The organism is Sphingomonas trueperi (genome assembly GCF_040545665.1).
Taxonomy (GTDB): Bacteria; Pseudomonadota; Alphaproteobacteria; order Sphingomonadales; family Sphingomonadaceae; genus Sphingomonas; species Sphingomonas trueperi_B.
On record NZ_JBEPMH010000006.1, the window covers coordinates 108,467 to 222,759 of the forward strand.

Sequence of the window (114,293 nt, forward strand, 5' to 3'; positions counted from 1 at the left end):
TGGCTCGACTGCCAGATCACCTGGAAGGTGCGGTAGAGTCCGAGCCGCGCATCGACGTCGCGCGGGAACTGATCGGGTGCCTCGACGATCGCTTCGAGGGCGGCGCGGACATAGCGGTCGCCTTCGGCCTGGTTGCCGGTGAGCGCACGGGCATAGCGCCGCAGGAGCGGAAGGTGCGGCGCGAGTTGCTGACCAAGCGACATGAGCTGTGTTTTCTCCATCAGGTTCGGGAGCTTTGTCGCCCCCGACGGGCCGTAATTCAAATTGATTCCGTCACCCGAAGAAGCCCCTCCCCGGATTTCGCATCGGTGGTGGAACAATCGAGGTGCTCTTTGGTTTCATCGTCCGGACCGCGTGGATGGTTACCGCGACGTCGGGTGCTTGCACTCGGCGTCGTTATCACTATTCGCGGTAGCGGTCACATCGTTCATTCGTCCGGGTGTCCGGACATTTTCCGGACCCTTAGGGGGGAATTGGTGCATTCCGCTAAAGATGATCAGGGCAAGCAGCCGCAGCCGGAGAAAGGGAGCGACAAGAAGCCGCGCCCAAATCCCGACGTGGGGGATGTATTGCGCCGTACATATGACGAGACGCTGAACGAGTCGGTGCCGGATGACCTGCTCGACCTGCTGAAGAAGCTCGATTAAACGAATCCACCCATGAATGGCCTGGATTCTCCGCTCCGCGGCCGAGGCTTCTCGGCGGCGCTCGGGCGATTGCCCACGGGCGCAAAGGTTTTCCTGATCCTGGTCGGCGCGCTGCTGCCGCTGGCACTGATTGCGCTGTTCACTACCCTGCAGACCACGCGCAGCGCCGATGACGAGGCGCGCGAGCGGCTGAGCGTCACTGCGCAGGAAAGCGCGGGCAACCTCGAAAACCTGCTGGCGAATCATGTCGCCCAGCTCGGCGAAGCGCTCGCCGCGCTCGAGCGCAATCCCGAGGACGCCCCTAGCTGCACCCGCCTCGCGGGCACCTATGCCGCGCAGGGCCAGGCGCATTTCGTCGTTCTGGACCGGCGGGGACGGACCCTGTGCGGCCGCGCGTTCGACCAGATCCGCATGGCCGACACCCCCCGCAGCGACGTCGCCGCGCGAATCGTGCCCGGTGGCCTGCTGCTGCGGATCAGCGGCAGCGACGGTGCCACCGCCACCGCCTATTATCCCCGCGACCTGCTCGCCGGCCTTGCTCGCCCGAGCGGCTTCGTGCCCGAATATGGCGCGGCGCTGATCGGCCATGGCGACCGGCTGACGCTCCGCGCGCTCAAGGACAACGGCCCGCTCGATCGCGGCAAGAGCCTGCGCAGCAATCTAGGCATCGACGATCTCGCGCTGGAAACCACCATGCCCGGCGCGCCGATCACCTCGCCGCTGGTGATCGCGACGGTGCTGCTGGTGGTGATGTGGATCGCCGCCGCGGCGATCGGCTGGTTCGTCGTCGACATCCTGCTGATCCGCCCCTTGCGCCAGCTGCGCAGCAGCGTCGCCAACTATCAGCCCGGCGACGTGATCGACACCGAGCGACTGGGCCCCATCCCCGCGCAGGAAATCCGCGAGCTGGGCGACACGTTCAGCGACATCAGTCGCACCGTGCAGGCGCACGAGGCCGATCTCGCCAAGGGCCTCGTCCAGCAGACCCGCCTCACCCGCGAGGTGCATCACCGGGTGAAGAACAACCTGCAGGTGATCTCCAGCCTGATCAACTTCCACGCGCGCGCCGCCAAGGGCGAGGAGGCGGCCAACGCCTATGCCTCGATCCAGCGCCGGGTCGATGCGCTCGCCGTGGTCCACCGCCACCATTATGCGGAGATGGAGGAGAATCGCGGGCTGGAGCTGCGCTCGGTGATCGGCGAGCTCGCCGCCAATCTGCGCGCCACCGCCTCCGAACAGGCGCGCGGGATGGGCATCACGCTCGAAGTCGAATCGCTGCTCGTCACGCAGGACGTGGCGATCGCCGTCTCCTTCCTGCTCACCGAGATCATCGAACTTGCGGTCAGCTGCAATTCAGCCGCGCAGATTCGCATCTCGATCAAGGCGCCCGAAGACGCCGATCGCGCGGTGCTGCGCGTTTCCTCGCCGGCGCTGGTCGGCGGTCCGGTCTTCGAGGGGCTGGTCGACAAGCGCTATGGCCGCGTGCTGCTGGGCCTCGCCCGGCAGCTCCGCACCCAGCTCCACCACGACCCGCTGGTCGGTGCCTACGAGACCACGATCGCGATCACCGGACGCTTCTGAAAAAATCGTCCGAAGTGATGGAACCGCGCGACGGGGTCGACGTTCTACACTTCGGATAGCGACCTTTGCCCCCCCGCTCTCGCTGTCCACGACATGGGCCCGGAAGCGTCTACCCTCCCCCCCCCCCGGTGACGCTTCCGGGCCTACTTCCTTCCTGACATCGCTGGATAAATCCTCGCTCGGCGGCTCTGCGCTCGGCTGCAGGAACGTTTCCACGCGCGCCGCATTGAACCCTCGTCCCGGCCAACGGGGAATGAAGGAGATTTTCGATGCGTAAACTCATCACCGCCGCCGCGCTTGCCGGCACGCTGCTGATCGCCGCCTGCAATACGGTGGAAGGTGCAGGCAAGGACGTCGCCTCGGCGGGCGACACCGTCGCCAACGCGGCCGACAAGTCCAAGTAAGGATTTCAGCAAGCCCCTGCCGCATCGCTGCGGCGGGGGCTTCGCTTATTCGGCGGTCTGGGCCTCGGTCTCGCCGTCCGCCGCTTCCGTCTCGGCCGCCGCCGTGCGTTCGCGCCGCCGCCGGGTAAAGTAGATCGCCACCAGCGACAGGAAATACAGCCCGATCAGCGGGCCGGCCAGCAGCAGCTGCGAGCCGACGTCCGGCGGGGTCAGCACCGCGGCGATCGCCACCGAGGCGACGATGGCATAGCGCCACGCGCCCTTGAGCTGCTCATAGGTGACGATGCCGGCATGTTCGAGCAGCATCAGCAGCACCGGCAGCAGGAACGAGATCCCGAAGCCGAAGATGAACTGCATGATGAACTTGAGGTAGTTGTTCACGTCCGGCAGCGCGGTCTGCTCCACCCCGCCGAGATTGCCTTGGAAGCCCAGCAGGAACTTCAGCGCCACCGGGATGGCGACGAAATAGGCCATCGAGGCGCCGGCGATGAACAGGACAGGCGTGGCGAGCAGGAAGGGCAGCAGCGCCTGCTTCTCGCGGCGATAGAGGCCGGGTGCTACGAACTGCCACAGCTGGTTGGCGATGATCGGGAAGGCGATCATCAGCCCGGCGAAGAAGGCCACCTTCACCTCGACGAGGAAGCCGCCGAAGATATCGGTGTTGATGATCCTCGCCTGCCCCGCCGTCTTGAGCGGCGCGACGAGGAAGGAGAGGATGCCGCGCGCGAAATAGAGGCAGCCGCCGAACGCCACCAGCAGCGACAGGATCGACCAGACCAGCCGCTTGCGCAGCTCGATCAGGTGTTCGAGCAGCGGGGCCTGGGTGTCGTCGATCTCGCTCACGGCTTCACTTCGCTGGCGGGGGGAACGGGCTTGGCGTCGTTCGCGGCCGGCTTGGGCGCCGCAACCTCGACCGGCGCCGGATCGGCATGGATCTCCGGCTGCGGCGTCATCACCGGGGCATCGCCGTCCTGCGCGACATGGTCGTGCGGGGCAGGATCGTGCGAGACCGAGTCGTGCGCGACATGCTCGATCGCGGGCGTTTCAGGCGCGGCGAGCGGTTGCGGCGGATATTGCCGCATGATCCGCTCGTTTTCCGCCGCCCATTGCTTCTCCAGCTCGGCCAGTTCGGCCTCGCGGACCATCGAATCGATGCCCGAACGGAACTGCCGCCCCACCGCGCGCGCCTTGCCGACCCATTTGCCGACGAAATGCATCGCCCGCGGCAGGTCCTTCGGCCCGATGAAAATGAGGGCGGCGATGGCCACGACCAAAAACTCGCCGGAATCGATATTGAACATTCTGTCGGCGCATCCACTCGCACGGCATGCGCCGGTTGCCCGGCGCGCTGCGATCAAATTCCGGGCCGCCGAGCTTCACCGGTGGCCCGGGAAAGGCTCAGCGATGCTCCTCGCGAGCGCGCTCGGCTTCCGGCGTATAGCCCGGCTCGGGGGCCGGCTTGCCTTCGATCCGGGTCGGCGGCGTCTGGGTGTCGTCCTCGGCCATGCCCTTCTTGAAGTTCTTGATGCCCTTCGCAACGTCGCCCATCATGTGGGAGAAACGGCCGCCGCCCAGCAGCAGGATGGCGATGATGCCGACGACCAGCCAGTGCATCAGGCTGAAGCTACCCATGAGAATTCTCCTTGATATCCCGACCTATCTAAGGCCCGCGGCTCCCCACGGCAACGGCTGATCACCCTGTACCATGGTTGTACCGGCCGAATCCGGGATGATCCGCCTATTCCTCGTCCGTTACAGTTTCGCTTTCCGCCGCCGCCTCGGCCGCATCGAGCTGTTCCAGCGCGAGATCGACGGGATCGAGCAGCCCCGCCGCCTTGAGGTCCTCGATCCCCGGCAGGTCACGCCGTCTGGCCAGCCCGAAATGGCTGAGGAACCCGGCCGTGGTGGCATACATCAGCGGCCGCCCCGGCACTTCGCGGCGCCCGGCGGGGCGCACCCAGCCCGCCTCCATCAGCACGTCGATGGTGCCCTTGGAGATCTGCACGCCGCGGATCGCCTCGATCTCGGCGCGTGTCACCGGCTCGTGATAGGCGATGATCGCCAGCGTCTCGATGCCCGCGCGGCTGAGCTTGCGGCTGTCCTCCCGGTCGCGGCGGAGCAGATGGGCGAGATCGGCGGCGGTCTGGAAGTGCCAGCGATCGCCGCGGCGGACCAGTTCGATGCCGCGCCCCGCGTAGAAGTCGCCGAGCGCCGCCAGCGCCGCGCGGATGTCGACCTCGGGCCCCACATAGGCGCGGATCTCGTCGACGCTCATCGGCGCTTCGGACGCGAACAGCACCGCCTCGACCGCGCGGATCGGATCGCCGGCGTCGATCATTGCGGGATCGCCTTGAGGTAGAGCGGCGCGAACGGCGCGTCCTGCCGGATCTCCAGCCGCCCCTGCCGCGCCAGCTCCAGCGCAGCGACGAAGGACGAGGCGAGCGCCGAGCGGCGGTACAGGTCACTCGCGCCTTCGGGAAGGAAGCTTTCGATCACCGACCAGTCGATCCGCGTGCCGAGCTGGGTGGAGAGCCGCTCCAGCGCCGCCTCCAGCGTCATCACGTCGCGGTGGGCGACGACGTGCATCACCGGCCGCGTGCGCGCGCTGATCCGGCCATAGGCGGCGATCAGGTCGTAGATCTCGACTTCCCACTTGGCCTGGCGCTGGACGCGCAGGCCTTCGGGGGCGCCGCGCGGGAAGACGTCGCGCCCCATCCGGTCGCGCGCGACCAGCCGGGCGCCGGCCTCGCGCATCGCGCTCAGCCGTTCGAGCCGGAGCTGCAGGCGCAGCGCCAGTTCCTCGGGGCTCGGGCTCTCGGCAGGGTTGCGGGGGAGCAGCAGCGCGGACTTGAGATAGGCGAGCCACGCCGCCATCACGAGATAGTCCGCCGCCAGCTCCAGCCGCAATTCCCGCGCGGCATGGACATAGGCGAGATACTGCTCGACCAGCTCGAGGATCGAGATCTGGCGCAGATCCACCTTCTGCGTGCGGGCGAGCGCGAGCAACAGGTCGAGCGGGCCTTCCCAGCCCTCGACCTCGATCTTCAGAATGTCGTCGCCCCCGTCCACCGGGTGGTCATAGGAGGGGGGAGCCCCCCAGGCAATTCCGCACTACTAAACCCCTCCTCCTGGGAGGAGGGGTTAGGGGTGGAGGGATTCCAGAAGGTCAGTTGGTCTCGGTGAGACACTGCCCCACCCCAACCCCTCCCCTGAAGGGGAGGGGCTAAGGCCTAGCTCACCCCCAGCAGCGCATCCCGCTTGGCCAGCAGTTCGGCGAGCGGCACGTCCTCGGCCTCGCCTACCGAGCCCATCGCCCGCGCCAGCCGCTCGACGCACACCGCCGGCGCGTCACCGATCCGCCCGGCAATCTCCACCATCTCCGGCATCCGCGCCCAGCAATCGAGCACCACGTCGCAGCCCGCCGCCAGCGCGCGCTCGGCCTTTTCGCCTGCGGTGCCGGAGAGCGCCTTCATGTCGATATCGTCGGTGAAGAGCAGCCCGTCGAAGCCGATCTTTCCCCGGATCACGTCACGGATCACCGTCGGCGAGAGCGTGGCGGGCAGTTCGGGGTCCCACGCCTCGAACACGATATGCGCGGTCATCCCCATCGGCGCGGAGGCCAGACGCTGGAACGGCAGCAAATCCGCCTCCAGTTCCTCGGCGCTCGCCTTGACCCGCGGCAGTTCGAGATGGCTGTCGACCATCGCCCGGCCATGCCCCGGCATGTGCTTGATCACACCGACCACGCCGCCCCGATGCAGCCCGTCGAGCAGCGCACGCCCGAGTGCAGCCACCCGCATCGGATCGCGACCGAAGGCACGGTCACCGATCGCGGGCGTGCCGCCCTCGACCGCGACGTCGAGCAATGGTGCGCAGTCCACCGTCACCCCCGCCTCGCGCAGGATCGCGGCGAGCGACTGCCCGTTCGCCCGCGCCGCCTCGATCGCCGAGATCGGCGCGCGCTCGTACAGCGCATCGAACGCCGCGCCGGTCGGGAAGGCCGGCCACACCGGCGGCTGCATCCGCGCGACGCGGCCACCTTCCTGGTCGATCAGGATCGGCAGGTCGTCGCGCCCGTGCAAGCTCCGCAGATCGTCGGTCAGCGCGCGCATCTGGACGGGATCCACGCAGTTGCGCTTGAACAGGATGTAGCCGAGCGGCGCCGCCTCGCGGAAAAAGGCGCGTTCGTCGTCGGTAAGCGTCGGGCCGGAAAGGCCGAAGATCACGGGCTTCATGGGCGCAAGGCCTAACCGATCCGGCCGGCCCTGCAACCCCCGTCAGCTCGCGACGAAGCAGTTCTCGCCGGCGACCTTCAGCTTGCCGCAAATCTCGCGCGCCTGGCCATTGCTGCCGGCGTTCACCCGCAGCCGATACACCGTCTTGCCCTCGGGCGTGGCGAAGGGGACCACCAGCTTGCCGAGCGGCGCCAGATAGACGAACCGCTTGGACATCCGCGTCCAGGCGAGATTGGCCGCGCCCTCGCTGGGGAAGGCGCCGAGCTGGACCAGCGCGCCCGCCCCCTCGCCCGCCGCGCTCGCCGCCGCCACCTTGGGGGTGGGCGTCGGCTTGACGATGGTCGGCGCAGGGAGCGCGATCGTCGCGCTGCTGCTTGCCTTGGGGCCGGTCTGCGGCGTCGCGCGCGGCTTCTGCCCCTCGACCGGCGCCTCGGGCAGCGCGCCGACATTGATGCCGGCCTCGCTCGGCCCGCCCTGGCTGGTGCGGAAGACGATGTCGCCCTCGCCGTCGACGCGCATCCCGCCCGGCTGGTCCGGCCGCACCTTGTAGGGCTCGGCCGGCGCCGCGATCAGGGCGCCATTGCCGTCGCGCGAGGCCTGGTGCCGCAGCCAGTAATAGACGCCGCCCGCAGCCCCCAGCACGAGCAGGGCGAGGAAGACCGTGACGAACACGCGGCCCTGCCGCGGCTCCTCATAGGCCTCCTCCACCGTCTCCAGCCAGGGGAGCCGCTCGCTGTCGTCGTACCGGCCGCGCATCGCCGTCACATCTCCTCGACCGCCTCCACGCCCATCAGCGCGAGGCCGTTGCGGATGACCTGCTGCACCGAGCGCCCGAGGAACAGCCGCGCGCGGGTGAGCGCCGGCTGCTCGACCATCAGGAAACGCCGATCGGCAGAGTCGTTGCCCATATTGTAGAGCGCGTGGAATTCCGCCGCCAGATCATAGAGATAGAAGGCGATGCGGTGCGGCTCGCGCGCGCTCGCCGCCGCTTCCACCACGCGCGGGAACTGCGCGGCGAGCTTGGCCACTGCCAGCTCGCGCCCGTCGAGCAGCGACAGGTCCGCATCCTCGGCCAGGCTGATCCCCGCCTCGGCCGCACGACGATGCACCGATGCGACGCGCGCATGGGCGTATTGCACGTAGAAGACCGGGTTTTCCTTGGACGTCTCGAGCACCTTGGCGAAGTCGAAGTCCATCTGGGCATCGGCCTTGCGGGTGAGCATGGTGAAGCGCACCACATCCTTGCCCACTTCGCGCACCACGTCCGCGAGGGTCACGAAATTGCCCGCGCGCTTGGACATCTTCACCGGCTCGCCGGCGCGCAGCAGGCGGACCATCTGGACGAGCTTGACGTCGAAGCGCGTCTCGCCGCCGGTCAGCGCCTGCACCGCGGCGACGATCCGCTTGACCGTGCCGGCATGATCGGCGCCCCAGATGTCGATCAGCTGGTCGGCCGACTGCGCCTTCTGGAAGTGATAGGCGAGATCGGCGCCGAAATAGGTCCACTGGCCGTTCGACTTCTTGATCGGGCGATCCTGGTCATCGCCGAACTGGGTCGAGCGGAACAGCGGCAGCTCCACCGGCTCCCAGTCTTCGGGCGTCTCGCCCTTGGGGGCCTCGAGCACGCCGTCATAGACGAGCCCGCGTTCGCGCAGCCACGCCTCGGCCTGTTCGGGCTTGCCGGCGGCCTGCAGCTCGGCCTCGGACGAGAACAGGTCGTGATGGATGCCGAGCAGCGCCAGATCGTCCTTGATCATGACGAGCATCGCCGCGACCGCGGTCTTGCGGAACAGCGCGAGCCATTCGCTCTCGGGCGCATCGACGTACTTGTCGCCATAGTCGGCGGCGAGCTGCGCGCCGACCGGCTTCAGATAGTCGCCCGGATAGAGCCCCTCGGGGATCTCGATCGTCTCGCCCAGCGCCTCGCGGTAGCGCAGATGCGCCGAGCGGGCGAGCACGTCGACCTGGCCGCCCGCATCGTTGACATAATATTCGCGGATGACCTTGTGGCCGACATATTCGAGCAGGCTCGCCAGCGCATCGCCCACCACCGCGCCGCGGCAATGGCCCATGTGCATCGGGCCCGTCGGGTTGGCCGAGACATATTCGACGTTGACCGTCGTCCCCGCGCCCAGCGACGAGCGGCCATAATCGGCGCCGGCCTGCAGGATCGCGGCGACTTCGCCGCGCCAGCTGTCCTCCTGGAGCGTCATATTGATGAAGCCGGGGCCGGCGACCGACACAGCCGCGACCTCGTCCAGCTTCTCCAGCTCGGCGACCAGCTTTTCGGCGAGCGCGCGCGGATTGGTGCCGGCGGGCTTGGCGAGCACCATCGCGGCATTGGTGGCGAGATCGCCATGGCTCGGATCGCGCGGCGGCTCGACCGTGATCGCGCGTCGCTCCAGCCCCGCAGGCAGATCGCCGGCGAGGACGAGCGCATCCAGGGCCAGATTCAGATGCGCGGCGAAACGAGCATAAAGCGTCATTGAGCAATCCAATGGGGAATGGGAGCGGCGGCTGTAGCGCAGTGGCGCGGCGCCGTCATCCCTATTGGGATGCGGCGGGCGGGACCGTCAGCCAAGCACTTTGAGATACAAGGCTAAGTCAGCGAAAGCCTACACCATCTGACTAGGAGCGAGCAGGAAGCTGAAAATCAGCCATTCACATGCAATGCGGCGCGCTGTCGCCTTCGATGACACGAAGGTCCAAATAAATTACGGATGTCGATTTTCTCGGACAATCTTTTGAAATTCAGCCTCGTCTTCCCACAGCCCGAAAGCTCCCCTCATCGCTCCATGCGCGGCTAGAGTCACCCGAAGACGCTCATCTTCAGATAAGGCCGCCAGTTGCATTTTCACTACTGCGGTACTCTCGACACCGACATTGCTGGTCGGAAAGATTCCCTGCCTCGGCCACTGCAAATCCTCAAGCTGGGTAAGCCCCATTTCGACAATGAACGGCCCATTAACTCCATGATGATCATAAAAGTCCCGGGCTCTTCGAAGAAATCTCAACCAACACTCAACAACGTATACGGTCGCTAAGCCTTTGCCCGCACCTTGCTCGAAGGCAACTCTGCTGTCAAAACCCCACAGCTCACCATTCGCAGCAAACCATTGCGTAGCTGTATCACAGGTTGCCCGATCATTACTTCGATCACGACTATGATACGAGATGACACCTCCGCGGGTCGGCCCGTAGCTTAGTCCATTTCTATCACCTAAGGGCATTATCTTGATGCTACCATCACTCACAACAGCATCTGCACGAAGCCCCGACGGCCACGCATGAGGAAGGACTCTTACGTATGATCGTCCAGCCTCATCAAAGCTTAATCGATCGACTCCGAAAGAATTGCCTGCATTGACATTAGCGACAGCACCTTTGCCAAACCAAACCGAAGGATCATCGACACGCGCCTGAATCCTTTCAGGCCAAACAACTGATTCCGGCGTAGCGGGAGTGACTCGGCGCAGACAGGCCTTTAGCGCATCAGCAAAACTGCGCGTGAGGTTTGCTTCAACACGATCGCGTTCAGTTCGAGAAGCGCCATCCGCGAGCGAGTAGGTGATTGGAGCTCGACGGTGCCGCAGGTCAAATGGCAGGTTCTCCGGACCACACCCACCCCAGGCGTCATTCCAAACGAGTATGACCATCTCAGGCCCGATGGCTTTCTTCGCGTATCCAAGTTCTATGAGTACGTTTGGATTAGCAATCCAGCGACCCTGGTCACTTCGAGCGACAGGAGTCAAATCACCTACAAATACGCATGCATTGTCAATCTTACGGAGAATGCTGTCAGGGATAGAAACCAATCCAGCTTCCCCCTTAGTATCGTGGTCAAGCTCAGCCCGCTCGCTCTCATCTAAGCCCAGCTCGTCACCGACGACAACAAGAGCTTTCTCGAGAGCGCTCTTCACAAAATGGCGAGAAATGATACCGGGCCGATCGCTTTGCCAAGACCAAAACACCTTATTCGCCATTAGGAAATCAACCTCCCGAACCTGCCCACGTCAACCGCAGATAGAGGTCGCACCACACGCCACGATTGTCTACACGCTTTTCCAGCCTTTCCTCGCGTCGGAATGAGGCACAAATCTCGCCGACACGTTTGCTCGCGCTGAACGCACGATACTAACCAAAGCACGTCAAATGCTACTGCTCAGATCGAGTGGACCTTACGAAATCGAATCGGGCTGAAGTTCTATTCAAACCCGCACCAACCCCTCCATCCCCGCCGCCGCCGTCATCTCCGGGAACAGCGCCTTCGCCGTCTGCGCAGCCGCCAGCCCGAAATGCCGCGAGACCGCGCTCGCGATCAGCACGTCGAGCGCGGTGGTGGGCTTGAGATCCCGCCCCTCGTACAGCGCCGCGTCGCCCAGCCCGGGCCAGTCGGCCTGCACCCGGCCGCCCTGCACCGCGCCGCCGAGCAGCATCGCGACCGAGCCGGTGCCGTGATCGGTGCCGCCGGTGCCGTTGGCCTTCACCGTGCGGCCGAACTCGGTCGCCACCACCACCAGCGTATTGTCCCAATGCGGCCCCAGCCCGGTCTTGAGCGCCGCGACCATCGCGTCGAGGCCCTTGAGCTGCCCGCCAAGCCGTCCGCGCTGGCCCGAATGGGTGTCCCAGCCGCCGGTCTCGATCATCGCGATGCGCGCGCCGCCAGGGGCCGAGAGCAGCTTGGCCGCCAGCGTCCCGGTGTCCGCTGCCTTCTTCCCCCCGTCGCTGCCGAGGTCGCCGGTGAGCATCCGCGTCGCCATCGCCTCCTGCCAGAGCGGGTGGAGTTGGCGGTCGCCTTCGTACATCGCCGTCACCCGCGCGAGCAGGTCGTCCGAGGCCTCGGGCAGCGAGGAGGGCGCGTAGCTCGCCACCTCCACCGGGCCGCGCAGCGCCATCGGCACCGCGGCGGCCAGCGCGATCGCCTTGTCGCCGTCGGGCAGCAGCCGCAGCAGCCGGTTCATCCAGCCATCCTTGAGCTGGTAGGCCGAGACGCCGCCGGTCTCTAGCACGTTCTGACCGTCGAAATGCGAACGGTCGCGATAGGGCGAGGCGACGGCGTGGACGAACAGCGCCTGCTTGGCCTGGTAGAGCCCGAGCATGTTCGGCATCGCCGGGTGCAGCGCGAACATCCCGTCGAGCTTGGGCGCGCTGGCGAAGTCGGCGGCGAGGTCGCCGCGCGCGCCGGCATAGGCCGGGTCGCCCACGGGGGCGACGATCCCCAGTCCGTCGGCCGCGCCGCGCTGGATGAGGAAGACGAAACGCCGCTCGGTCGGCGCGGCGGCGAAGGCCATGCGCGCGCCCAGCGGCGAGACCAGCAGCGCGGTGGCGCCGGCGGCGAGCAAGTGGCGACGGTGGAGCATCATGACGCTATCTCCGCAGGAACTCGGGCGCGACGAGCAAGAGCGCGACCCCCTGGCTGTTGCTTTCCGCCCGCGCGATCGCCTGGGCGGTGGCGGGGCTGAGCGCCTCCGGGAACATCGCGGCGGCGCGGGCGCGCGGGTCGATCTGGTCGCGGGTGCGCTGCGCCATCCGCTCGGCGGCCTCCACCCGGCGGAGCACCGCATCGGGTCCGGCCCAGGCGCCAGCGACATCGTCCCAGCCCGCCGGCGAGCCCGGCTTCCACACCGGCTGGCCGAGCTGATTCATCAGCCCCGGCACCGCGTTCGGCTGGAGCTGCTGGGTGCCGACCGCGCGCATCGCCGAGATCGACCATTCCCAAGGCGACTTGAACTTCACCGTCCCCGGCGCCCAGCATTCGGGCGAGGCAATCAGGGTACGATAGAGGCTCGGCAGGTCGCCGCCGGTCTTGCGGAAATTCGCCTCCAGCCGCGCGACCAGCTTGGGCGGCGGATCGTCGCCGGCGAAATGACGGGCGAGCTTGGTGGCGATGTGCCGGGCGGTGGCGGGGTGCGTGGCGAGATGGTCGAGCACCGCCGCCGCCTGCGCCTCGCCCGCCTGCGGCCATTGCTGGCCGAGGATGGTACGCGTACCCGGCTCGTGCATCGCATCGGCGAAGACGAAGTCGCCGGGACGGCCGGTCGCGCCGGTGAACTTCGCCACGGGTCCGCGGCCGAAGCCGGCGACGGTCCATCCGGTCATCGCCCGCGCGAACTCGGTGACGTCGGCCTGGCTATAGCCGGTGCGCACGCCGAGCGTGTGCAGTTCCATGATCTCGCGCGCGAGATTCTCGTTGAGGCCGAGGTTGCGGCGCACGTTGGGCCGGTTGCCCGCGCGCACCGCCAGCGGGCTGTTCGGCCCTACCGACACCGCCTGGTCGAGGAACAGCAGCATCGCCGGATGCCGCTCGACGGCGAACAGCATGTCGCGGAAGCTGCCCATCACATGTGGGCGGATCGCCTCGAACTCGAACGCGCCGGCGAGGTTGGTCACCTCCATCTTGTCGCCCGAGACGGCAAAGTGGTTGGCCCAGAAATGCACCAGCCGCTCGGCAAAGGGCGCGGGCGACTGGAGGGCGGCGAGCGCGCGGGCGGTGACGGCGCCGTTGTAGAGCTCGCGGCTTTGCTGGCCGAACTGCTTGCGCAGCGCCTCTGCCGGATCGTCGCCGGTCTGGACGATCGGCGGTTGCGGCACGAGCGGCGCCATCGCCGCGGCGGGCCTGGACGTCATTGCCGGCGGCGGCGCTGCCGGCTGCGCGGATTTCCGCAACTGCGAAATCTGCTCGCGATAGGCGGCGAATTGCGCGACCAGCGTGCCGCTGCCCGGCTGCCCCGCCATCGGCGGGGGTGCTGCGACATAGCGGTCCAGCTGCTGCGCCAGCCACGCGCGCGGCTCGTCCCCCAGGCTATCGTCCGGGCGCGCACCCAAACCGAAGCGATTCAACGCGATACTCATACCCGCCATCGGCTACACTCCGCTGACTGGTCCCCCTTCTACCGTGCGATTGTCGCAGGAGTTTGCCAGCGGCCAACGGTTCGTCGCATCGGCCAGCCGTTCGTCCCGCCGCCGCACAGTTGCGCGAGGCGCAATCATGACCCCCGCGCTTTGCGGTTGTCGAATCTGCTGCAGCGCAACAAATTGTCTATCAAGAACATACGAAGGATGCCGATCTGGCTCTTTTGGCCCAACGAAGGAGAAAGATCGTGACGCGTTTCACCATCGCACTCGCCGCTACCCTGTTCGCCGCCGCCCCCGCTTTCGCAGCCGACAACGCTGACGCCCGCAGCTTCACCCGTGACGGCGTGACCTACACCTACACCTCGACCACCAAGGGCGATGTGCAGGTCCTGGAAGGCGTCGCCAAGCCGGGCAACCAGAACTTCCGCCTCGTCGTGCGCAACGGCTGGGTCGATGGCAACGCCGCCGGCACCCGCGTGTCGTTCCGCGTGCCCAAGGTGACCAAGGTGCAGGTCGCGTCGCGCTAAGCGACGCCCCGCCGGCTCCCGGAAAAATAAGAACCCCGCGGCCGCCTGGGCGACCGCGGGGTTTTCCGTTCTGGGGGGACGGAACTGAAACTTATTCGCTGGCGCCGACGGTGCTGCTGCCGGTCTCGCGGCGGGCTTCTTCGCTCGGGACCTTGCGGGTGGGCAGATACTGGTGCTTGCCGGCCTGGTGATGCGCCTGGGTGGCGGCGGGCTTATGGTCCTTCATCCGCCAGGTGACGATCTGGCTCTTGCCGGCGGGCATCCAGACCCGCTCATGGGTTTCGTGGAGCGACTGGGCGGCCGCCGGCGCGGCGACCAGGGTCGCAGAAATCAGTGCGATGGTTGCGAGCTTCATGGTGGCAGTCCTCATCGTTGGGAGCATTCTCTCCTGTTCCTCCCATCTACGCACCCGGCGTTGCCTCACACTTGCCTGGCTGTAACGAAATGTTGCGCTGGCTGGGCCTTGCGGCGAGCAACACTTTCTTACAATTGAGCCAAGAAGCGGCAATGCTGCGGCGCGAAGATGGAATATCGGCGCGACAGTCCCGTCCTTGAGAACGGGTCGCCGCGCCGGCGCAGGCTGGAACTTTCACTCGCTACCGAGAGGGAAGTTTCCATGAAGACTCGTGTTGCCGCCGCAGCCCTGCTCGGCCTGTCCGCGCCCGCTTTTGCGCAGGAAACTGCCCCGCCCCCGCCCGTGACCGTATCGGGCAGCGTCGCGCTCGTATCGGACTATCGCTTCCGCGGCGTCTCGCAGACCGACAAGGAAATGGCGATCCAGGGCGGCCTCACCGTCACCCATGAGAGCGGCCTCTACGGGTCGCTCTGGGGTTCCAACCTGTCCGGCTGGGGCACGTTCGGCGGCGCCAACATGGAGCTGGACGTGGTCGGCGGCTACAAGCTGCCGATCGGCGGCGGCGCGGCGCTCGACGTGGGGCTCACCTGGTACATGTATCCGGGCGGCGCCTCCAAGACCGACTTCGCCGAGCCCTATGTCAAGCTCAGCGGCAGCATTGGCCCCGTCTCGGCGCTGGCCGGCGTCGCCTATGCCCCGCCGCAGCAGGCGCTCGGCAACTGGAGCAACACCCCCGAAAGCAGGGACGGCGACAAGGAAGACAATCTCTACATCTGGGGCGATGTCAGCACCGCGGTGCCCAAGACCCCGATCACGCTCAAGGCGCATCTCGGCTATTCGGACGGCAACAAGGGCCTCGGCCCCAACGGCACCAGCGTCGCCCCCACGGGCAGCTATGCCGACTGGCTGGTCGGCGCGGACCTCGCGCTGGGCAAGGTGGTGCTTGGCGTCGCCTATGTCGATACCAGCATCACCAAGCGCGACAGCACGTATCTGCTGCCCAATTTCTCCAGCACCAAGGACGGCTCGACCATCGCGGGCAGCCAGGTGGTGTTCTCGGTGAGCGCGGCGTTCTGACTTCACTCGGGGCTCTCGCGTTCTCGGAGAGCCCCATGGCGGCCACGCTTTACCACCACTCGGGCAACCGATACATCGACGGCATGCGTCGATCCGTATTCGCCATCGCCCTGGCCCTTGCGCTCGCCAGCTGCGGCAGTCCCACGGCCGAAGCGCCCAGCCCTGATGCGACGCAGGCACCAGCACCGCCGCGACCAGGCGCTGACATTGCCTATGCTGCGTGCCGAGCGCGGGCCGTCGGGAATGCGACGGCGCTGGTTGCCTGTGCCGACACCGCGATCGCGGCAGCAGGACGCTCGGTCGATACCCCGCAGGCTGCCGCCGCCTTCCGCGCCGCGCTCCGCAGCCTTGGGGACGAGGCGGCGCAGTCCGGCGGCGAGGCGGCGCGGGTGGCCTTTGCTCACGCCGCAGTAAACGTCGCAGAGCGCCGCGCCGCGCTGCTGTCGGGCGCCGCGCAAGGCGTGATCCCGGCTGCCCCGGTCCGCAGCGAAGATGCCAATTGGGCAAAGAGCCGTGCGACGAGCTGCCATGATCATCCCGTGCCGCACTGTGCCGCGCGCTACGACGCGCTGTTGCCGATGCTCCGCCCCGCCGCGGCAAAGCAGTCGGCATCGGCCAGCGCGGCGCCGGCGATAGGCCTGCCGCTGCCGAGTTGCGCGGCGCTCCAGGCGAGCGGCAAGGTCGGCGGCGCGCTGGTCGACGCCTTTTACGCCCGCTATCCCAAGGCGCTGGCGGGCAGCGACAGCGTGGAGACGGTGCCGCTCGATCCGGCGGGGCTGGACAATGTCGTCCGCTATCTCGTCTGCGTCGCCGGCGCGACCGACTATGATTCCACCGTCGCCGAGAACGGCCTCGCGCTTTTCGCCAGCAAGCGCCACGGCGGCGCCGCGCGGCAATTGCTCGCGGCGCTGGCGCGCAGCCACGATCCGGCCGCCGGGGCTGCCCGCCGTTTCGACACGCAGATCAACGGCTATCTGCAGGGCCCGCGCTGATCGTCCTGCGCCGGCTGGTGCCTAGAACCCCTCGGGCAGGTCGATCGTGCCGCACACTTCGCGGTAGCGCGCGATGGCGTAGCGGTCGGTCATGCCGGCGATGAAGTCGCCGATATGGCGGCTGCGCCAGGGCTCCTCCGCGGGCAGCGCCTCGCGCCATTCCGGCGGCATCAGGCTTGGCTCCGCGGCATAGCCCGCGAACAGTCCCGACACGACCTGCCGCGCCGATGCCGCCGCCGCCAGCTGGCTCGGATGGTGGTACAAGTTCGCGTACATGAACCGCTTGAGCCCGCGCTCGGCATCGCGCATCGCGGGCGAGAAGCCGGCGAGGCAGCGCCCGGCGCGGCGGATATCGTCGACCGTCTCCACGCCCGAGTCCGCAATGCGCGCCTTGGTCTCGCCGATGAAGTCGTTGACCATCAGCCCGATCTGCGAGCGGATCAGCTCGCCGGTCAGCCGCTTCGCGCTCACGCCGGGAAAGCGCGCCTCCACGTCCGCCCAGGCCGCGGCGATCATCGGCACGGCCATGATCTGGTCGAGCGTCAGCAGCCCGGCGCGCAGGCCGTCGTCGATGTCGTGATTGTCATAGGCGATGTCGTCGGCGATCGCCGCGACCTGCGCCTCGAGCGAGGGCCAGCTGTCCAGCTCGAGCGAGAACTCGGCATCGGCGGCGGCGAGCGCCCATTGCGGTTCGTGGATCGGGCCGTTGTGCTTGGCCAGGCCCTCCAGCGTATCCCAGGTCAGGTTCAGCCCGTTCCACATCGGATAGGGGCTGTCGAGCAGGGTCAGCGTGCGCAGCGTATGGCCGTTATGGTCGAACCCGCCCTTCCCCGCCAGCGCCGCCTCCAGCGCATCCTCGCCGGCATGGCCGAAGGGCGGATGGCCGATATCGTGCGCGAGGCACAGCGCCTCGGTGAGATCCTCGTTCAGCCCCAGCGCGCGGGCGATGGCGCGGCCGATCTGCGCGACCTCCAGGCTGTGGGTGAGCCGCACGCGGAAATGGTCGCCGTCGGGCGCCAGGAACACCTGCGTCTTGTGGCGCAGCCGGCGGAAGCTGATCGAGTGGATGATCCGGTCACGGTCGCGCTGGAAGGCGTCGCGCGGGCCGCGGGCGCCGCCCCCGGCCTCGGGATGCAGGCGCCCGCGCGTCTGGCCGGGCATACAGGCCCAGGAGGAAAGCTGTTTCACCCGCGCGCCCTAGCCCAGCCGGACGCCCTTGCGAAGGGTCAAGGCGCGATCTTGGTGACCTTCTGCCCCGCCTCGCTGGTGACGACGAAGGCCGAGACCCCTTCCCCGGCAAGCTTGTTGACGAAGGCCTGCGCCTCGCCGCTGGTCTTGAAGGGCCCCGTGACGATGCGGTTGGTCGCCTTGAACGGCATCCACCAGCCGCCGCGCGCCTTGAGCAGCTTGGGCGACTTGGCCGCGACGCCCTTCCAGGCGCGATCGACCGTCGATTCGTTCGCGCCGCTCGCCACCTGCACCCAGACGCGCTCGGGATCAGCCTTTTTCGGATCCGGCTTCTTGGGCTCGGGCTTCTTGCCCTTGCCCGGCTTGGCATCCTCGTCGTCCGCGGGCTTGGCGCCCTTCCGCGTGCCGGGCTTGGTCGACTTGGCGTCAGTATCCTCTTCGACCCGCGCGCCCTTCTTCGCGCCCGGCTTGACGGGCTTCGCATCGGCCTCGTCCTCTACCTTGGCGCCCTTGCGGGCGCCCGGCTTGGCCGGCTTGGCCTCCTCCTCGTCGGCGACGACCGGCCGCTTGGGCTCGGGCTTGGGACGGACGGTGACGATCGGCTTGGCCGCGACAACCGGCTTCGGCGCGACGGTGCTCGGGCGGGCCGCGGGCGTGCGCTCGCTGGCGGGCACGTCGATATTGGCGATGATCGAGGCGAGCGGCGAATTCGCCGGGGCAACGTAGCGGACCTCGGGCTGCGGCGCCGGGGTCGGCTGGACGATCGGACGGGGCGCCGGGCTCGGCTGCGGGACCGGCGTGGGCCGCCAAGTCGGCTGCGGCGTCGGCGTCGGCTGCGGCGCCACCGGCTGCGGCGCGGGCTGGCTCGGCACGGCGCGGGCGATGGGTGCCACCTCCGCCTTGGCGACCTGCATCGGCGCGGTCTTCGGCGTCGCGGCACCGCGGCGTCCGCGGGTATCGGTGCGCACCGGCGTGGTGGCAGGCGTCACCGGCGTGGTCTGCGCGATCTGCACCGGCGCGGGGCCGGTATAGGCCGGCAGCGACGGCGCCATCCGCGCATCGGCCAGCCGCGCGGGCGTGGCGGTCAGCTCGCCGAAATGCACCGCGAAGGCGCGATCGGCGGGGCCGAGCGTCGCGATCCGGCGGAAGAAGGGCAGCAGGTTCTTCCCCGCCGCGCCCGGCAGCACCGTGCCGGCGATCTTCTCGGCACCCGCGACATCGCCGTTCATCGCCAGGATGAAGGCGCGGTCGCGCCACGCCGCACGGTCCTGGGCGCGGAGCAGCGCGTCGAGCTCGCGCTCGGCCCCTGCCCGATCGCCGCTGATGCCGAGCGACAGCGCATAGCGCCGCACCACGTCGTTCTCGCGCCTGGTCGCCAGTGCCAGCTTGTAGTCGCGCTGGGCGAGCAAGGGCTGGCCGAGCAGGTCATAGGCGAAGCCGCGATCGGCGGCGAACTCGCGCGGATCGACGCCGCGCTGTTCGGCCTGCTGGAACAGCTTCAGCGCCTCGCCCGGCCGACCCTGCCGCACCAGCACCGCGGCGCGGTTGCTGGCGATGCGGGGGTTGGTCGCTTCGATGTCTTCCGCCCGCTGGAGCAGCGCGAGCGCACCCGACAGGTCGCCCAGCCGCGTGCTCAGCCGCGCCGCCGCGACCAGCGCCTCGATATCGCGCGGATTTTCGGCGAGCACGCGCATCTGGGTGGCGAGCGCATCCGCATCGGGATTGTGCGCCTGCACCACTTCGGTCTGCGCGAGCGCCGGATGTGCGCCGAGGAGCAGCGCCGACGCGAACGCGCCGATGCCGAGATGTTTCTTGCTGATCATGGTGGGCTAACCGCTAGTGCCGCGGCGCTGAACCGCCGCTGACGGAGCGAAGGGTGGCCCGGCGAACCGTGCCACCCCTGCGCCTTACTGGTTGTTCTGGCTGCGCAGGAACCGCGGGATGTCGAGCGGATCCTTGTCCTCTTCCTCGGCGGCCTTGGTGCCGCGCGAGGCCGAGGCCATGCGCTCGAACAGCGTGCCGCCGGTCTTGGGACGCGGGCGGGTATCGGCATCCTCGTCGCCGCCGGTCAGCCAGCGACGGCGGCCGGCCGGAGCCTCGGGGGCCGGCGCAGGCGCAGCGGCCGGAGCAGGCGTCGGTGCCGGGACCATCGTGTCGGCACCGAGCAGCAACTCGTCCGAAGCCGGAGCCGGCGGGGTCGGCTCCGGGGCCGGTGCAGGCGCGGCAGCGACCGGCTCGGGCGTCGGCGCGGCGGGAGCCGGCGCTTCCTCGGCGACCGGAGCCGGTGCCGGCTCAGGCGCAGCGACCGGCGCAGGTGCCGCTACCGGCTCCGGCGCAGCGGCCGCGGTGGTGCGGCGCGGGGTGGAGAAGGAAAAGACGCGCGGCTGCTCGGCCGGCGCCGCCGGACGGTTCTCGACATTCGCGTCGATGCCGGTGGCGACCACCGACACGCGGATGCGGCCTTCCAGCTCGGAATTGAACGCCGAACCCCAAATGATGTTCGCGTCCGGATCGACCAGCTCGCGGATATGGTTCGCGGCCTCGTCCACCTCGAGCAGGCGCATGTCCTCGCCGCCGGTGATCGAGACGATCACGCCCTTGGCGCCGTTCATGCTGACGCCGTCGAGCAGCGGGTTGGCGATCGCCTTCTGGGCGGCGATCAGCGCGCGGTCGTCGCCGTCCGCCTCGCCGGTGCCCATCATCGCCTTGCCCATCTCCTGCATCACCGAGCGGACGTCGGCGAAGTCGAGGTTGATCAGGCCGGGCATCACCATCAGGTCGGTGATGCCGCGCACGCCCTGCTGCAGCACCTCGTCGGCCATCTCGAACGCTTCCTTGAAGGTCGTGTTCGCGTTGGCGATCAGGAAGAGGTTCTGGTTCGGGATGACGATCAGCGTATCGACATACTTCTGCAGTTCCTCGATGCCCGCCTCGGCCGACTGCGCGCGGCGCTTGCCTTCGAAGGCGAACGGCTTGGTGACGACGCCGACGGTGAGGATGCCCATCTCGCGCGCCGCCTTGGCGATCACCGGCGCCGCACCCGTGCCGGTGCCGCCGCCCATGCCGGCGGCGATGAAGCACATATGCGCGCCTTCGAGCGACTGCTGGACCTGCTCGATCGTCTCTTCCGCCGCCGCACGGCCGATCTCGGGCCGCGAGCCCGCGCCCAGGCCCTGCGTGATCTTCGCGCCCAGCTGGATGCGCTGCGGGGCGACCGACTGCTTCAGCGCCTGCGCGTCGGTATTGGCGACCAGGAACTCGACGCCCTGCACCTCGGCGCGGATCATGTTGGCGATGGCATTGCCGCCAGCGCCGCCAACCCCGATCACCGCGATCTTCGGCGTCAGTTCGTCCACGTCGGGCGGAAGGAAATCGATACTCATTCTATGGTCTCCCGTGGCAGCGCACGCGCACGCTGCACAGCCTGATATTCTCTGATGCACGAAGCGAAGCGACGACTCCAGCCATCCCTAGCACCCCCACACCCGCTTTTCTTCAATAATTCGCCCGGAATGCCGCGATCAACCGCTGGAAAAGCGCGCCCGGGCTCGCCCGCGTCACCAGCTGGTGCCGGCTGGGCTCCAGCGTGCGCAGGTCGATCGGATCCGCCGCGGCAAACTGGGTGAGTCCGGCCAGTGTCGAGAAGGCCGGGCCGGCATGCGCATTGGGCATGGCGAGCAATCCCCGCGGCCGCCCGACGCGCACCGCATTGCCCAGCGCCTGCTGGGCATAGTCGGCGATTCCCGCCAGCTCTGCGCCGCCGCCGGTCAGCACGATCTGGCGGCCGACCGGCTCCTGGAAGTTGAGCTTCTTCAGCTCCTTCTGGATCTCGGCGACGATGCGCTCCAGCCGCTGGCGGATGACGGTGTTGAGCGCCGCCTTGGTGATGCGCGGCCCTTCGGTGCCCTCGTCCGCGGTAGCCGGCGCGACGTCGATCGTCTCGCGATTGTCGCGCGGGGAAAGATTGGCCGAGCCGTGAAAACACTTGGTCCGCTCCGCCCAGGCGCGCGCGGTGCCGAAGGCGGCAGCGATATCGTCGGTGATGTCGGCCGAGCCCATCGGGATCGACGCCAGCCCCGCCAGTACCCCTTGCGCGAAGACCGATACGTTGGTCACGCCCGCACCGATCTCGACCAGCGCGACACCCAGCTCGCGCTCCTCCTCGGTGAGGCAGGCGAGCCCGGTCGCCACCGGCGCGGCGATGATCGAGCGCACCTCGAGATGCGCCGAGCGGACGCACAGGTCGAGGTTGCGCACCGGCGAACCGTCGGTGGTGACGACGTGCACGTCGACCCCCAGCCGATCGGCATGCAGCCCCAGCGGTCGCTTGACGCCGCCCAGCCCGTCCACCGTGTAGCGCGTCGGCTGCGCGTGGAGCACCATCCGCCCCTGCGGATCGATCGCCCCGCGCCCGGCCTTGAGCAGATCGTCGATATCCGCCTGCTCGACCCTATGGCCACCCAGGTCGGCCTCGACCTTGACGACGCTGGAGACCAGCCCGCCCGCCGAGAAGCTGACCCAGACGTCCTCGATGTTGAACCCTGCGATGCGCTCGGCCTGCTCCACCGCCTCGCGGATGGCGATTTCGGTGGCGTGCATGTCGGCGACATAGCCGCGCTTCACGCCCCGGCTCTCGCGCTGGCCGGTGCCGAGCACGATCAGATTGCCCTCGTCGGTCCGCTGCGCGATCAGCGCCGAGACCTTCGACGATCCCACGTCGAGCGCGGTGATCAACCCCTCGGGTGCTACCTTCGCCATCAACCTTCCCCTGTGCCGGTGCCCGCCGGCGGCGTCGTCGTTGTCGTTGGAGCGGTCGGTGCAGCCGTCGGCGCGGTGGATACCGGCGGCGGCGGCTCGATCACACCCTGCCGGCGCACAACCAACTTGTTTGCGTCGCGCATGTCAAATCCGACATAGCCGCGGCCCAGCAGTCGCTGCGTCCCGTCGATCGCGACGAACTTCTTGAGCGCGGCGATCGCCTCGTCTTCGCCCTCGGGCAGCTGCAGCTTTTCGCCGGAGGTGAAGAACAGGTCCCAGCGCCGGTTGCCCACCCAGCTGGTCGCCTTGACCAGCGACCTGAGGCCCGGTTGCGTCTCCAGCAGATGCTTGCGCGCGGCTTCCTGGGTATTGGCGCCCTCGCCGATCAGCAGCGGCAGATCGGGCATCGCCTCGGGCGAGACCGGCTCGAGCGGCACGCCCGAGGGATCGATCAGCATCAGCTGGCCATGGTTCTGCCAGACCGCGGCGGGGGTCCGCTCCTCGATCGCGATGTGCAGCGTCGACGGCAGGCGGCGCGAGACGCGCGCATCCTTCACCCAGGGGAACTTGAGCAGCCGCTGGCGCACGTCCTCCAGGCTGACCAGCGGCATCGCGCGCGAATCCTGGTCGAGCACCTGCTCGTAGACCGTGGCTCGGTCCATCCGCTTCAAGCCGTCGATCTGGATCTCGTCGACCTTGAGGCCGGCATCGCCCACCGCCTGCGCCACGCCGACGCCGATCATCTGCGGCACGCCGGCGAGGATGCCGACGGTCAACACCACCGCGGCGACCGCTCCGACGATGCTCCAGGTGGTGACCTTGTGCAGCGTCTCGGGGCTGATCGGCAGCCCGGCGATCGCCTGGTCGAGCACGCCCGCCCGCTGCGGCCGGCGCGCGGTGCCGCGCGGCTTCGGCTTCTCGCCGCGCCGGGTGGTCGCGCGCTGCGCTTGGGCGGGCCTGCGGCTCACAATGCCTCCTCGACGATCCGTTGCACGAGACTAGCATAGTCGATGCCCAGATGGCGCGCCTGTTCGGGCACCAGGCTGAGCGGGGTCATGCCGGGCTGGGTGTTGACCTCGAGCAGGAACAGCCCCTCGACGCCCTGGCTGTCGTCCCAGCGGAAATCGGCGCGCGAGGCGCCCTTGCAGCCGAGCAGCCGGTGCGCATCGAGCGCGATCCGCTTGCACGCCTCGGCCACGTCATCGGGGATCTGCGCCGGGAAGACGTGCTCGGTCAGCCCGTCGGTGTACTTCGACTCATAGTCGTAGAAGCCGCTCTTGGGCTTGAGCTCGGTCACGCCCAGCGCCTGGTCGCCCAGCACCGCGGTGGTCAGCTCGCGCCCGCGGATGAAGGGTTCGGCGAGCAGTTCCTCGAACTCCTGCCAGGGGCCGCGGGCATCGGGGTGGATCGGGTTGCCGACATTGCTCTCGGCGGTGACGATCGCGACGCCCACCGACGAGCCCTCGTTGACCGGCTTGAGGACGTACGGACGCGGCAGCGGATCCTGCCGGTACAGTTCCTCGCGCGACACCATCCGCCCGCCGGGCATCGGGATGCCGTGCGGCACCAGCGCTTGCTTGGTCAGCTGCTTGTCGATCGCGATCACCGAGGTCACCATACCGGAGTGGGTATAGCGAATACCCATCAGGTCGAGCATGCCCTGCACGCTGCCATCCTCGCCGGGGGTACCGTGGAGCGCGTTGAACACCACGTCCGGCTTGGCTTCGGCAAGCTTGGCGGCGACGTCGCGATCCAGGTCGATCCGGGTGACGCGGTGGCCGAGGCTCTCCAGCGCCTCCGCGACGCCGCCCCCCGACATCAGCGACACCTCGCGCTCGGCCGACCAGCCGCCCATCAGCACGGCGATGTGGAGGGGTTGGAAGGTCATGCTTTGAAACTCTCTGAACTGAGCGGTGGCTGCAGCGCGCGGACCTGGTCCGACGCATTCTCGTCCCAGGGGAACAGGCCATCCTGCGCACCGGGCCAAACGATCTGATAGGCTGCGTCCATGGCTTCGCCGGTCGTATGGCGGCGAAACCACATCGCCGAATTGAAATAGTCGGGAATGATGTTGCTGCTTGCGACACGCTCCAGCACGCAATCGTGCCCTGCCAGCAGGTCGGAGACAACGAGGCCATCTTCCATCTGCAGGCCATCGCGGCACTGGCGATAGATCGCGTTGATCATTGCAGCGATGAGTTCGCTGGAAAGGCCGAAGACGATCACTTCGGGCTGGCCGATCGTCTCCGGGAAACCCACCGAATAGCCGAACGGCGGCTGTTCGCCTTCCGGGTCCGCCACATAGTTGATGTGGCAGCCGTGATTGCGCACATTGTCGAGGATCCGGCGCTCGTAGTCATTGAGGTCGCGGCTCACTTCGCCACTCCCACGCGCTGAATTTCCCATTCCAGTTCCACGCCCGACTGCGCCTTGACCCGCGCGCGGACGTCCTCCCCCAGCGCCTCGATGTCGGCGCTGGTCGCCTCGCCTAAGTTGAGGAGGAAGTTGCAATGCTTCTCGCTGACCTGCGCGTCGCCGCGGCGCAGGCCCCGGCAGCCGGCCGCATCGACCAGCGCCCAGGCCTTGTGGCCCTCGGGGTTCTTGAAGGTCGAGCCGCCGGTCTTCGAGCGCAGCGGCTGCGATTCCTCGCGCGCGGCGGCGATGCGGTCCATCTCGGCCTGGATCTCGTCCGACGGCTTGGGGAAGCCGCGGAAGGTGGCACTCACCACGATCGCGCCCTCGGGCAGGCTGCTGTGGCGATAGGTGTAGCCGAGATCGGCATTGGCCAGCACGCGGCGCTCACCCGAACGGAGGACGATGTCGCACTCGACGAGGATGTCGCAGGTCTCGCGGCCATAGGCGCCGCCGTTCATCCGCACGAAGCCGCCGACGGTGCCGGGGATCGAGCGCAGGAACTCCACGCCGCCGATGCCCCAGTCGCGCGCCTTGGACGAGACAAGAATGCCCGAGGCCCCGCCGCCGCAGCGCAGGGTGGTCTCGTCGAGCTGCTCGACCGCGGCAAAGGCCTTGCCGAGGCGGATCACCACGCCCGGCACCCCGCCGTCGCGGACGATCATGTTCGAGCCGAGGCCGAGGCCCATCACCGGGGTGGCGGGGTCGAGCGCGGCGAGGAAGGATGCGAGGTCGTCGGCATCGGCCGGCTCGAACAGCCACTCCGCCGCGCCGCCGCTCTTGAACCACACGAGCGGCGCAAGCGGGGCGTTCGGCGTGAGTTTGCCGCGAGGCTGGGGCATGCTCATACGCCGCACTCCAGCACCCAAATTCCTCCCCGGGCGAAGCTCGGGGAGGGGGACCGCCGCCGAAGGCGGTGGTGGAGGGGCCGCGCCGACAGGCGCGGGGTACGCTGTAACGGAAGCCTACCGCCGCTGGCGCGGCGGCCCCTCCACCACGCTGCTGCGCAGCGCGGTCCCCCTCCCCTGCGTTCGCAGGGGAGGAATGGGGTCATCGCCAAGCTCACGCATCCCCCCGCGCAGCCGCAATCGCCGGTGCGAGGCCCGCCGCCCACTTGGTGATGTCGCCCGCCCCCAGGCACACGACCATGTCGCCCTCGCGCACCACGCCGCCGAGCGCGGTCGCCAGCGCCGTCGCATCCGTCGTCGCCGCGACCGCCCGATGCCCGCGGTGCGAGATCTGCTCGACCAGCGCATCGGCATGGACGCCCTCGATCGGCGCCTCGCCCGCCGGATAGACGGGTGCCACATACACCATGTCCGCGTCGTTGAACGCCTGGGCGAACTCGTCCATCAGATTGGCGAGCCGCGAATAACGGTGCGGCTGCACCACCGCGATCACCCGGCCCCGCGTGCTCTCGCGCGCCGCCGCCAGCACCGCGCGGATTTCCACCGGGTGGTGCCCGTAATCGTCGATGATCGAAGCACCCGCGACCTCGCCCACCTTGGTGAAGCGCCGCTTGACCCCGCCGAACTTGGCGAACCCCTGCTGGATCGTCGCATCCGGGATGCCCAGCTCCAGCGCCACGCCGATCGCGGCGAGCGCGTTCTGGACATTGTGGCGGCCGGGCATCGGCAGCTCGATATTCTCGATCGAGCGCGTGCTGCCGTCGCGATGGCGGATGATTGCCTCGAACCGATTGCCCCCGGCATGCGGCGTCACGTTCACCCCGCGCACGTCCGCGCTGGCCGCAAAGCCATAGGTGACGATCCGCCGGTCGCGGACGCGCGGGATGATCGCCTGCACTTCGGGATGATCGAGGCACAGCAAAGCCGCGCCGTAGAAGGGCACATTCTCGACGAACTCGACGAACGCCGCCTTCACCTTCTCGAACGATCCATAATGGTCGAGATGCTCGGGATCGATATTGGTGACGATGGCGAAAGTGCCGTCGAGCCGCAGGAAGCTGCCGTCGCTCTCATCGGCCTCGACCACCATCCAGTCGCCCTCGCCCAATCGCGCGTTGGAGCCGTACTGGTTGATGATCCCGCCGTTGATCACGGTCGGGTCCACCCCGCCGGCATCGAGCAGCGCCGCGACCATCGAGGTGGTCGTCGTCTTGCCGTGGGTGCCCGCCACCGCGATTGTGGACTTCAGCCGCATCAGCTCGGCGAGCATCTCGGCGCGGCGCACCACGGGGATGCGGTTCTGGTAGGCGGCTTCCACTTCCGGGTTGGTGCGGACGATCGCGGTGGAGACCACCACCACCGCCGCGTCGCCCAGATTCTCGGCGGCATGGCCGATGGTGACGGGAATCCCGCGATCGCGCAGCCCCTGCACGACATAGCTGTCGGCGACGTCCGAGCCCTGCACCTTATAGCCGAGATTGTGCATCACCTCGGCGATGCCGGACATGCCGATCCCGCCGATGCCGACGAAGTGAATGGTACCGATGTCGGTGGCGACGCCCTTCATGCGTAAGCTGGCCTTCCGTTCTTGTTTGCCGTCTGCACCTTGCCCACCGGGGCCTTGGGTGCATGGATCGATTCGACGAGGTCCGCCAGGTCGCGCACCGCGTCGGGCCGGCCGACGCCGCGGGCGCGCGCCGCGGCATTCTCCAGCGCCTTGGTGTCGAGCCCCAGCTTCTGCATCTGTTTGGCGAGCTCCTGCGCGGTGAAGGCGCGCTGCGGGATGGTCCGCGCGCCGCCCGCTTCGGTGATCTCGCGCGCGTTCGCCGTCTGGTGGTCGTCGGTGGCGCTGGGCAGCGGCACCAGGATCGCGGGACGCCCGGCGGCGGTCAACTCGGCGATGGTCGAGGCCCCGGCCCGCGCGATCACCAGATGGGCCCAGGCCAGCCGCTCGGGCATGTCGGGCAGATAGGTCGCGACCTCGGCGGGGATCTCGTGTTCCTGGTACTTGGCGCGGACCATCTCGATGTCCTCGATGCGCGCCTGGTGCGTCACCTGCAGCCGCCGCCGGAAGTGCACCGGCAGCAGGGCAAGGCCATCGGGCACCACTTGGCTGAGGATCGAGGCGCCCTGGCTGCCGCCGGTCACCAGCACGCGGAACAGCCCATCTTCCTCGAGCATGGGATAGGGTTTGGCTCTCAGCGCCAGCACCGCCTCGCGCACGGGGTTGCCGGTGAGGTGGGTCTTGGCCTCCCAGCCGGGCTTCATCCGCTCGACCTTGTCGTAGGAGGTGGCGATCGCCGCCACCCGCCCCGCTACCAGCCGGTTGACCCGTCCCAGCACCGCATTCTGCTCGTGGATCACGGTGGGAATACGCGCGCTGAACGCCGCCAGCAGCGCCGGGAAAGCGGGATAGCCGCCAAAGCCGATCACGGCCGCAGGGCGCAGCTGCTTGTACAGCTTCCGCGCCATCGCCCGGCCCGCCATCATCTGCCGCGCCGCCTTCAGGTACCCGATCGGCCCGCCGCCCAGCCGCCCGGCGGGGAGCACATGCGTCTCCACCCCCTCGAACAGGCCGGGAAAGCGCACGCCGCGCTCGTCGCTGACCAGCGCCACCTGATGCCCGCGCCGTGCGAGCTCCACCGCCAAGGCAGCCGCGGGCACCATGTGCCCGCCGGTGCCACCGGCGGCGAGGACGTAACTACGGCGTTCGGTCATGCGGCTTTGCTCCAGCGGCCGGTATAGGGAGACCGCTTCAGATACGGGTTTCGTCGCGTGAAAGCGAGCAGCAGCCCATAGCCGATCGACAGCGCGATCATCGACGAGCCGCCATAGCTGATGAACGGCAGCGTCATGCCCTTCGAAGGCGCGATACCGGTGTTCACCGCCATGTTGATCAGCGCCTGCACCCCGAACTGCGAGGCCAGCCCGGCGGCCGCGAGCAGCCGGAACGGATCCTCCTCGTCGAGCAGCTTCATCAGCACGCGGACGACGATGGCGAGATAGAGCAGCACGATCACCGCGCAGGCGATCAGCCCGAACTCCTCGCCGATCACCGAGAAGATATAGTCGGTATGCGCCTCGGGCAGGCGGAACTTGATCTGGCCGCTGCCCGGCCCCGCGCCGAACAGCCCGCCGGCGGTCAGCGTGTCGTGCGCCATCTCCACCTGGTAGCGATCGGCGAGCGCGGCTTCCTTGGTCGGGAACAGGAAATTGTCGATGCGGGTGCGCGCGGTGCCGTAGAACAGGTACGCCGCGACCACGCCGCCGACCGCCACCCCGCCCAGTCCGGCGATCGCGGCGGGCGAGATGCCGGAGAGCATCAGCAGGATCACCCAGACGGTGCCGAACAGGATCGTCTGGCCGAAGTCCGGCTGGAGCATCAGCAGCACCGCGATCAGCGCGGTGATCGCACCGGTGACCACCATCACCGGCAGCTCCGGATCCTTGGCGCGGAACGACAGGATCCAAGCGGTCGAGACGATGAACAGGGGTTTCAGAAACTCGGACGGCTGGAGATCCGAAATGCCGAGGCTGATCCAGCGCTTGGCGCCGTTCACCTCATGCCCGATGATCGGTAGCAGCATCATCAGCCCGAGGAACACCAGCGCGCCTGCCAGCGACAGCCGCCGCGCTATCGAGGTCGGCAGCATCGAGACGATGATCAGCACCGGCACGCAGATGCACACCCACATCAGCTGCCGCCAGAAATAGTACATCGGCTGGACGATGTGCGCCGCATCCGAATAGCGCCGCGCGGTCGCGGGGGAGGCGGCGGCGACCGCGACCAGCCCGATCGCGATCAGCAGCAGCGGCAGGAAGAGGAGCACCCGGTCCACTTCCCAGAACCACATCCCCGCGCGCGACTTGCTGGCGCGGCTGAGCTGGTTGGAGATGCGCGGTAGGCCGGCGTGCTTCTCTTCCACGTCCCCGGACTGGCGGCTCACCCGAGCGCCTCCACGGCAGCACGGAAGGCATCGCCGCGCGCCTCGAAATCGCGGAACTGGTCGAACGAGGCGCAGGCGGGCGACAGCAGCACCGCCTCGCCCGGCTGGGCGTGGGCGGCAGCGGCGCGGACGGCGGTTTCCAGGGTGCCGGACTGTTCGACGGGCAGTTCGCCCTCCAGCAGGCCAGCGAACAGCGGCCCGGCCTCGCCGATCGTGTAGGCGCGCACGACATGGCCGAAGCCGGGGCGGCACGCCTCCAGGCTGTCAGTCTTGGCGACGCCGCCGAGGATCCAGTGGATGCGCGGGTAGGCCGACAGCGCGGGCGCGGTCGATTCCGGGTTGGTCGCCTTGCTGTCGTTGACGAACAGCACGCCGTTGCGGGTGGCGATCCGCTCCATGCGATGCGGCAGGCCGGGGAAACTCTCGAGGCCCTTGTCGATCGCCGCGCGGTCGATGCCGAGCGCCTCGCAGGCGGCGATCGCGGCGAGCGCGTTCTGGGCGTTGTGCGGGCCCTGCAACGCGGGCCAGCGCGACTGGTCCATGCACACGCCCGGGGCGATCTTGGTCACGTCCTCGCTGCGGCCCGCAAGCGCTACCTGCCGAGCGATGTTGGCCGAGGCGGCGTCGCCGATGCCGATGATGGCGGCGTGGCCCTTCGACTGCATGCCGAACAGCCGCGCTTTTGAGGCGGCATAACCCTCGAAGCCGTCATAGCGGTCGAGATGGTCCGGCGTGATGTTGAGCAGCACCGCCACGTCGCAGTCGAGGCTATGGGTCAGGTCGATCTGGTAGCTCGACAGCTCCAGCACATAGACGCCGCCCGCGGGCAGCGGGTCCTGCCCGAGGATCGGCAGGCCGATATTGCCGCCGAGCCGGGTCGGGATGCCCGCCGTCTCGATGATGTGGTGGATCAGCGCGGTGGTGGTCGACTTGCCATTGGTGCCGGTGATCCCGACGACACGGTGCACGGGGAGATCGGCGCGCGCCTGTGCGAACAGCTCGATGTCACCGATCAGCGGCACGCCGGCCGCGCGGGCATGCGGCGCGATCGGGTGCCGGTTGAGCGGCACGCCGGGGGAGACGACCATGCCCGCGAAACCGGTGAGATCAGCTTCCAGCGGGTCGGCGACCGCGAATAGCCCCTCCTCCTTGGAGGAGGGGTTGGGGTGGAGGGATTCCAGAACGTCGGTTGGTCTCGGTGAGACACTGCCCCACCCCAAACCCCTCCCCTGAAGGGGAGGGGCTTTAGCGAGCGCATCCCGCGCCGCTTCGTTCGAATCCCAGCCCAGCACGCTCGCCCCGCTGGCCACCAGCGCACGCACGGTCGCCGCGCCCGAGCGTGCGAGCCCGAGCACCGCGAAGCGTTTGCCGCGCCAGGCAGGGCTGGTGATCACCGCAGCTTGAGCGTCGCGAGACCGGCCAGCGCCAGCACGAAGGCAATGATCCAGAAGCGGATCACCACCGTCGGCTCCGACCAGCCGAGCTGTTCGAAATGGTGGTGGATCGGCGCCATGCGGAACACCCGCTTGCCGGTGCGCTTGAAGAAGAACACCTGGATGATGACGCTCAGCGCCTCCATCACGAACAGCCCGCCGATGATGCCGAGCACCAGCTCATGGTGCGTGGTGACGGCAATCGTGCCGATCGCCCCGCCCAGCGCGAGACTGCCGGTATCGCCCATGAACACCGCCGCCGGCGGCGCATTGAACCACAGGAAGGCGAGCCCCGCCCCGATCATCGCGCCGCAGAAAATTGCGAGGTCGCCCGCGCCGGGCACGTGCGGGATGCCCAGATAGGTCGCGTAGATCTTGTTGCCCGCCAGGTACGCGATCAGCATGAACGCCATGCCCGCGATCACCACCGGCATCGTCGCCAGGCCGTCGAGCCCGTCGGTCAGGTTCACCGCATTGCCGAACGCCACGATCGTGAACGCCGCGAAGGCGATGTAGAAATAGCCGAGATCCGGATGCACCCAGCTGAGGAACGGCACGTAGAGCTGGGTATTGCCCTCCGCGAAGATGATAATCGCGCTGGCCACGCCGGCGATCAGGAACTCGCCGAGCAGCCGCACCTTGCCCGATACGCCCGCGGTCTTCTGCTTCCGCACCTTGTCGTAATCGTCGAGGAAGCCGATCATGCCGAAGCCGAGCGTCACGAACATGCACGCCCAGACATAGGCATTGCGCAGGTCCATCCAGATCAGCAGCGCCAGCGTCAGGCTGGTCAGGATCATCAGCCCGCCCATCGTCGGCGTGCCGCGCTTGGCGAGGTGGCTCTGCGGACCGTCGTCGCGGATCGGCTGGCCCTTGCCCTGGCGCAGCCGCAGCCAGCCGATGAACTTCGGCCCGATCAGCAATCCGATCAGCAATGCGGTCGCCACCGAACCGCCGGTGCGGAACGACAGGTACCGGAAGAGATTGAGGACGCCGGGAAAACCCAGCTGCTCCGCGATCAGATAGAGCATGATTGCCTTTCCGCCAGCGCCGCGACGATCGTCGCCAGCCGCACGCCGTTCGACCCTTTGATGAGAACCGCATCGCCCGGCGCGAGCGTCGATTCGAGCTCTGCCTTCGCAGCTGCGGCATCGGCCACATGGACGAAATCCAGCCGACCCTCAAGCGCAGCGGCCAGCGGCGCCATCGCCTCGCCCACCAATATGGCACGGCTCACCCCGGCCTCCGCGATCGGATCGGCCAGTTCGGCGTGCAGCGCATCCGAGTGGATGCCCAGCTCGCGCATCTCGCCGAGCACGGCAAGTTTGCGGCCAGGCTCGGCGGCGAGCACCTTCAACGTAGCGCGCATCGAGCTCGGATTGGCGTTGTAGCTTTCGTCGATGACGAGCGCGGTGCCGTCGCCCACCGGTACCGTCATCCGCGCGCCGCGACCGGCCAACCCACCCAGTTCGGCCAGCGCGAGGCCCGCGACTTCGAGGTCGCCGCCCACCGCGTCGACCGCGGCGAGGATCGCCATCGCGTTCGACACCCAATGGTCGCCCGGCTGGGAGATGGTGAAGCTCAGCTCGCGGTTGCCGAAGCGCGCCATCACGAAGGTGCCGCCGCTGCGCGCGCGCATCGTTTCGACCGCGCGATAGTCGGCGCCCTCGCCGAGGCCGAAGGTGACGATCCGAGTCGCATAGGGCCGCGCGGCGTCGAGCAGCCGGTCGCGATAGGGGCTGTCGAACGGCACGATCGCGGTGCCGCCGGCGCCGAGCCCCTGGAAGATCTCGCCCTTGGCATCGGCGATCTTCTCGACGCTGTCGAAAAAGCCGAGATGCGCCGGCGCGATGGCGGTGACGATCGCGACATGCGGCCGCACCAGCCGAGTCAGCTGCGCAAGCTCGCCGGCATGGTTCATGCCCATCTCGAACACGCCGTAGCGGCTTTCGCGCGGCATGCGGGCAAGGCTCAGCGGCACGCCGGTATGGTTGTTGTAGCTTTTCACCGAGCGGTGCGCGCAGCCGGGATCGATCCGGTCGAGCGCGGCGAACAGCGCCTCCTTGGTGCCTGTCTTGCCCACCGAGCCGGTGACGCCGATGATCTTGGCGGCCGAGCGCTTGCGCGAAGCGGCGCCGAGCGCGTCCAGCGCGGCGGTCGTATCGGCGACGCGGACGCTGGGATGGTCGGTCGCATCGGACACTACGGCACCGGCCGCGCCCTGCGCGAAGGCCTGGTCGAGGAAGCGATGCCCGTCGGTGCTCTCGCCCTTCAGCGCAAGGAACAGGTCGCCGGGGCCGACCTCGCGAGAGTCGAAGGCGACGCCGGAGACGGTGAAGTCCGCCGACGCAGTGCCGCCCGTCGCGGCGGCGATTTCGTCAGAGGTCCAAAGTGCGTCGGTCATCTTCACATCCTCCCCTGCAAGGGGAGGTGGCAGCCCGCAGGGCTGACGGAGGGGTGTCCCCACTCGAAACGAAGGTCCGCCGCCCCAGCGGTGACCCCCCTCCGTCGCTGCGCGACACCTCCCCTTGCAGGGGAGGATCGAAGAAGACGCCCCCTCACGCCGCGCACTCCCGCGCCACGGCGACATCGTCGAACGGCAGCACCATCTCGCCGACGATCTGGCCCTGCTCATGTCCCTTGCCGGCGATCAGCACGATGTCGTGCGGCTCGGCCATCGCGATCGCGGCGGCAATCGCGGCGCGGCGGTCGCCGATCTCGGTCGCCTCGGGCGCGCCTTTGAGGATCGCGCGGCGGATCTCGGCCGGATCCTCGGTCCGTGGATTGTCGTCGGTTACGATCGCCACGTCCGCGCCGGTTGCGGCCACCTGCCCCATCAGTTCGCGCTTGCCGGGATCGCGGTTGCCGCCGGCGCCGAACACCAGGATCAGCCGGCCGTCGGTATGCGGCTTCAGCGCCGCGATCGCCGCTTCCAGCGCATCGGGGGTGTGGGCATAATCGACATAGACCGGCGCGCCATTGGCGGCGATCACTGCCCGCTCCAGCCGCCCGCGCACCGGCTGCAGCCGCGCGCAGTTGGCCAGCGTATCGGCAACGTCCCCGCCGGTCGCGATCACCAGACCCGCTGCGGTCAGCGCGTTGGCGGCTTGATACGCGCCGATCAGCGGCAGCCGCACGGTGTGGACCTTGTCCTCCGCCTCGATCTCCAGCGTCTGGCCGAGCAGCGAGGGCGTGCGGCCGACCAGCCGCAGCGTCTTGCCATGCTCGCCTACCGTGATCAGCCGGTTGCCGCGCATGCGCGCCAGGTCCTCGACCTGGGGGGCATGGGGATCGTCCGCCCACACTACCGCCGTGCCGTCCTCGGCCAGCACCTCGGCGAAGAGCCGCAGCTTGGCGGTGAAATAGGTCGCCATGTCGCCGTGATAGTCGAGATGGTCGCGGCTGAGATTGGTGAACGCCGCCGCGCGCACCGGCAGCCCCTCGGTCCGGTACTGCGCCAGCCCGTGCGAGGAAGCCTCGAACGCGACATGGGTCACGCCCTCGCGCGCCAGCCCGGCGACGTTCGACAGGAAGGTGACGATGTCGGGCGTGGTTAGCCCGGTGGAAACGCGCTCGTCCGCCGTGGTCACGCCCAGCGTGCCGATCGAGGCGGCGTGGAAGCCGGCCATGCGCCACAGCTGGCGGGTCATCTCGACGGTGGAGGTCTTGCCGTTGGTGCCGGTCACCGCCGCAGTGACGGCCGGGAACGGCGCGAAGAACTGCGAGGCCAGGTCGGCGAAGCGCTGGCGCGGATTGGCGTCGGCGATGTGCACCGCGCCCGCCACCTTCGCCTCGGGCCGCGCCACCACCGCGATCGCGCCGGCCTGCACCGCGGCGTCGATATAGTCCTCGCCGTTCACCCGCGCGCCCTCGAACGCGCCGAAGATCGTGCCCGGCGCCACCTTGCGGTGATCGATCGCGAATCCGGTGACGACCGCGTCGTCCGCGGTGCCGATCAGTTGACCCAGTTTCATTCGGCGCTCGCTTTCGGCTCCGGGGAGCGGTCGACCAGCGGCAGCAGCTCGCTTTCGTCGATGTCCTTGGCATTGTCGGGCGCGATGCCCAGAAGGGCGCCGGTCCGCGCGATCAGGCGCGAGACGACCGGCGCGACGGTCCAGGCCGCGGTGGTGCGCGGCGTGTTGGCATTGGCCTTGGGCGAGTCGAGCATGGCGACCACCACATAGCGCGGCGCGTCGACGGGGAAAGTCACCGCGAAGGTGGAGACGTTGCGGTGATGGTCGTAGCCGCCCTCGCTCGCCGCCTCGGCGGTGCCGGTCTTGCCCGCGACGCGGTAGCCCGGCGCCTCGCCCTTGCGGCCGGTGCCCTTGAGCACGATCAGCCGCAGCAGCTGGCGCATCCGGTAGCTGGTCGATTCCTGCAGCACGCGGCGGCCCCGTACCGGATGCTCGGCATCCACCTTCATCAGCGTCGCCGGATGCCAGATGCCGCCATTGACCATCGCGGCATAGGCGGCGGCGAGGTGCAGCGGGGTCACCGCGATGCCGTGGCCATAGGCGGTGGTCATCACCGTGATCCGCCCCCAGTTCGCCGGCCACAGCGGGCGCACCGCGCCGATCTCGATGCTCGGCCGCTGGTCGAAGCCGAGGCGGCGGAACATGTCCTGCATCTTCTCCGCGCCCAGTTCGTCGGCGATCCGCGCGGTGGCGATGTTGGACGAATAGATCAGCGTTTCCGGAATGTTGAGCCAGCGAAACTGCTCGTCGCCGCGATCGTCATGGATGGTGAAGCGGCCGACCTTCATCGGCGCGGTCGCATCGAAGCGCCGCGACATCGAGGTGATCGTGCCCGAATCGATCGCGGCGGCCACCGCGATCGGCTTGAAGGTGGAACCGAGCTCGTAGACGCTCTGGGTCACGTTGTTGCGCGGCGGCGGGCCGCCCAGCTGGTTGGGGTTGAAGCTCGGCAGCGAGGCCATCGCGACGACTTCGCCGGTGTGCACGTCGAGCACCACGGCGGCGGCACCGCGCGCCTGCAGGTCCACCATCGCGCGGCCCAGTTCGCTCTCCAGCGCCGCCTGGACGCGGGCGTCGAGCGACAGCGTCACCGGCTTGCCGCGCTGCGCCGGATCGGTCAGCCGCGCCTCCAGCACCTTCTCCATGCCGGTGACGCCGTGGCCCTTGTCGTCGAGATAGCCGAGCACATGCGCCGCCATGTCCGACTGCGGATAGAGCCGATCGGTCTCGCGCTGGAATTCGATCGCCGGCTCGCCCAGCGCGTTCACCTGGTTGACCAGCTCGGGCAGCGCGCGGCGCTTGAGGAAGGCGAAGCCGCCGCCCGCCTTGAGCAGTGCATAATATTGCGACTGGCTGCGCTCGGGCATCAGCTCGGCGAGCTTCTGCGCCAGCGCGGCCTTGTCGCCGATCACCTGGTTGGGGTGGATCGCGATCGTCCAAGCGTCGATGCTGCGCGCGAGCGGCGTGCCGTTGCGATCGACGATGTCACCGCGCGCCGGCACCAGCGCGTTGGACAGGTCACGCGGGCTGGCGGGACCCGCCGACAACGCCAGAAAGGCGAGCTTGACGAGGATCGCCAGCACGCCCGCGCCGAACAGGATCGAGAGGATCATCAGGCGCAATTGCGCCACCGCGACGAGCGCCTCGCGCCCCCCGCCCGAACCCCGCGAACGCGCGGGAGGGGCGACGACGACGATCATCGCTGCGCCGTTTGCTCGCGCTTCGCCACCCGGCGCAGGTCGCTGATCGTCGCGGCGCTGAGCAGCGGGCGATCGGGCTGGGCCAGCCGGGACTTGTCGATCTTGCGGATCAGCCGGTCGAGGTCCTGCACGGGCTTGGTATCGGCCTGCGCCACGCGCACGACGGTCGACTTGACCGGCGCTGCCTTGACCGGCGCCGCCGAAGCCATCGCCACCGGCTTGGCCGCAACAGCCTTGACCGGCGCAGCCGAAGCCGTCGCCACCGGCTTGGATGCCGCCGCCTTGACCGGCACGGCCGCAGCCGTCGCCACCGACTGGGCGACCGCCGCCGTTTCCACCGGACGCTGTCCAGTCGGAATCACGAGCGCGGCGGTCTCCACCTTGGCGTCGCCGGGCGCTGCCGGGGCAGGCTGGTCGAGCGCCGCCAGCCCGCTCGCGCTGGCGAGATATTGCTGCGGCTGGGGCGCGTTCATCGCCAGCACGTCGCCGTTCCAGCGCTCGATCTGGGCCATGTTGGCGCGGGTGTCGAATTCGGTCTCCAGGCCACGAATGTCCTTGTGCGCCTGGACGATGGCGGAGTCCATCGCGCGCAGCTTCGCCCGTTCCGCCGCGCCGTGCGACGTCACCATGTAGCAAGTCGGCGCAACGATGACGCCGCACAGGAACCAGCCAAGCCCCCTGAAGCCATACACTGCCATCACACCTTATCCTCACCGGACCACGGCGCCGCCCCGGTCCGCCGCGCCGCGCGCAGCGTTGCCGAGCGGGCGCGCGGGTTACGCACCAACTCCGCCTCGCCAGGGCGCACGGCCTTGGCGGGCGTTTCAAAACTAGGCTCCGCCCGCGGACCCACCGCCGGGCGATGCCGCGAACCCGCCGGCGTGCTGCCGCTGCGTTCGCGGAAGAAGCGCTTGACCAGCCGGTCCTCCAGGCTGTGGAAGCTCACCACCACCAGCCGCCCGCCGGGCTTGAGCACGCGCTCGGCAGCCGCCAGCACGTCGGTCAGCTCGTCGAGCTCGCGGTTGATGTGGATGCGCACCGCCTGGAAGGTCCGCGTCGCGGGATCCTTCTTGTCGTGCGGGCGATGGCCGAGCGCGCGACGCACCACCGCCGCCAGCTCCGCGGTGCGGGTCAGCGGCCGCGCCTCGACGATATATTTCGCCACCCGCCGGGCACGCGGCTCCTCGCCGAGGTGGAACAGCACATCGGCGATCTCGCCCTCGTCGGCATTGTTGAGCCAGTCGGCCGCGCTCATCCCCTCGCCCGCCATCCGCATGTCGAGCGGCCCGTCCTGCTGGAACGAGAAGCCGCGCTCGGCCTGGTCGAGCTGCATCGAGGAAACGCCGATATCGAGCACGACGCCGTCCACCGGCGCCAGCCCGCGTGCCTCCAGTTCCTGCGCCATGCTGCTGAACGGCGCATGGATCAGGGTCAGCTTGCCGTCGCTTTCCGCGACGATGCGGGCACCATTGGCGATCGCGGTCGGGTCGCGGTCGAACGCCGCCACCGCCGCGCCCTTACCGAGCATGGCGCGCGTATAGCCGCCGGCACCGAAGGTCCCGTCGACATGGGTTTCGCCGGGCGCAATCGCGAGCGCGTCCAGAACCTCGTCGAGCAGCACGGGGACATGGGGGACGTCGGTCACATCGCCCCCTTTTGCTGCATCAGGTACAGGCAGATTTCCTTGAGTTCGGGATCGGCGGTCTCGCTCGCGAGCAATTCGTCGGGCGCCCAGATGTCGAACGTGTCGCCGCTGCCGACGAAGAAGGCCCATTTCTGGATCTTGGCCTTGGCGCGGAAGAAGGGCGGCAGCACGAACCGCCCGCTGTCGTCATAGGGCGCCTTTTCGACCATGCCGAAGGCGCGGCGCTTGGGGCGCACGCTGGGCTGCTCGCCACGATCGAGCGCCTGCTGGTCCAGCTTGTCGATGCGTTCGTACTTGGTCCGCGACCAGCCGGTATCGTGCGCGGAGAGGCACGGATCCTCCGCATGCACGCCGACGACGATCTGGCGGACGTCCGAATTGCGCTCGGCGGCAGCGCGCAGGTCTGCGGGTATGGCGACGCGACCTTTCTGGTCGACCGCCTGGAGCGCAAATCCTTCGAAGAGCTCCCTGTCTGCCACGCCAAACCCCAAGCCGGGCACGACTCTCCCGCCGCCGGAATCACGCGAAATCGTGCTCCGGCTGGTGCTGTTCGGGAGAAAGGGTTCGTGCCCCCCTTTAGTGTGCCCTTTTAATCACATTATAGGGCGGGAGACAACGGGACAGATGGGGACAGCACGGGAATTTCAGCCACTGATCGCCACCGCTGGGCGCTTTTCCCGTCATGGCCCCCATTTGTTCACCATTCACCCCTGCACCGAAGCACAGGCATCCGGAAAAATGCCTAATCTGCGCAAAGTTACGGGAAAGGAGGGAACCAAAAAGGCCGACGTCGAAACTGCCACAAGCTTTCCGCAAGCAACGGAAACTGCGGCATTTTTACCGCAGTGGGAGAAAGCGGCAGATTTCGCTTCCCACGCCGTCCCCGAAAAGTGGGGCGATTTCCCCGGCGATCCCCGCGCCGCGATTCCGGTGGGGGGCAGATCCCCGGCCGCACCCGAGTCTCCGGCTTATTTGCCCGCGGCGGCGTCCTGCCGGTGGGCCTGTTCGCGCGCCTGGGCGGCGGGATCGTCGGTGCTCGGCGCGACGCCCAGTTCGGCGAGCGGTTCGTCGCGGGTGCGATCGGCGGCGACATTGTCGACCCCGGTCAGGTTGGCGACCACCGATGCATTGGACGCCCCCGCCGCGCTCACCGGCGCCTCGCGGTTCACCGAGGAGAAGAACGCGAAGGCCAGCATCATCAGCAGGACGACGACCGCGAGTCCTGTCATGCCGACGCGGATGCGCTGCATGGCCTGGGCGTGATCCTGGGGCGGGCCTAATTTCATGACTGTGGCATAAATGTAACGCGCGCCGGGCCGCTTGTCGAGCGGTGCTGCCGCGCGGGGCTCACGCCGCCGGTGCCGAGAGCCCCTTCGCCGCAAGCCATTCGTCGTTGTACAGCGTGGAGAGGTATCGGAATCCCGTGTCGCACAGGATCGTGGCGACGCGCTTGCCCGGCCCCAGCGCCCTGGCGAGCCGCACCGCGCCGGCAACGTTGATGCCCGAGGACAGGCCGAGGCACAGCCCCTCCTCCTTCAGCAGGCGCCGCACCCACACCATGCCTTCCTCGTCGGAGATGCGGAACTGGGTGTCGATCGGCGCGCCTTCGAGGTTGCCGGTGATCCGCCCCTGGCCGATGCCCTCGGCGACCGACGAGCCTTCGCTGCGCAGCTCGCCACAGGCATAATATTCGTAGAGCGCGGCGCCGTGCGGGTCGCTGAGCGCGATGGTGACATTTTCGTCCTTGGCCTTCAGCCCCAGGCCGACGCCCGCGATGGTGCCGCCGGTGCCCGCCGCGCAGGTGAAGCCGTCGACCCGGCCGTCCATCTGCGTCCAGATCTCCTCGGCGGTGCCAACGATATGCGCCTTGCGGTTGGCGATATTGTCGAACTGGTTGGCCCAGATCGCGTTGGGTGTTTCCTCGGCGATGCGGCGGCTGGTATGGACGAAGTGTCCCGGGTTCGAATAGGGCGCGGCCGGCACCAGCACCAGTTCGGCGCCGAGCGCGCGCAGCGTGTCCATCTTCTCGCGCGACTGGGTCTCGGGCATCACGATGATCGTGCGATAGCCCTTGGCATTGGCGACCAGCGCCAGCCCGATGCCCGTGTTCCCCGCCGTCCCCTCGACGATCGTGCCGCCGGGGGCGAGTAGCCCGCGCTCCTCGGCATCGTTGACGATGTAGAGCGCCGCGCGGTCCTTCACCGAGGCGCCGGGATTGGCGAATTCGCACTTGGCGAAGATGTCGCAGCCGGTTTCGTCGCTGGGGCCCTTCAGGCGGACGAGCGGGGTGTTGCCGATCAGCGCGAGCGTGTTCTGGGAAACGTGCATGGGCGCTAGATAGGGGGGCGCCCGGCCCCCGCGCAAGCAACGCTATCTATTGCGCGACGCCGGCCCGCTTCAGATGCGGCCCGAGCCGCCCGCCGATCCACAGGAAGAACATCCGGTAATCGGAAACGAGCGACCAGAGCGGATAGGTGAAGGTCGCCGGCCGGTTGCGCTCGACGCCGAAATGCGCGCCCCAGGCAAAGCCGTAGCCGGCCAGCGGGATGGCGATCAGCCACCAGGTGTTGAGCAGCAGTCCGGCGGCGAGCGCGGCGAAGGTCAGCGCGGTGCCGATATAATGCAGCCTGCGCGTCGCGGGCTTGGCGTGCTCGCGCAGGTAATGGGGCCAGAAGTCCCGGTAGCGGGTGATCGTGCGGGCCATGGCGCGAGCATAGGCGCTTTCGGCGTCCGCCGGAAGGGGCCGGGACAGCAACGCCCCGGCCCCGCCCGCTCAGGCGATGCGCACGCGAACCTTGGTCCGCTGGCGCAGCGCCCCGCCCAAAATGCCGAAGCCCAGGACCATCATCGCCCAGCTCGCCGGCTCGGGCACCGCCGAGAGCGAGGCGCTGAAGCGCGCCGAGGCCTCGTCGTCGTTGGCGAAAATCAGCGTGCCGGCGCTCGTCTCGAAGGCGGTGCCGAAGTTGAGGAAGTCGATCGGCAGGTTCGTCGCCGAGCTGATGCCGGTCTTGAGATCATAGCCCAGCAGGCCGGGATCGCGTACGTCGATCAGATCGTTGCCGAACTGCTCCGCCTCGGTGAAACCCACCAGCGAGCGCTGCCCGCTGCCGCTGCCCAGCGTCACGCTGAACGCGTTGAACTGGGTGGCGAAGGTGCCCGAGACGCCGTTTATCGTGAAGGACAGCGTCGCCGGCCCGGAATTGTACAGGCTCGGCCGAAAGTCGGGCCGCGGCTGGAACACGGTGTCGGTGTCGGTGGCGAGCGACAGGATATAGTCGCTCAGCGTAAAGGCCTGCCCGTTCAGCGTGCCGCTGATCTGTCCGGAAAAGCTGTAGAGGATCGGTGCCGCCTGCGCGGTGCTGCCCACCATCAACAGGCCGAGTGCTGCCGCCATCATCGCCGTGCGCATGTTGTTTCCCCTCATCCTAAGGCCGCCTTCCCCATCGCGGGGAAGTACTGTCGCCCGCGACAACAACTGCGCGAAAGGCTAGGAAATCACGACATTTTTTTCTTGGTACTGAGCTGCAAGGTGCGCGAAACGCGGTGAAGCAGGAGGGGCATCGTTTGCACCTCCGCCGCGCGATTCCTGCTACAGGCCTCCCCCATGATTCGCCTGCGCTCCCTCGCCCTGCCCGCCCTCGCCCTGCTGCTGATCGCCGCCGCGCCGGGCCTCTACACGCCCCCGCCGGGCAGTGCCGAGCGCAGCGCGATCCTCAAGGTGCTCCATCACGGGGACGACCGCCCCGCGGCGCGCTTCACGATCCGCACCTTCAAGGTGTTCCACCAGGGCCCGCGCGCGCTCGCCTATGTCCAGGGCAGCGGCGAAGTCGGCGATTTCGAGGCGCTGCTCGAACAGAGCGGCAAGGGCAGCTGGCGCAAGGTCTGGGGCGTCAGCGACGGCGGCAGCGACAGCTGCGAGGCCGGCGCGCGTCATTATGCCTGGGCGGTCCGGCTGATCCAGGGCTATGGCCTGGCGCCCGACACGCTGATCCCCGGCATCACCGGCCTGTCGCGCGATCTGGCGCGCCAGGCGAAGACCGAGCCCGAGCTGCAATGCGTCGGCGATCTCGACGGCGGCCCGGACGGCCCGGACGATCCCGACGCTTGACGCCGCGCTTCCGCCGCCTATCGATCGGGCATGGCAGACGCCGTCGGCACCTTCGCGCAGATCGTCGCGCTCGCGCCCCAGCACGAAGCGCTGCTGGACGCGCTCCGGGCGCTGGCTTTCGCGCTGCATCCCGACCTGGTCGAAGTGTCCCGCCCCGGTGACCGCGCGGTGAGCTGGGGCTGGGGACCCAAAAAGATGTCGGAGGCCTATGCCTGCGCGCTGCCCTATCGCGACCATATGAACCTCGCCTTCTATCGCGGCGCCGAACTGCCCGACCCGGAGGGGCTGCTCCGCGGCACCGGCAAGGCGATGCGGCATGTGCCGCTCGTCGGGGCGGACCAGCTCGACGATCCCGCGATCCGCGCGCTGCTGGTCGCGGCACGCGAGGAACGCCGCCTTGCGCTGCGCCTCGACGCCCCCGCCGCATGACCGAGCGCAAGCACAGCTTCCCGCCCGTCGTCGCGCCCGACACGCGGCTGCTCGTTCTCGGCTCGCTGCCCGGCGAGCGCTCGCTGGCGGCGGCGCGCTATTATGCGCATCCGCAGAACCAGTTCTGGCAGCTGATCTCCCCCGCCGCGGGCCGCGACCTGGTGCCGCTCGCCTATCCCGAGCGGCTCGATGCGCTGCGCGCCGCGCGGATCGGGCTGTGGGACGTCGTCGCCAGCGCGACCCGCCCCGGCAGCACCGACGCCGCGCTGCGCGACATCGAAGCGCACGACATCGCAGCCCTCGCCGCCACCCTCCCCGACCTGCGCGCCATCGCGTTCAACGGCGGCACCGCCCAGCGCCACGGCCTGCGCCAACTTGGGACGGAAGCCGCCCGCTACACCATCCTCGGCTTGCCGTCGTCGAGCCCGCTGCATACCGTGGGCCTCGCGGCGAAGGCGCCCGCCTGGGCCGCACTTTCGGCCTTTTCGCAGCCGGTTAGCCCTGCGAACGCCTAGCAATAGCAGCGCTCGGCGCGACCGTCTCGCAACAGACTGAGAGTCAGTAGCAATACGGAGTGGCCGCCCCCAAGGCCGCGGCATAGCCCTGTCGTACACCATGCTGAACCGCCGCAGCGCCCTTTTTCGCTCCAGCGACCAAGCCCCCGGCGCGGGCAGCGAAGACGCACCTTCCTATCGTTTCCTCGAATTGCTCGCGGTCAGCGCCAGCGACCTGCTTCAGGCCGAGGACCTCGCCCCCGCGCTCGACGGCATCTTCGGGCTGATCCGCAGCGAGGTCGAGCTCGACGTCTTCTTCCACTACGCGTTCGACGGCAACGGCCTCGATCTCGACGCCTGGGCGGGCATCACCCCCGAGCAGGTGTCCGACTGGAGCCATGTCCCGATCGGCATCGCGATCTGCGGCGGGGTGGCGGAAAGCCTGACGCCGATGATCGCCCGCGACATCCAGCAGTCGGACGACCCGCGGCTCGCCTATGCGCGCGGCATGGGGCTCGACGCCTGTTTTTGCATGCCGCTGCTCCACAACAATGTGCTGCTCGGCACGCTGGCGTTCGGACGACGCGGGCGGGCGAGCTTCACCGATGCCGAGATCCAGTTCCTCCAGACGCTGGCGAGCTATGTCACGCTGGCCAAGCACCGGATCGGCGTCGACCAGGAACTGCGCGCGCGGCTGCAGGAGCGCGACCGGATGCTCGCCGAGCGGGTGACGATCGAGCGCCAGATGCTCGAGCTCACCCGCGCCAGCGCGCTCGGCTCGATCGCGGCGACGGTGGCGCACGAACTCAACCAGCCGCTCTCCGCCGCCGCCAACTACATGGCCGCGCTCCGCCTGTCGCCGGTGAGTGACGAGCGCACCCGCGACCTGACAGGGGCGGCCGAGCAGCAGCTCCAGCGCGCCGGTGAGATCATACGCCGCATCCGCCGAATGGTGCGACAGAACGACCTTGTGCTGGAAAACCGCTCGGTGACCGGTTGCATCGAGGAGGCGCTCAACCTCGTTCGCGCCGCCGCGCCGCTGCTGATGCCGCCGGTGACCATCCATGTCGCGGCCGATGCGAATTGCGCCCGGTTCGACAATGTCCAGATCGTCCAGGTGCTCGCCAACCTGCTCCGCAACGCCGGCGAGGCCTGCCACCAGCACGCGGATGCCGCGCTCCGCGTCACCGCCGAGCGACAGGATCCGGAGGAAGTCACCATCCGGGTGATCGACAATGGCCCCGGCGTGCCGGCCGAGCAGCGCCATCTGCTGTTCCAGCCCGGCCTGGGCAAGGGCAGCAGCGACTCCGGTGGCGGGCTGGGCCTCGGCCTCGCCATCTCGCACCATTTGATCGAGGGCCATGGCGGCCGGATCTGGGCGGAGGAGACGCCCGGCGGCGGGGCGACCTTCGCGTTCACGATCCCCGTGGCGCGCGAAGCCGAAGCCGGCGCCTGATCGGCTGCGGAGCGCCGCAGCCACGCCAAACCCCTTGCCGCAGGCAACATGCCGATGGTAGCGCTATCGCGGATAGCAGCACGAGCTGCACCATCAGGACGAGAGGATAGGCTGTTGCGTTTTTCGCTGACATTTTCGACGGCTGCGGCCGCCATCGCGCTGCTTGCCGGCTGCTCGGGCGGCAAGGCCCCGCAGAACGAGACCGCGGCGAACACCGCCGCCCCCGCCAACGCCTCGGACGAAGCGCGCAGCCCGGACGGCAAGCGCTACCTCGCCCAGCCGCTGGTCAAGGACCTCTATTTCGCCGATCCCTCGGCGCACGTCTTCAACGGCAAGATCTATATCTATCCCAGCCACGACGTCGACATGGGCATTCCCGACGACGATCTCGGCAGCCAATATGCGATGCACGACTATCAGGTGCTGAGCATGGACCGCCCGGGCGGCCCGGTGACGGTGAACCCGGTCGCGCTCGACCTCAAGCAGGTCCCCTGGGCCTCGGAAAAGGCCTGGGCGCCCGACGCGGCGTTCAAGAACGGCACCTATTATCTCTATTTCCCCGCCAAGGATAAGCAGGGCGTGTTCCGCATCGGCGTCGCCACGTCCACGTCGCCGGTCGGCCCGTTCAAGGCCGAGCCGCAGCCGATCCAGGGCAGCTATTCGATGGACCCGGCGGTGTTCACCGACGAGGACGGGCAGAGCTATCTCTATCTGGGCGGCATCTGGGGCGGCCAGCTCCAGCGCTGGGCGACGGGCAAGTACGATCCCAATGCCGGCGACACCGACCTCAAGAAGGACGACCAGCCCGCCCTCTCGGGCAAGGTCGCCCGCCTCGCGCCCGACATGAAGAGCCTCGCCGAGCCGCTCCGCGACGCGGTGATCCTCGACGAGAAGGGCAAGCCCGTGCTCGGCGGCGACCATGACCGCCGCTTCTTCGAGGCCGCCTGGATGTTCAAGCGCGGCGGCAAATATTACTATATGTACTCGACCGGGGACACGCACTTCCTCGCCTACGCAGTCGGCAGCAGCCCCTATGGCCCGTTCAAGTACACCGGCCGCATCCTCGAGCCGGTGCAGGGCTGGACCAGCCATGGCTCGGTGTTCGAGTATCAGGGCAAATGGTATCTGGCGTACCACGACACCCAGCTGACCAATAAGAACCACCTCCGCTCGGCCAAGATCACCGAACTGACCTTCCGCCCGGACGGGACGATCGAGACGCTCAAGCCGTTCAAGGATTGAGGCGCGGCGCGCTGCCGGTCTTTCGGGGATCGGCAGCGGCCCACGCGGCGGTGCGCGCAACGCGTTGTTAAGCCATGACGCCTAGCAAGGAGGCATGGCCGGGAATGCACAGCCACTACGCTTTACCCATCACGCCCTTGCCGTGCTGGCAGCCGCGATGCTGGCGGCTACGCTATTCTCGCTCCTGTGGACGACGACGCTGGGCATCACCACCGGTGTCCGCGCCCCCGGTCTGACCTGGCTGGCGACGATGGGGGTGGTGTTCTGGCTCGGCATCTTTGTGGTCGCGCTGCCCAGCGCGGCTATCGTGCTTTCGCTGCTATGGCCGGTAACCCGCCGGCGAACGGCAGTTGCTGGCTGGATCTGCCTGATCGCGGGCGCGGCCACGGGCATCGTCCTGGCCCCCCTTGCGAGCCCGAAGCTGCACGGCGCTACGCCACTCCAGCTTGCTGCGTTCGCTCTGATCGGCATGGCGGTTTCCGCGCTCTACCGCATCCTACTCCGCCGGCTCGACAGGAACAGCTGATGAGTGGGCACGCGAGGAGTACCGGCTGCGTTCGCGCGACCAATCGGCGACACGCCGATCGCTCACGTCAAAAACGCACGCCATGTCCTAGCCGCTTTGTAATCAGACGGTAACGGGCAGTCGCGATGGTTCCCCCAGCGCAAACTGTCACCTTCGTCGGAAGTCGATTGAAGCTAGCGCCGCAAGCAATCATACTGATGGCCTTCGTGCTTCCCCTCGGATTCCTGGGGGCCGGAATCCCGTTCGCTATGAACCGCGAGGGCCCGACGCTGACATTGATCGGCGGGTTTGCGCTGGTAATGACGGCCTTGGCCCCGTTCCTCTGGCTTGAGTTGCTTACGCTCCGGCGGATGGCGACGCCGGATGTCCTCATGCTTTCTCCGACCGCCTTTCGCATGACCCTGGCTGGCAGAACGCGCACCATTCCATGGGCAAGATTGGGGACGCCGGCCCTCCAGCGACTTAGCGGTAGAAGCGCAGCACGGTCGATCGTGGTGCCCGTCGCCGGCGGCAGCAACTTGGTAATCTCGGCAGAGGAATATACGATCGGGGCCAACGATCTTGTGAAAGCCCTATCTCAGGCAAAAGCTGGACTCCCCATCGACATGCCCGCGCGGGCATCCCAGGCGGCCTATCTATATATCGCGATACCTGCCTCGACACTCGTCCTGGGCATTGTGATTTTCGGGATGACAGCCATCCTCACCAACTGACCTGCCGCAGCGGCAGTCGCACACTGCTGTAAACGAGCGATACTGCCATACGCAGCCTCCAGGATCGCGACCATCGCCGCCCACCACGCGTTTCGTTGCAACCGCGGGCAACTGCTACTCCGCGCTGCTGTTGTTCCCCGCCTCATACGGCACCGCCAGCGCTTCGTTGTACATCTCGCGGTGAACGTCCTGGACGGTCATCTTGTGCGCGCAGCCCTTCAGCACCTGCGCGCCGATCCGCACCTCCGCCGCCAAGGCCGCGCCCTCGGAGCAAGGCCCCGGGCGCAGCGTGATCGTTACCGGCGCGCCGTCGGGCGTCTGGGTGGGATAGGTCGCGACACCTTGCGCCAGCCTAGGCGAGACCGGGTAGAACGGCATCTCCTTCGCCCCCTCCTGCTGGAACTGGATGCGGCCGGGGGCGAGGTCGAGCGCCCAGTCGCGGCCCTCCAGCGGGCGGACCTGCAGCGGCGTCGACAGATCGACGCCGCCCAGCATCGGCCCGGGCTGCACCGCGGCATTGGCGGGGTCCTCGGCGGCATTCTCGGTGGGCGTGCCGCCGCAGGCCGCGAGCAGCGCCAGCGGCATCAGGGTCCAGCCCCGCGTCCAGCAGATCCTCGGCATCATCGGCATCCTCTCCTCGGCCCTTCTCCCTGCGGAGTCGCGCGCACCGGGTCAAGCACGGTAAACGTCCCCTTTCCGATGCCCTCTGCAACCTCCACGACTGTCAACGATGTCCCATCACGCGCAATCATGCGTCTGTTTCGTTGCGGCGCACCATTTCGTGTGACTCTATACCCCGTTTTCGCTTGACGATGATTACCACCTAAGGAAAAGCACCGTACGCTATGAAAAACCCCTCCCCGATCGCACTCTCCGCCGCGGCGCTGCTTTCGCTCGCCGCTTGCAACAACAAGCCCGAAGTGGTCGACAGCCGCGCACCGGACCCCATGGCTTCGCAGCTTGCGAACGCCGCGCCGGTCGAAACGCCGCCGACGATCGAAAGCTCGGTGAGCTTCCGCTGCCAGCCGGGCAACACCCTGCTGTTCGTGGACTTCTTCAAGGAAGGCAAGATGGCCTCGCTGCGCGAGAAGAAGGATTCGATGAAGTCGGTCCTGCTGCACGCGCCGGAAGCCGGCAAGCCCTTCACCGCCGATGGCGGCTACAAGATCGACGGCAACGCCAAGGCGGCCAAGATCACCCTCGCCGACGGTTCGACCCACAGCTGCAAGGCCTGAGCCTGCACCTCCTCCCCAAAACAAAGCCCGGCGGCTATTTCCGCCGGGCTTTTTTCATGCCAGCTTAAGGTCGGAGGTGATTGGGGTGGCGACGATCGCGGTGTACAGCCTGAAGGGCGGCGTGGGGAAGACGACGCTGACGGTCAACCTGGCCTGGGCGTCCGCCATCCGCTCCGCCCGCCGCACGCTGCTCTGGGACCTCGATCCGCAGGCCGCCGCCACCTTCCTGCTCGGCGGCGACGCGGCCGGGCGCCATCAGGCACAGGCGATCTTCTCCAAGGACGTCGCCGCCGCCAAGCTGCTCCGCGCGACCGCGATCGACCGGCTCGCGCTGCTGCCCGCCGACACCTCGCTGCGCCAGCTCGACCACCTCTTCCACGCGCTCGACAAGAAGAAGCGGCTGCGCAAGCTGCTCGACGACCTGACGCAGGATTTCGACCGCATCCTGCTCGATTGCCCGCCCGGCCTTACCGAGACCAGCGAGCAGGTGATGCGCGCCGCCGATCTGATCGTGGTGCCGGTGGTGCCCTCCCCGCTCTCGCAGCGCGCCTTTCAGGAGGTCGCGGCGCACCTCGCCCAGCGCGGCGCCAAGGTGCCGCTGATGCCGGTGCACGCGATGGTCGACCGCCGCCGCAAGCTCCATGCCGAAGCGCTGGCGCGCCAGCCCGACTGGCCGGTGATTCCGATGGCGAGCGTGATCGAATCCGTCGCGGTGCAGCTCGCGCCGGTGGGCGCCTTCGCTCCGCGCAGCGCCGCCGGCAAGGCGTTCAACGACGTATGGCAGGCGATCGAACGAAGCCTGGCCACAAGCGTTCGCTGACCATGGTCCACCGCCGCTCGCCCCCCAAGGAACTCGATCCCGCGCTGGTGCTGCGCGCCTATGCCATGGGCGTGTTCCCGATGGCCGATGCCCGCGACGCCGGATCGGTCTATTGGGTCGAACCCAAGCTGCGCGGGGTACTGCCGCTCGATGGCTTCCATCTGTCGCGCTCGCTGCGCAAGGTGGTGCTGTCGGACCGCTTCACGGTGACCGTCGACCGCGATTTCGCCGGCATGATCCGCCTGTGCGCCGAAAGCGCCCAGGACCGGCCGGAGACCTGGATCAACGGCGCGATCGAACGTGCCTTCATCGAACTCCACCGGCTAGGCTATGCGCATTCGATCGAATGCTGGGAGGGCGACCAGCTCGCCGGTGGGCTCTACGGCCTGGCGCTCGGCCGCGCATTTTTCGGCGAATCGATGGTCACCCGGGTGCGCGATGCGTCGAAGGTAGCGCTGACCCATCTCGTCGCGCGGCTGCAGGCCGGCGGGTTCCGCCTGCTCGATTGCCAGTTCATCACCGATCACCTCGCCTCGCTCGGCGCGATCGAGATCCCGCGCGACGATTATGTCGCGTTGCTGGGCGCGGCGCTCGGCGATTCGACCGGGGCGGTGTCGTTGCCGCCCTCGGCTTCCGGCGACCTTTTCGCGCTCGATGCGCCGGGCGACGAGGCCGGCACCGTGTCCGGGCCGCTGTCGCGGAAGGTCATCGCGCAGCTCTTGGGCCAGACGTCGTAGATCGGGTTCTGGACGACGTTAAGCGCCGGCTGCTCCTTGTAGAGCCAGCCGGAGAAGACGCGGTGCCAGCGATGGTCCTCGCGGTGGACGTCCATCTGCACGAAGGCGCCGGTCAGCCGGTCCTGCTCCCAGGGGGCGGTGCGCTCGCAGGCGCGCAGGCGGACGGTCACCTGCCCGTCGATGCGGGCGGCCTGGCCGGGCTTGAGCGTGATCTCGCGCTCGACGCCGTTGCGCTTGTTGAGCACGCCCAGCACCGCGACGCGCTCGCGCATCGGCGTTGCCGCGGCCTCAACGACGGCATTGTCGGGCCCGGTCGAAACGGTATCGACACCCTGCGCGTCGCCGCCGCCGGTAATCACCAGCTCGTCGCCGGCATTGTCGCCGCCGGCAGCACCGTTGCCGCTTCCGCTACCCGAACATCCGGCCAGCGCGAGCGCGAGCAGCGCCGCCGCAGCCTTCATGCGTCGGGGGTCCAGGCCTCGTAATCGCCGGTGGCCTTGACCCGGCGGGCACCCTTTTCGAGCGCACCCGGCGGGCGATAGGCGAGTTCGGTGCCGGTGTGATTCGGCTCGGCGGGCTTTTCCCAGGCACGGACCGGCGGCAGCGACTCATCGGGCGTGCCGTCGATCTGGTGCGACAGCCAGCTGAACCATTCCGGCGGAATGCGGCTGGCGTCGTTGGACCCCTTATAGATCACCCAGCGGCGCGGAATGCCGTTGGGATCGCGCCCGCCCTCGAAATAGAGGTTACCGAGCGAATCCTCGCCGACGCGCTTCTTGCCGCGCAGTCCCATGCGAGTGCCGAACGTGGCGCCGTTCCACCAGGTGAAGATCGGAAAAGGAAGTCCCATGGCTCTGCCCGATACCGCCAAGCGCAGCGCTCGGCAACTCCCCTCAGCGGCTCAGAGCGGTCTTTCGACCGCGACCGCGAGCGGGCCCTTCTCGCCATCGACGATGCGCGCGCGCAGCGGCTGACCGGGCTCGACTTCCTCGACGCCGGCGCGGCGCAGCGTTTCCATATGGACGAAGATGTCCGCGGTGTCGCTCGTTCGGACGAGGAAGCCGTATCCCTTCAAGCGATTGAACCACTTGACCGACACCGGCTCGAACGGCCCGGCCTCGCCGATCAGCTTGAGCCGTTCCACGCGCTCGGTCGGGCGCTTCACCGGCTCGACCGCAGTGCTGAGGTCGATCGAAAGGACGGATTTCGCCTGCAGCCCCCGCTGCCGCTGCACCGCCACGCATTCGATCCGCGCGCCTTCCGGCACGCTGCGCCGGCCATGGTCCTGGAGAACCGAGAAATGGATCAGGATGTCGCCGACGCTGGGATCGTCCGCGACCAGAAAACCGAAGCCGCGCGTCACATCGAACCATTTGATGACGCCGCGATAGACCCGTTCGTCCATCTCGGTATCGCCCCCGAACCGAACTTCGCCTTCGGATGCCTCCGGATAGTGTTCAGACGCTAGCTGTTGTTCAGCACGCATTATCGTTACCCCCACACCCGTAACATTAACACAGCATTAGCGAGGAGGGGAATCGCTTTGTGCGATCAGGAATGTCCCGCCCCGGGCAGGTCCTCCGGCTCCTCCCCCGGCGCCATCTGCAGTATTCTATGCACAATCTCAGGCGGATGGCCCGCCCGTAAAAATGCAGCGACTTGCTTTTTGCGAAGATCACGATCCGCAGGGGTCGCAGCGAAAGGTCCGAATCGGCGGCGACGAGCAAAAATGATCGCATTGCGGAAGGCGTCGGCCTCGATCGCGTCGGCGAGATCGGCGCTGTCCTCGGCATCGATGCCGTCGTGGCGCAGCGCCATCGCCACGCGGCGCCCGCCCAGTCCGCGCCGTCCCATCGATCGCACCCGCGCCTCGGCGAAGCTGCGATCGTCGACATAGCCGCGCTCGCTCATCCGCTCGGCCACGGCCATCGGGTCGGGCGGGCTCTCCCCTTCCCATCCCCGCTCGCGCAGCTTACGGTTGAGATACGCAGCCAGGCGGGCGCGGGTGGTGGCGAAACGCTCGACATAGCGCAGCGCCAGCCGATCGAGATCGGCGGCGACGAGCGGTGGCTTGGAACGGGACGGTTGGGGCATGCGCCTTGATTGTGCCACACTGCCAACCGATTTTGAACGATACTGCGTAGCAGAGCGCATACGGAAAACTGCGTTGTGGGGGCACAACGAACTGCTACCTCACAGGGGCATGAGAAAAAGAATGGTATTGGACGAAACGGGATCGCTCGAAACGGTGGATATGGCAGCGCTGACGCCCACGCCCACGGAAGACACGCTCCCGCGCCGTTTCGCAGACTTCGAAACGCTGGGTGCCGCGCTCGATTACGCGGCCCAGGGTGTGCGCGGCTTCAACTTTCACGATGCGCGGGGCAAGCTGGTGCGGCCCTATCGCTTCGCCGAACTGCGTGCGAACGCGCTGGAACAGGCACGCCGCCTGATCGCCGCCGGCATCCAGCCGGAGGACCGCATCGCGCTGATTGCGGAGACCGGGCCGGAATTCGCCTCGCTGTTCTTCGGCGTGATCTATGCCGGCGCCTGGCCAGTGCCGCTGCCGCTGCCGACCAGCTTCGGCGGCGCGCAATCCTATATCGACCAGCTCCGCGTCCAGCTCGAAAGCTGCGACCCGACGCTGCTGATCTACCCGCCCGAAATCGGCGCGATGTGCGCCGAGGCCGCGCGGCTGACCGACGTCGCCGCCACCGACTGGGACGCCTTCTCGGCCAACCCGGCGCCCGAGGCGCCGCTGCCCCAGGCCAAGCCGGACGACATCGCGTACCTGCAATATTCGAGCGGCTCGACCCGCTTCCCGCACGGCGTCGCGATCACGCACCACGCGCTGCTCAACAATCTCGCGGCGCACAGCCACGGGATGGAACTGGTCGACGCCGATCGCTGCATCTCCTGGCTGCCCTGGTACCATGACATGGGCCTGGTCGGCTGCTTCCTGTCGCCGGTCGCCAACCAGGTCTCGACCGATTACATGAAGACCGAGGATTTCGCCCGGCGCCCGCTCGCCTGGCTGGACCTGATAAGCCGCAACCAGGGCAACAGCATCTCCTACTCGCCGACCTTCGGCTACGACATCTGCGCGCGCCGCATGTCGAGCCAGACCAAGGCGAGCGAGCGGTTCGACCTCGCCCGCTGGCGCATCGCCGGCAACGGCGCCGACATGATCCGCCCGGACGTGATGCAGCGCTTCGTCGACGCGTTCGCCGATGCCGGCTTCAAGGCGACCGCCTTCATGCCGAGCTACGGCCTGGCCGAGGCGACGCTGGCCGTCTCGATCATGCCGCCGGGCGAAGGCATCGTCGTCGAGCTGGTCGAGGAGACGCAACTCTCCGGCGGCACCGCCCGCGCCGATCGCCCGCAGCGCTACCGCGCCGTGGTCAACTGCGGCAAGCCGGTGCGCGACATGGCGATCGAAGTCCGCGAGGAAGACGGCACGCCGCTCCCCGAGAAGGCGATCGGCAAGGTCTGGTGCAAGGGCCCGTCGGTGATGGTGGGTTATTTCCGCGACGAGGCCGCCACCGAGGCGTGCATGGTCGACGGCTGGCTGGATACCGGCGATATGGGCTATATGTCGGACGGCTATATCTACATCGTCGGCCGCGCCAAGGACATGATCATCGTCAACGGCAAGAACCACTGGCCGCAGGACATCGAATGGGCGGTGGAGCAGCTGCCCGGCTTTAAGCAGGGCGACATCGCCGCCTTCGCGATCACCACCCCCGGCGGCGAGGAAACCCCGGCGGTGCTGGTCCAGTGCCGCACCTCGGACGAGCAGGAGCGGCTGCGCCTGCGCGAGGAGATCCGCGAGCGCGTCCGCTCGGTCACCGGCATGAACTGCGTGGTCGAGCTCGTGCCGCCGCGCACGCTGCCGCGCACCAGCTCGGGCAAGCTCAGCCGCGCCAAGGCGCGCAACCTCTATCTGAACGGCGAGATCAAGCCCTATGCGATCGCCGCCTGATACGCTTTCCGGCCGGGCCCCGCGCCCGGCCGGCAGCGCCGGTCTGGCACGAAGGGCGTCTACGACCACCGCCGTCATCCCCGCGAAGGCGGCGATACATTGGCGCTGAAGCCGTCGTTCCTTCCCCGCACGTCGCGGCGAATGGATTCCCGCCTTCGCGGGAGTGACGATGGTTTTGACGAGCCCGCCACGCCCTCGCCTCTCCCATTGATCGCCACGCCGGGGCCGTGCCGCGAAAATGGACCTATTCACCTCCATTTTAGCGCCACCCTAACTTCTCGCTAACCTGGCGCCGCTATGTAACCGGCGTGAGCAGCTCCTCCACGACACCGTTGATTCAGCCGCGAGTCGACGCGCGCGCGCTGCTGGGCCTGAGCGACCCCAGCGACACGATCGACTGGTCGCGGATTCGCGCCGCGCAGCTGCATGCCGGTCGCCGCTCGGCGCTGCTGTTCTTCTCCGCCCAGGTCGGCGGCGCGGCGCTCTCCGCGCTGGCCCTCATGCCGCTGGCGCCGCATAACCTGCTGCTCTGCTGGATGCTGCTGACGCTCGGCGCCGCCACCTGGGTGACGGCACGTCGACTCGGCTGGAGCGATGCCAATACACTCACCGCCACGCTGGCGGACGTGCGCCGCGCCGGCCCCGAAGGGGTGGTGATGGGTCTCACCTGGTCGATCCTCCCGCTCGCCTTCGGCGCGCTCGCCACCGATCGCGCCAGCCTCGATCTCTGGGCAGCAACAACGCTGGTGCTGATCACGGCCGCGATGACGATGGGGATGCTGCCGCTGGCGAGCCTGTCGTTCATTGCCATCCTCGGCATCACCTCGATCGTCACGCTGGCGCTGACGGGGGCGCCGCTGCTCGCTGCCACCGCCGCCTTCCTGGTCACGCTGATCGGCGTCGCCAGCTATGGCCGCGCCCGCGCGCTGGTGCTGCTGCGCGCCAACCAGATGGCGCTCGCCGAGCGCGACCAGACGGTGAGCCTGTTGCTCCGCGAGTTCGAGGACGCCTCGTCGGACTGGCTGTGGGAAGTCGATGCCCAGCGCCGCGTCGTCCGCGCCAGCCCGCGCCTCGCCGCCTCGCTGGGCCTCGAGCCCGGCACGCTCGCCGGGCTGCCGCTGCTCCAGCTGCTCGCCGGCCCCGGCTGGGAGACCGGCCAGTTCACCCAGGAGCTGCACGACCTCGCCGAGAAGCTGAAGCGCCGCGAGCCCTTTGCCGACCTGTCGATCCCGATCGACGTCGAGGGCGACCGCCGCTGGTGGCAGATCTCCGCCAGCCCCAAGTTCGACGAGCGCGGCGCCTTTGCCGGCTTTCGCGGGGTCAGCTCGGACGTCACCGAGCAGCGCCGCGCGACCGAGCAGATCCACCGCATGGCGCGGTTCGACACGCTGACCGGCCTGCCCAACCGCCTCCACATCAACGAGGCGCTCGCCGCCGCGCTTGCAGAGGCGGACAAATGGGGCGCGCGCTGCGCCTTCATGATGATCGACCTCGATCGCTTCAAGGCGGTCAACGACACGCTCGGCCACCCCGTGGGCGACCGGCTGCTCCAGCGCGTCGCGCGGCGGCTGCGCAGCCTGGTGAGCGAGACCGAGATGATCGGCCGGCTGGGCGGCGACGAGTTCGCCGTGGTCGTCCGCGACGCGCGCGACACCGCGCGGGTCGAGGCGCTCGCCCAGACGATCATCGACACCGTCTCGCGCCCCTATGAGCTCGACCAGCACACCCTCTATATCGGCGCCTCGGTGGGCTTGGCGCTGGCGCCGCGCGACGGCCGCACCGCGGAGACGCTGGTCCGCTCCGCCGATCTCGCGCTCTATCGCTCCAAGGACAAGGGCGGCGGGGTGTTCCACGCCTATGAGCCGCAGCTCCATGTCGCCGCCGAGGAACGCCGCGTGCTCGAGATCGCGCTGCGCGGTGCGGTCGAGAAGGGGCAGATGCAGCTCGCCTACCAGCCGGTGGTCAATGCCCGCACCGGCGGGCTGCTCGGCTTCGAGGCGCTGCTGCGCTGGACGCATCCGGAGCTGGGCAGCATCCCGCCGTCCAAGTTCATCCCGCTCGCCGAGGAAGCCCGGCTGATCGGCGCGATCGGCGAATGGGTGCTGCGCACCGCCTGCGACGAGGCCGCACGCTGGGACGAGCCCGCGCGGATCGCGATCAACGTCAGCTCCGAACAGCTCCACAATCCCAGTTTCGCGACGCTCGTCGCCCAGGCGCTCGCTGCCTCGGGGCTGGACCCGGACCGGCTCGAGCTGGAGGTGACCGAAAGCGTGTTCCTGCGCGAAGGCACCGCGGCGGTGACCGTGCTGGAGCAGATCCTCGATCTCGGCGTGCGCCTCAGCCTCGACGATTTCGGCACCGGCTATTCCTCGCTCGGCTATCTCGCCCATACCCGGTTCAATTCGATCAAGATCGACCGCAGCTTCGTCCAGAATGCCGCGCGCGGCACCCGCGAGGCGATCGCGATCATCCGCGCCGTGGTCGCGCTCGCCGACAGCCTGGGCATGGCGACGACCGCCGAGGGGGTCGAAACCGAGCAGGAGCACGAGATGGTCCAGGCGCTCGGTTGCACCCGCGCGCAGGGCTATTACTTCGGCCGCCCGCTCCCCGTGCAGGAAGCACGGCACATCGTGTCGCGAAACGGTAACGAAACGACCCGCGCACGCGCGTGAGTTGCGGTGACCTGTTCCCGGATTGGGACATAACCCCTTTTTTTCATTCGGAACTTCGGAACCGGCTAAGTGTCTTCGCTGCACTGCAATGGTTCACTTGCCGTTAAGGGAGACACCCCGAATGTATCGTACGCTTATGGCGGCGGCTGCCACCGCCGCAGCGCTTGTCGCTGTCGCACCTGCCCAGGCTGCAACCTATTTCGGTCCGGCCGACATGAACATCACCACCGCAGCCGATGGCTCGATCTCGAGCAGCTTCGGCCAGTCCGGCATCACCGCTGGCGCCTTCACCCACATCTACCAGTTCACCCTGCCGACCGACGGCCTGGCCAGCGGCTCGATCATCACCAGCGCGGTGAAGTTGAACGGCTCGAACGACCTCGACCTCAAGTCGGTGTTCTTCAACGGCGTGCAGCTGACCGGCTTCTTCGGTAGCGGCCTCAACGAGTTCGTCTTCGCCAACGCGGTGCCGATCAAGGCCGGCGTGCAGAACGAAATTACCATCAACGGCTTCTCGCGCGGCAACGGTTCGTACGGCGGCCAGGGCGTGTTCGTGCCGTCGGGCGTGCCCGAGCCGGCCGCCTGGGGCATGATGATCGGCGGCTTCGGCCTGGCCGGTGCAGCCATGCGTCGTACGCGCCGCACGCGCGTCACCTACGCGAACGCCTAAAACAAAAACCATCCTCGCCGTTGCAGAGGGGGCGCCGCCGCGGGACACCGTGGCGGCGCTTTCTTTTTGGTGCGGCGTTCGCATCTTGGCTCTTGCCCGAAGCGGAATCGACCGATAAAGGGGCGGACCGCACAGGGGTGTAGCTCAGCTGGTTAGAGCGTCGGTCTCCAAAACCGAAGGCCCTCGGTTCGAATCCGAGCTCCCCTGCCACTTCCTCTCCCACATCGCCGCTTTGCACGCCGCCTGCTCAGGTGCGGGCGAATAGCTGCAGCTTGGTGTCGGGGGGCGATTCGACCTTTTGGAGCGTGTTGATCGACACGTGCGGCCACTGGATCCGCCCCGGCAGGCCGGTGGTCCGCGGATCGAAATCGAGCATCACCACCTGCAGATATTGGAGCCGCAGCTTCGGCCTGCCGTTCGCATTCTTCTCGGCGAGCTCCTGGATCCAGAAGGTCGAGCGCATCGACGAGGCATTGGCCTGCTTCACGATGAAGGGGATGTTGTGGATGCCGGCGGTCGCCGCCTCGCTGTCCACCGCCAGCGTGGTGGTGCGGACGATGTTCACGCCCTTGTTGGCCTGCACCAGCAACGCCGCCGGATGCACCGGATCGAACACGCCCTTGAAGGGCTGATCGTGGAAATGCTTGTACGGCGCCAGATAGGGGCTGGAGAGATCCTGCTTCACCTTCAGCGGCAGCCCGCTCACGTCGGGGATCACCGGCGCCCCTGGCGTCGGCGGCACGCTGCGGCCGAGCGCCAGCACCGAATCGCCATGCGGGATCGAACCCAGCCGGGCGATGTCGAAGCCGTCGACGACATGGTCGAGCATGTTGAGCCACAGCCCCGGCTCGTGGTGGATCGTGTTCCCCGGCGGGTGCGTCGGCCCCAGCACGGTGCTGTGGGGGAAGTCCTCGGTCGCGATCTGATCGATCACCTGCTCGTAATCCAGCGCAACCAGCGACTGGTCGGCCTGGGTGCCGGTGTCGCTCAGGCCGCGATTGGGCACGCCCTTGTCGACGAGGTCGAACACGAGCGTCTCGTTATACTGGTTGAGCAGCAGACGATAATCGAGCGTCGAGCCCGGCCGCGTCGCGAAGGGCAGCGCGATCATGTTCCAGCCATGCCCCTCCAGCCCGCCTTCGTTCTTCCACACGCCGGGCAGCAGCGCGAGCGGCCCGAGCAGTTCGTCGCCGCGCAGCCCCGTGGAAAGGACACGGCCGCCATCCTTGAGCGCCATAAGCGTAGCCGCACTGAGCACCATCGGTCTTCTCCCATCAGCGTGAAACGGAAGGTCGCGCCGTCAAATGCCTTCGACGAGCAGCCGCGTGTCCGGTAGCTTTTCGAGATAGGGAATCTGGAGATCGGGCCGCGCCATCCGCGTGAGCGCATTGAGCGCCGCGGCGATCGCTCCCTCCTGCCAGCCGGGCAGCGACGAGAGCTGGTCGCCGACGACGAAGAATACCGGATCGGAAAGCTGCCCCGTGCCATCGTACACGCCGGTGCCCTGGGCCAGATGGTTGAAGTGGCGCGCGGCATCCTCGGGGCCGCCCACCGCCTGCCAATAGGCCCAGCCGCCCTTGATATAGGGCATGTTCTGCCACGCGATCGCAATGCCGTCATGCAGGCCGTCGCCGAACGCCTTGCCGAAGTTACGCGCGCCTGCGCGGGCGATATCGAGCCGCTCGCCGACGGTCTTCTTGCCCCAGCTATAGGCGATCGCGCCGAAATTATACGCGCCGGTCAGCACGCCCTTGCGATCGTGATAGGCGGTGGAGGGATACCAGATCTGGACGATCTCGTCGGCGCTCCAGCTGATCCCGCCGAAGATCGGCACCACGCCCTCCTCGGCATCGGGAGCGACCAGCGTGTCGAGCTTCAGCCCGGCGTCATGGCCATGGGTGATCAGCTTGCCCTGCCACAGCCGCCGATCGGCCTGCCAGCCGACCTTGGTCGTCGCGGCGAGGAACTTGTCCTGATACTCGCCCTGCGCATTGACCCGCGGCCGGGCCTGGGCGGCAAACACCGCCTTCAGTCCCTCCTTGAACGGTGCCGCGAAGCCCTGCGCGCTATCGCCGGCGAGCAGCTTGTCGGACAGCAGCTTTTCGAGGAACGGCATGGCGAGGTTCGAGAAGCAGTAATCGGCGCGATATTCGATCGTCTCCTCGCTGCCGATCTTGGCGACCTGCACGACGAATTCGCCTTTCGCGTCGTCCCAGTCGATCCTGGTCACCGGGCTGTTGAGGTGCACCGTGCCGCCGAGCGCCGCCACCTGCCGGGCGAAGGCGCGCTGCACCTGGTCCATGCCGCCCACCGGCTGGAAGATCGTCTGTTGCCAGAGGAAGTCGCTGGGCTGGTAGAAGCGCGTCTGCGCCCAATATTCGGAGGCCAGCAGATCCTGGAGCTTGATCGCCTCGGCGATCTCGCCCGCTGCGACCCCGGGCAGCACGTCGAAGCCGGCGCGCGAGATTGCGTTCTCGAATCCCTCGGTGCCCGCGGTCGGCGCATATCGGCCATATTGGTCCAGCTCGCCGAAACTGATCATCAGGTCCTGGAACTTGGCCACCAGCCCGGGCTGTTCGGCGGGCGGGATGGCCAGGGTGGGGTCGGCCAGCAATTCCGCGGCATGGTCGTGCACGAGATGCGCGACCCAGCCACGCAGATTATGGTCGATCTGCCGATAGACCTGCGGCCCCTGCAGCGGCCCCTCGTTCAGGTGGACGAGGTTGGACATCGAATTCATCACATAGACTTCGATGGCGACGCCGAATTCGCGCAGATAGCTGAGCAGCCGCTTGTGCGAGGACGGGATGCGCCCCGGCCCGGCATTCAGATAGGGCTCCGCATCCCCGACCGGCCACTGGAAGCGGACGACCTGGGTTTCGCCCGGCTCGGAGCCGAACAATGCGTCGTCCCGATCCTCGGTCAGCGTGTCGCCGGTGCGCAGCGACAGGCAGCGGCCGCCGGTGCGGTTCTGGGCCTCGAGCACCGTCACCTCCATGCCGGTGCGGTGGAACAGCAACTCATAGGCGGTGGTCAGCCCCCCAACGCCAGCGCCGAGGATCAGTGCGCGCTTGCCGACGAAGCTGCCTTCGTCCAGCCGGACCGGCCCGGGCGTGATGCGCAACTGCTCGTTGGTCGCCTCCGCAAGCGCGGCCCAGGCCGCTGCCTGGGGATGCGCACGCAGATAGTCGGCGCGGCTGATCTTGTTCGACATGCAAGTCCTCCCCCCATGTACGGGTCATGCCGCAACGCCCCCCGGCGTGCACGCACCCGTTCCGATCATGCAATATACGCGACGCGCATCAGACTAGTATGCGCATGTAGTTCAACCGCCGGACTCGGCGACTTTACTACAAAGATCGTAACACGAGACTCGTCCTTCAACAACAACGCGCCCGTATCATTTCGGATATAATGATCATGTCGCACAGAGCCGAAATATCACCCCGGAATCCTCAAGTTGTGCGAGGATTTGCGCGGCGAAATATGATCAGCTTTGGCTCAATGTATTTTACGCAATCGTTTGACCAACAGGGCGGCGCGCGAGTCGGCGCCGGCGGACGGCACCGCGCCGCCTGCCGTTCGCCCTGCTGTCTGGCCCTTCGATCAGGCCGCGCGCGCCGCCCGCAGCACGATCTTGCCGCCGAGCAGTGGCTCGGCCCGCGGACCGTCCGCCACCGCCGCGACGGTGATCGTCCCCGGCCGCCCGGTCGACTGGACGATCACCTGCGCCAGCCCGTTGAACAGCGAGCGGCGCGGTTCCTTGTCGCTTTCCAGGCAATTCGGATCGCCATTGCCCACCCCGATGATCGCGCCCGGCCCCGAAATGGTGAAGGCGAGCTTGTCCATCGCCGTCGGCACCGGCCGCCCGCGCGCGTCGAGCAGCTCTGCCTTGAGCATCGACACGTCGCGGCCGTCGCCGGCGATGGTGGTGCGATCGGCGGTGAGCCGGATGGTGCGGCCAGGGCCGGTGGTCTCGCGCCGCTCGGTCAGCACCCGCCCGCCCTTGCGGCCGCGCGCCTCGATAAAGCCCGGCTGGTACGGCACCTTCCATTCGAGATGGCCGAGCGGCGGCACAGGCTGGCTGCCGAGGCTGCGGCCGTTGACCACCAGCTCCACCGTGTCGCAGTTGGAATAGACCCATACCGACACCGTCTCGCCCTCGCGGCCCTCCCAGTTCCAGTGCGGGAAGACGTGGAGCGACGGCTCGGCCCGCCACCAGGCGCGGTAGTAATAATAACTGTCCTTGGGGAAGCCGCACATGTCGACGATACCGAACTGCGAGCTGATCGAGGGCCAGCCATAGGGCGTCGGCTCGCCGCGATAGTCGAAGCCGGTCCAGGCGAAGCCGCCCGCCGACCAAGGCTTGCCGCCATAGAGCTTCCACCAGGCCTCGGGCGTCTGCCCCCAGGGCACCACCCCGTCATAGCTGTTTACCAGGTTGCGCGCCGGATCGCTGGCATATTCGCCCCGCGTCGCGATCGCGCTCGACGTCTCCGAGCCATAGACCGGCCGCGTCGGGTGCTTGGCGTGGAAGCCCTCGGGATACTGGACCTTGTAGTTGAAGCCGATGATGTCAAGCGGGTCGCTCACCCCCTGCTCGTTGTCGCCATTGACCGCGGCGGAGACCGGCCTTGTGGGGTCGAGCGCATGGCAGCGACGCACCATCGTCGCGGCGATCGGCTTGCCCTGCTCGGCCATCTTGTCCTGGAGCAGCCATTCCTCGTTGCCGATCGACCAGAGGATCACCGCAGGGGAGTTGCGGAAGCGCTTCACCATCACCTCAAGCTGCGCCATCGCCTCGGGATTGGCGCTCATCTGGCGGGTCTCGCACATCACCAGCACGCCCGCCCGGTCGCATTCGGCGATCCATTCGGGCGTGGGCATATTGTGGGTGGTGCGCACCGCGTTGCAGCCCATCTCGCGCAGCACGTTCAGCCGGTAGCGCTGGAGCGCATCGGGCAGCGCCGCGCCGACGCCGGCATGGTCCTGATGGTTGCAGGTGCCCTGGAGCTTCACGGACACGTCGTTGAGGAAGAAGCCGCGATCGGCGTCGAAGCGGAAGCTGCGGACGCCGAAGGTCACCCGGTCCGCATCGCGCACCGCGCCGCCCGCCGCGAGCCGCGCGGTGGCGGTGTAGAGCACCGGCGTTTCGGTCGACCAGCGCTGCGCCTGGGGCAGCGTCGCGCGCACCTGGCTCTCGACGGTGCCGCCCGCCGCCACCGTCACCGCTGGGGCCGAGGCGCGTGCGACGACCGTGCCCGCGGCATCGGCGATGGTCCATTCCACCACCGCCTGCTGCGCGGTATCGCCGTCATTCGCGACCACCGTCGCCAGGTCGAGCGTCGCGCCCGCCCCCTCGGGCGTTGCGCGCACCACGCTGTCCCATTTGCCGAAGTGCAGCGCGTCGTGCTTGGTCAGCCAGACATGGCGGTAGAGCCCCGCGCCTTCGTAGAACCAGCCGTCGCCCAGAGAGGCATCGACCCGCACCACGATCACATTGTCCCCACCGTAATGCAGGAAGTCGGTCAGGTCGAAGCGGAACGAGGTGTAGCCGTCGTTGTGGCGCCCGATGTAACACCCGTTCACCCACAGGATCGCGTCGCGCATCGCACCGTCGAACTCGATCCAGATGCGGCGGCCGCGGTCGGCGGCGGGCACGTCGAAGCGGCGGCGGTACCAGCCGATGCTCGTCTCGGGATAGCGGCGGCCGAGCGGCTTGAAGCCATGGCCGCGGTTGCTCGCATCGCCACTCTGATCGTCGCGGACGAAGGGAAGCTCCACCGCCCAGTCGTGCGGCAGGTCGAGCGCGCGCCAATCGGCATCGTCATAGTCGGTCTTGGCCAGCTTGAAGTCACCGGTCTTGGCGAAATCGCCCTGCCCCATGCCGAAGCCGAAATCCTTGGCCGGATCGCTGCCATGGCCGAAGTTGAACCGCCAGCCGCTATCGAACGGCAGCATTTTGCGCGGCGCCAGGCCCACGTCGCGCGCCGGCAGCGGGTCGGCGGGTGTCGCGGCGCGCACCATTTGGGGCAGCAAGGGCGCCGCGGCGGCGAGCGCGAGCATGGTACGGCGAGAAGGATCTAGCAGGTGTTCGGTCACAGTCGGGTCCCCTTTTGGCGGCCCGCCAAGGCCGCAAGACAACGGCTTCGGCTCAAAAACTACGACGAATGGGCGCTTGCCACATGAAAATCGGCTTGCAAATATGCCAGCATTACCGGTGCGCGCGACGTGCCGGAACACGGCAGGAGGAGCGGATGACCAACTTCACCAAGCGCGAGATACTGGCCGGATCGTTCGCGACCGCGCTGGCCGTGAAGGCGGGCACCGCCCGCGCACAGACCCCGCCGGCCAGGCTGCCGGGCGCGGACGTCACCCCGGTCGCGGCGCCGGGTCCGTTCCAGCCCACCGGCGCCTCGCTTTCCACCTACAAGACGCCCGACTGGTTTCGCGACGCCAAGTTCGGGATCTGGGCGCATTGGGGCCCGCAGGCAGTCGCCGGCCAGGGCGATTGGTACGCCCGCTTCATGTACGTGCCCGGCCACCCCCATTACGAACACCACCTCAAAACCTACGGCCATCCCTCGGAAAAGGGCTACAAGGACCTCCTCCCCCTCTGGACCGCGGACAAGTTCGATCCGGAGGCGCTGGTGACGCGATACGAAGCCGCGGGAGCAAAGTATATAGTATCCATGGGCGTCCACCACGACAATTTCGACCTGTGGAACTCGCGCCATCACCGCTGGAACGCGGTGCAGATGGGCCCCAAGCGCGACATCGTCGGCGCCCTGCGCGCCGCCGCCAAGCGCCGCGGCCTGCGCTTCGGCGTGTCCGAGCATCTCGGCGCCAGCTACAACTGGTGGTATCCGAACCAGCTCTACGACCAGTTCTGGCCGAAGATGGGCAAGCGCTACGACGGCGCCGATCCGCGCTTCGTCGATCTCTACCATGGCAATCACGACGAGCCCTATCTCGGCGACGCGGCCACCTGGTACACGCGCAATCCCGAGTATCAGCGCCACTGGTTCGCCCGCATCCGCGACCTGGTCGACCAGTATCAGCCCGACCTGCTCTATTCGGACGGCGGCGTGCCGTTCGGCGAGATCGGCCGGTCGATGGTCGCGCATCTCTACAACAGCAGCATCGCGCGCACCGGCAAGCTCGACGCGGTGTACAGCCACAAGGCGCTCGGCTCCGGCGAGTTCGACAAGACATGGGGCGCGCAGGACGTCGAGCGCGGCGTCCTCGACGGGATCGACCCCCTCCCCTGGCAGACCGACACCTCGAACGGCGACTGGTTCTACAACGAGCACGACCGCTACAAGTCGACCGACGAGGTGCTCACCATGCTCGCCGATATCGTGAGCAAGAACGGCAACATGCTGCTCAACGTCGTGCTGCGCGCCGATGGCAGCCTGCCGCCGCAATCGGACCAGCTGCTGACCGAGCTGGCCGCGTGGATGGCGGTCAACGCCAGCGCCATTCACGGCACCCGCCCCTGGCACATTTATGGCGAGGGCCCGACCAAGCCCAAGCAGGGCGCCTTTCAGGAGCGCGCCGCCTATACCCCGCAGGACATCCGCTTCACGACAAAGGGCGAGACGCTCCATGCGATCACGCTCGGCGAACCCAAGGGACCGGTGGCGATCACGTCGCTCGCCCGCGGCAACCCGCACGAGCGGCGCAAGGTGCGCGGCGTCAAGCTGCTCGGCCATCGCGGCAGGATCGACTTCCAGCAGACCGACCAGGCGCTGGTGATCACGCCCCCGGCCAGCCTGCCGACGCGCCACGCCAGCGTGTTCGCCATCACCTTCGGCTGAACCTTTGTTCGGACATGCGCTGCGGCGCATGTCGCGGCACCGGCCCGCTCCCCCACCCGGCCACCCATAGAATACTGCCGTTGGGTGGCCGGGTGGGGGAGCGGGCCGGTGCCGCCTCGAAATTCGCGCTTCCGCGAATTTCCAAACGGCGCTTCAGCCCGGCTGGTAGCCCAGCCGCTCGGAGATCCGCTCGCACGCGGCGCGCAGCTTCTCGCGCGCCGCGTCGCTGTCCATCACCTGCGATCCGTCGATCAGCGCGAGGAACGGGATGGTCAGCGCCGCGACGATGCGGCGGTCGAAGCCGAACACCGGGAAGCTGATGTCGGTGACGCCGAAGGTTACCGGGCTCTCGCGGCTGTCATGGCCCTGCCGCTGCACCGTCGCCAGCCGCTCGGCCAGCCAGGCGCGGTCCACCGGCGCCCCCTGCTCCGCCTCGGCGGCCCGCACCATCCGGTCGACGAGATCGGGATTGGAGAAGGCGAGCATCACCTGCCCCGAGCAGCTGCGCAGCAGGTCGATATGCGCCCCCACCTTGAGCGCGAAGCCGCGGGTGGCGGGCGATTCCTCGCGCGCGACGACCAGGCCGTGGCCATGGCTCGCGACGACGAGATGGCACGACTGCACCGTGTCGCGCGCCAGCATCTGCATCTCGGGCATGGCCGCGCGGACGAGGTCCTGCGACGGCGTCGCGCGCAGCGCCACGTCGAGCAGCTTGTACGCCACCGCATAGCGATCGGTCGCCTCGGAGCGGCGCAGATAGCCGAGCTGCTCCATCACCACGACGATGCGGAACAGCTCGCCCACCGATCGCCCGAGATCGGCCGCCATCTCGCTGACCAGCGCCCCTTCGGGCCGGCCGGCGAGCAGCTCGATCACTTCGAACGCCTTTTCGATCGCGGGGGCAGAATAGGTCTTTTTCGACCCGGGTCGCGCCATGGGGACTCCTGTTGCGTGGCCCCCTTCCCTCGCCCGAAAGCGGGCCGTGCGCAACGGGGCTCGGTTCGTCCCCCAAAGCGCGGGTCTCGTCGCGCCGCCATTGTTCTCGCGCGGCGCCTGCGCATTATCCACAGCGACTGCCACGAACCAGCGTAAATGGCTGGAAACTTTCGATGAAGCGAACGTTAGATCAAAGTTAGTTCTGGGGAATGGATTTGTCGCAAGATGCCTGAAGGGGAACCCGTGGTGGCCGTAGCCCTTCTCACCGAACGCGACATCGCGCGCTGCGGCGACGCGCTCAGCCGCTGCTATCGGCTGGACGACAGCACCGATTTCGACGGCCTGCTCCGCCTGATCGATCAGGCCGACGACGCGCTCCAGACCCGCATCCCGGTTTCGCGCTCCTAGCATCGACTGTCACGCCAGCTTCATCCAGAGCGGCTAGCCCTGCGCCAAACGCGGGCGATCTCAGGATGAAAGGGGGCGAATCGCCATGGCGACAAGCGGGTTGCGCGCCGAACCTTTGTCCTTCGGCGGGACGGGGCGATGAACGAAATGACCAGCCTGGCCGCACACCGCCGCGCGGTGTCGGAGGAAGTCGCGCTGCGCGAGGCGCTGTTCCGCTTCGTCCAGGCGCGGCTGCGCGACTCGCACGACGGCGAGGACATCGTCCAGGAAACCTATATCCGGCTATATGACTATCGCCGCTCGCGCAGCGTCGCCGATGTCGGCGCCTTCTGCTTCGCGGTCGCCCGCAACCTGGTGTTCGACCATTTCCGCCGGATGCGCGCCGCCCCCCGCCCCGCCGAGCTGGCCGAGGACATTCCCTGCACCCAGCCGCGCGCCGAGGAGGTGCTCGACTATCGCCAGCGGGTCGACATCCTGGTCCGCGCGCTCAAGGTGATGCCGCCGCTCCGCCGCGAGATCTTCCTGCGCCGCCGGCTCGACGGCGTGGCGGTGGCGATCATCGCCGCCGATCTTGAGATGAGCCCCGCCGCGATCGAGAAGCACTGCGTCCGCGCGGTCGCCGATCTCCGCGCCGCGCTAGAACGCCGCGGCCTGCCCGGCGGTGCGGCGCGATGAGCCTCAATCCCACCCGCCGCGCCGCGCTGCACGACGCCGCCCGCTGGGCGATGCGCGAGGATGACGCCGTGCTGCGCGAGGCCCCGCCCGCCGCCGCCGGCGAGGTGCAGGCGATGCTCGACGATCGCGCGCTGTCCGACGCGATGGCCCAGCTGCCGCGCCTGTCGGACGCGGATATCCGCGCACTGCGCAGCCGCCGCCGCACCGCGATCGGCACCGGCGGCCTGCTCGGCATCGCCGCGGTGCTCGGCATCGGCGGCTGGCACGCGGGCTGGTACCGCGCCGCCGCGCCCGCCCCGCTCCATTACGAGACCGCGCGCGGCCAGATGCTGGACGTGAAGCTGGCCGACGGCAGCGCGGTCCACCTCAACGGCGCGACCAGCCTCGACGTGACCCTCGACGACCACCGTCGTAGTGTCACGATGCAGCGCGGCGAAGCCTATTTCGACGTCGCCCACCTGCCCGATCGCCCCTTCACCGTCCATGCGGGCGGCGCGGCAACCCAGGTGCTCGGCACCGCCTTCGATATCGACATTGCCGCCGGCGGCGTGCGCCTCGCCGTCTATCGCGGCAAGGTGCGCTTCGGCGATGCCGCCGCAGCGGTGATCGTCCCCGCCGGCTGGCGGACCCGCTTCGCCGAGGGCCGCGCCCAGGCCCCGACCCGCTTCGACGCCGCGCAGAAGGACTGGCGTGACGGCTGGCTCGACATCGACGCGATGCCGCTCGGCGACCTGGTCGATGCGCTCAACCGTCGCGGCGGGCCGCTGATCGCCCCGCCGCCGCCGAGCCTGCGCGGCCTCGCCGTCTCCGGCCGTTTCCGGCTGGATTCGCCCCAGGCGCTGCTCGACGCGATGGGGCTCGCCTATGGCTTCCGTACCGCGCGCGTCGGCACGCAATTGCGGCTGGAATCCACCGGCGCCGACGACGCCAATTCGTCACGTCCATGACATTGAACTGCAACACAATTCTTTTGTCCGGAAGCTGATCGGCCCCCGTCTTCCTCGCTAGCGGCGCACGCGCGCCGGAGTGGAGGGAAGACCAACAATGACACGCATCCAGGGGATTTCACGCATGGCACTCGCCATCCTGCTGGCAGCGCCCGCGATCGCGCAAGCGCATGCCGCCGACGCGACGATGGCGGCGCAGCGCCGGTTCGACATCGCGCCGAGCGACCTGCGCACGGCGATCTCGCAATTCTCGCAGGCGACCGGTCTGCAGGTCGTCGTGGCGCCGAGCGCCGTCGCCGGGCGCCGCACCGCCGGGGTGCGGGGTGCCCTCAGCGTCCGCGCCGCGCTCGACCAACTGCTGCGCGGCTCGAACCTCAGCGCCGCGGTGCATGGCGGCATCGTCGTGCTGACACCGTCGCGCGCCGCCGCCCCGGCCCCGCGCCGCACCGTCCGCAGCGAAGCGCCCGCGCCCGTCGCCGCAGCGCCGATGCAGACCGCGCAGGCCGATCCGCAGGATCCGGACACCGCCGAGATCGTCGTCTCGGGTTATCGCGAGAGCATCGCCGCAGCACAGGAGCTCAAGCGCCGCGCGGTGGGTGCCGAGGACGACATCGTCGCCACCGATATCGCCGCCTTTCCCGACCTGAACCTCGCGGAATCGCTCCAGCGCGTGCCGGGCATCACCATCACCCGCGACAGCGGCGAAGGCCGCCAGATCGCGCTGCGGGGCCTGGGCGCCGACTTCACCCGCACCCAGCTCAACGGCATGGAAGTGCTGGGCAACACCGCCTCGGGCATGGACAATCGCGGCTCGGTCAGCCGCTCGCGCTCGTTCGACTACAGCCTGTTCGCCTCCGAGCTGTTCAACCGCATCTCGGTGCAGAAATCCTATGCGGCCGAGCAGGACGAGGGCGGCCTCGCCGGCACGGTGCAGCTCACCACCGCCAAGCCGTTCGACTATAGCGGCAACAAGTTCGTCGTCTCGGCCAAGGGCCAGACCAACAGCAACGCGACCGGCGTGACCCCGCGCGCGGTGGCGCTCGCCTCGGTCCGCTCGGGCGATTGGGGGGCGCTGGTCTCGGTCGCCTACAGCAAGATCAAGAGCAACGAATATGGCTACCGCAACTGGGGCTGGGGCCCGACTAAGTACGGCGCGAAGAATATCGGCGCCGAGATCGATGCCGATACCCGCGCCAAGCTGCTCGCCGGCGTCTACCAGCCGACCGCCCAGTCGCCCTCGACCTGGTACACCGATCGCCAGCGCCTCGGCGTCACCTCCTCGGTCCAGTATCACCCGGGCGACAACTTCAAGCTCGACGTCGACTTCCTCTACGGCCGCCTGTGGGACCATCGCGACGATTATGCGCTGGCCACCGCAGGGAGCAACCCGCTGACCGGCTCGTCCGTGAGCGGCACCCAGGTGATCCACAGCGCGGTGATCGACGACACCAACACGCTGCGCGCGGCAAGCTATACCGGCATCGACCTGCGCTCCGAGCATCACATCGTCGAGAACCACACCGATTTCTACCAGGGCGTCGCCAATCTCAGCTGGAAGCTTAGCGACCGGCTGACGCTGCGCGCGCTGGGCGGCTATGAGGAATCGGATTTCGGCCAGCCGGTGTTCGACAAGGTCTTCATGGAGGCCAAGCAGACCGCGTTCAGCTACGACACGCGGCCGCAGATCCCGGTCAACACCTATGGCATCGCGATCACCGATCCGAACCTGTGGACCGTCCAGCGGCTCGACGTGCAGGAAAACAAGATCGTCAACCGCTATACCAACGGCAAGCTCAGCGCCGAGTATGACCTGGGCAACGGGCTGATCTTCAAGGCGGGCGGCGCCTACAAGCACTTCACCAACAGCGGCTACACCTGGGCCAACAAGGTGTTCCACAACGTGCCCGCCAACATTCCGGTGTCGAACGACCTGAAGCAGCTGGTCGGCCCCAAGACGCTGCTCCAGTACATCGTCGGTAATGTCGACGGCGTCTATGCCGCGATCGGCGACAAGCGCAACCTCACCGCCGCCAACCTCCAGGCGGGCAGCGACTACAAGGTCGACGAGAAGACCTGGAACGGCTTCGCCCAGCTCGACCTCGACACCATAGTCGGCGGCATGCGGCTGCGCGCCAATGCCGGCCTGCGCTATTATTCGACCGACCTGACCTCGTCGGGCAATCTCGCGGTCGGCACCGCCTTCGTGCCGGTGGTGATCAAGGACAACAGCCATGGCTGGCTGCCCGCCGCCAACATGGCGCTCGACCTGACCAAGACGCTGGTGTTCCGCCTCAGCGCCGATCGCAACATCAACCGCCCGGGCCTGGGGGACCTCGCCGCGGCGGGATCGATCACCACGCGGCCGAACGGCGGCAGCCTCAGCCTCGGCAACCCGTTCCTCAAGCCGTTCAAGGCGACCTCGGTCGAGACCTCGCTCGAATGGTATATGGACAGCCGCGGCTTCGCCTCGGTCGGCTTCTTCTACAAGAACATGGACACCTATATCTCGCCGAGCACGGTGACGATCCCCTATGGCCAGACCGGCCTGCCGCTGTCGCTGCTGATCCAGGGCCAGGACGCCAACACCCCCTATGACGTGAGCCAGCCGATCAACGGCCCCGGCGCGGACATCAAGGGCGTGGAAGTCGCCGTGCAGCACGACTTCACCTTCCTGCCGGCACCCTTCGACCACCTCGGCGTCACCGCCAACGGCACCTGGTTCGAGGGCAAGCAGCAGGGCAAGGTGGGCAACAGCTTCGTCACGCTGCCGCTGTTCAACCTCTCCAAATGGGCGGCGAACGCGACGCTCTATTACGAGGACCTACGCTGGGGCATCCGCGTCTCGGACGCCTATCGCAGCAAATATTACACCGGTCTCGGCACGGTAGGGAATGTCGGCGACTGGATCCGCGGCACCCACAATATCGACGCCCAGGCCCATGTGAACCTCCGCCCGGGCATCCGTCTGATCGCGGAGGGCATCAACCTCACCAACGTGCCGATCGAGCAGTTCGCCGGCGGCGCGATCGCGCGGCGCGTGGTCTACACCACCAGCGGCCGCACCTTCACGCTGGGCTTCAGCGCGGAGTTCTGAGGCACGGAGACGAGCCGGTACGGATGCCCCCTCCCTTTGTCATCCCGGCAAAAGCCGGGATCCATTGGGGGCTCCGTATCGGCGCTTGCTGGAACCGAGAGGCGACTGGATCCCGGCTTTCGCCGGGATGACGGCCCGGAGCGGGTGCATGGAAAAGGGCGGCAGCGGACACCCCGCTGCCGCCCTTTTGCCGTTCAGCCGCGCGGGGGTGCCTGGGTGACCGGCAGGCGAATGTGGAACAGGTTTTCCGAAACCTCCTCCATCTGCACCGGCCCGCTGGCGGCATAGCCCAGCGCCTCGACCGTGTGCGCTAGGCCGCCGAGCAGCATTTCCTGCCGGGTGGCGAGAAAGGCGTCGTCGGTGGGTGGCGGAATCGTCGCGGTGACCGCGCAGCCGCGGGCGTCGCAGCCGAACGCCACGTCGCGCAACAGCGGATAGGTCCGGCGGACCTGCGCCGTGACCTGTGCGGGCGGGGCCGCGACGGTGGTGGAGACGCTCGCCGACACCGGCGTCGGCGGTGCCGACAAGGGCTGGGCGGCGATGGTGACGAAGCCCTGGGGCGCAGGCGGCGGTGCGGACCCCGCCGTGCCGAGCAGCCCCCACCCCACAGCCAGCGCCGCCAGCGCAGCGCCGGCGACCAATATGCGGGTATGTTTCATGTCCTGCGCTCCATGGCCGATATCCCCGCGCCGCCCGAAGGCGACGCGGGGACCGTTCCGATCAGCAGAGCGTCGAGCCGGCCGGGCAACCCGGCGAGTTGGACCCGGAATCGACATCGGGGTTGAAGCCCGGCGTGATGCCGGTGTTGAGCGCCGCCTTCAGCGATCCGGCGAAGCGCGCGTCCTTGATCTCGAAATTGCCGCTGCCGAAATCATAGTTCGCCACCGCGTTGCGCACGGCGAGCGAAGGATAGCCGTTCCAGCTGACCAGCGGCTGCACCACCCAGCTGCCGGTGCCGTTTTCGGGCGGCTCGTCCCCGCTATCGGTCTTCGAGAAGCGGAACAGGTGCGAGAAGCCCAGCGTCTCGTAGTGGAAGACCATCTTCACATGCTGGCCGCCGTTCGCGTCGGTCTGGAAGCGGAGCTGGCCATCCTTGGTCGCACGGGTCTCCCAGTTGCCGTGGGCGCCGCGGGTGACGCCAACGATCGCGCTGTTGGTGCCCGCATCGGTGGTCCAGACGATGATCGTCTCCCAGTCATAGGCGTGCGAGAAGTCCGACTGCCAGAAATAGGCATAGACCCGCGCGCAATAGCCGTTGTTGCAGCGGGCGCGGACATAGGCGTTGCTGGTACGCAGATAGTCGGGGTTGCGGCACGAGGCCGGCGGCTTGGTCGCGTAGGTCGATGCCTTGGCGCTGATCGCGCCCGAGGCGTTCACCGCGGGCACGTTGAAGCAGACGTCGGTGTCGAAATCGAGCGCGGGCTGGAAGCGCTTGTCGAGCGCGGTCGCCAGCTCGGGCAGCGGCGCGACCGGTGCGGGCCAGCCCTGCGCATGCGCAGCCTGGAAGGGCAGCACGGCAAGCGCGACGAGCGCCGCCCTGGGCAGAAGATGACGGGTGGTGGCGGTGGTACGTCCCTTGGTCATACGATCTCCATGCAGGTCCCAGAGCGGCTGCGCGTTACGTTCGTCCGGCCGCGAGGGACCGCCCGCGACCTGGAGATTCCGGCAATCGAGGCGTACGGGCGTCGCGCGATTGCGCGGCCCGTCTCCGTGCTCAGCAGGAAGACGGGCTGGCGTGCAGATCCGGACAATTTAAATGTGCGTGGGAAGCGCTACGGGAGCGAAGCGCGCACATCGCGGCTTGCTCAGCGGAACATCGCCTAAGCGACTAATAACGTTACCGCTTGCGTGCCGGTTATGGTAAACGCCAGCGCATGGCCGACATAGCGCTCCCTTCCCCTGAAGTCGTCATGAGGGTTCGGCAGAGATAAGCGGCAAGGCCTGTGCACCAACCTGCGTTGTCATTGGGGGACATATGATACGAAGCATAGTAGCGCTGGTTCTAGCCTTCCTCTCAACACCCGCTGTCGCCACCACCTATGTCGGCACATCGTCGACCGGCACCCTGATCGATATCCCGGGGCTCTCCACGCCGGGTACATATCGCCTGGATTTTAGCTTTAGCCGCCCGCTTTATGTGTATTTCGAGGCTTATATTTACCGGGAGTTTTGGTGGTATCGGGATGGAGAGTATATCGCGAGCAACGACGGCCCTGATTTTTTCAGCTACTTGCCAGATGACCGGGTGCAGTCGAATTCGCTATGGTGGATCGTTTCCGGACCCTTCAGCGGATGGCGGGGCGACATCTTCGAGATAGGCTATTACCGGGTCGACGGAAACCGGATCTCCTTTGGCGACCCGGACGATCCGAGCCCGTACAGCTATCGGGTCGACGTCACTTCCGTGCCCGAACCTGCACAATGGACGCTGCTGATCACCGGCTTCGGTCTTGCCGGCGCGGCGTTGCGGCGTCGCGTCCGCGCCAGCACCCGTTCGGCAGCGACCGCCTGATCGCACAGCGCGCCGGCGCCGGCATCACGCCCGCGCCGGCGCCAGCTTCCAATAGGTGGCGTAGCGCTCGTGCGCGATGCGGTGATAGGGGATCAGCCGCACCGGGGCGCCGTCGGCCGCCGCCAGGGTGAACTCCAGCGGCCCGGCGCCCGGCTTGATCGCCGCCGCCAGCGCGGCCGGATCGCCCGCGAGCACCGGCACCTGCACCGGCCCGTCATTGTAGCGGCCGTACTCGCGCTCGTTGACGACGATGTCCGCCCCCTTCGCCAGTCCCTGCGCCCCCAGCGCGCCTGCCAGCACCAGCGGGCCGTAGGTGAACGCGACCACGTCGGGCGCCGCGGGGGCGCTCTCGAACCCGGGCTCCATCACCAGCTGCAGTTCCACCGTGTCGCCATCCTGCCAGCGCCGTGCCAACTCGATCCGGCTGCCCGGCGCCACCGAGCGCGCCGCGACCGCGCCGTTCACCCGTACCATGGCGGTACGGCTCCAGCGCGGATGGCGCAGGTTGAGCGTAAAATCCGCCGGCTTGGCCAGCTTCCAGCGCAGCGTCGTGCGCGGCTCTTCGGGGAAGCGGGTTTCCTGCACCAGCTCGGCGCCCTTGTCGCGCCAGCGCACCGTCGAGGGCAGGAACAGGTTCACATAGAGCGCGCGCTCGTCGTGGAAGTAGATCGAGTCCCGATACTTCACATGGTTTTCCATGCCAGTGCCGGTGCAGCACCAGAAGCTGTGCTCGGGGGTATGGTAGAGCTTCATGTATCCCGGCCGCGCGCCCTGGAAATAGGTCGCCATGCCGCTGTCCGGATCCTGCGAGGCGAGGATGCCGTTGAACAGCGTCCGCTCGTAGTAATCGGCATATTCGGGGCGCGGCTCGTGGAGGAACAGGCTGCGGGTGAGCTTGAGCATGTTGTGCTGGCAGCAGGTCTCCGATCCCTTGGCCGAGAAGACGTGGTTCTCGAAGTCCGCCATCGCGAAGAAATGCTCGTTGTCGCCGTGCCCGCCCGTGGCGAAGGAGCGCGTCTCCGCCACCGTCTTCCAGAAGAACGCCGCGGCGTCGCGATAGCTGGCGTCGCCGGTGGTCTCGTAGACGCGGTGGAAGCCGACCACCTTGGGCACCTGGGTGTTGGCGTGGAGCCCGTCGAGATGGTCGCGCGCCTTGGCGAGCGGGTTCAGCAGCGCCTTGTGCGAGAAGCGCTCGGACAGCGTGCGATAGTCGGCCTTGCCGGTCATCGTGTAGAGATCGGCATAGACCTCGTTCATCCCGCCATGCTCGGTCTCGAGCATCGCCCCGAACTGCGCGTCGGTCAGCGGCCGGCACGCCACCACGCCCCAGTCGGCGAGGCGGAGCAGCGTCGTGCGGGCAGGCGCGCTGTCGGCGAGCAGCGCGCCGTCGCGTAAGCCGGCATAGACCTTGTGCAGCGTATACCAAGGCACGCCGCTGATCTTCTCGCCGCGCAGGTGCGCCGCGACCACGCCCGCGCCGTGCGGGAACGCCGTGACGAGGCCGCTCTTCGCCGCATCCTGGCAGGCGCCCAGTTCGGTGGCGATATAGTCGATGCGCTTCTTGTATTCGGGCTTGGCGGTAGAGCGGAAGGCGAGCGCGCAGGCCGAGAGATAATGGCCGAGCGTATGCCCCTGGCAGTGGATGTCGGCCCAGAGCGGATCCGATTCCCACCCGCCATAGGCCGGCGCCTTGGGGCTGAGCCCGGCATTGACGCGGAACTGGTGGAGCAGCCGGTCGGGCTCGAGCCGCAGCAGATAGGCCTCGGTCGCGCGCTGGGCGTGGAGGAACGGCCCCTCGCCCAGTGTCACGTCCGCCATGTCGAACGGCTGGAGCCTGGCGGGCGCCGCCATCGCGGGGTCCGCCGCCGCCGGCAGCGCCACCCCCAGCCCGCCGATCGCGACCGCGCCGCTTCCCGAACCGGCAAGAAATCCCCGCCGCGACGTTTCGATCGTCATTCCCGCTACCCTCTCCGTGCGTCCGATTTACTCCGGGTTATCAGACCCCTTCCCCCACGCCAACCCTGCGCCGCTTTTCGCTGCACCGCGCAAAAAGCGGCTTCCCAAATGCGGCCGCCTGCCCCAACCACGCGTGCATGGTCGAAAAGATTCTGGGCATCCTTGCCACCTTCACCATTTGGGTCATCTCGAGCGGCGGCTATTTCGGCATCGCCGTGCTGATGGCGATCGAATCCGCCTGCATCCCTTTGCCGTCGGAGATCATCATGCCGTTCGCCGGCTATCTGGTCTCGACCGGCCGGTTCGATCTGTATCTGGCGGCAACCGCCGGTGCGATCGGCTGCAACCTCGGCTCGATCGTCGCCTATGAGGTCGGCAAGCATGGCGGCCGGCCGCTGGCGCTGCGCTGGGGCAAGTATCTGCTGATCGGCCCGGGCGAGATCGACGCGGCGGACCGCTTCTTCGCACGCTACGGCAGCATCGCGGTGCTGATCGGCCGGCTGCTGCCGGTGATCCGCTCGTTCATCGCCTTCCCCGCCGGCGTCGCGCGGATGAAGCTGGTGCCGTTCCATGTCTACACCTTCCTCGGCAGCTGGCCCTGGTGCTTCGGCCTCGCCTGGGTGGGGATGACGCTGGGCGAGAAGTGGGACAGCGATCCGCGCATGAAGGCGGCGTTCCACAGCGCCGATGCGCTGATCGGCGTGGTGCTGGTCGGGCTGGTGGCGTTCTACATCTGGCACCGCGTGCGGGGCATGAAGCAGCGCTGAGAGGCGCCTTCTTCGCGCAAGCCCCCTCCACCATTCGCTGCCGCGAATGGTCCCCCTCCCCCGGCTTCGCCGAGGGAGGAAACACGTACTACCATCGCAGCATAGCGTTTCCTCTCCCGGCGAAGCCGGGGGAGGGGGACCGCGCTGCGCCCGCAGCGTGGTGGAGGGGGCAAGCCGCACGCCGCACGCGCGGAATTACGCCCTTCCCAACCCCGCTTGCACAACTTCCCCCGATCCTCTAGATACAGCCCCCTAGCCGAAAGCGTGGGTGGATTGCACCGGTTCCTGAAAAGGACCGGGCAGCGGACCCATGCCCGAAGCGCCATTTTTCACACGAGGATAGCCCCAGTGGCGAAGACAAGCCCCGTCGAATTCATCAAGCAGGTCCAGACCGAGACCCGCAAGATCGCCTGGCCCACCCGCCGCGAGACGATCATGACCGGCGTGATGGTGATGATCATGACGACGCTGCTCGGCAGCTTCTTCCTCGGCATCGATTCGCTGTTCGACATGATCGTCAACGCCCTCCTCCGCCTCGCGCAGTAAGAGAAAGACCAACACCCATGTCGCGCTGGTACATCATTCACGCCTATTCCGGTTTCGAGGGCAAGGTCCGCGACCAGATCCTGGCCGACGCCACCCGCCTGGGCCTCGATCGCCTCGTCGAGTCCGTCGAGGTGCCGACCGAGACGGTGACCGAAGTGCGCCGCGGCAAGAAGATCCAGTCCGAGCGGAAGTTCTTCCCGGGCTACGTGCTCGCCAAGCTCGAGATGAACGACGACGTCTACCACCTGGTGAAGAACACGCCGAAGGTGACCGGCTTCCTCGGCAGCTCGGGCAAGCCCCAGCCGATCAGCGAGGCGGAAGCCGCGCGCATCCTCAACACCAAGGAAGAAGCGGCCACCGCAGCGCCCAAGGCCAAGCTGAAGGTCGATTTCGACATCGGCGACACGGTCAAGGTGATCAGCGGCAACTTCGCCACCTTCTCGGGCGTGGTCGAGGAACTCGACTACGACAAGAACCGCGTGAAGGTCTCGATCTCGATCTTCGGCCGCGCGACTCCGCTGGAGCTGGGCTTCGAGGACGTCGAACGGGTCAAGTAAGCCGGCCGATCGGCCGCTGCTGCCAAGACAGGAAAGGCCGGGGCGCGATCCCCGGCCTTTTTCGTTTCGCCTCCGTAGTTTGGCGGACTGACGCGTCTTGCGGCAACGTTCCTATAATGCTGGAGGCGCGCCTTCCGCGCCCAGGGGAACGATGCGAGCAGGCGCAATCACAGCCGGTACCATGTTGCTGATCGCAGCGCCTGCCGCCGCGCAGGCGCCGCTGGCGGAGCAGCAGCTCGCGCGCGCCATCGACCGGATGTTCGCCGATCCCCGGGCCGCGCTCGCCGCCGCCCGCGCGGCCGAGAGCGCCGCGAACAACGCTCCCGCGCCGAGCCCCCTCGCCGCCAAGGCCCGCTGGCTCGAAGGCGAGGCGCTGTCGCGGCTCGACCGCGACGCCGAGGCCGAGCCGCTGATCGCGCGCGCGCTCGCGGAGGCGCGCACCCGCTGGCCGAATAGCCGCCTCCACGCCGATCTGCTGATGACCTGGGCAGGCATCCAGCAGAATCGCAACCATGCCGCCGTCGCGCTCGACGCCTTCCAGCAGGCGCACAACCTGTTCCGCAGCCTGCACGAGCCACGCAAGCAGGCCATCGCGCTGGTGATGATCGCTGGCCTGTATAATCGCGCGCGCGACAACGAAGCCGCACTGCGCTATTTTGCCGCCGCACTCGACGCCGATTCCGGCGATCGCAACCTGCGCATGTCGATCTTCAACAATCGCGGCAATGCGCTGCTCGATCTGGATCGCCCCGCGGAGGCCAGACGCGAGTATCAGCAGGCGCTGGCGCTTGCCGACGCATCGGGCGAGCAGGGGCTCAGGGTGCCGGTCCTCAACAACCTGGCCCGCACCGCCCTGCGGCAGGGCAGGCTGGCTGCCGCGCAGCGCTACAGCGACGCCGCCTTCGCCGCGAGCCCGGGACACAGCTCCGAATATGACGGCAACCTCCATGCGCTGCGCGGAGAGATCGCGCTGAAACGCGGCGCGGTGGACGACGCGGTCGCCGATATCGACACGGCCTTCGCGCATATCGCCGATCCGAGCGGACCGGCCTGGCGCGAGGTGCACCAGGCCGCGGTGGACATCTACACCCGCGCCGGCCGCCCCGCCGACGCGCTGGCGCACCTCAAGGTACTGAAGCGCATCGACGATGAAGTCACCAAGGTCGCGACGGACACCAACGCCGCGCTGCTCGCCGCGCGGTTCGATGCGACCAACCAGCAGCTCCGCATCGAGAAGCTGCGCACCAGCGAAGCCAACCAGCGCACCCGCTTCGCCCGCGATCGCGCGTGGTTCCAGCTGCTGCTGGTCGGCGGCCTGCTGTTCGTCGCGGTCGGCGGCGCCGCGCTGCTCGCCTTTGCGCTGTTCCAAATCCATCGCAGCCGCCGCGACCTGGCCGCCAGCAATGCGCAGCTGGGCAAGGCCCTTGCGGCGAAGCGCGAGTTCCTCGCCACCACCAGCCACGAGTTCCGCACCCCGCTGAACGGCATCCTTGGGATGAGCCAGGTGCTGCTCTCGGACGACACGCTCGGCGACGATGCGCGCGGACGCGTCGCGGCGTTGCAGGATGCGGGCAAGGCGATGCAGACGCTGGTCGACGACGTGCTCGATATGGCCTCGCTCGACAGCGGGGAGATCGCGCTCGAACAGTCCCCGTTCGGCCTGCGCGCGCTGATCGAGGATGTCGGACGCCGCTGGGCGGCCGAAGCGGCGCAGCAGGGCCTCGCGTTCACGCTGGACTGCGCCGAGTGCCCGGCGACGCGGATCGGCGACGCGCGCCGGGTCGGGCAGATCCTCCACCACCTCCTTTCCAACGCGGTGAAGTTCACCCCCGAGGGCGGCGTCACGCTGAGCGCCTGCCCCGCAGCGGACGGCGGCGTCGAGATCCTGGTCGCGGATACCGGCATCGGTATCGCCGCCGGCCAGCAGCCGCATATCTTCCGCAAATTCTACCAGGTGGATGGCGGCACCACGCGCGCCTATGGCGGGATCGGCGTCGGGCTGGCGCTCGCCGAGCGGTTCGCCACCGCGATGGGGGGCAGGCTCACGGTCGACAGCGCCCCCGGTGCCGGTGCCCGCTTCCGCCTGCACTTGCCCGAAGGCCTCCCGGTCCCGGCGCCCGAAATCGAACCGGCCGCCTTCCCCTCCGGTCCGCAGCTGTTGCTTGTCGAAGCCAACCCGCTGGCGCGCGGCGTGCTGCTGCACGCGCTGCTCCAGGCCGGGTTCGCGGTGGATGCCGTGGCCACGGAGGCTGCGGCACGCGAACGCGTCGACCAGGGAGGAATCGATCTGCTGCTGGTCGGTGCGGATGCGGCGCCGGGCGGCCTCGCCGCGCTGCTTGGCGCGGGATCGGCCCGCGGCGTCCCCGCGGTCGTGCTGGTCGAGCCCGACAACGCGCTCGACAGCGCAGCCATCGAGACGATGGGTGCGACGCTGGTGCTGGCGAAGCCGATCGCGACCGGCAGCCTCGTCGAGCGGCTGCGGGGTCTGTGCCAGCGGACCGACATCGCAGCGTGACAACAACGGCCGTGGCGGGTGGAGCCGGAGCAGTCGCCCCGGCTCCGGTCCCCCGTTTCGCGCCTCAGAGCACCGTCGGCTCGCGATAGGCGCTGCGTTCGCGCTCGATCTCGTCACGAGTATAGGCCGGCGCCTTGTCGTCGAACGCGGTCCAGCCCGACTGGCGATAGGCCGCGCCGCGCGTCGCCGCATCGACACCGCGACGGTTGAGCACCGCCTCGGCTTCGGGCGCCAGCGAGTCCTCGACGCGCGCGCTCACCAGCGTGCCGCCGCGGCGGACGCCTTCGGAATAGACATGCGCGTCCTCCTCGCTCTCGCCGGCATTCTTGAGCGCACCGACGATGCCGCCGGTGGCCGCGCCGCCGACGCCGCCGATCGCGGCACCCACTGCGGTCGAGGCGAGCCAGCCGGCCGCCACGATCGGCCCCAGGCCCGGGATCGCCAGCAGGCCGAGGCCCGCGAGCAGGCCGCCGACACCGCCCAGCGCCGCGCCGGTCGAGGCGCCGCGCGTCACGTCGCCATGCGCGTTGACGTCGCTCACGTCATGGTCGCCATGCGTGTTGTTGGCGACGATGCTGAGATCGCTGTGCGGCACGCCGAGGCGCTCGAGGTCGGTCACCGCGGCCTTGGCATCGGAATAATCGTCGAACAGACGGGTAATGGTCCGGCTCATGGCATTTCTCCTGCAGAATTCGTGGGGTTAGCGCGCGGTGATGTTGCCCTTGTAGTCGAGCGTCACGGTCACCTTCTTGCCGTTCTTCATCGCCATGCCCTGCCAGGCGCCGTTCTCGGTGCCCTTCAGGCCCGCGATGTCGGTATAGCCCGCCTTGGCGAGCCGGCCCTTGGCCTGGCTTTCGGTGAAGGAGCTGTGGCCCTTTGCGGGCGTCGCGACATGGTGCGCGGTGCCGTCCTTGACGACCGGGTTGTGCGAGCCCGACTGGCCGCTGCTCTGCGCAGCCGCCCCCGTCGTCGCGAGCCCAAGCGCCGCGACGGCCATGATGATGCGTTTCATGCCCATTCTCTCCAATACTGATGTCCACGCGTGCCGAACCCTCCCGGCCGAGTGGAGATTTGCTAAACGGGTGAGGGACTTGATTGGTTCATCGGCGCCGATCACGGTCCACCGCTTGCCAGCGCCGCCGCGCCTCGCCACTGTCCCGCCGAACACCCAGGGGACTTTCATGCAGCACACCACCAGAGCCCAGACGCGAGCGCGCGTCGTGCTCGCCGCCGTCATCGCCGCTGCCGCCTTGTGGATCGGCATGGCGTTCGTGCCCGCGATCCTGTGGGCGGGCGTGCTCGCGATCGGGGTCGAGCCGCTGCGGGTGTGGCTGATCGCCCGCCTGCCCCGCCCCACGCTGGTCGCGGCGCTGCTCACCTTGGGCGTGCTGCTGATCGTGTTGATCCCGCTGTCGATCGCGATCAGCCAGGCGCTGGTCGAGGCGCAGTCGGTCGCCGGCTGGATCGCCGATGCCCGCGCGCACGGCGTGCCGCTGCCCGACTGGGTCGCGCGCCTGCCCTGGGGCCGCGAGCAGGTCACCGCCTGGTGGAGCCTCCACCTCGCCACCCCCGAAGCTGCCGCCGCCGAGTTCGGCCGGCTCGACCAGTCGCTGTGGCGCAGCCATTCGCAGGCCTTCACCCACAGCCTGATCCGCCGCGTGGTGGTGTTCGGCTTCACCCTGGTCGTGCTGTTCTTCCTGCTGCGCGACCGCGACAACATCGTCCGCCAGCTCGAGCGCGGCGCGACCCGCGCGTTCGGCGACGCGGGCGATCGGCTCGGCCGCCAGATCTTCGCGGCGGTGCGTGGCGCGGTAGACGGCATGGTGCTGCTGGGGCTGGCGCAGGGCATCCTGATGGCGATCCTGTTCGTGATCGGCGGCGTGCCGCACCCGATCCTGCTCGGACTGTTCTCGGGGCTGGCCTCGATCATCCCGTTCGGGCTGGCGGTAGTGCTGGTGCTGGCGCTGCTGCTGCTGCTCGCCAAGGGCGCGGTGATGGCGGCGATCATCGTCGGCGCGATCGGCTATGCGCTCAACTTCGTGATCGACCATTTCCTGCGCCCGAGCCTGATCGGCGGAACGACGCGCCTGCCGTTCGTCTGGGTGCTGATCGGCATCCTCGGCGGCGTGGAGACGATCGGCCTGCTCGGGCTGTTCGTCGGCCCGGCGGTGATGGCGGCGCTGGTGCTGCTGTGGCGGGAGTGGGTGGCCGAGGGCGATATTGGCGGCGCCGAGGCCGGGCATACGGTGCCGTGAAACAATCCTCCCCTGCAAGGGGAGGTGGCAGGCCGAAGGCCTGACGGAGGGGTGTCAGCGGTGGAAAAGCGGGTGCCCGCCCCCACCGGCTACACCCCTCCGTCGCGCTGCGCGCGCCACCTCCCCTTGCAGGGGAGGATCTTCGGGTTACGGCAACCCTTGCCTCCCGCCCCCCTTTCCGCTAAGGCCGCGCGCTTCCAAGCACACAGCTCGGGAACCATGCGGGAGGCGGCCTCTGGTCGTCGCTTGTACCGCTCGACTTGAAAGAGAGTGACATGGCTAAGAAGATTACCGGCTATATCAAGCTGCAGGTGGCCGCCGGCGCCGCAAACCCCTCGCCGCCGATCGGCCCTGCTTTGGGTCAGCGCGGCGTGAACATCATGGAATTCTGCAAGGCGTTCAACGCCGCGACCGGTGACGTCGAGAAGGGCACCCCCCTTCCCACCGTCATCACCGTCTATGCGGACCGTAGCTTCTCGTTCGAGACCAAGACGCCCCCGGCGACCTATCTGCTCAAGAAGGCGATCAACCTGAAGTCGGGCTCGAAGGAGCCGGGCAAGGCTGTCGCGGGCAAGATCAAGCGTTCGCAGCTGTCGGAAATCGCCCAGGTCAAGATGAAGGACCTGAACGCGAACGACATCGAAGCCGCGACGAAGATCATCGAAGGTTCGGCCCGCGCGATGGGCCTCGAAGTGGTGGAGGGCTGATTCCATGGCAAAGCTGACCAAGAAGCAGAAGACCTGGACCGTCGACCCCGTGAAGCTGCACGGCGTGGATGAGGCGATCGCGCTGGTGAAGCAGTATGCGACCGCCAAGTTCGACGAGTCGATCGAAGTCGCGCTGAACCTCGGCGTCGATCCGCGCCACGCCGACCAGATGGTCCGCGGCGTCGTGACGCTCCCGGCCGGCACCGGCAAGACCGTGCGCGTGGGCGTGTTCGCCCGCGGCGCCAAGGCCGAGGAAGCCCTGGCCGCCGGCGCAGACGTCGTCGGCGCCGAAGACCTGATGGAAGCCATCCAGGGCGGCAAGATCGACTTCGATCGCTGCATCGCCACCCCGGACATGATGGGCCTGGTCGGCCGTCTCGGTAAGGTGCTGGGTCCGAAGGGCCTGATGCCGAACCCGAAGCTCGGCACCGTGACCATGAACGTCGCCGAAGCGGTGAAGGCCGCCAAGGGCGGTCAGGTGGAATACCGCGTCGAAAAGGCCGGCATCATCCACTCGGGCATCGGCAAGGTGAGCTTCTCGAACGAAGACCTGCGCCGCAACTTCGACGCGCTGGTCGACGCGGTCGTCAAGGCCAAGCCGGCGGGCGCCAAGGGCAAGTACCTCCAGAAGGTCGCCCTGTCCTCGTCGATGGGCCCGGGCGTGAAGGTCGACACGGCGGAAGTCGCCGCGGCCTGATCCTTCGGGAACCAAGCAAACGAAAAGGGCCGGGCAGCGATCCCCGGCCCTTTTTGCATGCAAAGCCCTCTCCCGCCTGCGGGAGAGGGTTGGGTGAGGGTGACAAGGGTGAGTGCGGCGGATCACGCCTCCTCGCCCCCCAGCCGTCATCCCGGCGAAAGCCGGAATCCATTGGGGTCACCGGCACGGCGCTTGCTGAATCGGAGTGGCGAATGGATCCCGGCTTCCGCCGGGATGACGCGAGAAGGGAGCGGAGTGGCCCCGCCACACCCGGTACAAACGGTTTCGAGCTTAACACAGCACCGTAATGCCCCGGTAACAAAACCCCGCTGCCGTTTCACCGCATTGCAATCAAACCGACACGGCGCCGTTCCGACTCCTCGTTAGGGGCGCTCCCACAAGACCAATAAGGGTCCAGGGAGAATCCAGTCATGCAACCCCATTCCGCGCTGCTTCGCGCGACCTCGGCGCTCGCCCTCACGCTGGCGACGCTCGCCCCCGCCTATGCCCAGACGACCCCGCCGCAGGACGACGCGTCCGGCGCCGACGAGATCGTCGTCAACGGCAGCTATGCGCGCAGCCTCGCCGCCGCGACCGAAGCCAAGCGCCGCGCCGAATATGGCGTGGATTCGATCAGCTCGACCGACATCGGCAAGTTCCCCACCCAGAACGTCGCGGAAGCGCTCCAGCTCGTCACCGGCGTGGCGATCACGCGGCCGCGCGGTGAGGGCCTGTACGTCTCGGTGCGCGGCCTCGGCCCCCAGTTCCAGAGCACGCTGCTCAACGGCCGCCCGGTCGCGCTCAACGACCTGATCGAGAATGGCGGCGCCAACGGCCGCCAGTTCCGCTTCGAGATGCTGCCCGCCGAGTTCGTCGCCAATATCGACGTGGTGAAGACGCCGACCTCGGACATGACCGAGGGCGCGCTGGGCGGCAATATCGACGTGCGCACCTTCCGCCCGTTCGACGTGGGCAACAAGGTCACCGCCAATCTGCGCGGCACCTACACCTCGCAGACCAAGAAGGTGAAGCCCAACGCCACGCTGATCGGCAGCCACACCTTCGGCGACACCTTCGGCATTCTGGTCGGCGCGCAGTACTGGGGCAAGTCGGTCCGCAACGACCGCTTCATGAACTTCGGCTGGAACCTCGACAAGTTCACCAAGCCCGCCCAGGGCGGCCTGCAGTCGGGCCTCTACACCCCCACCCGCACCCGCCCGACGATCGAGACCGAGGACCGCAAGCGCATCTCGGGCCTGGTCTCCGCCCAGTGGCGCCCGACCCCCGAGCTGGAGACCACGCTGGACGTGCTCGCGACCCGGCTCGACGTCGCCTATGACGAGTTCGGCCTCGACATCTATCCGGACGACACCAGCGTCGCCGGCCACACGCCCACGATCGTCCCCGGCTCGGTCAAGCTCCAGGGCAACACGGTGGTGGGCGCGACGATCAACGACGTCCGCTTCATGGCCAGCCGCGAATACAGCCTCAATCGCCACGACCTGCTGACCATCGGCCTCAAGCAGACCTGGAACCATGATCGCTTCCACGTGACGGCGAACCTCAACTGGTCGTCGGCGCACAGCTTCCACCCGAGCAATGCCGAGGGCACCGTGCGCAGCCGCGCCATGTTCTTCGCGCCGTTCACCTATGACGCCTCGGGCGGCTACAAGGTGCTGCCGACGATCACCACCACGGTCGATCCCAACAACCCGGCCAACTACCAGCTCTACACCTTCAACATCGCGCCGAAGAACAGCAAGGATTGGGACAAGTTCGCCCGCCTCGACGGCGCCTATGACGTCGGCGGCTTCCTCCGCAAGGTGGCGGTCGGCGCCGAATATCACTGGCGCAAGCGCGACTACTGGCGCCGCGACTTCACCGTGAACCCGCCTGCGGGCACCCCGCTCAGCTCGCTCGGCGCCGGCGCCTATCAGCCGCTGCCCTATGACGACTTCCTCAAGAACGTCGACGGCAACCTGCCGCGCACCTGGCTCGCCCCGGTGACTTCGGCCTATTACAACGCCTTCTTCACCAGCGCCGTCGCCAACGCCCCGCTGACGCCGAGCGACCAGGCCGCCTCGTTCAAGACGACCGAGAAGACCGCCTCGGCCTATGCCCGGCTCGATTACGGCACGATGCTCGGCAGCGTGGACATCCTCGGCAATGTCGGCATCCGCTATGTCCATACCGACCAGAACGCGACGGGCTTCCTGCGCGCCGGCAACGTCATCACCCCGGCGGCCTTCCCGAAGACGTTCAACGACTGGCTGCCGAGCTTCAACCTCAAGGCCGAGCTGACCAAGACGCTCGTCGCCCGCTTCGCCGCGAGCCGGGTGCTCACGCGGCCCAACGTGACCGACAGCGCGCCGCGCATCACCCTGTCGACCGACGCGCCGACCGCGAGCGGCGGCAACCCGCAGCTCCTCCCCTTCCTCGCCACCCAGTTCGACGGCGCGCTGGAATGGTATTTCAACCCGCGCGGCGCGCTGACCGGCGCGGTGTTCTACAAGGCGATGGACAACTACATCACCGCGCAGAACATCAACACCGAGATCCCCGGCCGCGGCACGGTGCTGCTCTCCACCCAGGTCAATGGCGGCAACGCCAAGGTCTACGGCGTCGAGGCGGGCTACAACCAGGTGTTCACCTTCCTCCCCGCGCCGTTCGACGGGCTGGGCATGCAGGCGAGCTACACCCACACCTCGGTCAAGGCCAACTACACCGCGGGCGCGCGCCCGATCGTCGACCAGCTGATCGGCCTGTCGAAGAACAGCTTCAACGTCGTCGGCTTCTACGAGAAGGGCCCGATCTCGACGCGGCTCTCCTATGTGTGGCGCGACCGGTATCTCTCGGGCACCGGCAGCACCACCCAGGCGCCGAGCTACACCGCGCCGTTCGGCACGCTCGACGGCAGCATCGGCTACAAGCTGCTGCCGAACGTCCAGCTGAGCGTCGAGGCGATCAATATCTCGGGCGCCAAGCTCTACACGTACAACGACGCGTCGAACCGCTTCGGCGAGATCAACTATTGGGGCCGCACCATCCTGTTCGGGGTGCGCGCCGAGTTCTGATCGAGCACGCGATCCGAGAAAAGCGAAAGGGCCGGGAGCGATCCCGGCCCTTTTTGTGTCGGGGTACCTTTGCGAGATACACCGACCGTCGGAAACTGGGTGGGAAGTGAGCACACGCTCCCGTCATGAAAACGGAATTTAGACGGCCCCAGATCATGCGAGGGGTTTGGCGACGAACTCCCGGGCGGTATCGCGGAGCATCGCCGGTCCGTCGGCGAGGTAGCGCGGCATTGGTGTCTCCCTCTCCCGCTTGCGGGAGAGGGCCGGGGTGAGGGTGAGTCGGGCAAAGGAGCGGGCCGCATTCGCCCCACACACCCTCACCCTTCCGCCGCCTGGCGGCGGCTCCCTCCCTCTCCCGCAGGCGGGAGAGGGAAAGCACGCACGGTTCACGCGGCAACCATTTCTCTTCCCTCCGACGCGCCGAAGGTGGACGAAGGGGTAACGTCCGCAAATGGGCGACACCGGACGAAGCGCATGCCGCCCCTCACCCCCCGAACATCCCCCGCAGCAGCTGCACCCCCAGCTTGTCGCGGCGCACCAGCGCAGCGTCGATCAGCGCGATCCGCGAGTTGCAGATCGCGGGCTGCGGCCCCTCGCGCTGCAACGCCTGGTCGAACGCCGCGCGGTCTAGCCGGGCGCGGGCCATCGCATCCTCCAGCAGGGCCGGGGGAATGGTGTAGCGGCCGGTGTCCTTCACATCGTCGGCGGGCGGCATGCCGGTGCGGATCGCGCGGGCGAGCAGGCCGTAGCGGCGGTCGTGCAGATCGCTCGGCCCCGCACCGCTGTTGCCGCCCTCGATAAGGGCGACACATTCCTCGGGCGCGGCGCGCTCGGCCCAGCGGAGGCGGGCCTCGTAATAGGCCGCGTAGTCGAGCACCAGTTTCTCGTCGCCGTCGCGCAGCACCCGCGTCATCAGCTTGGACAGGATGCCGCCGACCCTTTCCGCCAGCGTCTCGAACGCCAGATGCGTATCGCTGCCGCGCTGCGCCTGCGCAGCCCGCCACTCGCCCAGCAGCCGGTCATAAAGCCGCGGATTGACCCTCAGCAGTTCGGCACGGCTCAGCGCGCCGTTGGTGAACCGGTCGAGCAACAGATCGAGATCATCATCGAAGTAAATCAGATTGGGCTTGTACTTGGCCAGCGTATCCCCGGCCCGACCGGCCGAGGTGTAACGGCGATGCCGTGAGGAGGTACCGTCGTCGGTGATGCCCAGAATGATCGCGCCCAGGAAGAAGAACAGGAGCAGGATCGGGCCGATCCCCGCCATGGTCGCGCGGCCGGCCTGCTCGACCGGCTTGGAGAACACGGCCTTGCGCCGGACATTGTAGAGATAGCCGATCGGGAATACGGCCTCGCTCTGGTGCTGGATGCAGTCGCGCCACCAGTCGACGGAAGCTGCGTTCAGCCCGGTGACGACCGTCGGGTGATAGGTCTGCAGATAGCCGAGCACATATTCGACCTGCGCCCCGGCCACCCAGCCGTCGATCCAGCCGCCCAGCCCCTGCGGCCGCGGCAGCCGCAGCCGACGCAGGAAGCGATACAGCCGCTGGTTCTGGGTACGCAGTTCGATCTCGAAATAGCGGTCCTTGGCGCGCTGGAGGATCCAGATCAGCGCCTGCGGGCGGTGCAGTTCGGTGTCGGGCGCGTCCCATCCGAAATAGGCGATCGCGGGTTCGACCATCGGGTCGCTGCGCGGCGTGCCCCGGACGATCGTGTCGATGAAGAAGCGCTCGACATGCGCGGCATGGTCGAGATTCTGCATGGCCGGATCGGCGAGCACCCGCTCGACCAGCGCGGTCATCTCCGCCTGGGAAATCCGGCGCGTGCGATCGAACACCATCGCGTATAGCGCCTGCAGCGCTTCGAAATCGGCTTCCTGCCGCAGGTCGAGCGGCGGTGCTGGCGGCGCCGCAGCCGCCGCGGCATCGCTATGCGCCGCGCGTATGGCCTCTTCGGACGGCTCCAGCGCCGGCGGCACGCCCTCGGGCGGCGCGGCAGCCGGGCTTTCCGCACCTTCTTGTGCAAAGAAGGGCACCCGCACGATTTCGTCTGCCGCCAGCACGAACACCGGCGTGGGCGATGCGGCGGCCTCGGCATGCAGCTCGGCCAGCCGCATCGCCCAGTCGCGCGCCTGGCGCAGCGCGGTGAAGCCCGCCACGTCGCTGTCCGGATCGATCGCCTTCAGCAGCTGCGCATAGGCCCTGCGGACCGCCTTCACGTCGCCGGTCGGTTCGATCCCCAGCGTTTCCCAGGGGCTACTCACAGGTAGCGCTCCCCTTCCAGCGCATCCAGCCGCGCGGTGATCATCGCCGTCGCCTCGGCGATCGCACGGGGATCCTGGGTCGCGAGCACACCTTCGAAATGGGCGAGCAATTGCCCGATGGCGGCGCGCTGGTCGCCCAGAAACGCTTCGTAGCAGCGCTCGGCGCGGGCGATCAGCGCCTGGTTCACCGCCTGGTCGCGCGGGTGGATCTTCAGCGCCGCGAGCGCGCTGCGGCGCGCTTCCGCTTCGCCCGCATCCATTCCCTCGTCGGCGATGACGATCTGCCGGGTCTCGCCGGTCTCGGGCACCACCACGTCGACCTCGAGCAATCCGCTCACATCATAGGTGAAGCGGCAGTCGACTTCGACTTCGCCGGCGCCGCGCGGGGGCACCGGGATCTCGACATCGCCGAGCTTGATGTTGCCCGCCACCATACGCGCTTCGCCCTGATAGATGCAGAACTTCACGAAGCACTGCTGGGCATGAACCGTCTGGAAGCGATGGACGCGGCTGGCGGGCAGCACGGTGTTGCGCTCCAGGATCGGCGCGAACCGCCCGCCGTGGAGCCCGCCATTCGCATCGCGCGCCATCGTCTCGACGCCCAGGCTGAACGGGCAGACGTCGGTGAGCCGGATCTCGTCCAGATCCGCCTTGCGCGCGCGCAGGCCCGCCTGCACCCCGGCGCCCAGCGCGATGGCATGGTCGGGATGGACATTGGCGTTGGGGAAGCGCGCGAACATCCGCGTCACCGCCTTGCGGACGATCGGCATCCGCGTGGCACCGCCGACCAGCACGATCTCGCTCATCGCATCGGCGTGCAGCTTGCTGTCGCGCATCGCGCGGAGCACCGGCTCGCGCAGCCGGTCGAGCAGCGGCGCGGCGGCCGCCTCGAACTGCTCGGCGGTGATCGTGGTCGACAGCAGCTCATCCTTCCAGACGACCTCGAAGGTCGCAGCCTCGGCCTCGCTCAGCGCGCGGCGGGTGCGCTCGGCGGCGGCGCGCGCCTGTTCGCGCAGCTTGGGCTGGCCGGGTCCCAGCGGCAGGCGCAGCCGCTCCCTGGCGATGCCGACGATCACCTCGTTGAAATCCTCGCCGCCCAGCCGGTTGTCGCCGGCCGAGGCGCGCACCTCGATCACCCCGTCGAAGATCTCGACGATCGACACGTCGAAGGTGCCGCCGCCCAGATCGAAGACCAGGAAGGGATCGCGGTCCTCGCGGTCGGCGATGCCGTACGCGAGCGCGGCGGCGGTCGGTTCGTTGACCAGCCGCTCCACCTTCAGGCCGGCAAGCTCGCCGGCGCGGCGCGTCGCCTTGCGCTGGCGGTCGCTGAAATAGGCGGGCACGGTGATCACCGCGCTGGTCACTTCCTCGCCGCAATGGCGCTCGGCATCGGCCTTGAGGCTCTTCAGCACCAGCGCCGAGACTTCCTCGGCGGTGAACGACGTGCCGCCGAGCTGGATCGGCTTCTGCGTGCCGATCAGCCGCTTGAACGCGGTGGCGGTGCGTTCGGGATAGACCGGCTGGCGATCGCGCGCCGCGCGGCCGACGAGCACCTCGCCGTCGTCGGTCAGGCTCACCGCCGAGGGCGTCAGGAACTCGCCCAGGCTGTTCGGGATCAGCTCGGGCCCGCCATCCCCCCAGCGCGCGATGGCGCTGTTGGTCGTGCCAAGATCGATACCTACAATCACGAAATCCCCCGCGTCACCCCCGCCGAACGAACGTATTCTAGAGCGATTTCGAGGCAAGAACCGAAATCTGGCGCCGCTATCTCGACACGTTGGTTAACCGCGTCGGGTCCACGCGTGCCCTCCCCCGCGGCGGACCGACGGCCCCGCCCGCCGCGCTGGAGCCTCGCAAAATTAACCACGAAATCAAAAACATGGCGCGCATCCCCCTAGCGCATGTCCGGACTATGTCCGAAAGGGCGCAGTTACTCGCCGCGCCTATCCCCCGGCGACAGGGCGATGTTCAGGGTCGTTGCCCCCCCTAAACCAACCACAAAGGGGTCGCACTTCCCATGATGCTCGGCGGATCGCTCGCCGTGCTCGCCACGCCCGCCTTCGTCGGCACCGCGCCTGCCAACGCTGACAACTCCCCGGCCGCCAAGCCCGCCGAGCAGCAGGCGCCCGCTCCTGCGCCCAAGAAGGAAAGCTTCTCGACCGGCGTCGCCAAGGCGCGCGACCTGCTCGACAGCGCGATCTCGACCAGCTCGCTCGACGAAGACGATGTGCTCAAGCTCTCCCCGCTCTCGGTCTCCGACCTGCTGCGCGACCTGCCCGGCGTGCGCTCGGATGCCTCGCAGGGCGAAGGCTATGGCAATATCTCGATCCGCGGCCTGCCGATCGCCTCGACCGGCAGCAAGTTCGTCCAGCTGCAGGAAGACGGCCTGCCCGTCCTCGAATTCGGCGACATCGCCTTCGCCAGCGCCGACACCTTCATCCGCTTCGATGCGGCGGTTCGGCGTCGACCTTCGCGTCCAACTCGCCCGGCGGCGTGATCAACTGCCTGTCGAAGACCGGCCTCAACGCCGGCGGCACCGTGCAGACCACGCTGGGCCTCGACAACCGCTCCTACCGGCTCGACTTCGATTATGGCGCGCCGATCTCGGACACGCTGCGCTTCAACGTCGGCGGCTTCTATCGCCGCGGCCAGGGCCCGCGCAGCATCGGCTATGACGGCCAGGACGGCGGCCAGATCAAGCTCAACATCACCAAGACCTTCACCGGGGGCTATGTCCGCTTCTACGGCAAGTATCTGAACGACCGCACGCCCACCTACGGCTTCGTGCCGATGAAAGTCACGGATACATCGTCCAGGGTCGCACCCTGGCCGGGCGGACGGTGTTCGCCAGCGCCCGCCTCAACTTCTGAGCGCCGCAACGCCAGACAAGCGGATCGGGTGCACACCCGATCACAAGGGCCGGGAGCGATCCCGGCCTTTTCTTGTGGCGCGCATGCCTTTCTCGCGCCGCTTGCTACAGCTGCAACGCGTACGAAGTCGCTTTGCAACGCAGCCCGCCCACAGTGTGCGGCTGGCGCCGCATCCCGCGGCCCCGCCTGCACTGGACGTTGCCATGTTTTCCAAGTTCCGCGACGAGCACCAACGGATAGCGGGCTATGCGCGCAAGCTGGTCCAAGCCCCGCCGGCCGACAAGGACCTGAACGGCTCCTGCTGGACCTCTGCCTATGCGGCAATGCGGCGGGCGAGCGCCATCACCCAGGGGGAAGAACGACGCATGGTCCTGGCCTCTTCGGCCGGCAGCCTCGATGTCCTCGGCTCCAACCGGCAGCAGATCGTCAGCATGGCCGATTTTCTTACGATCCCCGCCGGGAAGATCGTCGCGTTCGTGCGGCCGCGTGCGCCGGGGGCGCCCCCCACGCTCTCGCACGTCGCCATATCGATGGGAGCCGGCACGATTGCGGGCACGAACAACGCCATCGTCGGCGGCCCCGCCAACTGGGGCATCACCGATCTGAGCGCGATCCAGTTCGATGGCGGGCAAGCCCAGATCGCCGACATCGGCGGCAGGGTGCAGGCGTACACGGTGTACCTGATCCCGTTCGTGCCGATCAAACAGCAAAGCTGCGTCATCATGTGAACGCCGGGTCCAGGACGATCGAAACGCCGAACAAGCCCGCCCTGTACTCGGTGCAGCCGCGACGCCCCCCTGCGCGGCGAGCGGAAAGGGGCGGAGATCGCACCCAGCGACCGCCGCCCCCCTCTCAAGTATCAGGCATATTCGTACACAGTGACAAAGCCGCCATGGGCGGCGCCGCCCGATCGCGCCGGGCTGTTCGGCAAACTGGAGCCGCCGCCGCCGCCGCCGCCGTTCACGCCGGCCGCGGTTCCGCTACCCGACGCGTTCGTGCTTCCCGTCGAATTCGCCCCCATGATCGAGGTCCCACCGCGCCCGCCGGCAACGGTCGAGAGGTTCATGCCGAAGCCGAAATCACCGCCTTCGCCGTTCGCCGCGAGAAGATTGGCGCCGGTGGGCGTATCGGAGGTGTTGCAGCCGCGTGTCAGCGTGGGCGGGCTCACCGCCGCGCCCGCGGCGCCGCCCCTGCCCCCCGGCACCACGACGAGCGTGCCGAACGAAGACGCATTCCCCGGGGTACCGTCGCCCCCCGCCGCGCCTGCATCGACGCCGCGCCCGACCGTGACCGCGGTGGTGGTGATCCCGGTCGTGAACATTGCGCGACCGAACGACCCGGCGCCGCCGCCGCCGCCGACCGACACCTGGTTGCTCGACGTGGCGGCCGTGCCGCCGCCGCCGCCGCCCCCGCCCATGACCTCCACGATGATGCGGTTCGTGCCGGGGGTGGGAATATAGGTGCCCGATGTCGTGAACCGCTGGACATTCAGCAGTGCACCGCCGACGGTGGTTCCGAAGCGGCTGAAGTCCCGCTCGTCCGTAAGATTTTCGCTCGTGAGCACCGTCGTTTGCGGGGTCAACCGCACGCGGGCGACGGGGATTTGATCGGCCTGGAGGGCGGGCGGTACGGGATCGGCCGCTTCGACCCCCGCGACGAGCTGCGCGGCGCCGGAGCCGATGTTCACGACGATCCGGTCGATCCGGGGATTGGCGTTCGGCGCCGCCAACGGCCCGACGAGCTGCGTTGCGGTCTCGACCAGGGTTCCGCCCAGCATGAAATGGCCCGGATCGACGACTACGGACATCGAACGCGGATCGCTCTCGTGCGGCGCGAACGCGGCCGCGATCCGCCCGAGAACCTGGAAGTTGGTATCGACAGCGCTGGAAGGCAGAAGGAACTTCGAGATGGTCACCTTTTGTTCTCCATATAGTGGTTGCGCGCAAGCGCGTGCGGCACCGCCGGACGGCGGCGCAGGCGTTGCCTGGCGCTAAAGCGGCGAGGGGCCCGTCCTTGCCAGCCCTGCAACGTTCTTTCTTTGTACCTATTCCAAACCAAAAGTCAATAGAATTTATCCCATTTGGTACATTTGGGGCCCTTGAGCGCATTCGGGCGCTTATCGCCCCACCGCGCACCGGGCATCATCGTTGCCCGCGCCGAGCGCTGGAGAACGGCCTTGGCCACCGCGCGATCGTTGCCTATGTCAGGGGAACGTCAGCCGATGAGGATGCCCGATGCGCAGCGCCCTTGCTCCCCTGCTGTTGCTCGCGGCCGGCGGCGCCGCGAACAGCGACGGGTCGGCGCGCCGGCCGCCCCTCGTCGCCCTGCGCAATCAGCCCCCTTCGTCGCTTGCAACGCCAGCGCCGGCCGCATCACCGGCGGCGGGTGCGGCCGATTGCGATCGCGGCGCACCGGAAAGCCCGTGCCAGATCGCCGGCAAATGGCGGGTGATACAGGTGTACAACGCCGGCAATCAGGACCCGCTCGAGGACGAGATGGGCATGATCGGATCGAACTTCACCGTCACCGGCAACAGCGTCGCCTCGGGCGCGATCCGCTGGGGCGGGCCGAACAACGGCCAGTTCGACCATAGCGACGTCTGCACCGGCCCCTATCTGAGCCCCGCCGCCACGCCGCGACCCGCGGCCGTGCGGGCGACGCTGGCCGCGGCACTGAAGGCTTGGGGTGTGGCGGGCGACGCCGGCAAGGCCCGGCACCTCGGCTGCGACGAAGGCCATTGGGCGGTGCCGAGCGACGCCAGCGGCAAATGGTAGGGCTGGTGCTGCCGATGGGACGGCAGATGGCGTTCCAGTGGTTCGACCAGCGGATGGTGCTCGCCGAACGCATCGGCTGATGCGCTGTCCGGCAGCGTGCGCGGCCGCGCAGGTCTGGTCCGTCAAAAGCTGCCCCATCCCCCTCCCCGCTTGCCATCCCCGGCCAAGCTTGTAACACCGCGCGCGTCCTTTCACCGGAGCCGCCCGCCATTCGCCAGATCGCCGCCTTGCCCTATCGTACCCTCGGCACCGGGGCCGATGCGTCCACCCAGGTGCTGCTGGTCACCTCGCGGGGGACCGGGCGCTGGGTGATCCCCAAGGGCAATCCCGGCGCGGGTCTCAGCGCCCACGCCGCCGCGGTGCTCGAGGCCGAGGAGGAAGCGGGCGTGCAGGGCGTGATCTGCCCCACCCCGCTCGGCGCCTATCGCTATCGCAAGACGCGCGGCAACGGCGCCTCGGTGATGGCCGATGTCGAGGTCTTCCCCTTCTCGGTCACCCGCGAGCTCGATGTCTGGAAGGAACAGGACCAGCGCCAGCGCCGCTGGTTCGATCTGGCGGACGCCGCCAACGCCGTCGACGAGCCCGATCTGCGCGAGCTGATCCGCTCCTTCGGCCCCGAGGAATTTCGCGCCGCAACCCGGCGCATGGGGGTGCTCGGCACCGTCATCCAAACATCAAAGGTCAATCGCATGTTCGCGTGGTTCCAACGCCTGTTGCCCAAATCGGGCAATTTCTTCGAGATGTTCGAGGCGCATGCCGCCACGGTCGTCGCCGGCGCCGATGCGCTGGCACGGCTGCTGCAGGACGGCGGGCCCGACCATATCCGCGAAGTGATCGAGCGCGAGCATGACGCCGACGAGATCACCCGCCAGGTGCTGCAGACGGTGCGCGTCACCTTCCTCACCCCCTTCGATCGCGGCGCGATCACCGCGCTGATCGGTTCGATGGACGATGCGATCGACGAGATGCAGGCGACGGTGCGCGCGATCGACCTCTACGAGATCCGCCATTTCGAGCCCGAGATGAAGGACATGGCGGGCATCGTCGTCGACGCCGCCCGGCTGACGGTGGAGGCGATGCCGCTGCTGCGCGACGTGGCGAAGAACGGCGCCCGGCTGCACGAGCTGACCGAGCGCCTCGTCCGCATGGAAAGCCATGCCGACGACATCCACGCCGCCGGCCTCAAGCGCGCCTACAAGGAGCTGGGCCCGCAGGATCCGCTGAAGTTCGCGGTGATGCGCGAGCTGTACAAGCATCTCGAGCGGATCGTCGACGCGTTCGAGGATGTCGCGAACGAGATCGACGGCCTCGTCATCGATCACGCCTGATCCATCATGCACGAACTTGCCCTGCCGCTGCTCATCGGGTTGATCCTGGTCGCGCTGGCGTTCGATTTCCTCAACGGCCTGCACGATGCGGCCAACGCGATCGCCACGGTGGTCGCGACGCGGCTGCTCAAGCCGGTCCATGCGGTCGCCTTCGCGGCGTTCTTCAACTTCGCGGCCTATTTCGTCACCATCGCCTTCCCCAGCATGCACAAGGTGGCGGAGACGATCGGCAAGGGGCTGATCGACCAGGATCTGGTGACGCCGGGCGTGGTGTTCGGCGCGCTGGTCGGTGCGATGTTCTGGAACGTCGTCACCTGGCTCAAGGGCATCCCGTCCTCGTCCAGCCATGCGCTGGTCGGCGGCATGGTCGGCGCGGGCGTGGCGCATGCCGGGTTCGAGGGCATTCAGTGGACCGGGCTCAACAAGACCTTGCTCGCCATCGTGCTGTCGCCCACCCTGGGCATGATCCTGGCGATGGCGATCATGCTGCTGACCAGCTGGCTGTTCCGCCGGGCCTCGACCAACCGGGCGGAGCGCAGCTTCCGGGTGCTGCACCTGATCTCCTCGGGCGCCTATTCGCTGAGCCACGGCCTCAACGACGCGCAGAAGACGATGGGCATCATCACCGTGCTGCTCTATTCGACCGGCTATCTCCACGGCAATTTCGAGGTGCCGCACTGGGTGGCGATCAGCTGCTATGTCGCGATCGCGCTGGGCACGCTGAGCGGCGGCTGGAAGATCATCGAGACGATGGGCTCGCGGATCACCAAGCTGTCGCAGCACCAGGGGTTCAGCGCCTCGATGGGCGGCTCGATCATCCTGTTCGGCGCCTCGTGGCTGGGCATTCCGGTCTCGACCACCCACACCATTACCGGCGCGATCATCGGCGCAGGCACCGCGCGGCGCGCCTCGGCGGTGCGCTGGGGGGTGGCGAGCAACGTCGTCATCGCCTGGGTGATCACCATCCCCGCCTCGGCGGCGGTGGGGGCGCTGTTCTACATGCTCACCCGGCTGTTCTGAAGGGCGCGGCGAGCGGCATGAAGATCGGGCCGCTCTGGCTGAAACTGCAGATCGCCTGCGGCGACGCGCTCGCGCTCGGCCCCGGCAAGGCCGATCTGCTCGACGCGATAGCCGCGCGAGGCTCCATATCGGCCGCCGCGCGCGGGATGGGGATGAGCTATCGCCGCGCCTGGCTGCTGGTCGACGAGATGAACCGCTGCTTCGATCCGCCGCTGGTCGAGACGCTGCGCGGCGGCGGCCTGGAGCGCGGCGCCCGCGTGACCGAAACCGGGCTGGCGGTACTGGAAGCCTATCGCGAGATGGAGCGCGACGCGGCGGCGATCGCCGAGCGCCCCGCCTATGCCCGCCTCCGCGCGCACCTGCGGACGTTGCCCCGCGCACCGGACAACGGAGACGCTACATCCCGAACGGATCGATGAACGCCTTTGGCAGCGCGCTTGGATGTCTGAAAATGGTGGGAAGCGGACACGCAACTTCTCCATCGGTGATCGTAGGCCACCGATGCGCCGGACCGCCCAAAATCGATTGCAAAGATGCTACAAGCGCATACAGGTTGGCCCGTTGTAATCTTGGAGACCGGCATGATCTTTCTGTTTGGGACCCAGAAATCCGGAACCACTTGGCTCAGAAATATCATATCGCAATTCGTGGGGGTTTCCGCTGCATATGAATGGCAAATCCCTCGCTTGGTTAATGCGATGCATAGTCACGTAGAATTTTGCGGGGTCAGACGCCCTCCCGAAGAAACACGTGAGAAGTGCATTCTAGCTAGCCGTCGAGCGTTGAAGCAGCTTATTGCGAGCGAGGGGCCACATAATACTTGTGATAAAAGCGCCTATCCTGCGCTGTCTGTCTCGTTCCGGGATGACACGCTGTTCCCATATCATGTTTCGCTGACGCGCCGCATGTTTCCGTCCTCAAAAAATATTCAGATAGTTCGAGATCCTAGGGACGTCTTGGCATCATCAAAATCCTATTTCAACCTGTCATTAATAGATGATGACGAGGTGATAAATTACGTAAATAGCTGGTCAAAATGCAATCTTAGCTGGATTGACGATGATCCAGATTTCGTATTAAGATTTGAAGATTTGAAGCAACGGTTTGAAGAAACGGTCAGTTTGCTTCTTGAATGCATAGGCGTCAGATACACTAAAGCCGCATTTCAGAAGGCTGTAGATCTCTACAAGCGAATAGATCTGTCGAAATCCATTGACCCTACTTTTTACAGGCAAGGGGTCGTGGGTGCTTGGCAATATGAGTTGAGCAAAAATGAATCCGATCTAATTTGCAAGCATGGATCTATTGCAATGCGTGTATTTGGCTATGCTTAATTTTTTTGATCGGTTTAACGATTTAAAAGTTCGAGTGCCACGTTCTCTTATTAACATTAGCGAAAGCAAAAGTCATGGTATCGCATTGGCGTGCGCAGACCACTTTGAGATTTTCATCTATTCGTCCACTTTTTATTTCGATATAGAAATTCATTCTGAAATAATTAGCGCAGACGTGGCGTTCGCGGTGGCCCAATTCGACCTACAAAAAGGCCTTATAGGAGCCGTTCGCGTAGAAATGCTGGGCGAAGACGGGGTGCATTTCAAAGAAGTTTTGCCATTAAGGCGACTTTCTCCCTTATGCAATTACTCAGAAAAAGTCAAACTTGCCTTGCCGTTGAGAGAGTCAAAAAATTCTATCAATCGGACAATATTCCGAGTGTGGGTATATAACGACATCGTCGAACCTTTTCATTTCGCTATTAAAAATGTGTACTTCGTTATAGATCGAGCACATGCTGATTTATCTGTTCAGATGAATGATTTTATCATTCCGTGCAATGATCTAGGATGGCAAGATGGATTGAAACCCCTGATAGATGCTGGCTGGACAAGTATGCATTTCATGGCGCATTGGGGATATATAGATTTTATTAGGCACCTGATCTTTAATGGTGCAGACCCCGATGTATCAGAACGGAATGGTAGTACCCCCCTTCATCGAGCTGCGGAATCCGGCAATGTTGGTATAGCTACATTGTTGCTCGAAGCTGGCGCTAAGATTAATCCAGTAGACAAAGGCAGACTCGAGACGCCACTTGACTGCGCCATTAGGAATAATCATCGCGATGTCATCGATATCTTGGCCTGCAGAGGCGGCAGGCGTTCGGTAGACCTGCAAATTGATAAGAACGCTGTCTTTTCGTAGGTGACGGCATTTACGGATGCTTGAATTAGATGCCATCGAAGTAGTTGGTGCAGCTGGCAGGTCTACTATCGAGCGATTGAACCCGTTTGCGGGTGGCTGCCGCTCTCGCGCGCCATCGATATGCAGGTACCCTAAACGAGCAGCGCTGGTAGGCTCCGTTGCGGTGTCCTGCTAGCTCTATCTACGTGCTGAGGAACCCTCAATTCAGCGCGATATGCGACGGCCGCAACTGGGCGAGAGCCGCCATGGCGGAAAATGGGTGGGGAGCAGCCGTTCAACGTTCGCGTAGGCGGTCAGACGCTCCCGCTCAGCTCAAAGCAAGCTCACATAGTCTGCGAAGTGCGAGCGACCTTCCGGATCGACAACCTCCGGCCCGATTTGTTGATCTGCAACACTCCACTCGAAAATCCGGCCATTAGCGCGGTTGATGGCGTACCAGCCCATTAGCGTACTACAAATTCCGTTGCACTCGCGATAGCTATGTATCGCCATAATGTAAAAACTCCGGGGACTATCGCGCAACGAGACAACGTCGCAGAACGCAATATTTTTAATCGGAATCCGGCGAGCAGAACTCACGCGATTCTTAATTGCGGCACACACTGAAGCCTTGCTCCGAACCGGATACGCAGTTGCCGACGACGCCGGGACAGCGCTTCCGATCGCGCTTGATAAGGCAAAAGCTGCAGCCATGAAGGCGTCGAAGTGTCTCATTTGCCCAGTTTAGAGCAGAGCCCAATGTCTGAAAATGGGCGGTTTTGGTCGTTCCAAATTTTATGAGTCTACAGCCTAGTTTGGTGCGGTTTGACATAGACACGTCTGTTCCATTTCTTGTAGACGACGCATATAGCCACGATCAAACTTACTATCCTGACGAACTTCCTGGTTACCAGACCTTGAGACTTCGGTATTATTTGCCCCTTGACGCCTTCATTAAACCAGGGGAGTATGATTTAGCAGTGGGCGATGGATATGTTGACAACATGACATTTGTGACCAGCGTGCCTGAGCCCGCCAGTTGGGGGATGATGCTTGCTGGTAGCGGAATGACCGGCGCGGCAATTCGTCGTCGGCGGCGCAAGACTGTCGCTGCTGCCGCCTGAGCAACGTGCATCTTCGCATGGAGGGCGACCCGCTTCGGCCGCCCTTTTCCTTTACGTATCATGAGAGGGCATGCGGGGCCGCCTCGGCTTACGCGCGGCAGGCAGATTAGCGTCAGAAGAATTGCGAGATGCCCGTTCTCGCCCTTCGGGCGCATGCCGCCCCTGTCCCGCAGTACCCGTGCCCTGCGCAACCGCTCGTGCGGGGTTCACCCAAGGGCCTTTGACGTCACCAATCGCGTCTGAGATTTGCGAAGCCCATAGGCGCTACAACTTCCGCACACGGGGCGGTTTCGGCCATCCCGAATTTCCTGCGCCTAGACCCGAGTTTTATATTCCACCGGATACAGCCTCGATATACGGACGGACATAGTGCTCGGGGATCCTCCCGCGCAACGGGGATCCGTTCATGTCCAATCGCTTCACCATGTCGCTGGGCGTGCTCGCCCTGGTCGCCGTCGCTGCGCCGGCGCGGGCCCAGTCCGGCGTGCAGCCCGCCGACCGGCCGGTCGCCCCCCCGGCGTCGGAGGCCGCAACCGATGCGCTGCCCGAAGTGGTGGTGACGGCGCGCCGCCGCAGCGAGGATGCCCAGAAGGTGCCCGCTGCCATCTCGGTCGTCGGCGGCGACCTGCTCGACCAGAGCTACACGGTGAACACGCAAGCGCTCACCACGCTGATCCCCAGCCTCAACTACAGCTCGGCCAACCCGCGCAACACCGCCTTCACCATCCGCGGGCTTGGATCGAGCGTCGTCGCGGTCAGCCAGGCGAATGACGGGCTGGAGCCGGGCGTGGGCTTCTATGTCGATCAGGTCTATCACGCCCGCCCCGCCACCGCCGCCTTCGACTTCGCCGATGTCGCCCAGGTCGAGGAACTGCGCGGGCCGCAGGGCACGCTGTTCGGCAAGAACACCACGGCGGGTGCGCTCAACATCACCACGCGCGCCCCCAGCTTCACCCGCGAGGGCTTTGTCGAGCTTTCCTATGGCGACTATACCTTCGTCCAGGCCAAGGGCTGGGCGTCGGGCCCGATCTCCGATGTGCTCGCCTATCGCATCTCCGGCGTCTCGACCCGCCGCGACGGCGTGCTCGACAATGTCCGCACCGGGGTCGCCGCCAACACGCTGGGCACCCAGGCGGTGCGCGGGCAGCTGCTCTACAAGCCCGACGACCGGCTGCAGGTACGCCTGATCGCCGACTTCACCAATTTCCAGGCGTATTGCTGTACCCAGGTCTATCTGCGCACCGGCACCAGCCTGCGCGCCGCCAGCCGCCAGTTCGGCGGCCCCGCCGGGCTCGCCGCGCAGTTCGGCTATGCGCCGCCCAGCACCAATCCCTATGACCGCAAGACCGATATCGACGGGCCGCTCGACACGGATACCAACGAGGGCGGCATCAGCGCGATCGTCGACTGGCAGGTCGGCTTCGCGACGCTCATCTCGGTCAGCGCCTGGCGCTTCTGGAACTGGGATGCCGAGAATGACCGCGACTATACCGGCATCCCGGTACAGCTGTCGCAGCACATCCCCTCGCGGCAGGACCAGGTTAGCCAGGAGCTGCGGCTGGCCTCGGACGGGGCGCCCCCGCTTTCCTATGTCGCGGGCCTGTATCTGTTCGGGCAGAAGATCACCGGGCGGCCGATCAGCATCTACGGCCCGGCGGCGGCGCGCTACCTGATCGGCACCACCACCGGCACCAATGCCACGCCCGTCCCCGCCAATCTGCTCGACGGCTATGGCCAGGACGGGCGCACCGACTTCCACACGATGAGCTATGCCGCGTTCGGCGAGCTGAACTGGCGGATCGTGCCGGACGTCACGCTCACCGGCGGCCTGCGCTATACCCAGGAGGACAAGGACGGCAGCTATGCGACCACTGTGTCCGGCGGACCCGCCACCAGCAATGCGGCGCTGCTCGCCGCGCGGCTCGGCGTGCTGCGCCCCCAGAGCTACACCGCGCACGATAACGACGGCAGCCTGTCCGGCCGCGGCAACATCGCCTGGCAGGTCACGCCGGGGACGATGGCCTATGCCAGCTATGCGCGCGGCTTCAAATCGGGCGGGATCAACATGTCGGGCCTGCCGCTGGACAATGCCAACCAGCCGGTGCTCGCCACCGCGGTGGTGAAGCCCGAGCGCAACGAGACCTATGAGGTCGGCCTCAAGAACAGCTTCTTCGGGCGGCGGCTGCTGGTGAATGTCGACGGCTTCTACACCAGGGTCCACAATTTCCAGGCGACGGTGGTGGAGAATTCGCTGACCCAGACGGTGCAGCTGCGCGGCTATCTCTCCAACATTCCGCAAGTGACCGTGAAGGGGATCGAGGCGGATGCGACCGCGCTGCTGCTGCCGGGGCTGACGCTGCGCGGCAACCTCGCCTATTCGGACGGCCGCTATACCGATTATCCGGCGGGCCCCTGCCCGCTGGAGGTGCAGACCGCCGCCACCACCCAGTGCAACCTCACCGGACAGCGGCTGGCGTCGCTGCCGCGCTTCGCCTTCACTGCGGGGCTCGATTATGTCCGGCGGGTGGGTGCCGGGGAGGTGTTGCTGCACGTCGATACCGCGTCGCGCACCAGCTATAACGGCGATCCCGGCCTGTCGCGCTTCACGATGATCGACGGGTACAATCTGACCAATGCCAGTGTCGGCTATCGCCTGCCGAACGGGATCGCGCTGATCGTCTTCGCGCGCAACCTGTTCGATGCGGACTATATCCAGAACCTGACGATCCAGGCGGGCAATTCGGGGCTGATCGTCGGCACGCCCAGCGATCCGCGGACGATCGGGGGGACGATCCGCTTCCGGCTGTGATCGGGGCGGCGGCGGGGCATGCAAAAGGGGCCGGGATCGCGCCCGGCCCCTTCTCCCCTCCTCGGAAGCGGCGACTTACATCTTGTAGCTGAGGCGGATGTAGCCGAACTGGCCAGGCACGTCGTAGGTGGTCGGGTCGAAATTGTTCAGGCTGCAGCTGCTGCACGCCGGCGGGTCCTGGTTGAACACGTTGTTCACGCCGATGGTCAGCGCGGTGCGGTGGTCCATCCAGGACGGCGAGAAGGCCAGCTGGATGTCGCCGTAGAAGCGGCTGCTCAGCCGGTTGGCGCCGGCATTCTCGGTCACGCCGCTGATATAGCGGCCGGTGAACGAGGCCGAGACGCCGCCGAGCGACCAGTCGATCGTGCCGTTGCCCTTGAACTTGGGGAAGGCCTGGTCGGGGCTGCCGCGCTCGGTGCCCGCCCGCTCGATGACGACCGCGCCGTTGGAGGCGGCGAGCGTGTACTTCAGCAGCCAGGTGGCGTTGGCGGCGAGACCGAAGCTGCCGACGCCCGTCTCCGGGGTGCGGTAGCGGAAGGTCGCGTCGATCCCGCGCGTCTTGATGCTGTCGAGATTGTCGAGCGTCGCGTCGATCTCGTTGATGATGCCGTTGCCGGTGCGGATCACCTGCGAGCAGGCGCTGGCATCGCCGAGCAGCGCGCAGTTGTTGAGCTTCACATTGGCGTCGAGCGCGGCGATCGCGTTGGTCACCTTGATCTGGTAGTAGTTCACTTCCAGGCTGAGCACGCTGGCGAAGCTGCTCGACCGCGCCCAGGCGGGCGCATAGACGCCGCCGAACAACAGGCTGCGCGACTTCTCCGGCTTGAGGTTGCGGTTGCCGCGGGTCAGCACCGGCAGCTGGCCGCCCTGGTCCTCGGCATAGCTGCCATTGGCCGGCACGCCGTTGGCGATGCAGTTGGCGCGCACCGTCGCGTTGGTCTGGAACAGGCCGCCCGGCGCGCTGGTGCACGGATCGTTCGCCGGAAGGTCGAAGCGCGAGCGATCGCCGAAAAGCTCGCCCAGGCTCGGCGCGCGGAAACCGGTCGCGTAGGAGCCGCGCAGCAGCAGATCCGCCACCGGCTTCCACAGGCCGATGCCGGTATAGGTGGTGCTGCCGCCGCTGATCGAATAATCGGCATGCCGCACCGAGCCGTTCACCTCCAGCGAGTTGAAGAAGGGCTTGTCCTTGAGCAGCGGCACGCGCAGCTCGCCATAGACTTCGTTGGAGTGGTAGCGCCCGGCCGACGGCTTGGACGGGATGTCCGCGCCCAGCCCGGCGGCGATGATCGGATCGGGCGTGAAGCTGCCGAACTGCACGCGATGCTCATAGCCCAGCGCGAAGCCGATCGGCCCCGCCGGCAGGTCGACCAGGTCGCCGCTGAGGTTGGCGGTATAGTCGAAGAGCTGCTGGTTGCTCTTATCCTTCTCGGTGAACCCGATATAGTTGAGCATCGCCGGCGTGATCGTGCCCGCCCCGCCGAACAGGTTGAGCGGCACGCAGTCCCCGGTGCACTGCGATATCGGCCCCAGCGCCCGCGCCACCCGGTCGGCGCGCAAATTGCCGGTGAAGCTCTGGTGCGCATCGTTCACGCCGAACGCGGCGGTCGCGTCCCAATACCATTTGTGCGCGCCGACCTGGAACGAGCCGTCGAGCGTCGCCGAGCCGGTGAAGGTATCGACATGCTGGTCGAACGTCCGCTGCCCGGCCTCCACCACGCGGCGCGCGAGGAAGCTGTAGTTCTTGTTCGGCCCCGAACCCTGCAGCGTCACGCCGAACGGGTTGTACGGGTTGGTCGCATCCACCGACATGGTGTCGAACAGGCTGCCCGCGCCGTTGCCCGCATCGGGACCGATGAACAGCGGCTCGAACGCCGCCTGGTTCTGCGAGTTGCGCCGGTTGTACGCCGCCTTCACCCGCAGGTTCACCACCGGGCTGAACTGCTGCTTGAAGCTGAACCAAGCGCCGTAGCGCTCCGACGGCGTGAGGATATAGTTATAGGGCGCGAAGTTGAACCGGTCCGCCGCGGTGAACGGCCGCAGATTGGCCAGCGTCGGGCTGTTGTTGGGCGGATTGCCGATCGTGAAGTTGCCGAAGGCGAGCCCCGGCAGCGGCCCGGCATTGGTGCGGGTATCGAAGCGCCCGTTCACCGCCGCGCTGCTGCACCCGCCGACCGGATCGGTACACGCCGTCTGGCCGGGATTGGGGAACAGCGAGATCGCGCGGTCGCCCGAGCGCACCGCCTCCTGCTTCACATAGGTGCCGCCGAACACGAAGTTGGTCGTCGGCCCCTTGATGCCGTAGCTGAGCGCGTAATCCTGGGTGTGGCCGTCGCCCTGCCGGAACGTGCCGAACTGCGCCGAGGCACGCAGCCCCACCTGCTGCGCCACGGTGATGATGTTGACCACCCCGGCGATCGCGTCCGAGCCATAGAGCGACGAGGCGCCCGACTGCAGCACCTCGACCCGGTCGATCATGTTGCCGGGGATGGTGTTGAGGTCGACCGTGGCGGGAATGCCGCTGCCGCTGGTGCCCGGCACGTAGCGGATGCCGTCGACCAGCACGAGCGTGCGCTTGGAGCTGAGATAGCGCAGGTCGATCTCCGCCGAGCCCGCGCCGACGCCGCCGCCGTCGGGCGGGTTGCCGAGATTGCCGCTGTTGTTGACCTTGCTGTTCAGTCCGCCGCTGGCGCTGGGGATCCGCTGGAGCACATCGGCGATCGAGGACAGGCCGGTCCGCGCGACCGCGGACTGGTCGATGCGCACCACCGGGCTCTCGTCGGCGAGCGGATCGCGGCGAATGCGCGAGCCGGTGACGACGATCTCGCCCTGGCCGCCGGCATCACCGGACGCCTCGGGAACGCTGTCCTGCGCGAAGGCGGGCGTGGCCGCCATCCCCATGGCGAGCGCGAGTGCGGCGAGACTACAGGTGGTACGTCGGTACGATGCGTGCATATGGGTCCCCTCGATCCAGGCCGTTTCTGTGCGACACCCTCTCGGACATTGTTTGCAACAAAACTGACGCGTGGCGTGGGCTTGGCAAGGGGGGATTGCGCGATTTGGTTAAAGATTGAAATTGTGTTGCCGTGGGGACACGGGTCGGAGGGTGATGTTTAGAAGGCTGAACAGCTGACTGAATGCCCCGATCGCCTTCCCATCCAGTCCCCCATTGAGGCCGCTCGACGGTAAGCAGCCGAACAGTTCCGCACTTGGACTCCAACCCCACAAAGCCATTCCGCCTACTAGACAACGCAGTGTATCCACATCACCCAACCACTGCAGTGAGCGAAGATACATATTTTAATCGATACCGCCACTTTCTCGCTCATCGATATCTTTTCGCCTAGACCAGACTTTGTCCGCCGACCTCGCCTTCTTTAGCCACTCACCTTTCATTTCATCGTACTCTGACTTGAAGTAGATCCTATTTTCATCAAATGAGTGATCAAATTCCATGTCAAGTAATGTCCGCCGTGAAAGATGAAATTGCCCAATCGTATTCAAAAACAGATCACTGTGAAGAGGTCTTGCATCTACAAAATTTGCGCCATCTATATTCGACCCCCGAAAGTTACACTCGTCAAGGCTACTCCGCTGAAACCTTGCCTCCGTGAGGTCACAATGAGACAGATTCGACTTCATCAGATGACAACCATTAAAATTAACACCACGGAGGTCCGAATGAGAAAAATTCGATCCACTCAAATCCATTGCAAAAAAATCCGAATTTTTTGCAGACATGTACGAGAAGCACTGCAAAATCGCAGCCTTACTATCTTCACCGTACAGCACCCTGTCTAGGAGAAGTTTTAGCCTACTTTCTGATTCATCAAATCCTATTTCAATCAACCTCGCCGCCCCCTCCTTCTGCAAGCATAATATGCAAGAGTTCAGTACGGCCCAAATCATAGTTTCCGCGTTCTTCTGAATTTGAGCGGCGGCCCGCCAGTTCGCTATACTAAGACCATGAACCGGAGCACCCTCATCAATAACAGTCCCTGCTAGCACGATCATGCGATCGAAAAGCCTACTTACCTGATTGTAGCCACCCTGCTCACGCGCCACATTCAATCGAATTTCATCACGCATATAGCCAAGAACTTCATGAGTAAGCGCCCCTGTACCAGTGGCCTTAACCCACATCTGCAAAGCCAGATCAACGTGCCGCGGGACAAAATCAATGACCTCTTCCGCAAGCTTTAAAACAGCTCTAGCCGCCAAATACTCACCAAAACTCTTGTGGGTGAATTCGAAACCCTTGTGACTAATTTCTGACGACTTCAAATAGAAGTTCATTGCAAGATTTGTTACGTCTTCACCCCCGTCACTTTTAAATTCCTCCCAGACGGCCTCTCCCTGCGTGAGCTTAAGCGCAGAGTGAAACCCCTCCTCTGTCGCCACTCGAGCATCTCCGCCGAGCCAAGCAGCCAAAGCGATCGTCTCCATCAGAGCATTGAAACTCGACTTTTGTAGATGACGACCGGGCCCTTGACGGTTTTTTACCTTCGAAGGATCTCCCCACCCCCTACGCCATACTTCATCAATAAGTTTCTGGTAAATTATGTTCCTATTGTCAGCCGCAACCTCCCAGTTGTCGACCGCGAATCCCGACAAAACTAATAAATAGCAAAGCAGCGGTTCACTTGTTACATCGCTTAATCGATCATCTTTTAAGGCCAGCGGGACTTCGCAGGAAAGTCCAGCCAAAGGAGCATACTGACGCCACCAAACAGGACGCTGATCCAAAGCCATGATGTCATCGGATTTACCGTTGAAAAATCTAATCGGAGCATATCCGAGCACCTCGAGTGCAGACTTTCCTAACGCACCTCTAAACTTTCTTGCGGCCTGAAATGATGGCAAACGGCCAGTCACAATTATTTTTAAAGGAACTGCAACGTCACCTTGCAGCGCCGATTTAAGTTGATCAAGTTTCGTGACGAAGAGATTGGCCACTTCTGCCGCAGCTTCGCCGGGCCGTGCAATTTCATCCAGCCCATCGAATATCAGCAAGAGCTTAGGACCATCTTCCAATGCCTCTCGGGAAAGCGGGGAAGCCGTGAATGCACCACCCGTTCTGGCAGTAAAGTACTGCGTAATCGCTTCCCTCAGCCCTCCCTCAAGCTCAATATGCTGCAATGGAATATACAGAGGTCGAACGTCCGGCATATCAGCCGCAACTCTTGCTAGCCTCTTCATTGACGTAGACTTACCGCTACCAGGACCCCCGCCAATTAACTTAACATCATCCTCTGCTTCATCGACAGACATCTGATTCAACCATTCAAACAAAGCGTCATCAAGATATCCATAACTATTTTCTTTACGACCACCAATGTCTTCACCACCCCTCTCAATCCAAGAGCACCTTAGAGGGACATATGCCTGCGCCAATGATATCTTGCTCTTTTCTTGACCAAACATTGCAGAAACTTCGAAATCGAAAATCAATTTCTGTCGATACGCAGCCCACTGCAATTCAAAGTTTGCTGCGTTCGCACCAGGAACTTCTAGAAGTTGCATTAATGACTTGAAGCCATCTGCCTTGCGAAGCCAAATTTCAGATATCGCCCGTGAGAAGGCAGAATCAAACCGAGCAGATAGTTCTGACGCTGTTTCGGTTCCCGCGCTTCTAAACTCCGCCCGCCGAGCGACAAACTTATCTCGCAGGTGCCTATACAGCGGCAACGTGGTAGGACGACTTAAAAACGTCGCGGGAATCTGCTCGTAGCCGTCATCAACCCGCTCCTTGGCTTCATCTATTATTTCTCTAACAACTAGCCTTAGCGATTCGGCGTCGAACTTTGACTCAGACCTAACTTCATCTACGGTCCACGCGAAAGAAAGAAGGAAAAGCTTCCAGGCTTTCTCTCCCGGATCATCATCCAGCTTTATGGAACCAAGGGCATTTATTAGGGCCGTTATCCCGCTCGATACTCCATCTCCACCGAAGGTTGTCCAAAATCCTTGTGCAGCTGCATCAGCGATATTGGTAGATAGAGAACGCCAATCTATTTTCATCTTCACATCACGATTCATGGTGATGGAAACCGCGTTCGCGTTCGACATTGATGCCCCCCGTTCAACTCTAGGCAAACTTCAAGTAACTCCGCCCCCTGTCAAGTAGATGACGTGACTTGCAACTCTCAAATGACTTGGCGCCTATAGCTTCTCCCGCTTCAACCGCCGCTCCACCCGGTCCAGCTCGCGCGACAGCCGCGCCAGCGCCTGCTCGCGGGGGATGCGCGGCACGGCGAAGCCGGTGTGGGGCCGCCCCTCGACGATCGCCGGGCGGCGATAGCCGAGCAGCAGCAGCGCCTCGCGCGGGGTCATCAAGGTGAGCGGGTCGGTCTCGTCGACGGTCTCGCGCCAGTCGCCCAGGTCCTCGCCGATGGGGTCCAGCGAGCGCAGCGCATTGTCGAGCAGCGCGAGTTCGAGCCGCGCATAGCCCTCGGCCAGCGCCGCCTCCATCGCACGGGCGAAGGCCGCCGAGCGCCGGCGCCGGGCATAGATGGCGTTCCAGCCGATGCCGGTCGCCGCCGCCGACAGCCGCACATTGGCGGTCGCGGCGAGATGGGCGAGGAAGCGGCGCTCGCCCTCGGTGGTCAGCACCCCCTTGGGGGCGCGGCGCACCTGCACCGCGCGGCCGCGCGAGGCGCGCACGCTATACTCGCCGCCGCCGGTGCGCGCGGCCTCGCCCTCGGGGGTGGGCGAGGCCACGCCCGCGGCGAGCTGCGCCTGGGCAAAGCTGAGCGCTGCATCCCATTGGCTCGCGAAATCGGGGTTGCGCGCGCGGCGCTTCTGGAAGGTCTTGCGCGTCTGCCCCGCTGCCTCGGCGGCGAGGGTCACGTTGGCGGTGCGGCGCAGGGCTTTCAGGAAGCGCTGGTTCTCGCGGGTACGATCGGCCTTGGTGCCGCGCATGCTGCCCTCCCACCTGGGTGTGACGGATACGCGCGGGAGATGGGTGTTCCGCTTTTGTTCTGCAAGGGCCGCCTTCAGATCCTCCCCCGGAGGGGGAGGGGGACCGCCGCCGAAGGCGGTGGTGGAGGGGTGTCCCCGCTGGTAGGGAGGGCCGTCCCATGGGCGGGGACACCCCTCCGTCAGGCCTGCGGCCTGCCACCTCCCTTTGCAGGGGAGGATCTTGTGTCGGGGCGACCCCGTTGGCAGGGCCGGTCCGGCGCGCTCGGCCCGTCCCGCGCCTGGCGGCGCTCCCCCTCCACCACGCCGCTGGCGCGGCGCGGTCCCCCTCCCCGTGCCGGGGAGGATCTTGAGGGCCACCCTTGACTCCGCGCCCGAATCCGCTATTGGGCGCGCTCCTTCTTCGGAAGGAATCCGTCCGAGACAGCGAGGGACCGGAATATGCCGGTCTTGATCAACTCGCCTAGACGGGGACAGAATTTACCGGCGGCTTGGCCGGCTCTCTGGCGCGGATGCGCGGGTGGGTCCAAGCGTTCCGGGTCACGCCCCAGGGACTAAAGCCCCGGCCTCGTGACGATCCTTCCCCTCGGACAATTTGAGCCTGGCCCGCGTCTCGTGCGCGGGTCGTGAACCGGGGTTGCTCCCTTGTCCGCCTCGTGCGGGGAACGGGCAGCCTCATGTATGAGGAGACCGGCATGGATCGTACCCAGAAGGCCGACGCCGTTGCCGAGCTGAACCGCACCTTCAACGAGGTTGGCGTGGTGGTTGTCACCCGCAATCTCGGCATGACCGTCAAGCAGTCGACGGACCTGCGCAACAAGATGCGTGCAGCCGGCGCGACCTATAAGGTCTCGAAGAACAAGCTCGCCAAGATTGCCACCCAGGGCACCGATTATGCGGTGCTCGCGGACCTGCTGACGGGTCCGACGGCACTGTCCACCTCCGTCGATCCCGTGGCTGCGGCCAAGGTGGTCTCGGAGTTCGCCAAGACGAACGACAAGCTCGAAATCGTCGGCGGCGCGATGGGCAATGTGCTGCTGGATGCGGCCGGCGTGCAGGCACTCGCCTCGCTGCCGTCGCTGGACGAGCTGCGCGGCAAGCTCGTGGGGCTCATCGCAGCGCCCGCGACCAAGCTCGCCACGATCACCCAGGCACCGGCGGCGCAGATCGCCCGCGTGCTTGCGGCGTACAGCGAAAAGCAGGCTGCCTGAGCTTCGGCTTCGAGCGACCTTTATTCTATCCCGAAACTATTGAACTGATTGGAGTTTATCATGGCTGACCTTAACGCGATCGTCGACCAGCTTTCCGCCCTGACCGTGCTCGAGGCCGCTGAGCTCTCGAAGCTGCTCGAAGAGAAGTGGGGCGTTTCGGCCGCCGCTGCCGTCGCCGTTGCCGGCCCGGCCGCTGGTGGCGCCGCTGCCCCTGCTGCTGAAGAGCAGACCGAGTTCGACGTGATCCTCACCGGCGACGGTGGCAAGAAGATCAACGTCATCAAGGAAGTCCGCGCCATCACCAGCCTCGGCCTCACCGAAGCAAAGGCGCTGGTCGAAGGCGCTCCGAAGCCGGTCAAGGAAGGCGTGTCGAAGGACGAAGCCGAGAAGATCAAGAAGCAGCTGGAAGAAGCTGGCGCGACCGTCGAGGTCAAGTAAGCACTTCCCAGCCGGTTTCAAGGCTTGGATATTGGAAGGAGGCGGCCCAGCAACGGGCCGCCTCTTTTCATTTGCGCTGATCAATTCAGGATTGCGGCGGCGCGTAGCGGATCGTGGCGAGCGCCGGCGGTGCCGGACGGTCCAACCAGATCGGCCCCGGTCGCGCGCCCTGCCCCGCCGTCCCGAGCAGGAAATCGGCAGCGAAGCGATGAAGGCTCAGCCCCCCGCGCCAGCGCAGGTCGCACAGCAGCATCGCAACGAACATCGGCCTGCCGCCGTGCGTCACGACGTGCAGTTGTTCCCGGCGAAGGGTGAGCCGGGCTGGCAGCCGCACTCGGCCGCCTGCCGCTATGTCCACCGGGCCGCCTTGGTTCTGTGGTGGCGGACCGGCGTGGAACGCAGCGCGCCAGCGATCCTGGTCTGGGCCGGCACTGATCAGTGCGAGCGCGGGCCGGAGCCCCTCGGCCGCTTGCGACGCTGCGTTGGCGACGTAGATTTCCAGGTCGAACACCACCGTCTCGGCCAAGAAGGCAACCTGGGCGGAGACGATCTCGATCGCGATCGGGTCGGCCGGGGAGGACGGTGCGGGACGCGGCGCGGCCGCTACGGCCGGGCTCGCCGGCGACGGCGCTGGCAGTTCTGGCACTGCCGGGGCCAGCCTTCTGCGGAACCACCATCCCGCTCCTGCCGCCCCCACCAAACCGAGCGCGCCCAGCAGCAGCCACGGCCAGCTGGACCGGCCCTCGAGAGGCGCGGGCACCGCCACGGGCGCTACCGGTCTCGACGTCGGGGGCACAGGCGCGTGCCGCTGGAGGGAAGATGTTGGCTTTGGTGTCGGCGGGGGGCTGGGCACCGCGCTAGGCGTTGCTTTGGGGCGCGGCTTGGGCACCGGGACTATCACCGGCTGCACCAGTGGCGAAGAGGAAGGCGACGAAGTCGGGCTGGGTGTCGGCGTGCCGGGCAAGCGAAATCGCTCCGGCAGCACGCCAGGAATCGTCTGCGGGACGGGATCCGCAGCGGGCGCGTCCTGCGCCAAGCCAGGTGCGCCGAGCGCCCCTACCATGATCATCCCGAATGCTGCGCGATGCGTACCCCTGTTCACGCACCGGGATTGATCTGCCGAAGCTTAACGCCGGCTGCACCTACAGCGCGCTCACCAGTCCCGCGCGACGACACGTTCGGCGTCGTCGCCCGATGGCTCAATTCTTGTGGCGGGATGCGCGCGTCTCGTTGCGGATGCGCTCGGAGCGCGCGCGCTCCATCCGCTCGATCCGCTCGCGTTCTAGCCGCTCACGATCCTCGCGCGCGAGTTCGTCACGCTCGCGATCTTCCCGCGCCATGCGCTCGGCGATCCGCAGGCGGATGGCTTCCAGTTCGGGCGAAACCTCCTCGCCGGTCGTCTGCTTGCGGCGCGCATCGTGGCGGCCGACAGCCTCTTCGGCAGCAATACGATCGGACCAGTGGCGGACCGGCAAGGGCTGCTTCTTGCCCTTTGGCTTGCGGTTCTGGATCCGAAGCATCGCGATACGATACATGCGAAACATCTTGCCGGCATGTAGACCGGTAAGCAGTGCCGCGAGCAGCGCCACGCCGATATAGATGCCGCTGTTCGGCTGTGGTGCCCGCAGCACCAGCAGCACCATCAGATAGCTGAGCAGCGTCATCAGCACGCAATAGGCGCCGAATTCCAACGACATCATCAGATAGTGACGGACGGTATCGGACTTCATGAACGCAATCCCCATCGACGGCCCCCTTCGCGTGCACCCCACGCACCGCCGCCGTTCTTTGGCACTGCATCATGAAGCAAGCGCGTTAATGAATCCTAACCGAAGGTGAAACGAACACAGCTTCAGCTGCGGAAAATCGGAGGGCGCGCAGCCTCCTCCTCCTCGATTTCCTTCTGCAGCAGGCGATCGGCGATACGACTGCGGATCGCCTCGACCGTCATGTTGGGATCGATGGTGAACTCGCCGCCCTCCTCGTCCGGGTCGATCCCGAGCGCGGCGCAGCGCTCGCGATAGGCTCGTTCCAGCACTTCCAGCCGTTCCAGCAGCCGCACCCGCTCGGCATCGCCGCCGCGCGCCTCGAGCCGCTCGGCGGCGATCCGTTCGGACCAGCGCAGCGTGCGCCGCTCCTCTTCCGTCATCTGCGCCAGTTCGATGACGAGAT

General features: G+C 67.1%; 104 protein-coding genes, 1 tRNA gene and 1 pseudogene (2 of these 106 running past the window's edge). 46 read left to right on the forward strand and 60 right to left on the reverse strand.

Annotated features, from left to right (window positions below):
* Positions 1-203, reverse strand: partial view of a response regulator gene (locus ABIC65_RS18140; RefSeq protein WP_354310567.1) — the beginning only. 595 nt of this gene lie to the left of the window's left edge; 203 of the gene's 798 nt are visible here — the first part of the coding sequence; its start codon is at positions 201-203; its stop codon lies off the left edge, out of view.
* A gap of 174 nt (positions 204-377) precedes the next feature.
* Here ABIC65_RS18140 and ABIC65_RS18145 point away from each other — a divergent pair, with 174 nt between their 5' ends.
* The 3 genes from ABIC65_RS18145 (at position 378) to ABIC65_RS18155 (ending at position 2,632) form a co-directional block, all read left to right on the forward strand.
* Complete coding sequence (locus ABIC65_RS18145; RefSeq protein ID WP_354310568.1) at positions 378-647, forward strand: NepR family anti-sigma factor; 270 nt, start codon at positions 378-380, stop codon at positions 645-647.
* A 12-nt stretch (positions 648-659) separates the two neighbouring features.
* Entirely contained in the window at positions 660-2,228 is a 1,569-nt protein-coding gene (locus ABIC65_RS18150; RefSeq protein WP_354310570.1) for a sensor histidine kinase, read from the forward strand.
* A 269-nt stretch (positions 2,229-2,497) separates the two neighbouring features.
* A complete protein-coding gene (locus ABIC65_RS18155; RefSeq protein WP_121078255.1) occupies positions 2,498-2,632 on the forward strand; it encodes an entericidin A/B family lipoprotein in 135 nt (44 codons plus the stop codon).
* Positions 2,633-2,677: 45 nt separating this feature from the next.
* Here the strand turns inward: ABIC65_RS18155 and tatC are convergent, their stop codons facing one another.
* The 11 genes from tatC to ABIC65_RS18210 form a co-directional block, all read right to left on the reverse strand.
* On the reverse strand, positions 2,678-3,475 hold the full coding sequence (gene tatC, locus ABIC65_RS18160) for a twin-arginine translocase subunit TatC (RefSeq protein WP_354310571.1): 798 nt from the start codon (positions 3,473-3,475) through the stop codon (positions 2,678-2,680).
* Positions 3,472-3,933 (reverse strand): twin-arginine translocase subunit TatB, encoded by a 462-nt coding sequence (locus tag ABIC65_RS18165; protein WP_354310572.1) that lies wholly within the window; start codon positions 3,931-3,933, stop codon positions 3,472-3,474. Before ABIC65_RS18165 ends, tatC begins: the two co-directional genes overlap by 4 nt.
* Positions 3,934-4,030: 97 nt before the next feature.
* Entirely contained in the window at positions 4,031-4,264 is a 234-nt protein-coding gene (locus tag ABIC65_RS18170) for a twin-arginine translocase TatA/TatE family subunit (protein WP_121078261.1), read from the reverse strand.
* Between the two features lie 106 nt (positions 4,265-4,370).
* Entirely contained in the window at positions 4,371-4,970 is a 600-nt protein-coding gene (gene scpB / locus ABIC65_RS18175) for an SMC-Scp complex subunit ScpB (RefSeq protein ID WP_354310574.1), read from the reverse strand.
* Positions 4,967-5,701, reverse strand: coding sequence for a segregation and condensation protein A (locus ABIC65_RS18180; RefSeq protein ID WP_354310575.1), 735 nt, complete (start codon positions 5,699-5,701; stop codon positions 4,967-4,969). Before ABIC65_RS18180 ends, scpB begins: the two co-directional genes overlap by 4 nt.
* Before the next feature lie 161 nt (positions 5,702-5,862).
* A complete protein-coding gene (gene nagZ / locus ABIC65_RS18185) occupies positions 5,863-6,867 on the reverse strand; it encodes a beta-N-acetylhexosaminidase (protein ID WP_354310576.1) in 1,005 nt (334 codons plus the stop codon).
* 42 nt (positions 6,868-6,909) lie between these two features.
* Positions 6,910-7,623 (reverse strand): SPOR domain-containing protein, encoded by a 714-nt coding sequence (locus ABIC65_RS18190; protein ID WP_354310879.1) that lies wholly within the window; start codon positions 7,621-7,623, stop codon positions 6,910-6,912.
* A gap of 5 nt (positions 7,624-7,628) precedes the next feature.
* Positions 7,629-9,353 (reverse strand): arginine--tRNA ligase, encoded by a 1,725-nt coding sequence (argS, locus tag ABIC65_RS18195; protein ID WP_354310578.1) that lies wholly within the window; start codon positions 9,351-9,353, stop codon positions 7,629-7,631.
* 228 nt (positions 9,354-9,581) lie between these two features.
* On the reverse strand, positions 9,582-10,850 hold the full coding sequence (locus ABIC65_RS18200; RefSeq protein WP_354310580.1) for a hypothetical protein: 1,269 nt from the start codon (positions 10,848-10,850) through the stop codon (positions 9,582-9,584).
* A gap of 225 nt (positions 10,851-11,075) precedes the next feature.
* Complete coding sequence (locus ABIC65_RS18205) at positions 11,076-12,230, reverse strand: DUF1501 domain-containing protein (protein WP_354310581.1); 1,155 nt, start codon at positions 12,228-12,230, stop codon at positions 11,076-11,078.
* A gap of 4 nt (positions 12,231-12,234) precedes the next feature.
* The gene (locus tag ABIC65_RS18210) at positions 12,235-13,728 is read right to left on the reverse strand and encodes a DUF1800 domain-containing protein (protein WP_354310583.1); all 1,494 of its coding nucleotides are present in this window, start codon (positions 13,726-13,728) and stop codon (positions 12,235-12,237) included.
* Positions 13,729-13,967: 239 nt separating this feature from the next.
* Between ABIC65_RS18210 and ABIC65_RS18215 the strand changes: the two genes are divergently transcribed.
* Complete coding sequence (locus tag ABIC65_RS18215; protein WP_093297561.1) at positions 13,968-14,249, forward strand: hypothetical protein; 282 nt, start codon at positions 13,968-13,970, stop codon at positions 14,247-14,249.
* Between the two features lie 91 nt (positions 14,250-14,340).
* Here ABIC65_RS18215 and ABIC65_RS18220 read toward each other — a convergent pair whose 3' ends face one another.
* Entirely contained in the window at positions 14,341-14,604 is a 264-nt protein-coding gene (locus tag ABIC65_RS18220) for a hypothetical protein (RefSeq protein ID WP_354310585.1), read from the reverse strand.
* 261 nt (positions 14,605-14,865) lie between these two features.
* On the opposite strand from ABIC65_RS18220, the gene ABIC65_RS18225 reads away from it, so the two are divergent.
* Entirely contained in the window at positions 14,866-15,681 is an 816-nt protein-coding gene (locus ABIC65_RS18225) for a TorF family putative porin (RefSeq protein ID WP_354310587.1), read from the forward strand.
* Between the two features lie 83 nt (positions 15,682-15,764).
* The gene (locus tag ABIC65_RS18230; RefSeq protein WP_354310589.1) at positions 15,765-16,673 is read left to right on the forward strand and encodes a hypothetical protein; all 909 of its coding nucleotides are present in this window, start codon (positions 15,765-15,767) and stop codon (positions 16,671-16,673) included.
* A 21-nt stretch (positions 16,674-16,694) separates the two neighbouring features.
* On the opposite strand, the gene ABIC65_RS18235 is transcribed toward ABIC65_RS18230, so the two are convergent.
* From ABIC65_RS18235 to ABIC65_RS18345, 23 genes are all read right to left on the reverse strand, one after another.
* Complete coding sequence (locus tag ABIC65_RS18235) at positions 16,695-17,861, reverse strand: deoxyguanosinetriphosphate triphosphohydrolase (protein WP_354310590.1); 1,167 nt, start codon at positions 17,859-17,861, stop codon at positions 16,695-16,697.
* 38 nt (positions 17,862-17,899) lie between these two features.
* Positions 17,900-19,684 (reverse strand): SPOR domain-containing protein, encoded by a 1,785-nt coding sequence (locus tag ABIC65_RS18240; protein ID WP_354310592.1) that lies wholly within the window; start codon positions 19,682-19,684, stop codon positions 17,900-17,902.
* A gap of 84 nt (positions 19,685-19,768) precedes the next feature.
* Positions 19,769-21,244 (reverse strand): cell division protein FtsZ, encoded by a 1,476-nt coding sequence (gene ftsZ, locus ABIC65_RS18245; RefSeq protein ID WP_354310593.1) that lies wholly within the window; start codon positions 21,242-21,244, stop codon positions 19,769-19,771.
* 112 nt (positions 21,245-21,356) lie between these two features.
* Positions 21,357-22,619: a cell division protein FtsA gene (gene ftsA, locus ABIC65_RS18250; RefSeq protein ID WP_354310594.1), complete on the reverse strand. Its 1,263-nt coding sequence runs from the start codon at positions 22,617-22,619 to the stop codon at positions 21,357-21,359.
* On the reverse strand, positions 22,619-23,587 hold the full coding sequence (locus tag ABIC65_RS18255) for a cell division protein FtsQ/DivIB (protein WP_354310595.1): 969 nt from the start codon (positions 23,585-23,587) through the stop codon (positions 22,619-22,621). The genes ftsA and ABIC65_RS18255 overlap by 1 nt, the downstream gene beginning before the upstream one ends.
* Positions 23,584-24,507 (reverse strand): D-alanine--D-alanine ligase, encoded by a 924-nt coding sequence (locus tag ABIC65_RS18260; RefSeq protein WP_354310596.1) that lies wholly within the window; start codon positions 24,505-24,507, stop codon positions 23,584-23,586. The genes ABIC65_RS18255 and ABIC65_RS18260 overlap by 4 nt, the downstream gene beginning before the upstream one ends.
* A complete protein-coding gene (locus tag ABIC65_RS18265; protein WP_354310597.1) occupies positions 24,504-24,995 on the reverse strand; it encodes a DUF4262 domain-containing protein in 492 nt (163 codons plus the stop codon). The genes ABIC65_RS18260 and ABIC65_RS18265 overlap by 4 nt, the downstream gene beginning before the upstream one ends.
* Positions 24,992-25,873 carry a UDP-N-acetylmuramate dehydrogenase gene (gene murB / locus ABIC65_RS18270; protein WP_436286752.1) on the reverse strand — a complete coding sequence of 294 codons (882 nt, stop codon included), beginning with the start codon at positions 25,871-25,873 and terminating at the stop codon, positions 24,992-24,994. The genes ABIC65_RS18265 and murB overlap by 4 nt, the downstream gene beginning before the upstream one ends.
* 220 nt (positions 25,874-26,093) lie before the next feature.
* A complete protein-coding gene (gene murC / locus ABIC65_RS18275) occupies positions 26,094-27,506 on the reverse strand; it encodes a UDP-N-acetylmuramate--L-alanine ligase (protein ID WP_354310600.1) in 1,413 nt (470 codons plus the stop codon).
* Positions 27,503-28,657: an undecaprenyldiphospho-muramoylpentapeptide beta-N-acetylglucosaminyltransferase gene (gene murG / locus ABIC65_RS18280; protein WP_354310601.1), complete on the reverse strand. Its 1,155-nt coding sequence runs from the start codon at positions 28,655-28,657 to the stop codon at positions 27,503-27,505. Before murG ends, murC begins: the two co-directional genes overlap by 4 nt.
* A complete protein-coding gene (locus ABIC65_RS18285; protein ID WP_354310603.1) occupies positions 28,654-29,886 on the reverse strand; it encodes an FtsW/RodA/SpoVE family cell cycle protein in 1,233 nt (410 codons plus the stop codon). The genes murG and ABIC65_RS18285 overlap by 4 nt, the downstream gene beginning before the upstream one ends.
* Positions 29,883-31,280, reverse strand: a complete 1,398-nt coding sequence (gene murD, locus ABIC65_RS18290) for a UDP-N-acetylmuramoyl-L-alanine--D-glutamate ligase (RefSeq protein WP_354310604.1) — start codon at positions 31,278-31,280, stop codon at positions 29,883-29,885. Before murD ends, ABIC65_RS18285 begins: the two co-directional genes overlap by 4 nt.
* Positions 31,277-32,350, reverse strand: a complete 1,074-nt coding sequence (gene mraY / locus ABIC65_RS18295; RefSeq protein ID WP_354310606.1) for a phospho-N-acetylmuramoyl-pentapeptide-transferase — start codon at positions 32,348-32,350, stop codon at positions 31,277-31,279. The genes murD and mraY overlap by 4 nt, the downstream gene beginning before the upstream one ends.
* A complete protein-coding gene (locus ABIC65_RS18300) occupies positions 32,338-33,723 on the reverse strand; it encodes a UDP-N-acetylmuramoyl-tripeptide--D-alanyl-D-alanine ligase (RefSeq protein WP_354310608.1) in 1,386 nt (461 codons plus the stop codon). The genes mraY and ABIC65_RS18300 overlap by 13 nt, the downstream gene beginning before the upstream one ends.
* Before the next feature lie 154 nt (positions 33,724-33,877).
* Positions 33,878-35,293, reverse strand: a complete 1,416-nt coding sequence (locus ABIC65_RS18305) for a UDP-N-acetylmuramoyl-L-alanyl-D-glutamate--2,6-diaminopimelate ligase (RefSeq protein WP_354310609.1) — start codon at positions 35,291-35,293, stop codon at positions 33,878-33,880.
* Positions 35,290-36,993: a peptidoglycan D,D-transpeptidase FtsI family protein gene (locus tag ABIC65_RS18310; protein ID WP_354310611.1), complete on the reverse strand. Its 1,704-nt coding sequence runs from the start codon at positions 36,991-36,993 to the stop codon at positions 35,290-35,292. The genes ABIC65_RS18305 and ABIC65_RS18310 overlap by 4 nt, the downstream gene beginning before the upstream one ends.
* Positions 36,990-37,691 carry a hypothetical protein gene (locus ABIC65_RS18315; protein WP_354310612.1) on the reverse strand — a complete coding sequence of 234 codons (702 nt, stop codon included), beginning with the start codon at positions 37,689-37,691 and terminating at the stop codon, positions 36,990-36,992. Before ABIC65_RS18315 ends, ABIC65_RS18310 begins: the two co-directional genes overlap by 4 nt.
* Positions 37,691-38,638, reverse strand: coding sequence for a 16S rRNA (cytosine(1402)-N(4))-methyltransferase RsmH (gene rsmH / locus ABIC65_RS18320; protein ID WP_354310614.1), 948 nt, complete (start codon positions 38,636-38,638; stop codon positions 37,691-37,693). The genes ABIC65_RS18315 and rsmH overlap by 1 nt, the downstream gene beginning before the upstream one ends.
* Positions 38,635-39,117, reverse strand: a complete 483-nt coding sequence (locus tag ABIC65_RS18325) for a division/cell wall cluster transcriptional repressor MraZ (protein ID WP_121078307.1) — start codon at positions 39,115-39,117, stop codon at positions 38,635-38,637. The genes rsmH and ABIC65_RS18325 overlap by 4 nt, the downstream gene beginning before the upstream one ends.
* A 489-nt stretch (positions 39,118-39,606) precedes the next feature.
* On the reverse strand, positions 39,607-39,924 hold the full coding sequence (locus tag ABIC65_RS18330) for a hypothetical protein (RefSeq protein WP_354310615.1): 318 nt from the start codon (positions 39,922-39,924) through the stop codon (positions 39,607-39,609).
* A gap of 61 nt (positions 39,925-39,985) precedes the next feature.
* Positions 39,986-40,966 carry a cysteine synthase A gene (locus ABIC65_RS18335; protein WP_354310617.1) on the reverse strand — a complete coding sequence of 327 codons (981 nt, stop codon included), beginning with the start codon at positions 40,964-40,966 and terminating at the stop codon, positions 39,986-39,988.
* Between the two features lie 46 nt (positions 40,967-41,012).
* Positions 41,013-41,342 (reverse strand): DUF962 domain-containing protein, encoded by a 330-nt coding sequence (locus ABIC65_RS18340; protein WP_354310618.1) that lies wholly within the window; start codon positions 41,340-41,342, stop codon positions 41,013-41,015.
* 69 nt (positions 41,343-41,411) lie between these two features.
* A complete protein-coding gene (locus ABIC65_RS18345; protein ID WP_354310619.1) occupies positions 41,412-42,047 on the reverse strand; it encodes a PEPxxWA-CTERM sorting domain-containing protein in 636 nt (211 codons plus the stop codon).
* Between the two features lie 195 nt (positions 42,048-42,242).
* Here ABIC65_RS18345 and ABIC65_RS18350 point away from each other — a divergent pair, with 195 nt between their 5' ends.
* From ABIC65_RS18350 to ABIC65_RS18380, 7 genes are all read left to right on the forward strand, one after another.
* The gene (locus tag ABIC65_RS18350) at positions 42,243-42,746 is read left to right on the forward strand and encodes a hypothetical protein (RefSeq protein ID WP_354310621.1); all 504 of its coding nucleotides are present in this window, start codon (positions 42,243-42,245) and stop codon (positions 42,744-42,746) included.
* Positions 42,747-42,776: 30 nt separating this feature from the next.
* On the forward strand, positions 42,777-43,175 hold the full coding sequence (locus ABIC65_RS18355; RefSeq protein WP_354310623.1) for a DUF1801 domain-containing protein: 399 nt from the start codon (positions 42,777-42,779) through the stop codon (positions 43,173-43,175).
* Complete coding sequence (locus tag ABIC65_RS18360) at positions 43,172-43,690, forward strand: DNA-deoxyinosine glycosylase (RefSeq protein ID WP_354310625.1); 519 nt, start codon at positions 43,172-43,174, stop codon at positions 43,688-43,690. The genes ABIC65_RS18355 and ABIC65_RS18360 overlap by 4 nt, the downstream gene beginning before the upstream one ends.
* Before the next feature lie 100 nt (positions 43,691-43,790).
* Positions 43,791-45,125, forward strand: a complete 1,335-nt coding sequence (locus ABIC65_RS18365) for a sensor histidine kinase (protein WP_354310627.1) — start codon at positions 43,791-43,793, stop codon at positions 45,123-45,125.
* A 114-nt stretch (positions 45,126-45,239) separates the two neighbouring features.
* Positions 45,240-46,367, forward strand: a complete 1,128-nt coding sequence (locus ABIC65_RS18370) for a glycoside hydrolase family 43 protein (RefSeq protein WP_354310628.1) — start codon at positions 45,240-45,242, stop codon at positions 46,365-46,367.
* A gap of 94 nt (positions 46,368-46,461) precedes the next feature.
* Positions 46,462-46,893 carry a hypothetical protein gene (locus ABIC65_RS18375; RefSeq protein ID WP_354310630.1) on the forward strand — a complete coding sequence of 144 codons (432 nt, stop codon included), beginning with the start codon at positions 46,462-46,464 and terminating at the stop codon, positions 46,891-46,893.
* 197 nt (positions 46,894-47,090) lie between these two features.
* Positions 47,091-47,606: a hypothetical protein gene (locus tag ABIC65_RS18380; protein WP_354310631.1), complete on the forward strand. Its 516-nt coding sequence runs from the start codon at positions 47,091-47,093 to the stop codon at positions 47,604-47,606.
* A 114-nt stretch (positions 47,607-47,720) separates the two neighbouring features.
* On the opposite strand, the gene ABIC65_RS18385 is transcribed toward ABIC65_RS18380, so the two are convergent.
* Complete coding sequence (locus ABIC65_RS18385; RefSeq protein ID WP_354310633.1) at positions 47,721-48,230, reverse strand: hypothetical protein; 510 nt, start codon at positions 48,228-48,230, stop codon at positions 47,721-47,723.
* Positions 48,231-48,451: 221 nt separating this feature from the next.
* Here ABIC65_RS18385 and ABIC65_RS18390 point away from each other — a divergent pair, with 221 nt between their 5' ends.
* The 3 genes from ABIC65_RS18390 (at position 48,452) to aat (ending at position 50,398) form a co-directional block, all read left to right on the forward strand.
* A complete protein-coding gene (locus tag ABIC65_RS18390) occupies positions 48,452-48,841 on the forward strand; it encodes a hypothetical protein (RefSeq protein WP_121078344.1) in 390 nt (129 codons plus the stop codon).
* 85 nt (positions 48,842-48,926) lie between these two features.
* Positions 48,927-49,661: a ParA family protein gene (locus ABIC65_RS18395; RefSeq protein ID WP_354310635.1), complete on the forward strand. Its 735-nt coding sequence runs from the start codon at positions 48,927-48,929 to the stop codon at positions 49,659-49,661.
* A 2-nt stretch (positions 49,662-49,663) separates the two neighbouring features.
* Positions 49,664-50,398 carry a leucyl/phenylalanyl-tRNA--protein transferase gene (gene aat / locus ABIC65_RS18400; RefSeq protein WP_354310881.1) on the forward strand — a complete coding sequence of 245 codons (735 nt, stop codon included), beginning with the start codon at positions 49,664-49,666 and terminating at the stop codon, positions 50,396-50,398.
* Between the two features lie 35 nt (positions 50,399-50,433).
* Here the strand turns inward: aat and ABIC65_RS18405 are convergent.
* The 4 genes and pseudogenes from ABIC65_RS18405 to ABIC65_RS18420 all read right to left on the reverse strand — a co-directional run.
* Positions 50,434-50,859: pseudogene (locus ABIC65_RS18405) on the reverse strand (DUF2155 domain-containing protein); the annotation flags it as partial.
* A complete protein-coding gene (locus ABIC65_RS18410) occupies positions 50,856-51,248 on the reverse strand; it encodes an NADH:ubiquinone oxidoreductase subunit NDUFA12 (RefSeq protein WP_294250488.1) in 393 nt (130 codons plus the stop codon). The pseudogene ABIC65_RS18405 and the gene ABIC65_RS18410, both read right to left, overlap by 4 nt.
* 51 nt (positions 51,249-51,299) lie before the next feature.
* On the reverse strand, positions 51,300-51,803 hold the full coding sequence (locus ABIC65_RS18415; protein WP_354310637.1) for a cold-shock protein: 504 nt from the start codon (positions 51,801-51,803) through the stop codon (positions 51,300-51,302).
* Positions 51,804-51,949: 146 nt separating this feature from the next.
* The gene (locus ABIC65_RS18420) at positions 51,950-52,492 is read right to left on the reverse strand and encodes a regulatory protein RecX (RefSeq protein ID WP_354310639.1); all 543 of its coding nucleotides are present in this window, start codon (positions 52,490-52,492) and stop codon (positions 51,950-51,952) included.
* 121 nt (positions 52,493-52,613) lie between these two features.
* Here ABIC65_RS18420 and ABIC65_RS18425 point away from each other — a divergent pair, with 121 nt between their 5' ends.
* From ABIC65_RS18425 to ABIC65_RS18440, 4 genes are all read left to right on the forward strand, one after another.
* Positions 52,614-54,380 (forward strand): fatty acyl-AMP ligase, encoded by a 1,767-nt coding sequence (locus ABIC65_RS18425; protein ID WP_354310640.1) that lies wholly within the window; start codon positions 52,614-52,616, stop codon positions 54,378-54,380.
* Between the two features lie 308 nt (positions 54,381-54,688).
* A complete protein-coding gene (locus tag ABIC65_RS18430) occupies positions 54,689-57,052 on the forward strand; it encodes a putative bifunctional diguanylate cyclase/phosphodiesterase (protein WP_354310642.1) in 2,364 nt (787 codons plus the stop codon).
* Positions 57,053-57,173: 121 nt separating this feature from the next.
* Positions 57,174-57,722 (forward strand): FxDxF family PEP-CTERM protein, encoded by a 549-nt coding sequence (locus ABIC65_RS18435; protein WP_354310643.1) that lies wholly within the window; start codon positions 57,174-57,176, stop codon positions 57,720-57,722.
* Between the two features lie 133 nt (positions 57,723-57,855).
* Positions 57,856-57,932 (forward strand) — tRNA-Trp (locus ABIC65_RS18440).
* Between the two features lie 37 nt (positions 57,933-57,969).
* Here the strand turns inward: ABIC65_RS18440 and ABIC65_RS18445 are convergent.
* From ABIC65_RS18445 to galA, 3 genes are all read right to left on the reverse strand, one after another.
* Positions 57,970-58,983, reverse strand: coding sequence for a heme-binding protein (locus tag ABIC65_RS18445; RefSeq protein WP_354310644.1), 1,014 nt, complete (start codon positions 58,981-58,983; stop codon positions 57,970-57,972).
* A gap of 39 nt (positions 58,984-59,022) precedes the next feature.
* Positions 59,023-60,936, reverse strand: coding sequence for a flavin monoamine oxidase family protein (locus ABIC65_RS18450; protein WP_354310645.1), 1,914 nt, complete (start codon positions 60,934-60,936; stop codon positions 59,023-59,025).
* 392 nt (positions 60,937-61,328) lie between these two features.
* The gene (gene galA, locus ABIC65_RS18455; RefSeq protein ID WP_354310647.1) at positions 61,329-63,824 is read right to left on the reverse strand and encodes a beta-galactosidase GalA; all 2,496 of its coding nucleotides are present in this window, start codon (positions 63,822-63,824) and stop codon (positions 61,329-61,331) included.
* A 155-nt stretch (positions 63,825-63,979) separates the two neighbouring features.
* Here galA and ABIC65_RS18460 point away from each other — a divergent pair, with 155 nt between their 5' ends.
* Positions 63,980-65,542: an alpha-L-fucosidase gene (locus ABIC65_RS18460; RefSeq protein WP_354310648.1), complete on the forward strand. Its 1,563-nt coding sequence runs from the start codon at positions 63,980-63,982 to the stop codon at positions 65,540-65,542.
* Between the two features lie 153 nt (positions 65,543-65,695).
* Here ABIC65_RS18460 and ABIC65_RS18465 read toward each other — a convergent pair whose 3' ends face one another.
* On the reverse strand, positions 65,696-66,478 hold the full coding sequence (locus ABIC65_RS18465; RefSeq protein ID WP_354310650.1) for an IclR family transcriptional regulator: 783 nt from the start codon (positions 66,476-66,478) through the stop codon (positions 65,696-65,698).
* A gap of 246 nt (positions 66,479-66,724) precedes the next feature.
* Here ABIC65_RS18465 and ABIC65_RS18470 point away from each other — a divergent pair, with 246 nt between their 5' ends.
* From ABIC65_RS18470 to ABIC65_RS18485, 4 genes are all read left to right on the forward strand, one after another.
* Positions 66,725-66,886: a hypothetical protein gene (locus tag ABIC65_RS18470; protein ID WP_354310651.1), complete on the forward strand. Its 162-nt coding sequence runs from the start codon at positions 66,725-66,727 to the stop codon at positions 66,884-66,886.
* A 138-nt stretch (positions 66,887-67,024) separates the two neighbouring features.
* Positions 67,025-67,561 (forward strand): RNA polymerase sigma factor, encoded by a 537-nt coding sequence (locus ABIC65_RS18475; protein ID WP_354310653.1) that lies wholly within the window; start codon positions 67,025-67,027, stop codon positions 67,559-67,561.
* On the forward strand, positions 67,558-68,508 hold the full coding sequence (locus ABIC65_RS18480; RefSeq protein ID WP_354310654.1) for a FecR family protein: 951 nt from the start codon (positions 67,558-67,560) through the stop codon (positions 68,506-68,508). Before ABIC65_RS18475 ends, ABIC65_RS18480 begins: the two co-directional genes overlap by 4 nt.
* Before the next feature lie 124 nt (positions 68,509-68,632).
* Entirely contained in the window at positions 68,633-71,602 is a 2,970-nt protein-coding gene (locus tag ABIC65_RS18485; RefSeq protein ID WP_354310655.1) for a TonB-dependent receptor, read from the forward strand.
* Between the two features lie 194 nt (positions 71,603-71,796).
* On the opposite strand, the gene ABIC65_RS18490 is transcribed toward ABIC65_RS18485, so the two are convergent.
* Together ABIC65_RS18490 and ABIC65_RS18495 are read right to left on the reverse strand one after the other, a co-directional pair.
* Positions 71,797-72,261: a hypothetical protein gene (locus ABIC65_RS18490; protein ID WP_354310657.1), complete on the reverse strand. Its 465-nt coding sequence runs from the start codon at positions 72,259-72,261 to the stop codon at positions 71,797-71,799.
* Positions 72,262-72,322: 61 nt separating this feature from the next.
* Entirely contained in the window at positions 72,323-73,186 is an 864-nt protein-coding gene (locus tag ABIC65_RS18495) for an NPP1 family protein (protein WP_354310659.1), read from the reverse strand.
* Between the two features lie 391 nt (positions 73,187-73,577).
* Here ABIC65_RS18495 and ABIC65_RS18500 point away from each other — a divergent pair, with 391 nt between their 5' ends.
* Entirely contained in the window at positions 73,578-74,114 is a 537-nt protein-coding gene (locus ABIC65_RS18500; RefSeq protein WP_354310660.1) for a PEPxxWA-CTERM sorting domain-containing protein, read from the forward strand.
* Positions 74,115-74,138: 24 nt separating this feature from the next.
* Here the strand turns inward: ABIC65_RS18500 and ABIC65_RS18505 are convergent, their stop codons facing one another.
* Positions 74,139-76,070, reverse strand: a complete 1,932-nt coding sequence (locus ABIC65_RS18505; RefSeq protein ID WP_354310661.1) for a glycoside hydrolase family 127 protein — start codon at positions 76,068-76,070, stop codon at positions 74,139-74,141.
* A 137-nt stretch (positions 76,071-76,207) separates the two neighbouring features.
* Here ABIC65_RS18505 and ABIC65_RS18510 point away from each other — a divergent pair, with 137 nt between their 5' ends.
* The 4 genes from ABIC65_RS18510 (at position 76,208) to ABIC65_RS18525 (ending at position 80,455) form a co-directional block, all read left to right on the forward strand.
* Positions 76,208-76,837, forward strand: a complete 630-nt coding sequence (locus tag ABIC65_RS18510) for a DedA family protein (RefSeq protein ID WP_354310663.1) — start codon at positions 76,208-76,210, stop codon at positions 76,835-76,837.
* A gap of 348 nt (positions 76,838-77,185) precedes the next feature.
* On the forward strand, positions 77,186-77,383 hold the full coding sequence (secE, locus tag ABIC65_RS18515) for a preprotein translocase subunit SecE (protein WP_121078387.1): 198 nt from the start codon (positions 77,186-77,188) through the stop codon (positions 77,381-77,383).
* A 17-nt stretch (positions 77,384-77,400) separates the two neighbouring features.
* A complete protein-coding gene (gene nusG, locus ABIC65_RS18520; RefSeq protein WP_121078389.1) occupies positions 77,401-77,940 on the forward strand; it encodes a transcription termination/antitermination protein NusG in 540 nt (179 codons plus the stop codon).
* 181 nt (positions 77,941-78,121) lie between these two features.
* Entirely contained in the window at positions 78,122-80,455 is a 2,334-nt protein-coding gene (locus ABIC65_RS18525; protein ID WP_354310665.1) for an ATP-binding protein, read from the forward strand.
* A 64-nt stretch (positions 80,456-80,519) separates the two neighbouring features.
* Here the strand turns inward: ABIC65_RS18525 and ABIC65_RS18530 are convergent, their stop codons facing one another.
* Both ABIC65_RS18530 and ABIC65_RS18535 read right to left on the reverse strand, forming a co-directional pair.
* Complete coding sequence (locus ABIC65_RS18530; RefSeq protein ID WP_354310666.1) at positions 80,520-81,128, reverse strand: general stress protein; 609 nt, start codon at positions 81,126-81,128, stop codon at positions 80,520-80,522.
* Positions 81,129-81,155: 27 nt separating this feature from the next.
* Positions 81,156-81,467 (reverse strand): hypothetical protein, encoded by a 312-nt coding sequence (locus tag ABIC65_RS18535; protein ID WP_354310667.1) that lies wholly within the window; start codon positions 81,465-81,467, stop codon positions 81,156-81,158.
* A 169-nt stretch (positions 81,468-81,636) separates the two neighbouring features.
* Between ABIC65_RS18535 and ABIC65_RS18540 the strand changes: the two genes are divergently transcribed.
* The 4 genes from ABIC65_RS18540 (at position 81,637) to ABIC65_RS18555 (ending at position 87,188) form a co-directional block, all read left to right on the forward strand.
* Positions 81,637-82,710, forward strand: coding sequence for an AI-2E family transporter (locus tag ABIC65_RS18540; protein ID WP_354310669.1), 1,074 nt, complete (start codon positions 81,637-81,639; stop codon positions 82,708-82,710).
* A 275-nt stretch (positions 82,711-82,985) separates the two neighbouring features.
* Positions 82,986-83,417, forward strand: coding sequence for a 50S ribosomal protein L11 (gene rplK, locus ABIC65_RS18545; protein WP_093297642.1), 432 nt, complete (start codon positions 82,986-82,988; stop codon positions 83,415-83,417).
* Between the two features lie 4 nt (positions 83,418-83,421).
* Entirely contained in the window at positions 83,422-84,114 is a 693-nt protein-coding gene (gene rplA, locus ABIC65_RS18550) for a 50S ribosomal protein L1 (protein ID WP_064313917.1), read from the forward strand.
* A gap of 431 nt (positions 84,115-84,545) precedes the next feature.
* Complete coding sequence (locus ABIC65_RS18555) at positions 84,546-87,188, forward strand: TonB-dependent receptor (RefSeq protein ID WP_354310670.1); 2,643 nt, start codon at positions 84,546-84,548, stop codon at positions 87,186-87,188.
* A 484-nt stretch (positions 87,189-87,672) separates the two neighbouring features.
* Here ABIC65_RS18555 and ABIC65_RS18560 read toward each other — a convergent pair whose 3' ends face one another.
* Entirely contained in the window at positions 87,673-89,451 is a 1,779-nt protein-coding gene (locus ABIC65_RS18560; protein ID WP_354310672.1) for a hypothetical protein, read from the reverse strand.
* Positions 89,448-91,139, reverse strand: a complete 1,692-nt coding sequence (locus tag ABIC65_RS18565) for an Hsp70 family protein (RefSeq protein WP_354310673.1) — start codon at positions 91,137-91,139, stop codon at positions 89,448-89,450. Before ABIC65_RS18565 ends, ABIC65_RS18560 begins: the two co-directional genes overlap by 4 nt.
* A gap of 329 nt (positions 91,140-91,468) precedes the next feature.
* Between ABIC65_RS18565 and ABIC65_RS18570 the strand changes: the two genes are divergently transcribed.
* Positions 91,469-91,948 (forward strand): Plug domain-containing protein, encoded by a 480-nt coding sequence (locus tag ABIC65_RS18570; protein ID WP_354310674.1) that lies wholly within the window; start codon positions 91,469-91,471, stop codon positions 91,946-91,948.
* A 576-nt stretch (positions 91,949-92,524) separates the two neighbouring features.
* Entirely contained in the window at positions 92,525-93,049 is a 525-nt protein-coding gene (locus ABIC65_RS18575; protein WP_354310676.1) for a hypothetical protein, read from the forward strand.
* Positions 93,050-93,180: 131 nt separating this feature from the next.
* Here ABIC65_RS18575 and ABIC65_RS18580 read toward each other — a convergent pair whose 3' ends face one another.
* The gene (locus tag ABIC65_RS18580; RefSeq protein ID WP_354310678.1) at positions 93,181-94,236 is read right to left on the reverse strand and encodes a hypothetical protein; all 1,056 of its coding nucleotides are present in this window, start codon (positions 94,234-94,236) and stop codon (positions 93,181-93,183) included.
* Between the two features lie 319 nt (positions 94,237-94,555).
* On the opposite strand from ABIC65_RS18580, the gene ABIC65_RS18585 reads away from it, so the two are divergent.
* The 6 genes from ABIC65_RS18585 (at position 94,556) to ABIC65_RS18610 (ending at position 99,645) form a co-directional block, all read left to right on the forward strand.
* Positions 94,556-95,095, forward strand: coding sequence for a hypothetical protein (locus ABIC65_RS18585; protein ID WP_354310679.1), 540 nt, complete (start codon positions 94,556-94,558; stop codon positions 95,093-95,095).
* Positions 95,096-95,322: 227 nt separating this feature from the next.
* Positions 95,323-96,423: a DUF47 family protein gene (locus ABIC65_RS18590; protein ID WP_354310681.1), complete on the forward strand. Its 1,101-nt coding sequence runs from the start codon at positions 95,323-95,325 to the stop codon at positions 96,421-96,423.
* A 6-nt stretch (positions 96,424-96,429) separates the two neighbouring features.
* Positions 96,430-97,443, forward strand: a complete 1,014-nt coding sequence (locus ABIC65_RS18595; protein ID WP_354310682.1) for an inorganic phosphate transporter — start codon at positions 96,430-96,432, stop codon at positions 97,441-97,443.
* A gap of 17 nt (positions 97,444-97,460) precedes the next feature.
* Positions 97,461-97,862: a winged helix-turn-helix domain-containing protein gene (locus ABIC65_RS18600; RefSeq protein ID WP_354310683.1), complete on the forward strand. Its 402-nt coding sequence runs from the start codon at positions 97,461-97,463 to the stop codon at positions 97,860-97,862.
* Positions 97,863-98,024: 162 nt separating this feature from the next.
* Positions 98,025-98,777 carry a sulfotransferase family protein gene (locus tag ABIC65_RS18605; RefSeq protein WP_354310684.1) on the forward strand — a complete coding sequence of 251 codons (753 nt, stop codon included), beginning with the start codon at positions 98,025-98,027 and terminating at the stop codon, positions 98,775-98,777.
* Positions 98,740-99,645 (forward strand): ankyrin repeat domain-containing protein, encoded by a 906-nt coding sequence (locus tag ABIC65_RS18610; protein ID WP_354310685.1) that lies wholly within the window; start codon positions 98,740-98,742, stop codon positions 99,643-99,645. Before ABIC65_RS18605 ends, ABIC65_RS18610 begins: the two co-directional genes overlap by 38 nt.
* A 312-nt stretch (positions 99,646-99,957) precedes the next feature.
* Here the strand turns inward: ABIC65_RS18610 and ABIC65_RS18615 are convergent, their stop codons facing one another.
* Positions 99,958-100,359, reverse strand: a complete 402-nt coding sequence (locus tag ABIC65_RS18615; protein ID WP_354310687.1) for a hypothetical protein — start codon at positions 100,357-100,359, stop codon at positions 99,958-99,960.
* Between the two features lie 83 nt (positions 100,360-100,442).
* On the opposite strand from ABIC65_RS18615, the gene ABIC65_RS18620 reads away from it, so the two are divergent.
* Positions 100,443-100,748, forward strand: a complete 306-nt coding sequence (locus ABIC65_RS18620) for a PEPxxWA-CTERM sorting domain-containing protein (protein ID WP_354310882.1) — start codon at positions 100,443-100,445, stop codon at positions 100,746-100,748.
* 406 nt (positions 100,749-101,154) lie between these two features.
* Positions 101,155-103,557, forward strand: a complete 2,403-nt coding sequence (locus ABIC65_RS18625; RefSeq protein WP_354310688.1) for a TonB-dependent receptor — start codon at positions 101,155-101,157, stop codon at positions 103,555-103,557.
* Between the two features lie 75 nt (positions 103,558-103,632).
* Here the strand turns inward: ABIC65_RS18625 and ABIC65_RS18630 are convergent, their stop codons facing one another.
* From ABIC65_RS18630 to ABIC65_RS18640, 3 genes are all read right to left on the reverse strand, one after another.
* A complete protein-coding gene (locus tag ABIC65_RS18630; protein ID WP_354310690.1) occupies positions 103,633-106,509 on the reverse strand; it encodes a TonB-dependent receptor domain-containing protein in 2,877 nt (958 codons plus the stop codon).
* A 345-nt stretch (positions 106,510-106,854) separates the two neighbouring features.
* Positions 106,855-109,593 (reverse strand): pentapeptide repeat-containing protein, encoded by a 2,739-nt coding sequence (locus ABIC65_RS18635; RefSeq protein WP_354310691.1) that lies wholly within the window; start codon positions 109,591-109,593, stop codon positions 106,855-106,857.
* 123 nt (positions 109,594-109,716) lie between these two features.
* Positions 109,717-110,475, reverse strand: coding sequence for a hypothetical protein (locus tag ABIC65_RS18640; RefSeq protein WP_354310693.1), 759 nt, complete (start codon positions 110,473-110,475; stop codon positions 109,717-109,719).
* A 692-nt stretch (positions 110,476-111,167) separates the two neighbouring features.
* Between ABIC65_RS18640 and rplJ the strand changes: the two genes are divergently transcribed.
* Entirely contained in the window at positions 111,168-111,683 is a 516-nt protein-coding gene (gene rplJ, locus ABIC65_RS18645; RefSeq protein ID WP_354310694.1) for a 50S ribosomal protein L10, read from the forward strand.
* 60 nt (positions 111,684-111,743) lie between these two features.
* Entirely contained in the window at positions 111,744-112,121 is a 378-nt protein-coding gene (rplL, locus tag ABIC65_RS18650; RefSeq protein ID WP_066720675.1) for a 50S ribosomal protein L7/L12, read from the forward strand.
* Between the two features lie 85 nt (positions 112,122-112,206).
* Here the strand turns inward: rplL and ABIC65_RS18655 are convergent, their stop codons facing one another.
* From ABIC65_RS18655 to ABIC65_RS18665, 3 genes are all read right to left on the reverse strand, one after another.
* A complete protein-coding gene (locus ABIC65_RS18655) occupies positions 112,207-112,767 on the reverse strand; it encodes a hypothetical protein (RefSeq protein ID WP_354310696.1) in 561 nt (186 codons plus the stop codon).
* Positions 112,768-113,320: 553 nt separating this feature from the next.
* Positions 113,321-113,851, reverse strand: coding sequence for a hypothetical protein (locus tag ABIC65_RS18660; RefSeq protein ID WP_354310698.1), 531 nt, complete (start codon positions 113,849-113,851; stop codon positions 113,321-113,323).
* Between the two features lie 122 nt (positions 113,852-113,973).
* Positions 113,974-114,293: the 3' portion of a hypothetical protein gene (locus tag ABIC65_RS18665; protein WP_121078422.1), read on the reverse strand. The gene runs 238 nt beyond the window's last position; the window shows 320 of its 558 coding nt (coding positions 239-558); its start codon lies off the right edge, out of view — the gene reads right to left on this strand; the stop codon is at positions 113,974-113,976.

Coding starts and splice junctions, on each gene's coding strand:
- ABIC65_RS18530 (WP_354310666.1), bottom strand. CDS start 81,128: ATGAGCCGGACCATTACCCGTCTGTTCGACGATTATTCCGATGCCAAG.
- ABIC65_RS18435 (WP_354310643.1), top strand. CDS start 57,174: ATGTATCGTACGCTTATGGCGGCGGCTGCCACCGCCGCAGCGCTTGTC.
- ABIC65_RS18570 (WP_354310674.1), top strand. CDS start 91,469: ATGATGCTCGGCGGATCGCTCGCCGTGCTCGCCACGCCCGCCTTCGTC.
- ABIC65_RS18385 (WP_354310633.1), bottom strand. CDS start 48,230: ATGATGCCGAGGATCTGCTGGACGCGGGGCTGGACCCTGATGCCGCTG.
- ABIC65_RS18305 (WP_354310609.1), bottom strand. CDS start 35,293: ATGAAACTGGGTCAACTGATCGGCACCGCGGACGACGCGGTCGTCACC.
- ABIC65_RS18595 (WP_354310682.1), top strand. CDS start 96,430: ATGCACGAACTTGCCCTGCCGCTGCTCATCGGGTTGATCCTGGTCGCG.
- ABIC65_RS18150 (WP_354310570.1), top strand. CDS start 660: ATGAATGGCCTGGATTCTCCGCTCCGCGGCCGAGGCTTCTCGGCGGCG.
- aat (WP_354310881.1), top strand. CDS start 49,664: ATGGTCCACCGCCGCTCGCCCCCCAAGGAACTCGATCCCGCGCTGGTG.
- ABIC65_RS18365 (WP_354310627.1), top strand. CDS start 43,791: ATGCTGAACCGCCGCAGCGCCCTTTTTCGCTCCAGCGACCAAGCCCCC.
- ABIC65_RS18460 (WP_354310648.1), top strand. CDS start 63,980: ATGACCAACTTCACCAAGCGCGAGATACTGGCCGGATCGTTCGCGACC.
- ABIC65_RS18170 (WP_121078261.1), bottom strand. CDS start 4,264: ATGGGTAGCTTCAGCCTGATGCACTGGCTGGTCGTCGGCATCATCGCC.
- ABIC65_RS18380 (WP_354310631.1), top strand. CDS start 47,091: ATGGCCTTCGTGCTTCCCCTCGGATTCCTGGGGGCCGGAATCCCGTTC.
- ABIC65_RS18335 (WP_354310617.1), bottom strand. CDS start 40,966: ATGCACGTTTCCCAGAACACGCTCGCGCTGATCGGCAACACCCCGCTC.
- ABIC65_RS18535 (WP_354310667.1), bottom strand. CDS start 81,467: ATGAAACGCATCATCATGGCCGTCGCGGCGCTTGGGCTCGCGACGACG.
- ABIC65_RS18660 (WP_354310698.1), bottom strand. CDS start 113,851: ATGAAGTCCGATACCGTCCGTCACTATCTGATGATGTCGTTGGAATTC.
- murC (WP_354310600.1), bottom strand. CDS start 27,506: ATGAAGGGCGTCGCCACCGACATCGGTACCATTCACTTCGTCGGCATC.
- rplK (WP_093297642.1), top strand. CDS start 82,986: ATGGCTAAGAAGATTACCGGCTATATCAAGCTGCAGGTGGCCGCCGGC.
- ftsZ (WP_354310593.1), bottom strand. CDS start 21,244: ATGAGTATCGATTTCCTTCCGCCCGACGTGGACGAACTGACGCCGAAG.
- ABIC65_RS18355 (WP_354310623.1), top strand. CDS start 42,777: ATGGCAGACGCCGTCGGCACCTTCGCGCAGATCGTCGCGCTCGCGCCC.
- ABIC65_RS18465 (WP_354310650.1), bottom strand. CDS start 66,478: ATGGCGCGACCCGGGTCGAAAAAGACCTATTCTGCCCCCGCGATCGAA.
- ABIC65_RS18500 (WP_354310660.1), top strand. CDS start 73,578: ATGATACGAAGCATAGTAGCGCTGGTTCTAGCCTTCCTCTCAACACCC.
- nusG (WP_121078389.1), top strand. CDS start 77,401: ATGTCGCGCTGGTACATCATTCACGCCTATTCCGGTTTCGAGGGCAAG.
- ABIC65_RS18300 (WP_354310608.1), bottom strand. CDS start 33,723: ATGACCGACGCACTTTGGACCTCTGACGAAATCGCCGCCGCGACGGGC.
- ABIC65_RS18480 (WP_354310654.1), top strand. CDS start 67,558: ATGAGCCTCAATCCCACCCGCCGCGCCGCGCTGCACGACGCCGCCCGC.
- ABIC65_RS18230 (WP_354310589.1), top strand. CDS start 15,765: ATGCGTCGATCCGTATTCGCCATCGCCCTGGCCCTTGCGCTCGCCAGC.
- ABIC65_RS18525 (WP_354310665.1), top strand. CDS start 78,122: ATGTTGCTGATCGCAGCGCCTGCCGCCGCGCAGGCGCCGCTGGCGGAG.
- ABIC65_RS18420 (WP_354310639.1), bottom strand. CDS start 52,492: ATGCCCCAACCGTCCCGTTCCAAGCCACCGCTCGTCGCCGCCGATCTC.
- ABIC65_RS18155 (WP_121078255.1), top strand. CDS start 2,498: ATGCGTAAACTCATCACCGCCGCCGCGCTTGCCGGCACGCTGCTGATC.
- ABIC65_RS18205 (WP_354310581.1), bottom strand. CDS start 12,230: ATGATGCTCCACCGTCGCCACTTGCTCGCCGCCGGCGCCACCGCGCTG.
- ABIC65_RS18315 (WP_354310612.1), bottom strand. CDS start 37,691: ATGGCAGTGTATGGCTTCAGGGGGCTTGGCTGGTTCCTGTGCGGCGTC.
- ABIC65_RS18345 (WP_354310619.1), bottom strand. CDS start 42,047: ATGCGCACGGCGATGATGGCGGCAGCACTCGGCCTGTTGATGGTGGGC.
- ABIC65_RS18555 (WP_354310670.1), top strand. CDS start 84,546: ATGCAACCCCATTCCGCGCTGCTTCGCGCGACCTCGGCGCTCGCCCTC.
- rplJ (WP_354310694.1), top strand. CDS start 111,168: ATGGATCGTACCCAGAAGGCCGACGCCGTTGCCGAGCTGAACCGCACC.
- ABIC65_RS18490 (WP_354310657.1), bottom strand. CDS start 72,261: ATGAAACATACCCGCATATTGGTCGCCGGCGCTGCGCTGGCGGCGCTG.
- ABIC65_RS18310 (WP_354310611.1), bottom strand. CDS start 36,993: ATGATCGTCGTCGTCGCCCCTCCCGCGCGTTCGCGGGGTTCGGGCGGG.
- ABIC65_RS18410 (WP_294250488.1), bottom strand. CDS start 51,248: ATGGGACTTCCTTTTCCGATCTTCACCTGGTGGAACGGCGCCACGTTC.
- ABIC65_RS18240 (WP_354310592.1), bottom strand. CDS start 19,684: ATGATCAGCAAGAAACATCTCGGCATCGGCGCGTTCGCGTCGGCGCTG.
- argS (WP_354310578.1), bottom strand. CDS start 9,353: ATGACGCTTTATGCTCGTTTCGCCGCGCATCTGAATCTGGCCCTGGAT.
- murB (WP_436286752.1), bottom strand. CDS start 25,873: ATGCCCCAGCCTCGCGGCAAACTCACGCCGAACGCCCCGCTTGCGCCG.
- ABIC65_RS18165 (WP_354310572.1), bottom strand. CDS start 3,933: ATGTTCAATATCGATTCCGGCGAGTTTTTGGTCGTGGCCATCGCCGCC.
- mraY (WP_354310606.1), bottom strand. CDS start 32,350: ATGCTCTATCTGATCGCGGAGCAGCTGGGTTTTCCCGGCGTCCTCAAT.
- ABIC65_RS18475 (WP_354310653.1), top strand. CDS start 67,025: ATGAACGAAATGACCAGCCTGGCCGCACACCGCCGCGCGGTGTCGGAG.
- ABIC65_RS18340 (WP_354310618.1), bottom strand. CDS start 41,342: ATGGCCCGCACGATCACCCGCTACCGGGACTTCTGGCCCCATTACCTG.
- ABIC65_RS18540 (WP_354310669.1), top strand. CDS start 81,637: ATGCAGCACACCACCAGAGCCCAGACGCGAGCGCGCGTCGTGCTCGCC.
- ABIC65_RS18625 (WP_354310688.1), top strand. CDS start 101,155: ATGTCCAATCGCTTCACCATGTCGCTGGGCGTGCTCGCCCTGGTCGCC.
- ABIC65_RS18260 (WP_354310596.1), bottom strand. CDS start 24,507: ATGACCTTCCAACCCCTCCACATCGCCGTGCTGATGGGCGGCTGGTCG.
- ABIC65_RS18485 (WP_354310655.1), top strand. CDS start 68,633: ATGGCACTCGCCATCCTGCTGGCAGCGCCCGCGATCGCGCAAGCGCAT.
- ABIC65_RS18210 (WP_354310583.1), bottom strand. CDS start 13,728: ATGGCGGGTATGAGTATCGCGTTGAATCGCTTCGGTTTGGGTGCGCGC.
- ABIC65_RS18350 (WP_354310621.1), top strand. CDS start 42,243: ATGATTCGCCTGCGCTCCCTCGCCCTGCCCGCCCTCGCCCTGCTGCTG.
- rplA (WP_064313917.1), top strand. CDS start 83,422: ATGGCAAAGCTGACCAAGAAGCAGAAGACCTGGACCGTCGACCCCGTG.
- ABIC65_RS18360 (WP_354310625.1), top strand. CDS start 43,172: ATGACCGAGCGCAAGCACAGCTTCCCGCCCGTCGTCGCGCCCGACACG.
- murG (WP_354310601.1), bottom strand. CDS start 28,657: ATGACCGAACGCCGTAGTTACGTCCTCGCCGCCGGTGGCACCGGCGGG.
- ABIC65_RS18635 (WP_354310691.1), bottom strand. CDS start 109,593: ATGAATCGTGATGTGAAGATGAAAATAGATTGGCGTTCTCTATCTACC.
- ABIC65_RS18615 (WP_354310687.1), bottom strand. CDS start 100,359: ATGAGACACTTCGACGCCTTCATGGCTGCAGCTTTTGCCTTATCAAGC.
- ABIC65_RS18600 (WP_354310683.1), top strand. CDS start 97,461: ATGAAGATCGGGCCGCTCTGGCTGAAACTGCAGATCGCCTGCGGCGAC.
- ABIC65_RS18220 (WP_354310585.1), bottom strand. CDS start 14,604: ATGAAGCTCGCAACCATCGCACTGATTTCTGCGACCCTGGTCGCCGCG.
- ABIC65_RS18225 (WP_354310587.1), top strand. CDS start 14,866: ATGAAGACTCGTGTTGCCGCCGCAGCCCTGCTCGGCCTGTCCGCGCCC.
- ABIC65_RS18425 (WP_354310640.1), top strand. CDS start 52,614: ATGGTATTGGACGAAACGGGATCGCTCGAAACGGTGGATATGGCAGCG.
- ABIC65_RS18610 (WP_354310685.1), top strand. CDS start 98,740: ATGGATCTATTGCAATGCGTGTATTTGGCTATGCTTAATTTTTTTGAT.
- ABIC65_RS18190 (WP_354310879.1), bottom strand. CDS start 7,623: ATGCGCGGCCGGTACGACGACAGCGAGCGGCTCCCCTGGCTGGAGACG.
- ABIC65_RS18330 (WP_354310615.1), bottom strand. CDS start 39,924: ATGAAATTAGGCCCGCCCCAGGATCACGCCCAGGCCATGCAGCGCATC.
- ABIC65_RS18390 (WP_121078344.1), top strand. CDS start 48,452: ATGAAAAACCCCTCCCCGATCGCACTCTCCGCCGCGGCGCTGCTTTCG.
- ABIC65_RS18450 (WP_354310645.1), bottom strand. CDS start 60,936: ATGTCGAACAAGATCAGCCGCGCCGACTATCTGCGTGCGCATCCCCAG.
- scpB (WP_354310574.1), bottom strand. CDS start 4,970: ATGATCGACGCCGGCGATCCGATCCGCGCGGTCGAGGCGGTGCTGTTC.
- ABIC65_RS18445 (WP_354310644.1), bottom strand. CDS start 58,983: ATGGTGCTCAGTGCGGCTACGCTTATGGCGCTCAAGGATGGCGGCCGT.
- ABIC65_RS18505 (WP_354310661.1), bottom strand. CDS start 76,070: ATGACGATCGAAACGTCGCGGCGGGGATTTCTTGCCGGTTCGGGAAGC.
- ABIC65_RS18640 (WP_354310693.1), bottom strand. CDS start 110,475: ATGCGCGGCACCAAGGCCGATCGTACCCGCGAGAACCAGCGCTTCCTG.
- rplL (WP_066720675.1), top strand. CDS start 111,744: ATGGCTGACCTTAACGCGATCGTCGACCAGCTTTCCGCCCTGACCGTG.
- ABIC65_RS18415 (WP_354310637.1), bottom strand. CDS start 51,803: ATGGACGAACGGGTCTATCGCGGCGTCATCAAATGGTTCGATGTGACG.
- ABIC65_RS18630 (WP_354310690.1), bottom strand. CDS start 106,509: ATGCACGCATCGTACCGACGTACCACCTGTAGTCTCGCCGCACTCGCG.
- nagZ (WP_354310576.1), bottom strand. CDS start 6,867: ATGAAGCCCGTGATCTTCGGCCTTTCCGGCCCGACGCTTACCGACGAC.
- ABIC65_RS18200 (WP_354310580.1), bottom strand. CDS start 10,850: ATGGCGAATAAGGTGTTTTGGTCTTGGCAAAGCGATCGGCCCGGTATC.
- ABIC65_RS18605 (WP_354310684.1), top strand. CDS start 98,025: ATGATCTTTCTGTTTGGGACCCAGAAATCCGGAACCACTTGGCTCAGA.
- ABIC65_RS18375 (WP_354310630.1), top strand. CDS start 46,462: ATGGCCGGGAATGCACAGCCACTACGCTTTACCCATCACGCCCTTGCC.
- ABIC65_RS18510 (WP_354310663.1), top strand. CDS start 76,208: ATGGTCGAAAAGATTCTGGGCATCCTTGCCACCTTCACCATTTGGGTC.
- ABIC65_RS18585 (WP_354310679.1), top strand. CDS start 94,556: ATGCGCAGCGCCCTTGCTCCCCTGCTGTTGCTCGCGGCCGGCGGCGCC.
- ABIC65_RS18575 (WP_354310676.1), top strand. CDS start 92,525: ATGTTTTCCAAGTTCCGCGACGAGCACCAACGGATAGCGGGCTATGCG.
- ABIC65_RS18495 (WP_354310659.1), bottom strand. CDS start 73,186: ATGACCAAGGGACGTACCACCGCCACCACCCGTCATCTTCTGCCCAGG.
- ftsA (WP_354310594.1), bottom strand. CDS start 22,619: ATGGCGAAGGTAGCACCCGAGGGGTTGATCACCGCGCTCGACGTGGGA.